Source organism: Bacteroides salyersiae WAL 10018 = DSM 18765 = JCM 12988 (assembly GCF_000381365.1).
In the GTDB taxonomy this organism is placed as follows: domain Bacteria; phylum Bacteroidota; class Bacteroidia; order Bacteroidales; family Bacteroidaceae; genus Bacteroides; species Bacteroides salyersiae.
Window position 1 is genome coordinate 756318 of sequence record NZ_KB905467.1, and the last position, 115343, is coordinate 871660.

Genomic DNA, 115343 nt, shown 5'->3' on the forward strand with positions numbered 1-115343 from the left:
TTGTCATAATGATGGACAGTTGCATTGCCCGTTGCCCGCAGCCGGTTGCCGTAGCGGATGCCCCTTACGTGTTGGAGCGTGCACAGATGAACATGAATGCAGAGCAATACCGGGCTGCCATGCTCGATTATGATACTTATTTTAATGCCGTGAGCGGGCAGGTGAACGATGTGTTCTATTATTATCGTGAACAGGCGGCTATTAAAGCGCGCCAATACCAACGTGCCCTTGATGATATAGCCAAAGCCATCGAACTTAACCCGAAAGAGTTGACTTATCGTGCGGAACAAGCGGTGGTAAATCTTCGTGTGGGCCGTTATGAAGAAGCGTTAAAAGCTTTGGATGAGGCTTTGGCAGTCGATCCGAAGTATGCCGAAGCCTATCGCATCATGGGTATTTGCCAGATACAAATGAAAAAGCAGGAAGAGGCATGTGCCAGTTTTGCAAAAGCCAAGGAATTGGGAGATACCAATGTGGATGAGCTGATCAAGAAACATTGCAAATAAAATATCGATAGATCGTAATAAAAAAGGGAAACCCCTGTCCTCGCAGTAGGATAGGGGTTTCTTTTTGGAGATTTTCATAAAAACACTCTCTCTCTCTCATCTCCTTTTCAGTCAAGTTTAGGTTTCGGTTTTATCAAAGTTAGTTTAGGTAATCTCTTGTATAACTATATAGTAAATGCAGCTTTTCAAAGAATACTGCACGGACATCCACTTTTTTTCTTATAATTTTTATCAAAATCTTTTTTTTCTTACCTTCGGAGCGGAAAATGATAAGAGTACGAGACCTCTCCCTAACCCTCTCCGTGGGAGAGGGGACTAAGTTGGTTTTATAACTGATTGATAATCATGAGTGTCTATTCCCTTCTCCTATGGAGAGGATTGGGGAGAGGCTATAAAAATTAGGAAATACAATGAAAAAGGTAATTTGCAGTGAGAAAGCTCCGGGAGCTATCGGCCCTTACAGCCAGGCTATCGAAGCGAACGGTATGGTATTTGTATCGGGACAGCTCCCCATTGATGCAGCCACAGGAATAATGCCCGAAGGGGTAGAAGCACAGGCCCGTCAGTCTCTGGAAAATATCAGGCATATTCTTGAAGCAGCCGGATTGACAATGGCCGACATCGTCAAAACGACTGTCTTCCTTCAGGATATGTCTTTGTTTGCAGGGATGAACGGCGTATATTCCACTTATTTCAACGGTGCCTTCCCGGCTCGTTCGGCTGTGGCGGTGAAGGCTTTGCCCAAAGATGCTTTAGTCGAGATCGAGTGCATTGCGGTTCGCTAACAGATCGGCTACAATGAAACTACTGCCTCCTACAAAGATAAAATCTTTTGGGAGGCTTTTTTCTTGGGCGGCGCGTACGGCTTCGGTTACTGTGGGATAAGTATTGCCATGCAGTCCGAATTCACGGGCGGTTCTTTTTAACTCCTCTTCCGGCAATGCCCGTTTCACGCTGGCTTTTGTGAAATAGTACGTCGCATCTTGTGGCAGCAGGTTCAGTACGCCACGGATATCTTTATCGTTCACCATCCCTATTACAATGTGAAGATGGTCGTATACGATTGATTTTATCTGTTGGGTGATGTAAGTAATTCCACCTGTGTTGTGTCCTGTGTCACAGATAAGCAGTGGGTGGTCACTTAGCTTTTGCCAACGTCCCATAAGTCCGGTCAGTTCGTTGACGCGGGCAAAGCCGTGGCGGATATTTTCTTCTTTGATGGCATACTCCAACGCTATTAGCTGTGACAGGGCATGAAGTATCGTATTGGTGTTTTTTATTTGGTAATACCCTCCCAATTCTCCTTGCAGGCAGCCATATTCACGGGTTTCATATAGTAGTCCGTTATCGCTGTTTTCTGCTTTTAAAATCCGGTTATCGTCTTCTGCAAAAACAATGGGTGCGTGCATTTCTTCTGCTTTTCCTGCAAATACCGGTCGGGTCTCTTCTGTAGCCTCTCCGATGACAACAGGGGTTCCTTTTTTGATGATTCCGGCTTTTTCTCCTGCTATCTCGGCTAATGTGTTTCCTAAAAATTGCGTGTGGTCAAGACTGATGTTGGTTATGACGCATAGATCGGGGGTGATGATGTTGGTACAATCGAGACGTCCCCCCAACCCGACTTCAATGAGTGCTACATCCACTTTTTCATCGGCAAAGTAGCGGAAAGCCATGGCGGTGGTCAGTTCAAAGAAAGAAGGATGTAACGGTTCGAAAAAGCTCCGGTGCTTTTCTACAAAATCTACAACATACGTTTCCGGCATCATTTCTCCGTTGATCCGGATACGTTCGCGGAAATCAACCAGATGCGGAGATGTATAAAGTCCTACCCGGTAACCGGCTTCTTGCAGGATGGCTGCCAAGGTATGCGAACAGGAACCTTTTCCATTGGTGCCTCCCACATGTATCGTACGGTATTTCCGGTGGGGGTGTTCGAAGTATTCATCCAATGCTCTCGTGTTTGCTAATCCTTCTTTATATGCTCCGCTTCCGATTTGCTGGAACATGGGGACACTCTCATATAAGTACTTTAAAGTGTTCTGATAGTCCATCTTTTATAATATTTAACTGGCAAGAAATCTCTTTTGCCCTTTTATTTCTTATCTTAGGTGCGTCAATCTTTTATCGTAGTGACCGATTGCTTTACCGGATTGCAAATATCAACATTTTAAATCTAACGAAGAGTATGGGAACAAAGAAAAATTTTGTGCTTGACACAAATGTTATCCTTCACGACTACAATTGCTTGAAGAATTTCCAAGAGAATGATATTTATCTCCCCATTGTTGTGCTCGAAGAACTGGATAAGTTCAAGAAGGGAAATGAACAGATCAACTACAACGCCCGTGAGTTTGTCAGAGAGCTCGATCTGATCACCGATGACAATCTTTTTACCAGCGGTGCTTCGCTGGGTGAGGGGTTAGGGCGTTTGTTCGTTATAACGGGTGAGGTCGATTCTCCGGTAGTGCGTGATTCGTTTCCTTCGCGCAAGCCAGATCATCAGATTCTTGCCGTTGCCGATTATCTGGCGCGGAAACATGCCGATATGAAGACAATTCTGGTGACCAAAGATGTCAATTTGCGTATGAAGGCCCGCTCTATTGGGGTGGTTTGCGAAGATTATATTACCGATAAGGTAATTAACATCGATATTTTTGAGAAGTCCAACGAAATTTTTGAAGGCATCGATCCGGCACTGATCGACCGGATTTATTCTGCCCGTGAAGGTTTGGATATCAGCGAATTCGATTTTAAGAATGTCATTCATCCTAACGAATGTTTCATTCTGAAGAGTGACCGCAGCAGTGTGCTTGCCCGGTATAATCCTTTTACGCATACGGTTTGCCGGGTGAATAAGACGAAAAACTATGGAATCGAACCCCGTAATGCCGAACAGAGTTTTGCTTTCGAAATTCTGAATGATCCTAATGTGAAATTGGTGGCTTTGACCGGTAAAGCCGGTACGGGTAAAACCTTACTGGCATTGGCGGCTGCTTTGGGCAACTTGACCGATTATAAACAAATTTTGTTGGCACGCCCCATTGTCGCACTTTCAAACAAGGATTTAGGTTTTCTTCCGGGTGATGCCAAGGAGAAGGTGGCACCCTATATGCAACCTTTGTTTGATAACTTAAATGTTATTAAGCGGCAGTTTGCGGCCAATTCCACCGAAGTAAAGCGTCTGGAAGATATGCAAAAAAGTGAACAGTTGGTTATTGAAGCGCTCGCTTTCATACGCGGACGCAGTTTAAGCGAAACTTATTGTATCATCGACGAAGCCCAGAACTTGACTCCTCATGAAATAAAAACCATTATCACACGTGCGGGTGAAGGTACTAAGATGGTATTTACCGGAGATATTCAGCAGATCGACCAGCCCTATCTGGATAGCCAGTCCAATGGATTGGTTTATATGATCGACCGTATGAAAGAACAGAACCTTTTTGCACATGTAAATCTTGTGAAAGGTGAACGCAGTCAGTTAAGTGAATTAGCCAGCAATTTGATGTAATATTTGCTTGATATGCCAATGTTTAGAAAAGACATGGTAAACGTATGGTAATCTGATGGTTTCGATACGTTTATCATGTCTTTTCCTGTTTTACATAATATTCATAAAATCAAAAGTTTTTTTATTATTTTGTTAAATAAAGCGGTGATTACTCAAAAAAATGTATCTTTGCATCGCCTAAAAAAACAAAAAAACTGTAGAACGGATGAAATCGAAATTTTTTCAACGGTATCTTTCTTCGAAGGTACTGCCTATTTGGACTATTTTGTTAATTGATGTTTTTATCATTGTAGTTTCATGTATGTTGTCCTATGCACTTCGTTATGATTTTCGTAGCATTTTTCTGGACTCTTCTACGATTGATAGAACCATTCTTTGGACAGTGATTATTAACTTGGTGTTCTTCCGGGTATTCCGTACGTACTCCAACGTACTCCGCTTCTCTTCCTTTGTGGATATTATGCGGATCTTCGTATCTCTCACAGTGTCATACGGTCTGTTGACACTTGTAAGCGTGATTTTGGAAGCATTCATGGATGTCAGGGTAGCACCGGTGAGTGTGTTGTTTATGGCTTATATCATAAATTTTGCTTTGATGTCTTGTTCACGCATTGTTGTGAAGATGCTTTTCGAAGTTTTAAATTTTGATGGCAGCAAAACTACGAATGTTTTTATTTATGGTGCAAAAGAAGCAGGTGTCAACATTGCAAAATCATTGCGTGTGAATTTGCGTAACCATTATCGTTTGCGTGGTTTTATTGCTGACGAACCCGAATTGATTGACAAAATTATGATGGGGGTAAAGGTGTATCCCAATGATGATACATTAATTGAAAAACTGGATGATCGTGATGTACATACCATTATCATTTCTCCGGTCAAGATGGATCAACTGAAGAAAACGGATATGGCAGATCTCCTGTTGGCCCATAATGTGAAGTTGCTTACCGCCCCTCCCTTGAGTGAATGGGGAGGACAGCCTTTGAACCGTACTCAACTGAAAGAAATTCAGATTGAAGATCTCTTACAGCGTGAGCCGATTGAGGTGGATATTCATAAGATCGCCTCTCATCTGGAAGGAAAAAGGGTGATGATTACCGGCGCTGCCGGCTCTATCGGTAGTGAAATCATGCGTCAGGTTGCTTCATTCAATCCTTATAAGTTGATTTTGGTAGACCAGGCAGAAACACCTCTTCACGACATCCGTTTGGAACTGCAGGATCGCTGGAGAGATATCGATGCGGAAACCATTGTAGCCGATATTTCTAATCAAACCCGTATTGAAGCGATATTCCGTGAATTCAGACCGCAATATATATTCCATGCAGCTGCCTACAAACATGTACCGATGATGGAAGATAACGTATCTGAATCTATACAGGTGAATGTGGCTGGTACGCGTATTTTGGCAGATTTGGCAGTAAAGTATGGTGCTGAGAAGTTTGTGATGATCTCTACAGATAAGGCAGTTAATCCTACGAATGTGATGGGATGTTCTAAGCGTATTTGTGAAATCTATGTACAGTCTTTGGCTAAGAAATTGCAGAAAAAAGGAGAAAGTACGGTGCAGTTCATCACTACCCGTTTTGGAAATGTGTTGGGATCCAATGGTTCTGTCATTCCCCGTTTCCGCGATCAGATTCAGCATGGAGGTCCTGTGACGGTAACTCATCCGGAGATTATCCGTTATTTTATGACCATTCCGGAGGCTTGTCGTCTGGTGCTCGAAGCCGGTAGTATGGGGAATGGCGGTGAAATCTATATCTTTGATATGGGTAAGCCGGTCAAGATTGTCGACCTTGCCAAGCGTATGATCAGCCTTTCCGGACGTACCGACGTGAAGATAGAGTTTACCGGTTTGCGTCATGGAGAGAAATTGTATGAAGAACTGCTGAATGTGAAAGAGCTGACTAAGCCTACTTATCACGAAAAGATTATGATCGCTACCGTTCGTGAATATGATTATGATGAAGTAAAAGAACGTATTGAGAATCTTGTTCAGTTGAGTTATACATACGACCAGATGAAGATTGTAGCAGCGATGAAAGATATCGTTCCGGAATTTGTAAGTAAGAATTCTTGCTTTGAAGCGCTGGATAAGAAGGACTGATTTTAGATAGATTATCGATAATAAAGAAAATCAGGTATCGACCTCCTATGTCATTCGCATAGCGTCGGTACCTGATTTTTATTAGGACTTTAGAATCTGTTTGTTTGGGCTTTTGAGAAATAAAAGAGAAAAGAGTTGACAACCAGAACCGGACCTAAAGTTTTTTTATTTGCTGCTAAAGTATTTCAAGAATTGAGTACGTTCCCACATATTGATACCTTGCACATCTTTTGCATTCAGTTTTCCTTTGAATTGCGCGATGTTTTTAAAGCCTTTACCTTCCATCCATGTTTGGAGGAAACGGGTCATTTCTCCGATATACATATTGGTATTCTGATAGATTGCACTACAAACCTCGACAGCCGATGCTCCTGCCAGAATTGCTTTTACAACAGCTTCCGGTTTGTGTATGCCGCCTGACGCCGCATAATCGATTTTATCTACCATTGCCGAAGCAATGCCGATCCAACGAAGCGTCTTAGACAAGTCAGAAGCATTACTGAATACATTGCCGGAAATATGCTCCATCTTTTCGATATCGATATCCGGTTGGTAGAAACGGTTGAACAATACGACTGCCGCTGCACCGTTGGCGTAAAGTTGATCGATAAGGGTTACCGGATTGGTCAGATTGTCGCCCAACTTCATGATGACAGGAAGCTTTACCACTCGCTTGATGTGGCTTAAAATATCGATATGACGTTGCTCGAACGATCCGTACTTATATTGAACGTCTGACTGGAGTGCCAGTATGTTGATTTCCAATGCATCAGCGCCGGCTTCTTCTATCTGTTTTGCGAAATCTATCCATTCCGAATCCGTATAGCAATTGATGCTTGCGATGATGGGAATATCACAAACCTTTTTACTCTCTTTGATCAGCTCCAGATATTCGGAAAGTTTATGTTCCCGGATATATTCGGCCAGATAATCATTTCCTTCCGAATAGGTAGGATCTTTCAACTGGTCGGCTTCTATGAATATTTGCTCTTCAAAAAGTGATTTCAGTACAATGGCTCCGGCACCGGCTTCGGCCAACTTTTTGTTCTTTCCGGCACTGTTTGTTAGGCCTGAACTGCTAATGATGATGGGATTCTTTAGTTGAAGCCCTGCAAAAGTAGTTTTTAAATCGGTCATGATATATAGTTTTTTTATAATGAATGATATACTAATAATTTCTTTCTCCGAAAATCTTGCTTCCTACCCGTACTAATGTACTCCCTTCGGCAATAGCCTGATGATAGTCGTGCGACATCCCCATAGATAGTTCACAGAAGTTGTCCGATTCCGGAAAATAAGTTTCTTTCAATTCTTTAAATAGCTTATTTAAAGAACAAAATTCCCTGTCTATTTGTTCAGTATCATCGGTGTTGCTGGCCATGCCCATAAGTCCGCATATCTGTACATTGTCCAAGTGTTTCCACTCTCCGGCAGCCAACATTTCTCTACATTCTTCAGCACTGAAGCCGAATTTTGTCTCCTCTTGTGCAATGTGCAACTGTATCAGGCATTTAATGACTCTGTTTACTTTAGCAGCCTGTTTGTTGACTTCTGTAAGTAATTTGTATGAATCGATTCCGTGAATCATAGCTACATAAGGAACCATATACTTTATTTTGTTCGTCTGCAAATGTCCGATGAAATGCCATTCGATGTCTTTAGGAAGACTCTCATATTTGGTTGTCATTTCCTGTACTTTGCTTTCTCCAAAAATACGCTGTCCCGCGCTGTAAGCTTCTTCTATCGCCTCATTGGGATGGAATTTCGAAACAGCAACCAGACGGACTCCCGCAGGCAGTTCGACCAGTACTTGCTTTAAATTCTCCGAAATATTCATGTATTTAGTGATAAGTGATTAATGATAAATGATAAGCTCATTAGCAATAAGAAGCAATCAGTGATCAGTGGATTGGTGACAAGTGATAAATTTTATGCCTATACAGCGTAACTACTAATCACTTGTCGCTAATCCGCTAATCACTAAATCAGACTTCCGGTTTATCATTGGGCCCTGCGCTATATGGATATACATCCATGAGCGGAGTTTCAGACACCATTCCGATTTGATAATCGGCCATTGTACCTTTCATGCCTTCATCCAGTTTTTTTACGGCGTCACGCAGATCGGCGGCTTGCACCAATACTTGTGTGGATGTCTTCTTTTCCGCACCGCTTTTTTCGTCCAGTGTGATAAAGATAAGTTTACATTTAAACCAACGGTCTGCTGATTCCTCTTCACTGGGAAACAGCTCGCTGTAATTGGCACGTTTGATGTCCGAAACGGTGAATTCTCCTGTGATGAATGGAGTCATTTCCTCAATAATACGTGCTTCTGCCTCTGTAAAGCTGAGTGCATCTACCAGATAAGGTTCGGTAACTTTTTTATTCATTCCGTTTTCCATTAGTTTTTCATAACGGATTTTGCACTCAAACCATGTATGCATTGCCATATTCTTCTGCTTTTTATTTAGTTAATTATATTGTTATCTGCCGTTTTGTTCTTTCTACGCAGTAAACGGCCTACAAAGATAATTTAAAAAACATCTTTCTGCATTTAGAGTCTGTTTAAATTTTCCTCAAAAAGTTATTTTCAGTTTGTTTTGAATTTATTTCCGGTCTGTTTCCTTGTTTTCATTGACACTGTGTAGCGTCTCTTTGAATTATTTCATGGAGGTATAGTCGGCAGATTACTCACTGTTTTCCAATACGCATCTCACTGAATAGCCGCAAAAATCAGAATGGTTTGCTTCTGCCGTTTGATCACTGTCATATCTTAATAGGATGCTTTTCTCGGCTAATGTTTTCTGATCATTTCCCATATTCCAATATATTGCATATTCTCCGGCGAATGCGTAGATGCTGGAGTCTGCTCCTTTCTCTTTGGTGAAAATGCCTGTAGGAATAGCGTTGAACTCTGTCAGATCAGATGCCGTATACTCCGATTTCTTCCATAATCTGCTACTTTTTAGAACGCTTCCGTCTTCTTTAATATATGATTTTAGTAATTGCCAGACTTTGTTATCCGCTATCTTCCATCCTTTGGGTGCGAGTTTACCACTGGTGACTGCTGCTTTATTATAGAATAAATAGGTCTTTTCCTTAAAATATCCGGCGGAACTTTTAGAATAATTGGATGTTGTTTTTGCAGTTATCTTTTGGTTATCATTATAGAATACTGTTTTAAGATTTTCTCTCATCCAGTACTGTGTACCGATTTTGACAATAGGATATATGCAGGTTTCATCTTTTCTTATATCGGTTAGTACCTTTTTTCTGATGGATAACAGGAGTGGTTCGGCGGGTTTGGAAAACTCGATCGATAAATCCGATGCAATGTAGAAAGAAAGGATAGGAGCAAGGTTACCGGGTACGTAGTTCAGTGTATTTGTTTTTTTATCCCATATGGCCTTTCCACCATGTATTTTTCTGTCATCGTTTATAATTTGTAGGACAATTCCCTTTAGCCAGTCGTTTACCCCGTCTTTTGCAGGATAGATTACGACTGCTTGCGCCTGTATTTCCGGTGATGACAGATACTCTCTGCATACCTCTGCTACTATCTTTCCCTCAGAAATGATACTGTATACAGAGCTTTGTTCGAAATCGAAATCACTGATGAGAATACCCGTTTTTTCTTCTTTTTCCGTTGGAGTAATTTCGCTCTTGTTTCCTTCCTTCCAGTCGTTAATCTCTGCTGTGATTCCATTGATCCCTAATACCGGATCATATCGTAATGTAAGTTCACAGGCAGTTCCGCTTTCCAGTTCATAGTTTTCCTTGAGTCGGCATTCATATTTTTTAGAATCTATGGATAATGTAAGAATTTCATTTCCGGCCGGTATCGTTTGTGGAATCAATATGCTTTTTTTTCCGGTCAATGTATTATTGTCAATATTCCATTCTCCGTTTGGGATAACATTTTGCAGTTGACCGAGTGAGGAGATTTCGTTTTTGTCAAAGTCGTAAGTCGCTTGTGTGAAAACTTGATTTATACGAATGACAGGATTACTCTTTTTTAGAATATTAATGTCGTATCCATTTGTCGGTTTGATTCTGATTGTAAGTTGGCATAATCGATGTGTATGGTGCAGTTCGATATTTTTCTTAACGGCAGATATGTTATTGGCCTGTGCCGTCATAAAGTCAGAGCGATTATAATTAGTCGCCGAGTTTTGATCTGTTCGGATGGATATATTTATTTTCTGCTCTCCTGCTGTGATACCTGTTTGCTGGTAAGGGTAGTAACTGATAAAATCACATTTGTTCTTTTCTGCCGGATAATAAACTTCTTCCTCCGTAACAAAACCGGAAGCTTTACATTTGAATTGTCTGTTTTCTATATAGCGTTCTTTATCCAAGGTTGTAGGCGATATCAGCACATACAATCCGATGGCATCGTCACAATCCTTTCGGTAGATCTGGCTATGGAGTGTTTTCGCACTGATCTTGATGGGGATATTACCGGGAATAACAGTGTCTGTTTTTTCATCCTCTTCTTCTCCGATACTATTGACACACGACCAGATACAGAAAACGCTCCCTATCAGAATCCATATGCTTACTATTATTGGTAGATGATTTCTCATACAATTATCCAAAAGTGTTTTTTATACAGCTCTTTTTATACTTATGCTACTCTTTTATACAGCGTATAGAGTAAGCGCAGTAATCGGTATTAAAAACTTTTCCGACCTCTTTTAGTTTATTGCTTAGAGCGATACTTGTCTCATACGGTGTTGTTTGATTGTCTTTTATGGTCCAATATGCAGCATATCTTTGAGAGTAACCGTAAATGATTGCTTTTTCTCCATCTTTTGAATAAATTCCTACCGGCTTTCCGTTGAATCCTGTTTTATTATTAGCTTGAGGTGTTCCTTCATTTGAGGTCCATATACCTGTTTTCAAGGTTGCTGCATCGTCTTTCAAATAAGTTTTCAGTATATTCCATTCTGTGATATCCGGTATTTTCCATCCTTGCGGGGCGATTTTCCCAGTGGCGATGACTGCTTGATTATAAAAGCGGTTAGAATTTTGCAAGTAATAGCCGGCTGTTGTCTTATTTAAATAGGTTGTGTTGTTAGTGATGGCAGTTCCATCATTGTATTTAGTTGTATTCAGGTTTTCCTGCATCCAGTATTGTGTTCCTATTTTCACTATGGGACAGGTAATTGTTTCAGAACCTCTGATATCTGTCAATACGTTTTCTGCTGCTAAAACCGGTTGTATGTTTTCACTCTTTTCAAAGATGACATTTCCATCTGTATCCGCATAAATTTCCTCGATTGGTGTTTGATCTCCAGGTATATACACCATTGAATTATTGACTTTATCCCAAGTAACGCTTCCCCCGTGCAGACTTTTGTTTTCACCTACTATCTGCAAAACAGTTCCCCTCTCATCATTATCTGCCGGATATAGAACAATTGCCTGTGCATTGATATCCTCATTTAGCAGATATTCTTTACAAATTTTTCCAATTACGGCGTTTGTAGAAGTTACAAGGTGGTATATCCCTGTTTTTTCAAAATTCAGTCCGGAGATACTTATCGAGTTGTTATTTTCTTTTTCTTCAAGAGTGGCGTTGCTACTGCCTCCTTGTTTCCATTCGCTTATGGATGAGCTGATTTTGCCAATTCCTACTCTTGAGTCATATATTAACAGGAGTTCGCAACTGGTTTCGCTTTCCAATGTTAAATCTTCCGGTAAAATGGCAGAGTAAATTTTGTTTTTGGTACGTAGCGTCAGTTCACATCCGGTAGTAGGTTGCGGAATAAGAATTGCCTTTTTTCCTGTGAGTTGGTGGTTCTCTTCATCTGCTTCCCATTGTCCGTTAGGAATAATGTTTTGAGGATTGTTGAGTGAACTGAATAATTCAGTATCTATATTATAAATAGCTTTTGTGTTAAGATTACTGATGGATATGGTTGCGTTTTCTTGTAAATCTTTTATGTCTTCTTCTTTGTTAAGTTGTAAAATGATGTTTAGTTGGGAAAGTTTATGGTTATGCTTTAAATTTACTGCTTTCATACTCGGAGATATTCCCTGTATTTTAGCTACCATGAAGTCTGAATGGCTATAATCGGTAGCTGTGCTTTGATTTGCATTAACACTGATTTGTATATCGTTACTATGTTGGGAAACCCCTTCTTCTTGGTAAGGATAATAGCTTATGAAATCACATTTACCGTCTCCTTTCGGATAGTATATCTCTTCGTCCGGCATAAATCCTGCCGATGAATAAACAAACCGCATATTATCTATATGTCTTACTCCACCTATCGTTTCCGGTTGTGCCAATACGTAGAGACCGATTGCATCGTTTTCGTCAAATGCGTTGTTAGTGGTACGTGTATGGACCTGAGTCTCAACCTGTAAAATTTGAGCAGATATTGCAATAGGGATATCTTTATAGATAGGCGAGTGAGGTGTCTCTGAAGATTCTTCTAACGGCTGAATACTGTTGATACAGGAAAAACATAAAAAAGGAATTACTACCGCCAGACTGTGTCTGACAGCGTTTTTGTTTGTGCATTTCATGATATTATTAGTTTTAATTTTTGGTAAAATTAATATAACACATTTGAATGCACAAACTTTTATTTATTTAGTTTTCAAAGTTTTTTATAATGTGCTATCTTGTAGTTGTTTAAAATGAAAAATAATTTTATTTTTTATTTGAGTTTTATTGTGTATGCAAGTTTGATTATTTTCATCTTATTTCTGTTATTTCACTTTCCACTCCTCGATATTTCTTGTTTTCGCGCTGAAATTTACTCCGATTTTGAAGAGTTTCCGTGAATCTTTTATAAATGGCAAGGCATATTGTTTTTCTTCAATCTGCTGTAGTGCTTCATTGGCTGTTCCTTCCAGTTTGAATTCCATGATATAAATGAAGCGATCAGTTTGCAGCATTAGGTCGATACGTCCTTCTGCGGTATGATATTCCGCTTTTACGTAGAAACCTATTAACTTGAATACAATGAAAAGTACATTCTGATAATGTAATTCCAAATCGCGTACGAGTTCGTATGGAGTATCTGCGAAGAAGCTTTGCAAACGGCGGAAAAAAGCATTGTAATCTCCCTGCTCTATTTCGTGTACAAACTTCATGATCTGGAAAGGAGATTCTATCTTATCCACATTGGCATAAAAGGGGAGGAGGTATTCCATAAATCCTTCTTCTACTTCTTTATTCGGGAATCCTAATCGATAAACACGAAAACGTGGATCGTATCCTTTTATCGTCAGATATCCGCTTTGATAAATGACTGGTATCGGATTGGTGGAACTGGAGTCTATACTGTTCAGTACATCGGCACTGGTTTCTTCATGTGCCATCCGGTACAGGTCGTAATGATGGCGTTTCAGCAGCTCCACCAGATAGGAAGGGGTTCCCGTTTCGAACCAGTAACTGCCGAATTTCATTTTGGCAAAAGTATTGAGCAGGCTGAAGGGATTGTATATTCCTATTGTGTTCTCCGAGAAATGATAACCGTCATAGCGTGTTTTCAGTTCCCTGCACACTTCGTCATAGGTCATGTTCTGGCTTCGGCCCAGTTTGTTCAGCTCTTCCTCAAAGCAGGCATGTATTTCCTGTTCTGTTATTCCGCATATCTCGATATATCGGTCATCCATCGAAATATCGTCCAGATTATTCAAATCACTGAATACGCTCACTTTACCAAATTTGGTTACTCCTGTCAGCAAGGCGAAACGGATATACTTATCCATACTTTTCATAACCCCGTAGAATGCTTTCAGCGTTTCCCGATATTCTTTTTGCAAGTCTTCGTTACCTATGGCTTGCAGCATGGGTTTGTCGTATTCATCTATCAGGATCACTACACGCTGTCCTGTCTTTTCGTATGCCAGACGGATGAGGGTGAAGAATCGGTCATCGATGCTGCGGTCGGCATCCGATGAACCATATTCGGCTTCATAAATCAGTAGTTGGCGGTCTATCAGGCGGATCAGATCATCCGTAGTATCAAATTTCTTTGCATTCAGATCCAGATGCAGAACCGGATATTTCGTCCATTTCTCTTCTGATTTTTCTATATCCAATCCTTCGAACAACTCTTTTTTACCTTCGAAGTAGGCTTCAAGAGTAGACAGCAAAAGGCTTTTCCCGAATCGGCGGGGACGACTCAAAAAGTAATATCTTCCAGTTTGGACTAATTGATATATCAATGCTGTTTTATCAATATAAAAATATCCATCTTTACGGAGACTCTCAAAATTCTGTATACCAATCGGATAAAGCTTTCCCATTCTATCTTATCTTTTTATCTATTACAAAGAAACACAATTATTTGTTTATCACCAAGTCTTTATTTGATTTATTGTACGCAAGTACAGATACATATCATCGATCATACATATCACCTATAAATAAAAAAATCCCCTTTCCATTGGTCACGCCAGACCGGAAAGGGGAAACACAAACAAACAATAATATTAGAAAGTTGATATGATTCACATCAGATCAACCTCTGATTTCCCTTTCGGGAAAATATAGCACTTTTTATTGTATCATAATGCTATATGCCTATAAAAAAACTGTTTCGTTATTATTATTGTTGAAGTTTGTTTAGCAACTGCTTTGATTTTTATTCTTTAATTTCACTCCATGGATACGGGTAATTTTCCAGATTCATTAAGGTATCTGCTATTTCCTGTTCTTCATCGCTTAGTCTTCTTTCTCCCCAGCTATCTATGATAGAATGAGCTTCCATGGCCAGTTCCTCATCGTAAACTTCACCATAACAATATGTCAGAAGTTGACATTTCAGTAGAGAGGGGGATATTTTATCCAATATCTTTCCTGCACGGTCCAGAACCGCCTGTTTCCGGTTTTCAATTTCGCTTTGACTGTACATCACGGCATTATATCCCATTAATAAAGCAAGGCAGAGTAGTGCTTCCTCTTCATTTGTTGAGGCTTTGGCCGTAAATAAGGCATTCGCTTTTTGTGTTACTTCTTTATTCAGTTTAGCAAGAGAGTCCGCATATATGGGCGTATCATCTGTTCCTAAATATAATAATTGGTGAGCTAAATGTTTCAGCTCTTGGATTTGATCGATTAGCATAATGATTATAGAATTAGTGGTTGGTAATAAAAGTGATTTTCGTTTTCTGTTTTTTTGAATAAGTTCTCTATTTCTTCATTGTCATGCAGATTGAAGCATTCGCTGTATCGCATTATCTTTGTATCTTCCATCCCCGAAAAGACGTGGGTATATAGATTTCTTCTTATTAACATTCTACTATAATTCAGGGCTTCATCGCCATTATATCCGAAGAAAGAGTACAAATTCATCATCAGCCTGCATCCTTTTTCTTTGAGTTTTACGAACTCCTCTGTTCCCCAGTAAATGGTTCGTTCCGGTTGCATGATTACAGGAGTGTATCCGGCAGCCAAAGCAGTATCCAGCATTTCCCATGTTTTACTGTTGTTTCTCAGTGGGTGAACATCAACGAGCAATTCTTTTTCGTTGCTGATCGTTAATAGCTTCTCATGCGTCAATTTTTCTTCAAAGAGCTTATCCAGACGGTATCTGGCAGCAAGTTTCAGTTTGATATTTCCTTTGTATCCGGCTTGAAAGTTTTGGAATATCTTTTTCAGATTTTCTGTAGTATTGTTTGGATTCTCTTGTCTCACAGGTGGGACACATATCACCTGCTTCATTCCTTTATTCTCCAGATATTCCAGTAATTCCATAGCTTTTTGGGTGGGCAACGCCCAGACATCGGTTTCCGGTAATATATAAGGTTGAAAGTCTGTATAGTTCATCATCATATTGTAGAATTAAATATATCCCATTATTTGATAGACCCGGTCACCTATCCATTCATTCATCAGTTCCTGCCATTCGATAGCCGCTTCCCATTGCGGGTAAAATGTTCTGTGATTGATGATTTTAGGAGTATCATACGTATTTACCGGAAAATAATCCGGATGAATACCGGTTTTCTTGAAGCAGGCCAAGCTACGTTTCATATGCGTAGCCGAAGTGATCAGCAAGCATTCCTCGCCTTTAATGTTTTCTTTTTTCAGTATTTCTGCTGTAAAGAGTGCGTTTTGCCGGGTGTTTAGCGCTTGTTTTTCCAGAATGAATACTTTTTGGGGTATTCCCATTTCTTCCATGTATTGCAGGAAGAGCTTTTCCGTCGAAGTTCCATCCGGTTGTACGATCGATGTCCCGTCACCCGTTATCAAAATCTTCTCTATGGTTCCGTTTCTCCAGAGTCTTACAGCTTCCCAAAGCCTGTCTGCCCGGTCTTGTTCGTATCTCATCTGTCCGGTTTCCCTGTTCATAGAGGCAAATCCTCCCATCACGATGGCAAGTTTATATCTCTTTTCCGGTGCGACTGCTATTGCGCTGTATTTTTTTACAGTTAGAAACTTTACATAATCCGCCAATGCCTTGTTGGTGAAAATTATAAATATGGCGATACTGCTGACCAGGAATATCCTTTTCCAACGTTTTTTTTTGCACAGGCAAAAAACGATCAACAGGAGGAATATCCAACTGATAGGGGAGATGAGAAAAAAGTTTAGGAATTTGGAAAGTTCAAAGAACATAATTTTATTTTTAGATATAACCTTTGGTTTGGTAAACGATGCTACCACCCCATTCGTGTAGTAGCTCTTTCCATTTCGTTAGCACCTTTATATCCGGCTTCCACCAATTATCAGATATCGTAAGAGGACTTCTTGCATCTACGGAAAAATAATCCATGTTGAGCCCTTGTTTGGAGAAACATTTCAGGCTGCGTCTGATGTGTGACGCGGTGGTTATTAAAAGACAATCCTCTCCTGCTATCCCTTTCTGTTTAAGAATTTCTGATGTGAAAAGTACGTTTTCGTATGTATTCTTCGATTGCTGTTCAAATACAAAAACTTCCGGAGGAACTCTGGCATACTTTTTCATATAGTGCAGAAATAGATTCTTTTCTGAGGTTCCGTCTTTATGTATGTTTGCCACCATGTCTCCTGTGATCAGTATCTTTTCCAAATGTCCTTCTTTCCATAAGCTGACGGCTTTCCACAGCCTGTTTCTCATATCCGGCTTGATTCCATTCTGTGTTCTACTTTTGTCGTACATCACATAGCCTATTTTTCCGGTTGATTTATCCATGTATCCGAATCCTCCCATTATGATTCCTGCTTTATATCTTTTGTCCGGATTCCATTGAGGATTAGCATAAAATCTATCATTCCAATAGCAGACATAAGAATAAAACAAATCGTTAGTCAAGAGATAAGCCAATAGAGTACAAATGAATAATGCAGTATAAATAAGTTTGTAGGAATTACGATGTTTCCTTTTAACTTTTGCATTTATCATATATGTAGCTTCAATAGCTTAAAAGTTCTTTCCTTTAACCATGCCACAGCAAATGATGAAATAAACACAAGCGGAACAAGTATAAAGAAATATATTCCAAATTGAGACTGATTAACGAAATAATGTTCTTTAAAATATGGATAATAAATTGCATCGAAAATATAGCAGCACAGATACATATCCAATGATAAGCCGGATATTTTAGCCAGTATTTTTTTATTCATTTTAGAGTGAATATCCAATTGATAAAACAGTAAGAAAAACAATACGGCTATTGGTATTCCGAAAACCCCATTGGAACTTCCACATATTTGTACTAATGTATGATTATGGATAAATATAAGATTAAAAATAGGATTTATCAAACATATACCCAATATGATCATCCATGCCCATCCTTTTCTTATTGTTGGTTTATATTCGTGTATATAGGCTCCTATAAAGTAGAATGTCAACGGAAAACACTGTTGCCAAAAACCGGGAACTAAATGTACTCCATATCTGTTCAGAAGATCGGGTAGTGCAGTCATTATGTATAATGTACCTATAAGTATTAATTTCTGTTTCTGGTCAGGTATCGCTTTATATAATAGATTCAGAAAAGGGGTCAGCAAAAATAGTCCGATCCACATTTCTATATACCAACCGTAGGGGATGGCAGAGAAATCTAATACTTTTAATCCCCATTGTATCCACGACAGGCTTTCATGCAGATAATATTTTCTGAATATAATTGTTATTAATGAAAACAGTAGGTAGGAAATAATGACCCTGACACCTCCTTTATAATATTTCTTGTTGATTGATTTATTGGTATTCAGATAACCGGTTAATAGAAGAAAGAGGGAAACGCCTATATAGAACAAGAAGCTGATTGTTGCTTGTATGAATAAGGAAGTTCCTTCGAAAGTACTTGTTTTGAAAGCTGTATGTAAACTGAAAAAATGTCCTGCTATTACAAATAATATGGCACAACTTCTTATAAAATCTAATCCTACATTACGAGTTTGGCATAGGTTTTGTCCCCCCCCCTAATGGTGTCGATGTTTTTTGTTGCATTTTCTTGGTAAGTTATTGTTTTCATTGACTTTTTATTTTTTTTGTTGGCATTGCGGATTTTTTAATTTGCTAAACAGGGTTTCCCATTGCTTATAAATAACTTCCGAATCATAACATTCTTTTAATTTGTTAAAAGCTTTTTCTCCTAATTCTTCTATCTGTGTCTGATTATTCCACAATTCTACTATTTGTTTTTCTAAATCTTTTATGTTATTGGGCTCAAATAGTTTTCCTATTGCTTCTTTTCCTTGTCCGATAATTTCGGTAAATCCTCCATGATTGGGGCCGATAGTACATTTGCCATATTTTGCTGCTTCGAGGATAGTCATTGGAAAGCCTTCATACCATTTACTTGCCATGATAAAGAACGATGCTTCTTGATAAAATGTATTCAATTTTTCTCCTGAAAGATATCCTTTTAATTCACAGTTAACCGGTAAGTTCTGAACCAAGTCAATATCTCTTATTTCTCCTGCAAATTTGAATGATATTTCAGGATATTTTCTGGCTACCTTTATTATTAAATCTACTCCTTTTTCTCTACTGATTCTGCCACAAAAAGCAATATAACGACCATGATATGTAACGTATTTCTGTGGAGCGTCCATTAAATTAGGAATAACTGTGATTTTATTTTTTTCAAATCCGGCAACAATTAATTTTTCTTTTTGAAAGGATGTAATGCATGCGAACATGTCCACATTATTTTTATACGCTTTAGTCCATCTTGCATATGCATTTCTCAATGTATATCCTATGGACTTAAAAATTGAATGTTCGCAATTATATTTGATACAATTCCATTCATGCCTTTTTTTTAAACAAATTTCACAAGGTTTCTCATTACGCATGAATAATCCTGTCGGGCAAATTAAGCGGAAATTGTGAATCGTCATAATGACGGGAACATTCGCTTTTTTGCATTCAAAAAGGGCTGCCGGGCTGATGAATGGGTATAAGTTGTGTACATTGACTATGTCCGGTTTTTCCTTGTGTAGTATTTCTTTCATGTTTTTGACCCCAACAGGAGAATAAATTCCTGAAAGAAATCCTTTGATTTTACCTATTAGAGTCTCTCTGGTATCTTCAGTTGTCATGCGATAGAAACAGATGCTATGTCCATGTTTTTGAAGCATGGTGCCCATTTTGTCTACTACAGTTTCTTCACCGCTATATTTTCCGTAATTATTATGGACTAAGAGTATTTTCATGATTTTTTCGGATATATTTTAGCAGGGATGCCTACGGCTATCGAGTTGTCCGGCACATCACACAGAACAACTGCATTGGCTCCTATTGTTACATTATTTCCTATTTTGATTTTCCCTAAAACTTTTGCTCCTGCTCCAAATTCTACATTATTTCCAATAACCGGTACATCATGATCCTTGTTTTTGGTTCCTATTGTGACTCCTTGCCTCAAAATACAATTCTCACCCATTATAGTGTCTGGATTAATAATAATGCATCCGTAATGATGAATTCTTAATCCTCCACCGATCTGTGCACCTCTTGGAATATAAATTCCGATAATTGTATTGAACAAAAAGAAAAATGGCAAATGAATAATATTGAATATAATTCGGATGGGGGTGAATTTGATTTTTTGAATACGATGTCCTATTCTATATAAGATAACGCAAATTATGGACGGTTCATCCCATTGTATTTTGCCATTACTTTTCCTATATGCTTTTAGATCTTCTTTAATAGTAGATATCATTAGAGTTAAATATAGTGAGAGATTATGTACTTTTTGATACAAAAAGGCAATATGCTGATTATTAGGAATAAATAAACCTTTCGATTCATCGGATTATATTTGAGGGATAAAAAACACTCTTTAATTGCTTTCTTTTTAAAGTTGTATCTTATATCTGTTGAAGCTCTCATTTTGTGCCATAAAGAGATGTATTTCTTTAAATCTTTGCGGGTCTTTTCTGACGTCTTTGATAATAGTATTTTTAATTCATTCCCTACCGGATCGCCTTCGTCTTGTGTTCTTGGAGGGGTATTGGTAAGAATATACCCTTCTCCCATATTATATATGGCCAAAGGTTCGGTGCTATATGCAATTTGTGTAATTGTAGATAATTTAGCCCAGGTTATCAGATCTTCTCCGGATTTGACATGGGAAGGAAAACCGTTTATTGCTTTTAGCGGTTGCTTTTTTATCATCACGGAAATGGAACAAATCGGAGGATGTGAACATGCAGCTACTTCGAAATAATTGGATAATATACCTTCTTTCTCAAAAGGTAATTTATTGAGAGTTATGATATTCTCTTTTCCCGAAGCTGTTTTATTTATATAACTGGTTGCATACATTCCGCATTGTGGATATTGGATTTGCAACTTGTATAACGTTTGCAAAAAGTTTGATTTCCATTCGTCATCGGCATCCAGAAAAGCTATTAATTCATATCTTGCTTTTTCTATCCCTTTGTTTCGGGCTGCAGACACCCCTGCGTTTTGTTGATGAATCAGCCGTATACGCGGGTCTTTTACTTTCTCTACCTCTATTGCACTATTGTCTGTACTTCCATCATTAACAACGACTATTTCGAAGTCTTGAAAAGTCTGTGTAAGTACAGATTGTAATGTCTTTCTTATTTGTTTTTCTTTATTATACAGTGGTATTACGACTGAGATCATATTTGTCTCCTTTTATAAGTCCTAACATCATTCCATAAAATCCGAATGGATAAGAGAGTGTAGCCATTGAGTAGTTTACTACGTTATCGGTGTACATGGTCAAAACCACTCCTGCCATAGTGCTTCCAGCTACAATTGCGCACATCTTTATGGCTGTACTATTCTTTTTATTGTATTCTATAAAGCAATGCATAATGATGCTGCCAATGAGCAATAGGTATAGTACAATTCCGATTAATCCGTTGTCACATGACATTTGAACATAATCATTATGTGGCACTCTTAGTCCTCCAAATATATAATTTGAGTACATATAGTTTTGTACACTTCCCGTACCGGAACCAATAACTTCCTTTTTGTAATAAAAATGTTCTTTTAAGTGTTCCCACATTGCAAACCGGGCGTTGCTGTTGATGTCATCTTTGGATACTCTCCCTTGTCGGAGTTGTTCCATACTGATACTATTTCCTCCGTCTTTAAACATTTTTTCTTTAATGCTTGGAATTGTGAATATGGCAACGATGAAGAGTAAAGTAATTCCAAAAATTACCGGTAATGATTTCATTTTGTATTTAAAGAAAAAGAAAGTTGCCAATGCCATTGTTGTCCCCATGATGCTGGTGCGTAATACCCATAAAATACAAGGGATCATGAACAGGATGCACAATAATAAATCTTTTTTTTCTTTTCCGCCGTGATAGTATAATGCTAAAGAAAATATGCATATGGATATGTAGTGTATGCTTCGTGCTGTTCCATACCAGAATACTCCCGGAACCAAATAACTTAACAATGGAATGAAAGAAAATCCGATGGATACGATAGCTACTACTCTTGCCCCTAATCCGGCTTTAATGAAAACTTCCTTATCTCTGACCACTGCCGATGCAAAAAACATGATTAATAGCGGATAACTATATTTTAATATGACACGAAATCCATAAACAAGAGATGTTGTATAGCTCAAACCTATAACCAACCATATCATATAAATCAGATACAGGATGGTTGTAATATTCCATTGTGGCTTTCTTTTTACTATAAATAGTCCGATGATACATAAGAATTCCAATATCATTAGACGGATAGCCATCAAGTCCAACACTCCGGGTACTGAAAACGCCAATAGACCGGTCGAGAAAGTCAGTACCCAAAATAATTCCGGTCCGTCCAGCAGCAGCTTCTTCTTTTTATTCAGAGGATGAACGACTGTTTCTTGTTTTGCAAATAGGAATTTTATTCCTATAATTGTAATAACAAGAAAGTATATATAGTTTAAGAAATACATGAATTTAGTTTGTTATTTTTTTATACATGTCATTGAAAAGTAAGGTGTATTTTTTATATCCGAATTGCTCTACATAATGTACTGCATTCATAGAAAGAGTTTTCATGTATTGAGGATTCTCCAATAGGTAACAAATCTTTTCTGTCATATCCTCCGTGTTTTCTTGTGCATGCAGTAATCCTACCTCTTTGTCTTTTACAACTTCCGGTAAGCCTCCTGTATTTGATGCTACTACAACACAGCCGCGTGCCATTCCTTCGATAGCGGTTAAGCCAAATCCTTCACTTCGTGAAGGCATAAGTAATATGTCTATTTGATCATAATATGTTTGTAGATGGTATTGTGCTTGTCGGTCTATCCATGTAATTGATTTTTCTACTTGTAATGAATGGGCTTGTTGCAACATAAGTTCTTTTAGAGAACCGCTGCCCACTATTAATAACTTTATTTCAGGATGGTGTTTTCGAATTTCCGTAAAAGCCGGTATGACCAGATCCATTCCTTTGATTTTTTCTAATCGGCTGATTACTCCGATACAGGTAGGGTGTCCCCATTCTTTGTTTTGTTCTCTTATTTGAATGTATGGAGATAGCGTATTGTATATTGTAAAGTGGTTTCTCTTTTTTAAAATTGTATCAAATGAATATAGCTGTGAATGATTGAAAAAGGATTCCTCTGCTTTTTTAGTAATGCATGTAAATGCACGAACACAATGCTTTTGTATAAAGTGAATGAACCGTAGATTCTGATAGATATCCGCCATTGTATGTGAAGTTACGATGATATTCTTTACATGCAATAAATAATGTAATACAAGTACGACAGATAATGCAGGCGGCATATATTGCACATGTACGATATCAATTTGTTCTTGATGGATTATTTTTTTTAGATGTGTGTAGAGAAATGATATTAGTTTAAAATTTGTGGGATATGTTATTTTTATGTTGTAATCATTGTATTGTGGAGAAACAATGTATATATTGGCACCAGCTTCCTTAAATTGTGAAACTGTTAATTGGATATGTCTGAAAAAGCAGATAACTGTGACTTTATACCCACATTGAGTGAGAGCTTTTACTAAATTCAGAGTTTGTATTTCAGTTCCTCCTACCGCCAAATGAGATATTGTAATGAGTACATTCTTAGATTTCATCTCCAATTATTTTATTTATATTCCATGAGTTTGCTTTTCTTAGATCTATTTGTCCTAACATCCATTGGTCCTCATTTTGGTTCAAGCAGGTTAATCGGATTAGGAAAGGTGGCTTTTGAAATTTCTGGATATGTTTCAATATGATGTCAAGCTTCACGAATCCGTAATATCGTGGATTGTTACAGATTTTATCGTTTGGATTTACTGTCCAGCAAAGAATGTATCGGGGGGACAGCTTCCTGTGAATTGTTTTCAATAAAATTTTCAGTTGTTGTTTCTTAGTGGATTCATAGTCAATAATGTCATATTTTCTATTTTCAGATTCTTTGAGGATAATATAAGCTACCAACTCTTTTTCTTTATAATAATAAATATATAAAAAGTTACCGTTCGGATTTGATAGCCTCCATTTTAGGTAAGTTGGATCTTTTTTTATAGAAACCGTATTCTGTTCAGATTCTTTTTCTGCAAGAACAGCCATTTCTGATATTTTGGGACTTTTAGATAAAATGATGGTTTCTTTGTTTTTTTGTTTGATCTCTTTGGGGAATTCAATTTCTCTTTTTTTGGTCCTTAAACTATTTATCGAGAAAGAAAACAGTTGATTTCTTGGAGCTAACGGAATCCAACCTAATTTCAGATATCCGTTTAAGGTTGCTCCGCCTGAAGATGAGTTTGAACTTACTTTGTAATTTTTATCTTTATCTAATTCTTGGATAGAATACTCCGTGATTTTTGAAAATAATCCCTTTCTTCTATAATCCGGATCGGTTACCGTATCTGCTAAAGAAGCATTTAGAAAGACATTTTCTTTATAATGCATGGGTTGTATCATATAACCTCTGAAAGCAACGATTTTATCTTTGTCTAACGCAACGAACCCCATTGGAGTTTGTGTATATGGGTTTTGTGTGTATTTCCAATCAAAATATTTATGTTTATCGTTGTCTGAGAATTTCCATAAATGTTTTAAGAGTTTAATAACTTGCTCTCTATCTTCCTCTTTGTATTTTCTAAATGTAAATTCCATACTAATTTGCTGTAAAAAATAATTCTTTTTTCCATTGAAAAGCCTTCAGGAAATATTTTGGTAAATTTCCTGAATATGAAATGCCGCACCTTGCTTTATTGTTTATGTAGATATTTATAGCCTGTTCTTTTATATTTCCCTTGGATGATGTTATATAAAATGAGTGTCTGAAGTTCATCTGGGAAATCTTATATATCGGCATGTGGTACCATACCCATACACAATACAAGAATAGTTTTTTATTACTATTGTGCAATATATCATTTATTATTTTTGTTGCTGCTTCATGATCTGGTGAACACTCGAAAGGATGAGGGTAAAAGATACAGTCCGGATTTATGTATTTTATTAGCTCATCAAGTTTCTTATGGTAATTTATATTGTTTATTATACTATCAAATTCGCCATCAGGAAAATCTAAGAAATATATTCTTTCTTTAGGTATTCCAATAAGTTTATTTGCATTGATAGTGAGATGTTTACGATGTGAAATCACATCGTAAACATCTCGGGGGCAACATTCTTTATGTGCGGCTTCTCCTTTAGATAGGATTATGATATCAATTTCTTTTTTTTCTTGAATCAGTTTATGCATAAGATGAGCACATCCAAAGACTTCATCATCAGGATGCGGTGAAATTATGAGAACTTTTTTCATCTTATTTATTTCTAATGGTTTGCTATATAATTTGCAAAAAGAATGTAATAACATTCTATGAACATTATAGTATATACATTTTATATAATGTTTGAACTTACTCATCTTTAAATTCGATGTTTTAGTAGGTTTATAAAGTTTAATTTTAACTTACTTATTGTTTTGTGACTGTAGCTGTTGTAGTCGAAAATGTAATCACATCCATTAGACCATCCTGCTTTATAGTTTTCTTCTCCACGTAAGTGATCATATTTGTGGTATTTCAAGCGTACGGCTCTATCTAACAGAAAGTAAAGATGGACCTTAACCGGAGAATAGGAAGCATATTCGTGATTACCGGCTGGCATATAGTAATAGTAGGTCTTTTTGTAATTGAATCCTAAATGCCAGGCTATTGGCTTATCATCAATATTTAATGATGAAAAATGTACGGTCTGTTTAAGTAGTTTATCATTCAATAAGTTCTCGTGAAAATGGGGAGCTTTGTAAGCATTGGGCCATTTCAGCCGATGTTCTTTCATGAATATGGGAAACGTTTCACTGATATCGCTAAATGTGTGATATTCTTTTAAATTGATCTCTCCTAGTTCACTCAGTCTGCGTATTTGTCTGCGTATATCTCCACGAAGACTGGTTTTAAAAAACTTCATCAGGTCTTCATTGTTATGTATATTTTCTAAGGATAAATAAGGACATGCTTCTCCTTGTTGCCATTCGCAGGATGAATCAATGAATTTTTGCCGAATTCCCGTTAATGAGATAATATCTGTTCTATAATGATTTTGTAGAAACGAGAGTAATTCTTTCCAAAACAGTTCAAACTCAACTATGTTTTCTTTAAAGATAGGTTCATGATAATCATAGTCAGAATATCCCACAGGGACAATAGTTTTTAAAAAAGCGTTTTTCCAATTTTTCTTCCATAATACTAATGGAAGAAAAATTTCATTTCCGTCTACACACTTTCCCCAAACAAATATTGGAGTTAGTTCACGTAAAGGTAGATAAGTGTCGACCCATGCTTTTACCAATGATGGATGAAAAAATACGTGAGCATTTGGAGAGGTATCCATGATTATATTCCATCTGTTTAGATGCGTTTTACTCCAAATTTCTTCCCAATTACTATATATGTTAAATGTCCATTTCATCTTATTTTAAAATATAGTTCTTTGTTCCAACGATTAGCATGAATAAAGATTTTTGGTAATGTTCCTGACCACGGTTTCCCACAAGGAGCCTTAGGATATATATATTTATCGATAGCTTCTTTTTTCCTTAAATGCTCTTCTTTCGTCATGTTAAGCAGTTGTGCGTTTTTCCAATCTATTTTCCAGGTATTATAATACCAGAACCAGACGCAGTATTCATAAAGCCGGATATCTGTCATTTCTTTAGTTATTCTTCTTATGATATTTCCGGCTTGTATATGATCGTTCCACCCTTCTCCTTTGTGTGGAATGAAAATAGCATGGGGGTGGATATTTTTTATTAATCGGCTTAGCTTGTCCGTTTCTTGATGGTTATAGCTTATTTTGCCATCGGGGTAATCGAGGAAAAATAGATTTTTTGTAGGTATACCCAATTTTCTGTTTATATTTATAGCCAATCCTCTTCTTGCGGTTATCAGTTCTTGGGAAGTAATTCCACAGCATCCGTTATGTGACGCTTCTCCGCCGGTAAGAATGATGACGTATACGTCGTTTCCTTTGTTGAGAGAACGTTGTATCAATCCGGCACAACCTATCACTTCATCGTCCGGATGCGGAGCGATAATTAGTAAAGATTCTTTGGGTTCGATACTGCCGGCTCTGATATTGGCGATACCGTGCAGTGCATTTACTCTGAGTTTCCGTATAATATCCTTTATCATCTGGCATTCAGTAAGTTTTTGTAAATGTTCACTACATATTCAGGTGATAACCGGCTATATAATTGCCGTGTACTGTATTTTTCATTCAGTGTATTCTCTTGCCAGGCTTTATATAAAGTTAAGATACCTTTTTTGATGTCTTTATGATTTTCATTGTTGACGGCTATTCCTCCTCCCTGTAGGGTCAACGTTGAATTTGCAAAACCATTAACCGGTGAAATGGCTAATATCGGTCGGTTGAGCTGGGCATAATCTGTAAATTTACTGGCAAAGAATATTCCTTTTTTAAGAACCGCTTCCAATAACACTAATACATCATATTCCTGCATCTTCTGCATTGCTGTCATATATGGGTAGCTACCTACAAAGCAAACATGATCTTTCAGATCGTATTTTTCGATTAATAGTTTTGTATGTTCATTTATATATCCCATAATGTCCAATTGTATCGACCTATATCCTTCGTCTATGAGTTCTCTTATTGCTTTAAAGGTCAATTCCGGATTCCTTTCGGAAGACAAATTACCGGAATGGCACATATACATTTTATCTCTTTTTTCAGAAGGGCGGACTGATAAAAACGATTCCGGCAGACCGATATGCGGAATGACTGCTGTCTGTTTGTCTTTCAGAAAAGAGAAATTTGCTTCAAAATGCTCTAATAACGTTTGGGATGGAAAGGTATTGACATCTGCTTTTTTTAGGCATGTCACGGTGTATCTATGAGCTATATTATGCTCTCCGGATGACAGATGGTGCGTGTATGGCTCCGGCCAGATAGTCGTTGCCGGATCGTTCCAGTTAGCTATCCATCGGATACCTGTCTTTTGCTTAATTTTGTATCCGATGATATGGGGAATATCGCTTGGAGAACGTGTTATGATTACATCATAAGGATTTTTTTTGTGCAGTTCCAAGGCTTTTTGGTAGGCTCTGCGGGCCCAACGTATGCCGTTCATTGGAAATCCTCCCATTAATAAACTCGAATAGCATAAATCTGCCATTCTGTTTATCTTATTACCTGCCGGATAGCTGATTTCATACGTATGTTTCTTAAGCGGCAGCCAAGGTTCTTGCCATTCCGAACAATAAGTAGGTCCTTCGTCTATCCGGGATATGACATCCACTTCCCACCCTTTTTCTTGTAATGCATATACAAGTTTGCCATTACATAAATTCTCAGAAAATGTGTATGGCAAATATCCGGGAGCGATAAATAAGATTCTCATTTTATGATAAGTGATTTACAATTCTTTCACAAGCCATTCCGTCTCCGTAAGGATTGGTGGCTTTACTCATTTTTTCATAGTAAGCCTTGTCGTCTAACAAACGGCTCACCTCACTGATGATTTTATTACGGTCGGTACCTACTAACTTTACCGTACCCGCATCCACGGCTTCCGGCCGTTCGGTGGTATCACGCATTACCAACACCGGTTTTCCCAATCCGGGAGCTTCTTCCTGTATCCCGCCGCTATCGGTCAGTACCAATGTACTTTTCTCCATGAGATAGACGAATGGCAGATATTCCAATGGTTCAATGAAAAACATGTTCTTCTGTTGTTTCTCTCCGAATACCTCATGGATTGGTTTTCTTACATTCGGATTTAGATGCATGGGGTATACAAAGTCCACATCCGGATATTTCTCTGTCAGTGTTTTGATTCCGGTACACATATTGATAAATCCTTCTCCGAAGTTTTCCCGGCGATGGCCGGTGATCAGCACCAAACGTCTGGCGTTATTAAGACGGTCAACATCGTACCCGGAGCTTTTTAAAGAATTATTCAAGGTGGTTTCTAATGCCGGGTCATCCTTGATTTTTCTTACCACTGCATAAAGGGCATCGATAACTGTATTACCTGTCACCAAAATTTGTTTTTCCTCGATTCCTTCATTCAGCAGATTCTGTTTGCTTAACGGTGTAGGAGAAAAGTGACAGGTTGCTATTCTTCCGGTTATTTGCCGGTTCATTTCTTCCGGCCATGGGCTGTAAATATTGTGTGTCCGTAATCCTGCTTCCACATGTCCTACCGGTATCTGTTGATAGAATGCTGCCAAGGCTGCTGCCGTGGAGGTCGTGGTATCGCCGTGTACTAATACAATGTCCGGTTGTGTCTTTTTCAATACATCCCGCATGCCTACAAGTACTTTGGCTGTTACGTCATATAGGTCTTGGCCTTGTTTCATAATGTTCAAGTCATGGTCGGGGACGATGTCGAATAGATGTAAGACTTGATCGAGCATCTCTCTGTGCTGGCCGGTTACGCATACAATTGTTTTAAATACATCTTTGTGTTTTTGGAACTCTTTTACCAAAGGAGCCATTTTTATAGCTTCCGGACGAGTGCCGAAAACGAGCATGATCGTTTTCATTGTTATATATATTATGTTTTTACTTTATCCAATTAAGAATTTGCCGATTTTTGTTTTTAAAATTAATCTTGTTAAGATATAGGATACAAATAGAGATGTTAGAAAAAAGAAAAATGGAAATAAATAGATATTTTCTGCTGCCCATTTTTCTAACGGTAATAACTTTTGAACTGTTTTTGAAATAAGATAAAGTTGTATCCAATTATGAAATATGTAAATACCATAACTGTAATTGCTAAAAGATAAAATAGGATTTATAAATTTGTGTTTATTCCAGTCAACGAGTTCAGTTATGTACCATAAGGCTATAATAATGGAAGTTTGAGACAATTCGCTATACCAATGGATATTTCCATATTCTGTTGGGTGTATTATAGTTATTGAAAAATAGATGATAAATAATAAATATATTATTTTGTAACGAGTGATGATGTTAATTATCAATTCTTTGTAATGGTAAATTACCCATCCTAAATAAAACCAGCAATACCAAAGGGATAAATTGTGTAATCCTAATATTCTAGGTAGAAATTTATCTAATAATGCTATTCCAAAGCAAACAAAAAGAATCACTAATTTCCATTTGGCTTTTGTGAAGAAAGAGCATTTATGGAGTAAGTAAGTTAATAAGAAACACCAAAATATCATTGGCAAAAACCACAGATGCCAATATCCACCGTTTAATAATTCTAATGGATGAAAATTATTTGTACTCGCCATCATTATTATGCCAAAAAGAAAATATGGAAGTAGAATTCTTTTAGTTTTATTTTTAATCAGATATCCAAAAGTTGGATATTTGTTTTTGGCAATAAGAAAGGCAAATAAGTAACCAGATACAAATACAAACATAGGCATTGCTATGTTGATAAAATAAAATTGGTTGATTGTGAAATAAGTGGAATGGTATATTTCTTTTAGTTTTGGGAAGTGGTTTGCATACATCATGCCATAGGCATGAAAGGCTACAACTAATGTAATAGAGAATGCACGTATAATAGCAATACTTTGTAATTTCTCTTTTTTTTGTGCCATAAATATTAATTCAAAATGTTTTGAAATGTATTTTGCAATAGTATTGATATAGATTTGGATTTTTGAAATGTATTTTCTCCTATCGTATCAAGTTCTTTTTCAATACGATTAAATGTGTTTTCGAGTATCTTTGAGGTCAGCTCATCATCTTTTATCCCGTACTGTTCGATATTAAATTGTTTCATAAATTCGATGGCTTTCGGATGATAGGCGATGCCGATAAGTGGAGTTCCACTTGTTAATGCAAAGATTGTGGAATGTGTTTTGTGACCGATAAATATTCTGCATTTGGCAACCTCTTGTAAATGTTCATGTGTAGGCATGTCCTTGTCTATATAAGTACATTCACATTCGTTTGGTTGTTTTACCCGGTTTAAGATTTCTTTTATAAGTACACGGTCATCCGGAAGAGTCCCTTTTAATTCCATAGGGAAAAATACGACTTTATAACCTTTTGATACTGCAAAATCACAGAATGAAGAAAAGGTTTTTATATATCTTTCATGTTTTTCCGGACTACGCTGTTGGGTACTGTATATGGCTATTCCTATTTTCTTTTCTCTTTTTGAGGGTTGTGTATGGAAAGGGAAAAGTGAGTTTAAGGAAATTACAGTTTCATAGGTCCCTTTTATAAGAGACGGAGAAATTCCTAAATCAATTAGGCTTTGTTTTGATTGCTCTTCTCTCGGATATAAAACACTACAATTTGATAAGAGTCTTTGAGTCAACTTTTTATTCCGGGGATTATGAAAGTCAAATGGACCAAAGGATTGAGAAAAGCAGATTGTCTTTTTCTTCATACTCATTACGGCCATGGCATCGAAGTTGATGGAAGAAACTAAATCTTTAGACAAGATAGTTGTAAAGTGGTGGCCTCCGACACTTATTACCAGATCGGCTCTACGCGCTTTTTCAAAAAAAGACGGGTTGATTAAGAATCGGTTTACTAATGAAGAACAATGAGAAAGATAACTTTCACGCATGATCGTAAAAGTGTATTTTTTGATTTTATTGATAATGTTCCAATATTTTTTGTTGCGGGGGATTCTTGTATAATCCCAAGCCGAGGGGATAAATTCGATTTGCTGTTCTTGATAATAAGAGTATCCTTCCCATAATTCTGGTGACGAAGTTGAAACAGAGATATGAATAGAGGGGGCTATCGATCTGATGATAGAACAAGTTGCGTACAAAACTGCCCTGTCTCCTTTATTACCGGCATATTGATGGATTAGTAAAATATTCATTTTTAATATTTTCTTTGTGGTGGTAAATAATTATGTGACGCATATCCCATTACAGCACAAAATATGATGATGAATTCTTGAGGAATGTCTAATAACATCCTTAATCGAGCCTCTTCTTCTTTGTCTTTTTGAGCCCACGAAAGAATTGTACCTGTAATGCCCAATGTTTGTGCTGCGAGGAATACATTTTGTGCTCCTAAGCTGGTGTCTATGGCTGGCAAATAAACTTCACTGGGCCATACGTATCCACGGGAATCTGCAGCAAATACCCAAAAGGAGGGAATGAATGTACTGAATCCGGTTCCTCCTTTACAGCATTTGAGGCATTCATTTGCTTTTGAGGGAGTATTGGTTATGAATAGTCGGATCGGTTGTTTGTTGCAACTGTTCGCTGCCCAGTTTACAAGTCCTGATAATTGGTTTATGATTTCATCGGATAAATTTATTTCGCGGAAAAATCTGTTTGAACGTCGTTGCTTTATTAATTCGGACAATTGTTCATAACAGATTGGCGGTGCTTCTGTTTTCCCTTGTAAGGGTAAGAATGACTGAGGAGAAGTTTGTAGTTGTTCGTAAAATTCTACTTTACTTTGCGCCCATTCAACTGTAGGATCAGATGCGAAAGGCGTATGTCTTATTTTTTCTATTTTTTCTTTCAGTAATTTATAGTATAATTTACTATGTCCTGGTTCTATATCGCGTCTGTGTAGTCCTTTATCTATAATATGCGCATATTTACGCATGAGTAACATGTCTTTTTCGTGGCTGTCTTTGAGTGAATAGTCTAAATATTTTTCTGTATCCTCAATAATTGTTTTATAGTAAGAGGGTACGATAATTCCTCCATTTGCAATGATTTTATAATGTTTGAGAGGAAGGATGCGTTTTAGGAATATTCCTATTGTTTTTTTAAGAGACATTTTTCTTTTAATTTAATAATGAACGGATAACATATTTCACGGATGAAATCTTTGTCTATTAGTCGGATAGTGATGACGGTTATTATAAGATTAAGAATGAATACAATACATCCTGTTATCAGGAATGATATGAAATCGGGGATGGACAGATAAATGTTATTTTTTAAGTAATATATGATTGTAAAACATCCTATAGACACTAAATAGGGGAACAAGAATATTTTATATGCAATGATGTTTTTGTTTTTAATATACTTTTTCCATATACATCCTATAACAAAGACGCCTATTAATGAGGATAATAGATAACTATATCCAACTCCATTGACTCCCAATGTTGGAATTAGCAATAAATCGCATAGTAAAATAACGAATGAACTGGCTATAGTGATATACATTACATATTGAGGTACTCCCAGTCCTTTAAGTAATGAATCATAAGGTAAAAAAGCTCCTCTAACGATATAACTGAAAGCAAGTATGGTTGCTATGAAACCGGATTTTTCCGCAAAATCGGTTGATATCCAAATTGCTAAAAAATCTTTAATCATTATAGCCATGGGAACAAAAATTACGATTGACAGATAAAGTGATAATTGGGTTGATTTTATATATATAGATTTTATGACCGTTGTATTCTTTTCTGCGGCAAACTTGGGGAATAATACACTAAAACCAGAAGATATTGTACTATTCACCTTCCCAATAACTTGCATCGGAATACTGAAGTAGCTTACGGCTTGTGGACCGATGAATATTGAAAGTAAAATATTGTCACAGTATTGCCACACGAGTCCCACTATCTGGCTTAAGAAAGAAAAGATGCCATAACTGAAAATTTCTTTATAATCTTTTTGAGATGGTATGCGGTAAAGCATCAGAAATGGTAATAACTTTTTGGAGATGATTATTACAGAAAACAGTGATAATATACCAATGGATAGTTGAGCTATTACTAAACCTTTTAATCCGTACCCTAAAAAGATGACAAGGATATTGGCAATAAAACGTATACCGTTTTGACCGATTTGTATGTATGAGAAAATATCGTAACGTTGTAAAGCTTGTGGAACAGAAGTAAAACAACCGTAAATAAAATTTATAAAGAATAGTAAAAGCGTGAGCCTGATTAATAAACTACCTTCTGATCCTAATTCCGATAAGTTCAATAATCGTATAATCATTTCGGGGATGAAAAAGAAGATGCTGGTTACTATGATTCCCAACAAACTGTATAACCATAGTGTAGCATTAAATACCCGGTTGACACCTTCATTATCATTTTTCGAATAGTAAAATGCCACATAACGTAAGGTCGCTTCTCCTAATCCTAAATTTATAATTGACAAAGCACCTCCGATTGTGCCTAAAATGATATATATACCATATTGAGCATCTCCTAATCCTTTGGTAATTATCGGAGTTAAAATAAATAATAAAAGGATATTTAGAACATTAGACAGTATATTCCAAAAAGCATTGTATTTTAATGATTTATTGGGTAACATGATACTTCCTATTATATGTGAGGGGGGAATTTTGAATTAAAAATATATTTTTTCCACAAACCCCGCCGACATATCCACCTGTGCGCATCCCAGCATATCCAGTCTTACGACTACTTTGCTTTTCCCATCCACCGTCACCAGTTCTCCTTCCAGTCCGGCCAACGGTCCCTTGATTACCCTTACCTGTTCTCCTACAGCCAGTGGAGTAGTGCACAATTCCACCGCTTCTTCCGAATAATCCAGCATGAATTTGAATTTTTCCATTTGTCGGTCGGGGATGACGGCCGGAACGGATTCTCCCCGTAACACCATATACCGGCTGATAGCTGATAGCGTGAGCGGTAATCCGCGTTCTTCGTCAGATACGCGGACAAAGATCATCATCGGAATAACTACCCGCTCTACTTTTTTCCGGCGGTCACTCCACTGGTGAATCTCCTCTTGTATGGGGAGGAAACACTCAATACCCATCGCGGTAAGACGATCACGGGTTTTCTTCTCGTGATGAAGACGGACATAGGCGGCAAGCCAGGATTTCATGAAAATTAAAGATTATTTTTCAGACATAAGAACATAAGAACAGATAAATTGCCCATAAAGGCCATGCAGAAAATAGGTTCTTTTGTTCTTCTGTCTGAAATAGATTCAAAACTGCAAAATAGGGGTAAAATACCGATTTTCGGTTCGCTTGGGTGCGCTACGCTGTTACCTGTCACATACTTGTGTGGGGTAATCTTTTTAGGACGAACCAATTTTGATGCAAAGATAGATATTATTTTACTATAACAAATAATTTGTAGATAAAAATAAAATAATTTTGGAGATTAATTAGTTTTGATATTATTTTTGTAACTTGTTTTATTAACTATTATTAAATGATTTATTATGAATGAAAAAAACTAACAAGAATTGAACTCGCAAACTTTTTGAAAAAAACAGAAGAGAAGTATGGAGAATTTAAAAAGGCAGAGGTGGTATGCTCCGAAGAGTCGCGAAGGCGCCTTGCCCGGATTGGAAAGGCGATGTTACATCATTCGGAGGAAATACAGAGAAGGAGGAAAAAGGGGAGAGGGGAGGGGTGAGATGGGAGAGAGGAGATGGGGGATGAAATATTTTTTTTCTTGATTTATGTAGGGTTTTGTAGAACTAAATCTTTTCTTGTTAATGTGTTATGAGGCGATAAACCTACAGATTTAACGTTTGGATTGTATTTGTTTTTGTTCTCACCTTTGTGTCGTTGGCAGGGCACAAAGCCCTGCCTGTTAATTTTAGAATCAAGATATGATGAGAAAAAGTCCTATGAAAGTTTCTTTTTTTATCCATAGATGGAAGAAGGAGTCGGAAGTGATTTCCCTGGAAGAGTTTGTGAATGATATTCGTGGTCCTCGTTGGAAAGTGGCTACGGAAGCCTATCGAGGTTATCTGCAGCGGGGGATGCAGAAGGAGGCGGCCGATATAAAGGAAAAGATGAACGGTATTGTGGCTGCCGGTACTTGCCGGGGCGGGCATGCGGCGGCGCAGGTGGTGAGCCTGAGTGGTTGGATGATGTTTGATTTTGACCATTCGGGTACGTATACCGGTCGGCTTTTGGAGCTGCTTTGTGCTCTTCCGTATGTGGGGGTGGCGTTTATAAGTATCTCCGGAGAGGGAGTCAAGGCGTTGGTACGTATAGAGGTGGATACGCTTGAAGAGTATAAAACGGCTTATAAGGTAGTGGGTGATGAGCTTTGTCGCCGTGTGGGTTTTACCAACGACGGTGCATGTTCCGATTTGGGGCGCATCTGTTCGGCTGTGTATGATCCGGAGGTGTATTATTGTCCCGATGCCGAACCCTTTGCATGGCGTGATCTGGCTCCGCAGTTTGTTCCGGTATCTGGTCCTGTACCGGTGTTGCCTGCTGTGCAGGCAGATGGGTTTATTCGGACATTTCTCAATGAGTTTGCTGCACGTAATCCGTTTGTGCGGGGCACTCGCCATGACTTTATGCTGAAGTTAGGGAGGGTGGCCCGATATAAAGGATTTTCGCAGAGGGAGCTGGCGGATCTTATCGGGCTGGCCACTTCTGAATTTACCGAATCCGATTATCTTCCAGAAGAATATCTGAAAGATATTATGACTGGATATCAGTATGTTAATACCGGATTTCCTCTCGAAAATCCGGTATCGAGGGTTCACAAGGGTCAACGTTCACCTTTGGCCCCTTCCGGGGGTGTTGCGGACGATGGGGATGAGGCGGCGTTGTTTGAAAAAAATAACGAGTTGCGCGACTCCATGCCTGTTTTTCCGGCGGTGGTGTATGCGGCACTGCCCGGTTTGTTGAAACGAGGGGTGGCGGTGGCTCGTGGCGATCGCGAAAAGGATATGCTCTTGATGGGGATGATGGCCAACCTGAGCGTGTGTCTGACGGGGGTACGCTTCCGTTATGCCGGAATGGAATATTCTCCCCATCTTTATTTTGCCGGAGTGGCTCCTGCCGGTACGGGAAAGGGGGTAGTAGCACTTGCCGCTTTGCTTTCACAACCCTTGCACGATCAGTATGCCCGGAAAGCGGCCGATGAACGCAAGGCGTATGATACGAAGAAATTGGCTTGGGAGGAGGAGCTGAAAGAGGCCTTTCGTGCGAAGCGCCCTGCCGACCGGTCGTTGCAGCCCGAAGAACCGCACGGGATTGTGCTGATGTTGCCTGCCAATACTTCGAAGTCACGGACGTATGCCCATCTGAGGGATAACGGGCAGTTGGGGGCTATTATCAACGCCAGTGAGATCAATACAATGGTGTCGGCCTTATCGCAGGACTACGGCCGGCAGGACGATGTGTATTGTGCGGCGGCCCATCACGAGGATATTTCTTCCTCTTTTAAGGTGGACGGGTTGCCCATATTTGTGCGCGAACCTCGGTTAGGAATGTGCCTTACGGGTACGCCCGATCAGTTTGTGGCATTGGTTCGGACACTGGAGAACGGGCTTTACAGCCGTCTCGGCATACTTACCGCTCCGGCGAAGTGGGTGTGGCATTCGGCAGCCCCAAAAGAAGGGCAGATAGAGAACCGGGCTTATTTCCGTGAGTTGGGTGGAGAGGTGCTGGGGATGCACGAGATGTTGTTAGAGTCGCCTACGGAGGTAGTATTTACGGCTGCTCAGTGGGAGGAGCACAGTCGTCGGTTCGAATCCTGTCTTGACGGGGTGGTGATAGAGGGATGTGATTCTCCGGGTGCGATTGTGGTACGTCACGGTTTGTATGCCATGCGTCTGGCGGCGGTGCTTACTGCGCTCCGCAAGGTTGAAAGCCGTTGGTATGTAAAGGAGTATATCTGTGCGGATGAGGATTTTCATACGGCCATGGCTATGACGGAAGTACTGCTCGAACATAGTTTGCTGCTTAGTTCGTCACTACCGGGACTGGCGTTAAAGGCCCGTCCTTTGCAGCAGTTTCATAGGGCGCTCGCTGTTTTGCGGCGTCTGAAGCACCGTTTTTCTTACACGGACTTTGTCTCGTCGGCTATGGAAGACGGGGCGTCCGAGTCAACGGCAAAAAGACTGTTGAGACGTGTGCTTCAATCGCATTTTGTTGTAAATAAGGAAGATGGCTATGTGAAGAATCGGAAGTACTACGACAAGGAGGGGTCAAAGGAGAACCCTGAACCTTAGTGAACCCTATAGGTTGAAGAAAGCTTTACAACTTTGTGTAAAACATGTTACATCTTTTTTCAAGGGATGTAGCATGTTTGTTTTAAAGACGCTACATCTTTTCCGGAAACTCTTCCATCTTTTCGGAAAAGATGTAGCATGAAAAAACGGCCGGTAGCGTGGCGGGAGTTAAGGGTCGCCCAGATGCTTGCGGATGATTTCCACCTCACGTTTCAAGAAGCTGTGCCGGTGCTTGTCGTAGCCGTATTGTTGCAGTTCGGTCCGGAGTGGGGCGCATTTTCGCATCCATCGGTAAAGGCTTTGCAGGGCTGTGGCGGGTTCCCGTCCCGGGCAATAAAGAAGCGCCAGCTCTATCTTGGTATACGAACGGACGACGAACGGTTTTTCTTCGGAATTTTGCTTTTCTTTTTCTGTCATTTGTTTGATTGTCTGTTGGTTGACTACCTGTAAAGGTAGCGAAAAAACAAGAATAAAGCAAGCGGATATTCAAAATATTTTCCTCCTTCCATCTTCCATCTCCCATTCTTTTTATACCTCCCAACATTTCCATCCCCGGTTGGCGCAGATGTAAACCACATAAGTACGTACTTTGTAGTTGGGGAAATGCCGCAGCGTATCCTCGGCATAACGATGCACCTGCTCCACATGTTCAGGCAGGGGCGCATCCGGTCCTAACATTTTTTCCGCCTCTTTTGCCTTGTAATATTTGAACTCTACCAAACGGTCGTCCGTGTAGTAATCCGTGCCCGGTATGCCGGTCATTTCGAAGTCGGCGCGTCCTTCCGAATTGTTCTGTTCGATGGCAAAGGTATAGCAACTGCTCAGATAGCGGGATACCAACTCGAAGAAAGAGCAACGGATGAAATTTTCATTAATCTTGTCGAACACCTGTGCAGGGAACTGGCCGAGGTATTGCTCGAAATAATTCTGGACAAGCGATTCAAAATCACGCTCTTGAGTGAACCGTTCGTAGACGGGGGCATAGCGCATGGCACCACCGTCTATACGGTTCAATACGTTGTAATAGTCCATGTAGATACTGCGCATGGTCAGGTTAGGCAACATCATGCGATAATCATTGAAAAGTGTCGTCATGCCTAAATAGAAAAGGTTGACGGGGTAGAAATTCTTGTCGAAGAACTTCTGCTTGTTGAATTTGCTGGAGAGGTCGGCCACGTTGTAGTATAATCCGTTGTCTATCACTAATGCATCCAGCATGGCTTTCGAGTTTTCCAGCGAGAGGGTGAGCCGTCGTAGCCAGCCGATGTCGGTGCGCAGGTTCTCGTCTATCATCTCTTCGGGAACTTCACCTTTATTGACTGCAAATTTCTTCAGGAAATACGTCAATATCGTTGCATTGAACAGCTTTTCCCCCTTGGGGCTGAAACGGTAACCGTCGTAGTTGTTGACGATGAGCTGCCATATTTCGTCGTAGCGTTCCTGGCTTCCGGTATACTTGTCGAGCACGTAGCGCAGATAAGCATCCGCTTCGGCATGGGTAAAGCCCAACATATTGATAAAATCGGATTCTAAAGTCAATATCTCGGCAATGTTATATCCACTGGTCAGGTCGTCCATCGTCACGGGCAGCACACCGGTGCAGAAACAGGTGCGGATACTGCCCTCGCCGATACCTTTTTTGATTACCTTGAAGAAGGTGCGCAGGAAGCTGTCGGCAGTGGTTACTTTCTCGTAGAGCGGATCATTGTAAGAGGTCAGCAACTGGTTGGTGAAGTTGTCGTATTCGTCTATCAGAATGTAAACCGGAGGGAGGTCATGGGCGCGGGCATATGCCAAGACTTCCTCGAGCATCTGTGTGGCATTTTCGCGAGTGGAAAACTGAAAGTCTCCGAAGAGGTCACGGTTGTGTGTCACCATGATTTCCACGGGGCCGCGGTTCAGAATATTAAAATTCTGTTCCAACCCCTCCATATTATCCGCCATCACCATTGCCGAGAAGTCATAGCGAATGATCATATAGCGGTTGTGTTCCGGTGTAGGATGGCTTCCGATGTATGTTCCTCCAAAGAGATCCTCAAACCGGTGGGCCAACGTGCGGTCATAATAATGCGCCAAGGTGGATACCAGCAGGCTCTTCCCGAAACGGCGGGGACGCAGGAACACAGGGGCATTATAGGCCTCGAGACGTGGAATGTAATCCGTCTTATCCACATAATAAAAGCCACGGTCGCGCAAATCGGCATAATTGGCCACGGCATAGGGAATCGTTATACTTGCTTGAATTTTCATATCCTATCACTCTTTGTTATGCTAACAGTTACAAAGTTACAAAAGTTTTTCGTTTCGGAGTTATGAATTTGCAGAATAATACGGGGGCTCTTCACGGGTTTCTCCTGTGGAACGATTCGGCAAGAAGCTTTTAATCGACATTGCTCTACCGGTCTCTACCGATGCCGACATTTCCCGACAATGCCGGGTGGCGGGTGTGGTATCTTTGTAGGGTAATCAGATTACAATTAATGTTTAACACTAAAAAAAGAAAAAGTAGTATGAGTAAAAGTGTGACGTATTCGGTAGTGCCGCGTAAGAACCTTTTGAAGAAGGATGAACCGGCGAAGTATTATGCCCAGGCTCAGGCCAGTGGCGATGTAGAGGTGAAAGAGATGGCAAAGCGCATCGAGAAGGCATGCACAGTGACACGTGCCGATGTGATGGCGGTATTGATCGCATTGGAAGATACCATTGTAGAGGGGCTCGAGAGAGGGGAGATCGTTCGTTTGGGAGAGATCGGCTCATTTCAGATCGGGCTGCGTGGCAAAGGTGCCGTGTCGGAAGAGGAGTATAGCGTATCGCTCATCCGGAAAGCGAAAGTGAATTTTCGTCCCGGAGTGGCTTTGACCGAAGTCTTGTCCGGGCTGAGTTTTGCCAAAGTGGGCAAATTGCCGTTGAAAAAGAAAGAAGAAGGCGGCAGCGGTGGCGATGGGGAAGGAGAGGATCCGGCAGCATAAATAATTATTCAATGTGCCAATATGTCAATGTACCAATAAAGGAATGCGACTGATGTGCTGATAAGGGGATATTCTGTTGTATGGTGCTACCGGTTGGCATGTCGCTTAATCGGTAAATTATTAAAAATAAAAAGAGTATGAAAAAGTGGAAAAAGATTTTAGAGTGGGTGATTGCGGTGTTGGTGTTTCTGCGGGGCGGAACCGGTGGGAAAGGGGAAAACGATGAGAGAGATTGATCTTATCGTGGTACATTGTTCCGCTACGCGGGAAGACCGTGACTTTACGGAGCATGATCTGGAAGTGTGCCATCGTCGCAGGGGATTCAATGGTGCCGGTTATCATTTCTATATCCGTAAGAATGGGGATATAAAAACTACCCGTTCGCTGGAGAAGATCGGGGCGCATGTAAAGGGATTCAATCAGAAAAGTATCGGCGTCTGTTATGAAGGTGGGCTGGATTGCCGTGGGCGGTCTAAGAATACGATGACGGTATGGCAGAGACATTCTCTGTATGTGCTGATACGGACGTTGCTGAAAGATTATCCCGGAAGCAGGGTGTGCGGACACCGGGACTTGTCTCCCGACTTGAATGGAAACGGTGAAATCGAACCTGAAGAATGGATTAAAGAGTGTCCCTGTTTTGATGTGATTGAATTTATGAATAATTACAAATTTGACGAAATTTAAAAATATGACTCTTTAAAGTGTTAAATATTTAACACTTTAAAGAGTTCTTTATTTGTTGTATATATGTAATTATTTATAAATTCTTAATTATTTCCTTTTTTCTTTCTGCTTTTCTCCATATCCATATCCATAACCATATCTTTTTCCGTAGCCATATTTATTCCCGTATCCATAATAATAACTGTGCTTTTTCTTTTTCATATCGATTCCGTTGATGACAATGGCCATTTCGGGTAACTTGTTTTCTTTTTTCAATTCATTGATCAATCCGAAATCGCTTTTATAAGAATAGTCGGCACGGCAGACATATACGGTGGCATTAGCAACGCGTGACATAATAAGGGTGTCGGTCACCATACCCACCGGGGCGGTATCCAATATCACATAATCAAATTCTTGAGATAGTTGTGTGATGGCTTTGTCCAGTGATGGGCGAGCCAATAACTCGGCAGGATTCGGAGGAACACTTCCGGAAGGCAGTATCTGCAAATTACTGCTGGCCTGGGTGGGCAAAAGTAAAGAGTGCAGATCGATACTGTCATCGGTCAGGAAAGAGGTGATACCTTTCAGATGTTTCTGTTCGAGACCGAAATACTCGGCCAGTTTCGGCTTGCGGATGTCGAGACCCACGATTACCACCCGTTTGCCCAAAAGGGCAAGGCTGACACCGAGATTGCATGAAACGAATGTTTTACCCTCGCCACTGATAGTGGAAGTGATTAAGATGACATTATTCTCTTTTTTTCCTAAGATGAACTGAAGATTGGTGCGCATACTACGGAATACTTCGGACATCATGTTGTTTTCGTTCTCTTTTACGACAATGGTTGAGCCGTTCTTCTCTGATTGGTAATCTGTGGGAACATCACAAAGGATAGGAATACGGGTCAGTTTCTCCACATCGGCATGACCTTCGATACGGAAACGGAAGAAGTTGACTAATGTAATGGCAACTATCGGTATCAACAGCCCGATAACGATGGCAATCATCCGGACCAGAGAGTAATTGGGGGCTATGGGGTGGTCGTTGGCTGTGGCGGCGTCTATGATCTTGGCATTGTCTGCCGTAGCTGCCAGAGCGATGGAGTTTTCTTCACGTTTTTGCAGCAACATCATGTAGAGTCCTGCCTTGATTTCTTGCTGGCGGGCAATACCGGTGAGCGCACGCTCCTGTGTAGGTGCTTGGTCGATGCGGTTGGAATACTTGCTTGCCTGACGGTCGATATCCTCTTTGGAAATCAGCAAACCTTTATAGACACTGTTGATGGCCGACCTGATGTTGGCACGCATGGCGCTGAGATCGCTGTTTTTGCGGATGATCACCGGATTGCTTTCCGATGAAGTACGGAGCAGGCGGTTGCGTTCCAGTATCATTTCATTATACTTGTTGATGAGGGCAGACAGGCTGACATCGTTTACTCCTACGTTGGAGGGGATTACGGCGTCCTGATTGGCTCGGTTGTCAATATAGTCGCGCAGGTATTCCATCAGGTTGAGTTGGGTTCCGATATCCATGCGTTTTTTCTCGTATTCGGAACTTTCCTGTACGAAAGTGTTTGCATCACTTATGCTGGTCAGCCCGGCGCTACGTTTGAAGTTTTCCAGTTCGGCTTCCGTACTCCCCAGTTCGCGGTTGATGATTACGATGCGCTCGTCGATGAACTCAGCCGTTTTGGTCGCTATCAGTTTCTTGTCATTATTGGCATCGAGGTTGTATACTTCAATGAGTTTGTTGACAAAATCTTCTCCCCGTTGCTTGTTGGTAGTTTGTATATTGATGTTGGCAATGGAAGTCGTGTTAGAAGTGCCGGCAATGCTCAGTGCCGCCAAATAAGCTTTTGCCATTTGAAGCGGAGGGGTGATTGTGATATAGATGGTTTCGTCGAATATCGGTTTGGTATTGGGACGTAACGACAGTGTCAGTCTGCCTGCCGGGGTATCCAGCAGGATCGGTAGTTGTTGGACGTGGGCTGCGATCTCTTCTCCGCCGATGTTCCCACTGATGTCCAGTGTGCTGTCCGGTTGCAGGACGACTTCAAAGTTGAATCCGGTTTTTAGTTTGTTGAGATCGGTAGCGGACATTTCAACGGCTATGGGGCTGTCCGTATAGAGATCCCGTGATCCGATATGTCCTTTGGTGGTATAAGTGGCATATATCTTCAAAGCGGTCACCGCCTGTTTGATGAGAGATTTTGAGCGGAGGATCTCCATCTCGTTTTCAATACTTCCGCTTGAAGAAAGGAAGCCCATGTCCTCAAGGGCGAGCATCTCACTGGCACGACTGCCTTTCTTGTCGTCTTTTATCATGACGGTGGCGCTGACATTGTATACCGGAGTGGCATAACGCAAATAGAACCATGCACCTGCCCAGCAAAGGACGACGGAAAGGATAAACCATTTCCAGTAGATGAAATAATTGAAAAGGAGATTTCTCAGTTCGTTCTTATTATCGGTTTCTTCAAAGGTATCTTCGGGAATAAACTCTTTCATGAATGATGATTTATAATTTATAATTTAGATTTATGAAGGGGGTAGGGTCATTTGAACAGGGCGACTGCCAGTGACGTTAATGATGTCAGCACCGAAAGGATACTTATCCATGGGGTGATGGCACTCATCTCAGAACTTCTTATTTTCGATTTTCTCGGTTCTACATACAGGATGTCGTTCTGTTGCAGATAATAATATGGAGAGGAGACGATACCCGGGTCTTTGAGGTCGAGCAGTACAATTTCTTTTCTGCCTTGCTCGTCTTCACGGAGTAGTTTCACGTTATTGCGTTTACCGTAAATGGTCATGTCACCTGCCATGGCAAGGGCTTCGAAGACATTTACTTTTTCATTGGCTACGGTGAACGTGTTTGGTTTGCCAACTTCACCCAATACGGAAAATTTATAGTTGACCATGCGTACGTTCACGATGGGTTCTTCTTTCAAAAAGGCTTTCAGACGTTCGCAGATCACTGTTTCGGCTGCTCCTTTGGTGAGTCCTCCGAGGTGGAGTTTGCCTAAAATGGGAAAATCGATATCCCCGTTGTTATCTACCAGATAAGTTTGTTGTGGCGTATTGCCGGTGCTGCCTGTTGTTGCCGGTGATTGCAGACTTCCGTTCAGATTGAACGGGGCGGCCAGTTCGGGTTCGGAGCAATGCACGGTAATGGTAAGCAGGTCTTTGGGCAGAATATGGGCATCATACAGGAAAGGTGGTTGTTCTGTGTATTTCAGGTATTCTCCATCCTGCATGTATGCAATATCTTTTTGGCTGCCGCATGAGCTGAGCAGTAAAAGAATTAGGGTGGGGAGGAATAGTGATTTAGTTAATTTCATAATCGGGTGTTGTTTTTTTATTGTTTTTCTTTTTGAGTTTCAGTCGCACGATATCCGACAGGTATTTCGGGGTGGAGACAAAGTTACGTTTCCACATTCTGCGGGGTTCTTTGATAAGCCGTCCCAACCATTCCAGTCCCATGGCGATCATCCATTGGGGAGGACGGGGAGTGGTGCCGCCGTAAAAGCCGAACACAGCTCCAATTCCGGAGATGAGACGGGCTTGGAGCAGATGGCGGTTGGCGGCAATCCACTTTTCTTGTTTTGGGGCTGTCATGCCGACAAATAATACATCGGGTTTGAATGCGTTTACGGCCGCTATCATCGCGGCTGTTTCTTCTTCAGAAAAACGGTCGCGGTAGGGAGGGCTATAAGTATTGACCCGGATATGAGGATGCTCTGCATGAATACGTTCGGTAATATGTGTCAGTGTGCGCTGTGAGGCTCCGAGATAAAAGACGGAACCGGCAACCTTATCGAGTTGCTGAAGTACGTGCCGGTGAAGGTCGGCACCGGCCATTTTGCGGATACGTATTCCGAAAAGCCAACGGACGGCGAATACAATGCCTGTACCGTCGGGGATAAGCGCATCACTTTGCAGAAGGGCTTTTTTGAATTCTGTATCCCGGTGGGAAGTTACCCATGAGTGCGGATTGATGGTATTCACCACCACTTGCCGTTTGGGGATGGAATCAAAGCGGTAGTTGGTGGTGACGGAGAAATCTCCCAAAGGGATGGATGGGGATTGCTCCGATATTTTATTAAGCTCAGAATTGCCTGCTATTCTTTTCCTCCGTTGGTTGAGATAGACGTTAAAAAGAACGCCTGTCATGAGGTCAATCGTTAATAGGATATTGATATTGAGCCGTTTGTACAGAGAAATGTTCAGTGCGGTAAGACACAAGGTCGTTACTGTTAAAATCAATGTGATTTTACGGTGACTGTAACCCAAATCAAGAAGTTTGTGATGGATATGGTTGCGGTCGGGGTTGAAAATCGGTTTTCCTTGACTGGCGCGTACACACATCACTCTGGCTGTGTCAAATAGAGGGACAAATAATACGGACCAGGCAATAATGATAGGAGGGATACTTGGTGCAGTATTGTTGGCGGATGTTTGCATGCTATAATATATGGCAAGAAAACTAAGCATATAGCCTAAGGTCAGAGAGCCGGTATCACCCATAAACAGTTTTCTTTTGGCAATGGTGTTGTAATACAGGAAAGGGATGAGGGTACCTGTGATGGCGAAAGCCAGAATAGAAGTAGTCCGGTTTCCTGCAATGAGTAGACTGCTACCCAAAATAACGGATGCTACAATACTGAGTGTTGCTGCCAGACCGTCTACTCCGTCAATGAGATTGAGAGAATTGATGATATAAACAGTTAGCAGTGTTGTAAACGGTATTCCAATATAAGGGGATAATTCATATATGCCCAATAAACCATAGAGGTTGTCAATATAAGTTCCGGAAGATATCAATAGAAGGGCAGATAAAATCTGGATGATGAATTTGTGGGAATATCGGACACCAATCAAATCGTCTTTAATACCTAACAATACTAAAGGAAGTGCTCCACATATCATGAAAGAAAGGCGGATAATGGATTGTGCTGAATAATTGATGAAATATTCAGTGGTATATATGGCTTGTAAACCAGATACCGAAAGGAAGCTGAGCATAATTACGGGAAAAAAAGTAATACCGGCAAGTCGGGGAATCGGGCTTTTATGGGATTTCCGCTTGTCAGGCATATCATATAGACGTTTTCTTCTGGATATTAGAAGAATACGAGGCAGCATAATGCTTTCAATAAAAATGGCAATAAAAAAAGAAGCTGCACAACATGTTATCACACCAAATGTAGAGTTTATTAGGCTATTCATTGTTTGTTTTCATATTGTTCTCTTACTTATTAGGTAAGGGAACGACTAATACTGAATGATTCGCCGAAAATTTATATTATGTTAATCTAGATGAGAGAATTTGGAGTGTTAGTGTTGTCTTAAGTCTCTATTGTAGATCCCTGATTGATGTATTATAGTAATGACATTAAACAATAAATTTATATCAGATCCAAATACTCTGATTGTTGTCTTTTCTATATTACATGTAATAGGATTCTACATAAGTGATTTAACTCACATATGTCACTAAAAAAACTTTAGGATTCAAAAATTATATAAAATCTTGCCGCGAATAATGAATTGTTAGTCGTTCCCTTACCTAATAAGTAAGAGACTTCTTTTTGGTAATATTTTTTCTTTTCGAAGTTACTGCCGAAATAACTTTTTTATTTGCATCGCTCATCGTTTTATTATCCAATGATTCCAGATAGACATAGGTTACTTTTTCCGAGGAATGTCCCATGCCCGTGCTGATGATTGAAACTGGAATGCCATTTTCGCGCGCAGTGCTTGCCCATGTATGGCGGGCTACATATGAAGTCAATTGCGGAGTTATTTTTATTAAGTCTGATATTCGGTGCAAATGTTTGTTGTAGAGCCGCAAGGCGCTTTTATATTGTCTGTATCCTGTTTCTCCTGTTGCTGTGAGTATGGGTAGCAGATAAGCGGAATCTTTGCATCTGCATGCGTAGCGTTTTATAATTTTGGCAGCACACTTTTCGATGGTGATATACAGTTGTTGTCCCGTTTTTTGGCGACGATAAATTAATATGTTTCCATTTACGTTGCTTTTGCGTAAATAGGCTAAATCGACAAATGGAATTCCCTGCAAATAGAAACTGAGTAGGAACATGTCACGGCTGAATTCTAATTGCGGACAATGGCTTAAGTCGGTTTCCAAAAGCTGGTTGATAAGGACTGGCTTTATAGCTCGTTTGGCTGTGGCGTCACATCCGACGAAAACATTCTCGAAAATTTCCTTGGTGTTCAGCGTGGCTACTCCGGCAGTGACAGCCTGGTTGAAAATAGATCGTAGCATGCGCATGTAAAGAGAAACTGTGTTGTCGAACAGCCCTTTTTGAAAAAGGTGCTGTTCGAACGCTTTTATGAGCTCTGGAGTGATCTTGTCAAAATGCATGTCGGGAGCATTGGTGAACAATTGCAACCGGTGCAGTGTGCTTAGATAGCTGTCGGCAGTGCTGTATCTGCCGGATAATTTTGCTTTTTTAATCAATGATTCTGTGAAGATTTGTATTTCCATTTTTTGGTTTTCTTTTTTTTATTTGTTCAATAAACAAAGTTTGTGCCTGGAATGATTTTAGTAGTTCAGATAATGGGCAGGTAAAGGTATGGTAAAAAAAAGAGCACTCTGCAATGCTTCTTCTATGATTTTATTTTGAATGACTGAATCGGCATTAACAAAAGAATCTGTAATTAGAGTGATGGATAATAGTATTTGCTGTTTTTTCGCAGGGTATTAATCATTTTAATGGAGAAATTATGGTAATAGCTTATTTAAGAGTAAGTACGGAAAAACAATTTTTAGCCAACCAGAAGGAGGAGATTTTAAGGTTCGCGGAAAAGAACGGGCTGAGTATTGACAAATGGTACACTGAGACAGTGAGTGGGAGTGTAAGTACAAAAGAACGGAAATTGGCACCGTTGCTGAGACAGATGAAACCCGGAGATACTCTCATCGTGACGGAAATTTCGAGGCTGAGCAGGACGCTACTGGAAATCATGACAATTCTGAATTCGTGCATCAAAAAACAGGTGGTGCTGTATAGCACGAAGGAGGGGTATGTGTTTCAGAATGATATAAATAGTAAAGTACTGGGATTTGCATTTGGGCTGATGGCCGAGATAGAGCGCAACCTTATATCGATGCGTACAAAAGAAGCATTGGCACGACGGAAGCAGGAGGGAATACCTTTGGGGAGGCGGAAAGGGGATAATCCGAAATTGCAGTTGCTGTATGAAAATAAGAGGTATATTCTGAAACAGGCGAGAAGTGGTGCCAAGCACGCGAAGCTGGCACGTGAGTTCGGGGTATCCCGTACTACCATGTTCCGCTTCTTAAAAGCTGAAGGAATGACGGCAACGGCCTGAATAAGTTAATTGATGCCGTTGGGCTGATTTAAAAATTGTGAACTGTGAATTTGTCTGGCTTGACACCGTACGACAATTCCCAGTTCACAATTCTTGATTTAAAAGTTTGTTTCGATTTCCTCCGGTATGATTTATATGATCGGGAGGAAAACAGAAACCGGTGCTTAATTATTGGCTCTTTTATGCAGATTCTTAAGTTCGAATGCGAGCATGAATCTGAAGAAACCGATAATAAGGAAGGTGAATGAAATCATATAGACCGCATACAATGCACCTACTGCCGGTTGCCACAAAATGAGCAGCGAACAGAGAATGGCAAGAATGCCGAAAGCCATGTACCATCCCCAATCGCGGGTGCCATACCGTTTGAGGTCCATCGAATAACCGGTGGCAGAGAAACCACGGAACATAAGCCAAAAGGCAATGAGGAACGGAATGATTTCCATGCTGACCATCGGGTAGGCCACGAGGTAAATGCCGATGATGAGGTCGATGATACCGCCGGCAAGATACCAGCCCCAACTGGATACATGCTTGTTGCTTATTGCAAAAAGGATTTCAAGAATACCACTGATCAGCATGGAAATACTGAAGACAATGCTCAGGGCTACGTAACTGCTTAGCGGAGCAAACATAAGGCATATCGCCACACCGATATACAAAATACCTAAAATAAGGGACATCCACCAGTTCTTGACTGAGTGCTCGATCCCATCGAATACTGTTTTCATACGAATGTTGTTTTATGAATTGATACTATAATTTTGTTAGGAAAGTAACAAATAAAGGTGGAAAAGGTTTTTTTTCTGTGAACCTATTGTGAATTTTAATTGTTGTATATTCAAACGGATGAAAATCCGGATTCTCTAAGAATAATAAATTATTAAATAGTAAATATCTTTATGGCAACAACAAATTTCAAAGGACAACCGGTAAAACTGATCGGTGAATTTATACAAGTAGGTAAAGTAGCTCCGGATTTCGAGCTGGTGAAAACTGATTTGTCTTCTTTCTCTCTGAAAGATCTGAAAGGCAAAAATGTGGTTCTTAATATTTTTCCGAGTCTTGACACAAGTGTATGTGCTACTTCGGTACGTAAGTTCAATAAGATGGCAGCCGGATTGAAAGATACGGTGGTGTTGGCTATCTCTAAAGACCTTCCGTTTGCACATGCTCGGTTCTGTACCACAGAAGGCATCGAAAATGTGGTTCCTCTGTCGGATTTCCGTTATTCGGATTTTGACGAAAGCTATGGTGTACGCATGGCCGATGGTCCGCTTGCAGGTTTGCTGGCGCGTTCGGTAGTGGTGATTGGCAAAGATGGCACGGTAGCTTATACGGAACTCGTGCCGGAGATTACTCAGGAGCCTGATTATGAGAAGGCATTAGCCGCCGTGAAAGAATAGAAAAGGCATTATGAAAAGAGCGTATCCGTGCCCATAGCTTAAGGATGGGCATGGGTTTTGAAAATTTTGACCTAATAGGAGCTGGCCTATGGATTCGGTAATTCGCCGGATCTTCAGTTCTTGTTAGGTTGTGTTTTTTTTAAAAGGTATCAATAACCTAAACCAAGCAACATGAATAAAAAACAAATGTGGTTCATCGCCCTGGCATTTCTGGGTGTAGGGACAGTGTCGGCTCAAACGGAGACGGCAGAAGGTACTTCTCCATGGACGAGAGAAGGAAATTTAGGGTTGAAACTGACCCAAGTAAGTTTGACAAACTGGGCTGCCGGTGGTGATAACTCCGTAGCTTTTGACTTTCAAGGCGCTTATCAGGCCAATTATAAAAAAGGAAAACATCTTTGGAACAACCGGCTTGAACTGGCTTACGGATTGAACAGGACCGGCGAAGACGGGACGAAGAAAGCCAATGATAAAATCTACCTGAACTCTAATTACGGATATTCTATTGCAAAAAGCTGGTATGCCAGTGCATTTGCTACTTTCCAGACGCAATTCTCGCCCGGATATGATTATAGTATAAGCAAGGATATTTCTGTTTCCGAATTTATGTCCCCTGCCTATCTCACCACCGGATTGGGATTTACTTATGAACCGAATAAGATTTTCACCGTGGTGTTGTCACCGGCTTCTTGGCGCGGAACGTTTGTGCTGAACGATCGCCTGTCCGATGAAGGGGCTTATGGGGTAGATCCGGGAAAGCATCTGTTATCCAGTTTCGGAGCTAATCTGAAAGGGGAAGTGCGGTATGAATTCATGAAGAATATGACGGTTTATTCTCGTCTGGATTTATATTCCGATTACCTGCACAAACCGCAGAATATCGACGTGAACTGGGAAGTACAGATCAATATGGCCATCAATAAATGGTTCTCGACTACTCTGACCACTAATCTGGTGTATGATGATGATGTGAAAATTGCACAGAAAGACGGAACGAAAGGACCGAGAGTGCAGTTCAAAGAAATATTAGGAGTGGGGTTACAATTTAATTTCTGACTGATTGAATTATGAATTCTGATTTATGAATTATGCCATGCGGTATGACAACGCAGTTGTAATTCATAAATCAGAATTCATAATTCGGAAATCATTTTCCTTTTTTCATTCCTTTATAAATCAGGAAACCAACGATGAATACGCCGACGGCGATAAAGAAATAGCCTATCTCATGGCTGTATTCAGTTACGCGTGCCAATAGCTGTTCTTCACTTTCGATACCCGGAACGGATGCTAAATTGTATCCGATGGCGGCAAGGATCGCATTCCATAAACCGGCACCAAGAGTGGTGTATAGCAGGAAAGTGCCGAGCTTCATACGTGCCAGTCCTGCAGGAATGGAGATTAACTGACGTACGGCAGGAATGAGACGGCCGATAAAAGTGGAAAGAGCTCCATGCTTGTCGAAGTATTCTTCGGCATGTTGCACTTTAGCTTCATCGATAAGGCACATATGTCCGAAACGGCTGTTGGCAAACTTATAGACGATGGGACGTCCCAGCCAGTAGGCCAGATAGTAGTTGATGATCGCTCCGATATTTGCACCGAGAGTAGCGAACAATACTACGAGATAAACATTCATCTCATCGTTTACTGCTGCTTTGTAGGCGGCAGGAGGCACGACCACTTCGGACGGAAAAGGAATAAAAGAACTCTCGATGGCCATTAACAGAGTAATAGTCCAGTAGTTAAGGTGATCGAGACACCATTGAATAAAGGCTACAGATTCCATTTGCTTTCTATTAATATTGGGTTTTAATCATTTTCTTTTTCATCCGGATATTCATTTTCATCTTCATCTTCATCCTCGTCTTCATCCGAATCCTCATTCTTGAATTCATCGATTTCCTGTATAAATTGATCGATTTTCTTTCGCATGCCCCCATCGACACAATCCAAAGCCATGGCTTCCTGAACATCTCGTAGGTTGAGAGGCGGATCCAGTAGCTGATTGTATTTTTCGAATCCTTTATAATCTTGCTGGATCAGACAGAGAGAAGCCAGGCGGATATCGATACTCGGATGTTCCGGTTCTAATCTTTTGGCTTCTTCGAGACACATGCGTGCATTCTCCAACATATTGCAATTTAGATAGTAATTGCCTATTCGTATCAGTGTTTCCGCTTCGGGGGCACAGCGTATGGCAACTTTCCAAGACTCTTTTGCTTTATCGATTTCTTTTTCTTCCAGATAAATATATCCTTCCTGTAGATAGAGTTCTGCGCTTTCGGGCGTCTTTTCCTTTGCTCTTTCGCAGATTTGATGAGCCTCTTCATATCTACCCATTTTGGAAAGGCAGTATGCTTCATTGCTGTATATATCTGTCAAGATAGGGGATTCCTCGTCTCCGATAAATTTTAAAGCCCGTTCGTAGTTTTGATAGCCCAGTTCCCAGTTTTCCAGATGAGTGTAGGCCAATCCGATAAACATATGGGCGAATTCGGGAGGAATACTTTGGCCTTTGAGTGCCAACTGATACTCTTGGATAGCTTTCGATTCATTCTCCAAGTGGAAAAAGCTATGGGCTTTCATGAGGTGGGCTTCTCCAAAATTCTCATCGGCAGCCAGGGCAAAATCGCAGGCTTCAATGGTTTTCTCAAATTCTTGCCGGTTAAAATGAGATTTGGCCAATCCGGTCCAATAGGACGGGTCGTAAGGATTTTTATCTATCAGTTTGTTATAGATATAGATTGCTTGCTCGTCGTGATCGCCACTGCGGTAACAGTCCGCCATAGCGGCCAGAAAATCCTCTTCTTCTTTGTATTCCTCTATGCCGAGCGTAAGCCACGATAATGCTTTTTCGGGATATCCCATGTCCATATAGAGGTAAGACACATCAAGAATGGTGTTTAGCGATTCCTTGTCTTCAATAGAATCGAGCAATTTTTCCGCTTCATCCAGATTACCTTCGTTCAGCAGGATTTCGGCTTTCAGCAACTTGACTTCCGTTTCGTAGTTTTCGGTTATGCATTCGGCTACGTTCTTGGCTTTCTGGAGTTTCATGGTGTCCAGATACAGATAAGCCTGTTCTACCATGAGGTCGGTATGTCCCGGATGAAGTTCCAGGCCGTAGCTGATTACTTCCTGTGCTTCATCAAAGCGCCGACTGAGGGCATATCTGTCAGCAATATCCGCGAGTTGGTCTCCATCCAGATAAAGTGGTTTGTTTTCTTTTTTCGCCGTTTCGTAGTCGGCTATGAGTTCGTTTAGTTCCTGATCTTTATCAGATGAATTATTTTTTCTTGCCATGTGATGTAGTGATAAGTGATTAGTAATTAATAATGTAATGATAAGTGATTAGTGATTAGTAGGCTACGCTATATGCTGCATTGCACTAATCACTTATCACTTATCGCTTATCACTATTTGTTAATTTTCCCCCATGTATCTTTCAACCCTACGGTACGGTTGAATACTAACTTGTCGGGAGTGGAGTCTTTGTCTATATTAAAATAACCGATTCGCTGGAATTGCAGATAAGAGAGATTAGGCAGGGTGGCTACGAATTTTTCGACGTAGCAGCGGTTAAGTATCTGCAATGAATCGGGGTTGATAATCTCTTTCATGGCTTCCAGGGCTTCGCAGTTTTTGGCTTCGCGGATGGCGGCCAGTTCGTCGCGTGGATTTTCTACTTTCCAGAGACGATCGTAAAGGCGTACTTCGGCAGGCAGGCAATGGGCGCAACTGAGCCAGTGCAGTGTCCCTTTGACCTTGCGGTTTGCATCGGGCATGCCGCTTTTGGTATGCGGGTCGTATTCACAGTACACTTCGGTTATCGTTCCGTTTTCATCTTTTTTGCAGCCTGTACACTTCACGATGTAGGCATTTTTGAGACGTACTTCCTGGCCCGGAGTCATTCGGAAATATTTTTTCGGAGCATCTTCCATGAAGTCTTCGCGTTCTATCCACAGTTCACGGCTGAATTCGATGGTATGGCTTCCGGCTTCCGGATCTTCGGGATTGTTGATGGCTTCCAGCTCTTCCACTTTGCCTTCGGGATAGTTGGTGATTATCAATTTTACCGGATTCAATACGGCGGAAACACGGGTTGCACGAATATTCAGATCTTCGCGAACGGCACTTTCCAGCAGCGCGAACTCATTAAGCGCATCGTAGGTGGTATATCCTATTTTATCAACGAACTTACGGATGGACTCCGGGGAGTATCCGCGACGGCGGAATCCGCAGATGGTAGGCATACGGGGGTCGTCCCAGCCGTTCACCAAGCCTTCTTTCACCAGAGTAAGCAGGTTGCGTTTACTCATCAGGGTATAACTGAGGTTTAACTTGTTGAATTCGTACTGGCGGGGGCGGTTATCGTTCAGGTCGTTGCCTTCTTTGAGCCAGTCGATAAACAGGTCGTACAGTGGACGGTGCACGACGAACTCCAACGTACAGAGTGAATGGGTAACTCCTTCGAAGAAGTCACTTTGTCCGTGTGCAAAGTCGTACATCGGGTAGGCTTTCCAAGTGGTTCCGGTACGGTGGTGAGGATGTTTCACCACACGATAGATAATCGGGTCGCGGAAGTGCATATTCGGGTTTGCCATGTCGATTTTGGCACGGAGCACCATAGCACCTTCTTCGATCTCGCCACTGTTCATCTTGCGGAACAGGGTAAGGCTCTCTTCGACAGGACGGTTGCGGTAAGGGCTTTCGGTTCCCGGTTGGGTGGGAGTTCCTTTTTGTGCGGCGATTTGTTCGGAAGTCTGCTCGTCGATGTAGGCTTTTCCTTCTTGGATCAACCGTACGGCAAAGTCCCAGAGTTGCTGGAAATAATCGGATGCATAATACACATTTCCCCACTCGAAACCCAGCCATTTGATATCTTCTTCGATGGCTTCTACATACTCTACGTCCTCTTTGGTCGGGTTTGTATCGTCGAAACGAAGGTTGCACACGCCACCGTGACGGGCTGCCAGACCGAAATCAAGGCAAATAGCCTTGGCATGGCCGATATGAAGGTAGCCGTTCGGTTCCGGCGGGAAACGTGTCTGCACCTTTCCTCCGTTTTTACCTTCTTTTAAATCATTTTCTACAATTTGCTCAATAAAGTTGAGGCTTTTCTTTTCGCCTGTAACCTCTTCGTCCTTAATATCTGTCATAGCGTTTAAATAAGTTATGAGTTACGAGAGATAATAACTGCTGAAGATGACTCGTAACCAAATATGCTACAAAAGTATGATATTTTTTTCGTATATCCTTATTTCACCGGAATATATCCGCTCTTTTTTATTATATCCTGTCCTTCGCCGGAGAGAATAAAGTCGATGAGAGGGGCTACTGCTTCTTTGTTGTTCGCATTATAGTAATAGTAAAGGGGACGCACGATAGGGTAAGTTTTATTTGTCGCGTTTTCCACACTGGGATGGGCATAATGCATGCCGTTATCGTAGGATACGGCTAATGTTTTGACACGTGGTGATACATAGGCCAGACCGACATAGCCGATAGCACCTTTGGTCTGGCTGACAGATTGAATCACGGCACCGGTGGCGGGCATGGAAAGGCTGCCGGACATGTAGTTCTTGTTCTTCAGTACGCTTTCTTTGAAGAACTCGTAAGTTCCCGAAGAAGTCTCGCGGGAGTAAACGATGATTTTCCGGTTTTCACCTCCTACCTGTTGCCAGTTGGTGATTTTACCACGGAAGATGTCTTCCAGTTGCTGACGTGTAAGCTGTTTTACCGGATTGGAGGGATGCACCACCACGGCCAAGGCGTCATAGGCGACAATCGTCTCTTCTATATCTGTTTGGACGGCTTTAGCTTTCATCTTTTCACTGAACTTGATGGGACGGGAAGCCATGGCAATGTCTGTTGTGTTGTCCATCAATGCGGCGATACCCACACCGGTTCCGCCTCCGGTGACGGTGACGCGCGCATCGGCATGTTTGTTCATGAAACGCTCTGCAGTTTGCTGGGCAACCGGAAGGACGGTATCACTACCCTTGATGCGTTGGGCATGGAGACTGGTAATGGCAAGGGAAAAAAATAGAAATAATATACTTTTTACTTTCATGGGAATGATGAATTATGATTTAATATACATGAACTGACTATTATTTGAAATAGATTCAACTTATGGGTTTTATGAATGATAATTTATGGGGGCAATGACTGATTGCGATGGCAAATTAAAGGAGAAGATGTTACATTGCTGTTTCAAAATCTTCTTCGGTATTCATTGTAACAGGATTGTAATATGTTTGAAACAATTCCTTCAAACGATGTTCACACCGTCTTAACATAATACCCTTTCCTTTGCATCAGAAATCAACAGGTATGAAGAAGATTTTTGAAAAGATAGTGGAAGGAATATTGACTTGTAGCGGTTTTGTTACAAGTATTACGATCCTGCTTATCGTACTGTTCTTGTTTACCGAAGCATTCGGGCTGTTTGGCAGTAAAGTGATAGAAGAAGGATATGTTCTCGCTTTGAATAAGGAGAATAAGGTCAATCAACTGAGTCCGGCTCAGATAAAAGATGTTTTCGATGAAGAGATAACGAACTGGGAAGAACTCGGTGGGGAGAATCTCCCTATCCGGGTTTTCCGTTTGGAGGATATCACCCGGTATTATACGGAAGAAGAATTGGGGGATGCTTATCAACATGCCGGGGCATGTATTACGAAACTGGTTGAAAAGACTCCGGGAATTGTTGCTTTTGTTCCGCAGCAGTTTATCACCGAACCGGAACAGGTGCATTTTATCAAAGACAATACGATTTCTGTGAAAGACGTGTTTGCAGGCGCTGAGTGGTTTCCTACGGCAACTCCGGCGCCTTTATTCGGCTTTTTACCTTTGATTACGGGCACGTTGTGGGTGAGTCTTTTTGCGATTCTTATAGCGTTGCCTTTCGGACTTTCGGTTTCTATTTATATGTCCGAAATAGCCGGTTCGAAAGTGCGTAAATGGTTGAAACCTGTTATTGAATTGTTGAGTGGCATACCATCGGTGGTGTACGGGTTCTTCGGGCTGATTGTAATAGTGCCGTTTATACAGAAGGTGTTCGATCTCCCGGTGGGAGAGAGCGGGTTGGCAGGAAGCATTGTGCTGGCTATCATGGCATTGCCTACCATTATTACCGTTACGGAAGACGCCATGCGTAATTGTCCGCGAGCCATGCGTGAAGCGAGTCTGGCTTTGGGAGCTTCGCAATGGCAGACTACCTATAAAGTGGTTATTCCGTATTCTATTTCCGGCATAACTTCGGGGGTGGTACTGGGCATCGGCCGTGCTATCGGTGAAACAATGGCCGTGCTGATGGTAACCGGAAATGCTGCGGTGATTCCGACTACTATTCTGGAACCTCTGCGCACCATTCCCGCTACTATTGCTGCCGAACTGGGAGAAGCCCCTGCAGGAGGCCCTCATTACCAGGCTTTGTTCTTGCTGGGGGTAGTGCTGTTCTTTATTACATTAATAATCAATTTTAGCGTGGAATATATTTCGTCCAAAGGTGTGAAACGCAGCAAATGAAAACGGATAGTACACTTGATGAAGGTTAGCAATATATCAGATGCGAACCAACACTATATCAAGTGAATGCTGACAATATATCAGATGTATGCTAACAATATATCAAATGAATGCCGACAGTGTATCAGATGAAAAAGAAAAATAAATAGAGATGGAAATAACAAGTAATAATAAAGCCAAACGCCGTTCGCAGAAGATCGCTTTCGGAATATTCCGTTTGTTGAGTGTATGCATCGTCTTGATTCTTTTTACGATATTGGGTTTCATTATATATAGAGGTGTCGGTGTCATCAGTTGGGATTTTATCTTTTCGGCACCTACCGATGGTATGACGGGAGGAGGTATCTGGCCCGCTATTGTAGGTACATTTTATCTGATGGTAGGTAGTGCGCTTTTCGCTTTTCCGGTGGGGGTGATGAGTGGCATTTATATGAATGAATATGCTCCGAAAGGGAAACTCGTTCGTTTTATACGTGTGATGACAAATAATCTGAGTGGTATTCCGTCTATTGTATTCGGGCTTTTCGGTATGGCTTTGTTTGTGAACTATCTTGGTTTTGGCGATAGCATACTGGCCGGTTCGCTGACACTGGGATTGCTTTGTGTACCTTTGGTGATCCGTACTACGGAAGAGGCCTTGAAGGCGATTCCCGATAGTTTACGCGAGGGAAGCCGGGCTTTGGGGGCTACTAAATTACAGACTATCTGGCATGTTATTTTACCGATGGGAGTTCCTAATATCATAACCGGACTGATTCTTGCTTTGGGACGTGTATCCGGCGAAACGGCTCCGATATTGTTTACTTGTGCGGCTTATTTCTTGCCGCAGTTGCCTACAAGTATTTTAGATCAGTGTATGGCCTTGCCCTATCACCTGTATGTGATATCGACCAGTGGGACAGATATGGATGCCCAGCTACCGTTGGCCTATGGCACGGCGTTGGTACTGATTGTGATCATATTGCTGATAAATTTATTGGCAAATGCATTAAGAAGATATTTTGAGAAAAAGGTAAGAACAAATTAAAGAGACAGATGGATTTACGATTAGACGATTTACGAATTACGATTGAAGTTAGATAAAGAGATTTTATGATTAGACGATTTACAATTGGAGATAAATGGATTTACGGTACTATAAATTGCAATACAACTCGAAACGAAATGCGATGCAATTCAAGACAGTTGTAATATCAATCGTAAATTGTAAATCGTCTAATTGTAAATAAAAAGAATGATATTTTTATGATAAATGCCCGTGATGTAAATTTTTGGTATGGTGACTTTCATGCTTTGAAAGGGATCAGTATGGAGATAGAAGAGAAGTCCGTAGTTGCTTTTATCGGCCCTTCCGGATGCGGTAAATCTACTTTTCTCCGCCTGTTTAACCGTATGAATGATTTGATTCCTGCCACCCGTCTGACAGGAGAAATCCGTATCAATGGTGAGAATATCTACGATAAGGGGATAGAAGTAGATGAACTACGGAAAAACGTAGGAATGGTTTTTCAGCGTCCGAATCCTTTTCCGAAAAGTATTTTTGAAAATGTTGCCTATGGCTTGCGTGTAAATGGAGTGAAAGACAATGCTTTCATCCGTCAACGGGTGGAAGAGACCCTGAAAGGTGCTGCGCTTTGGGATGAGGTGAAAGATAAGTTGAAGGAGTCGGCGTACGCTCTTTCCGGCGGACAGCAGCAGCGCCTTTGTATTGCCCGTGCAATGGCTGTTTCTCCTACGGTTTTGTTGATGGATGAACCGGCATCCGCACTCGATCCCATTTCTACTGCAAAGGTGGAGGAGCTGATTCATGAGTTGAAGGAGCGATACACCATTGTGATCGTGACGCACAATATGCAGCAGGCTGCCCGCGTTAGTGATAAAACGGCTTTCTTCTATCTGGGGCAAATGGTGGAATACGACGATACAAAGAAAATTTTTACAAATCCGGAAAAAGAGGCAACACAGAATTATATTACCGGGAGGTTTGGGTAGGAATCTATGTGGATGTCGGGTCCGGTATTCCTTAATTTTTAAATTTTTAATTATTTCATACTATGGTAAAGTTTATAGAATCGGAGCTCATTCTGCTTAAAAAAGAGATTGACGAAATGTGGACACTGGTTTATAATCAGTTGGATAGGGCAGGAGAGGCTGTACTCACGCTCGATAAAGAGTTGGCTCAACAGGTTATTGTCCGTGAACGGCGGGTGAATGCTTTTGAGCTTAAGATAGACAGCGATGTGGAGGATGTGATTGCTTTGTATAATCCGGTAGCCATTGATTTGCGCTTTGTGCTTGCAATGCTCAAAATAAATACCAATCTGGAACGCCTGGGAGATTTTGCCGAAGGAATTGCCCGTTTCGTATTGAAGTGTGAAGAGCCTGCATTGGACCCGGACTTACTGAAACATCTGCGTTTGGAGGAGATGCAGGGGGAGGTGCTCTCTATGCTCGAACTGGCAAAACGTGCCTTGAATGAGGAAAGTATCGAATTGGCAACATCGGTTTTTGCGAAGGATAATCTTCTGGATGAAATCAATGCCGGGGCTACCTCCGTTCTTGCCGGCTATATGAAAGAACATCCGGAAAGCATGCTTTCCTGTCTGAATCTTGTCAGTGTATTCCGTAAGTTGGAACGCTCCGGAGACCATATAACGAATATTGCCGAAGAAATTGTGTTCTTCATTGATGCAAAGGTGCTCAAGCACAGCGGAAAGACGGATGAACACTATCAGGAAAAGTAACATTTTGAAACTTTTTATACAAAAATTAGTGCTACTTAAAAAAATGTTCTATATTTGTCTCCTGTAACGGGTAAGTTACAGGAGATTTTTCTTGAAATGATAATAAATCCAAAGATTTTTCAAAAAGATGTTATAAGACATGTTTTATAATTTGGTTCATAACAGGAAAAGGACCTATATTTGCACCGTTATCCTGAAAACAATCTTTTTACCTTAAAAAAAAACTAATACCTATTGAAAACTGAGAAATGGAGCTTTGTGAAAAGCCCCATTTTTTTTGCGTCTATAGCTCATAACAATTAACACAGATTATTTGTTTAGTCCACGTTTATCGGTTTCAATTTTGTATCTTTGCATCTATGATTAATGAGTATGTTTTGAAGCGTATTCTTCAATCATAGATAGTGAATCGTTAAATTATTAATAATAAACCGCTTTATGTTTTCCGGAATAGTAGAAGAATATGCTACCCTTGTAGCACTGGTGAAAGACCAGGAGAATATACACTTTACCTTCAAGTGTTCGTTTGTGAATGAACTGAAAATCGACCAAAGTATTTCACACAATGGGGTGTGTCTGACAGTAGTTGATCTTACTGATGATACCTATACCGTGACTGCCATGAAAGAGACTCTGGAACGTTCCAATCTCGGGCTGCTGAAGGTAGGTGACAAGGTGAATGTAGAACGTAGCATGATGATGAACGGCCGTTTGGACGGGCATATCGTGCAAGGACATGTGGACCAGACCGCTACTTGCGTGGATATAAAGGATGCGGATGGAAGTTGGTATTTCACGTTCAAATATGCATTTGACAAAGAGATGGCGAAACGTGGATATATTACTGTAGACAAAGGGTCGGTAACGGTAAATGGTGTTAGTCTGACAGTATGTAACCCTACGGATGATACCTTCCAGGTGGCTATCATACCTTATACTTATGAGCATACCAATTTCCATACTTTCGTTATTGGCAGCATAGTGAATATCGAGTTTGATATTATCGGTAAATATATCAGTCGGATGATTGTCTGATTGATGAATCATAATTTATAAGTCACATGGATTTTCAGCAATTAGTCAATTCCCGGCAAAGCGACCGTGCTTATGACAAGGAGCGTCCGGTAGAGCCGGAAAAGTTAGTTCGTATATTAGAAGCGGGGTGTCTGGCTCCTTCGGCTTGTAATGCGCAACCGTGGAAGTTTGTGGTAGTCACAGATAAGGATTTAGCCGGTAAAGTGGGAAGGGCGGCCGCCGGATTGGGAATGAATAAGTTTGCTAAAGATGCTCCCGTACATATTTTGATTGTAGAAGAATCTGCCAATATCACCTCTCTGCTGGGAGGGAAAGTGAAAGACAAACATTTCCCTTTGATTGACATAGGCATTGCTGCTTCCCATATGGTTCTTGCCGCAGAAAGCGAAGGCTTAGGCTCATGTATTCTTGGCTGGTTTGATGAAAAAAAGATCAAGCAACTGACTGGTATTCCCTCTTCCAAGCGGTTGCTGCTCGATATCATTATCGGCTATCCTCTGAAAGAGAAACGGAAGAAAATCCGCAAGGCAAGGGAGAAGGTGGTCTCATATAATAAATACTGAAATAGTGACTGGTGAGTAGTGGTATCACTACTCACTATTTTACAGTTCTTTCAGTAATACCTTGCTTGCCTTCTTGTAATATTCTTCTCTTGATTCCACCAGAATCCGCCATTCATCACTGAATTCCACTTCTTTATCGATTTTGAAATTCTCGGAGCCATAGGTATCCAGCCGGTCAAGTACTACTGCTACATTCAATTGGTTGAGATCCATAGAGGGCTGGTAGGCGATTTCTTCGCTTTTCTGATCGGTTACTACCTCATGTATCAGGTTGATTTCCTGTAATTGATACAACGTTTGGTTTGTAAGCCGGATCGGGATCTGGTGTTCTTCTGATATCTCTTCGGCTGTATAAGGTGGCTCGTTACGTTCGAAACGTTTGGCTATGAGAGACATGATAAGAATAGATATGAAGTCGCGGTAACGACGGCTGATGTTTTGTGTATCTTTATCGAAGCTGAAGTTTCTGAGGTTCTGTCCGGCATAAGTCAGTTCGGCACCGAACAGGCAAATGGTCCAGGATATTTGCAGCCATAACAGAAACATCGGCAGCGCGGCGAAACTTCCATAAATGGCATTGTAGCGCGATACCCATAACTGACTACTGATGTATAGGAACTGGAATGCCTGATAAGCAGAACCGGCAAGAATACCCGAAATGAGTGCATGCTTAAACTTTACCTTCGTGTTGGGCATAAAGATGTAAAGCCCTGTAAACATAAACCAAGTCAGTACGAAAGGGATAAGCCGTATCAGAAATTTTATGATAGGAGCCAGCAATACGAAATCCTCTATTTGCTTCAGCATAGTACTCATGAAAATAGAAAGACCGCCTGATACGACAATCAGAATAGGCATTAATAGGAACATGGAGAAGTAATCGGTGATTTTGCGATACATGCTTCTTGCTTTCTTTACTCCCCAGATGCGGTTGAATGTAATTTCGATGTTGCTTACCAGATTGATGACTGTCCATAACAGCATGATTAAACCCACTCCGATAAAAATTCCGCCTTTGGTTTGTGATAAGTAAGAGTTTACGAATTCAAGGATCGTATCGGAAGCTTCCGTTGCCCCTCCAAAGCCGTTGCGGAATTGATGCTCCATGATGGTGGATACGCCGAATCCCCGCGCAATGGCGAATACGATGGCGAGTATGGGCACAATGGCAAGCAGTGTGCTATATGTCAATGCAGAGGCTTTATTGACGATACGGTCTTTCGTGAAGCGGTTGATACAGAGGTAAATGGTTTTAATGACGTTATAAACCGAAAATTTGGTTCTGGTCACTTCGTCCTCCGTGATGCGCCAGATATCATAAGTGATGAATTTCCATATATCGGTTATTTTTTTCTTCATGGCATTCATTTGGAATTATAGTTGAAAAAAAGCAGTCAGCCTGTAAGCCGAGTTCTGTATCCTGTTGGATGAAAGTATTAATTTTTTTCATTCCTTAAATCCGTTCATTCAACAAGATGCCTGTCATTTATCTGAGTGGCATGTCACCATACCACTTTAGCGGTCTACCCTCCGACATGGAGCGAGCAACTCTCATAACGCCGGTATACATGACCTTACAACTCCTAAGACGTACAGCCCGACATGTCACCATGCGGCTGGTGGGCTCTTACCCCGCCTTCTCACCCTTACCTCTCTCCCCGAAGAAAGAGGGGCGGTCGTTTTCTTCTACGTTACTCTACCCTCGCGGACAGCTTTCTGTTAGGAAGTAGGATGCTCTGTGTTGCCCGGACTTTCCTCCTGCGCCGAAACGCACGCGACAGGCCGGCCAACTGCTTTATGAGTGCAAAAGTACGTCAATTATTTGTTTTTTGCTAAAAAACAAACACAAACTTCTTCTTTATTGTTCGTTCAATTCTTATCTTTGCTATTAATTGTGTAGAAGTTAGAAGGCATTATTCAATGAAGATACGTATCCTTTTTATTATTCTGTGGTGTTTCATGATTTCAAACATGAAAGCAGGAGAAATTTGTTCCGTTTTTGCCGATTCAGCTTATGCTATTGTCAATGTCTCCGTTTGTAATATGCGGGATGAGGGTAAATTTACTTCCGGTATGACTACTCAGGCTTTGCTGGGAATGCCGGTGAAGGTGTTGCAATATACCGGTTGGTATGAGATTCAGACACCGGACGATTATACCGGATGGGTACACCGGCTGGTGGTTACCCCCATGTCTAAACAGAGGTATGACGAGTGGAACCGTGCGGAGAAAATTATTGTGACGGCCCATTATGGTTTTACATACGAGCGGCCGAATGAACATGCACAGACTGTTTCGGATGTAGTGGCGGGTAATCGTTTGAAATGGGAGGGGAGTAAAGGGCATTTCTATCGGGTTTCTTATCCTGACGGCCGATTGGCTTATATCTCCAAATCGATAGCCAAGCCGGAAACAAAATGGCGTTCTGAATTGAAAATGGATGCACAAAGTATTATCCGTACAGCGTATACAATGATAGGTATTCCTTATTTATGGGCAGGCACTTCTTCGAAGGGAGTCGATTGTAGCGGTCTGGTGCGGACGGTGCTCTTTATGCACGATATCATTATTCCCCGGGATGCTTCACAGCAGGCTTATGTGGGGCAGCGTATCGGTATTGCTTCCGATTTCAGTAATATAGAGCCGGGTGATCTTATATTCTTCGGCCGGAAAGCAACGGCAGACAAAAAGGAAAGCGTGTCTCATGTCGGTATTTATCTGGGTAATAAGATGTTTATACATGCGCTGGGCGATGTGCACATCAGCAGTTTCAATCCGGAAGATAAAGAATACGATGCATTCAATACCGGCCGGTTGCTCCATGCCGTTCGTTTCTTGCCTTATATAAATAAGGAAAAAGAATTGAATACGACCTTTACGAATCCATATTATAATTAAATGACGGGTGAAGAATAGGAACTGTCGGCTACCTGTTACTAAAAGCACTTCATTCCTCATTAAAAAGTGTATATTATGCAAAATCGACGAGACTTTCTTAAGACGGCCACTTTAGCTGCCATTGGTTCCGGCTTAGGTATTCATAATGTGTTTGCCGGAAAATCGGGTCCGGCTCTTTTCTCTGTCAATAAACTCGGTAAGGGAGGCAGGATGAAAATGAGATTTTTTCCTTACGAGCTTAAGTTGAAGCATGTGTTTACCGTAGCTTCTTATTCGCGCACTACGACTCCCGATGTACAGGTGGAGATAGAGTACGAAGGGGTGACCGGATACGGCGAAGCCTCTATGCCGCCCTATCTGGGTCAGACGGTGGATACCGTAATGGCATTTTTGCGGAAAGTCGATCTGGAGCAGTTTAGCGATCCGTTCGGGTTGGAAGATATCCTGGCATACGTCGACAGCCTCAGTCCGGGTGATACAGCTGCCAAAGCAGCAGTCGATATAGCTTTGCATGATTTGGTTGGAAAATTGTTAGGAGCTCCTTGGTATAAAATCTGGGGACTGAATAAAGAAAAGACTCCTTCTACCACTTTTACTATCGGTATCGATACGCCTGATGTGGTGCGCGGGAAAACCAGGGAAGTAGCCGGACAGTTTAATATATTGAAAGTTAAGTTGGGGCGTGATAATGATAAAGAGATGATTCGTACGATTCGTTCTGTGAGTGCTTTGCCGATAGCGGTCGATGCCAATCAAGGATGGTCGGACCGGCAATATGCGCTCGATATGATTCATTGGTTAAAAGAACAGGGCATCGTGATGATCGAGCAACCTATGCCCAAAGAACAATTGGATGATATTGCCTGGATTACCCAGCAAAGTCCGTTGCCGGTATTTGCCGATGAGTCTTTACAACGCCTTAATGATGTGACCGCTTTGAAAGGTGCTTTTACCGGGATAAATATCAAGTTGATGAAATGTACCGGCATGCGCGAAGCCTGGAAGATGGTGACGCTGGCACGTGCGCTGGATATGAAAGTAATGGTAGGGTGTATGACTGAAACTTCTTGCGCTGTATCGGCCGCAGCACAGCTTTCTCCGGTTGTTGATTTTGCCGATTTGGATGGTAACCTTCTTATCTCCAATGACCGCTTTAAAGGCATGGAAGTTATAAACGGTAAAATCACTCTCAATGATTTGCCGGGAATCGGAGTTGATTTAATATGTGACAATATGCTATGAGGTAATGGGTTAATGAAAGAATGTAAAGAATGAAAGAATGAAAAAAAATATGCCGGTGGGTTATTCGGGGATGGAGAGCAATTGGCGCATTGATACATTCTTTTCATTCTTTCATTAATCCATTACCCATTGACTGTCTTATTATTTAATTATTTATTTGTTCAAGCCGAAGAAAGTTCCTATCTTTACCGCTCATATATTCAATATTCACACTAAAAAAGAAGAACTTATGGCAAGTAGAAGAGAACTTAAAAAATCAGTAAATTATATTTCGGGAGAATTATTTGCAGAGTGTTTGGTCAATGCTATGTTTATTCCGGGAACGGACAAGGCAAAAGCAGAAGATATTATGGCTGAAATCCTGAAAATGCAGGATGAATTCGTTAGCCGTATCAGTCATACTGAGCCGGGTAATGTAAAAGGATTCTATAAAAAGTTCCGTTCCGACTTCAATGCAAAAGTAAATGAAATTATTGATGCCATCTCGAAATTGAACTGAGAATGAAAAAAGCAATTTATAGCTTTATTTACTATCGCCTTTTAGGCTGGAAAACAAATGTGACGGTGCCCAATTATGATAAATGTGTTATTTGTGCGGCACCGCACACTACCAATTTAGACTTGTTTATCGGTAAACTGTTTTATGGAGCTATCGGACGCAAAACCAGTTTCATGATGAAGAAAGAATGGTTCTTTTTTCCTTTAGGACTTATCTTTAGAGCTGTGGGCGGCATACCGGTGGACCGGAAACGTAAGACATCATTAGTAGACCAGATGGCGCAGCAGTTTGCCAATAGCAAGAAATTCCATTTGGCTATTACGCCGGAAGGTACACGCAAACGAAATCCGAACTGGAAGAAAGGCTTCTATTATATTGCATTGAAGGCGCAAGTCCCTATTGTACTTATCGGCATAGATTATGCTACCAAAACAATATCTTCCACCAAAGCCATTATGCCTACGGGAGATATTGAAAAGGATATGCGCGAAATCAAACTTTATTTCAAGAATTTCAAAGGGAAATATCCGGAAAATTTCTCCATTGGCGAAATATAAACGAGTAATAATCAGAAACGGAAAGGCTGGTGTTTAACGAAATGATGCATCCATTAAAAATTTCAATCGTTCAGACAGATATAGCCTGGGAAAATAAACAGGAAAATCTCCGTATGCTTCGTGAAAAGCTACATGCTCTTCGCGGAACAACGGAGATTGTTGTTTTGCCGGAAATGTTTTCTACGGGATTCACGATGAAAAGCCGGGAACTTGCAGAACCGGTATCCGGAATTACAGTACGTATTTTAAAGGAATTGGCGGCTGATTTTCAGCTTGCCCTTTGTGGCAGTTTTATTTGTAGCGAACGGAGTAATTATTACAATCGTGCTTTCTTTATTACCCCGGAAGGGGAAGAATTCTATTATGATAAGCGACATCTTTTCCGTATGGGGAATGAAGCGGAATATTTCTCTGCCGGAAACAATAAGCTGATTATTTCTTATCGGGGGTGGAATATTTGTCTGCTGGTCTGTTATGATTTGCGTTTTCCGGTATGGAGCCGGAATGTAAACAATGAATATGACTTGCTGATATATATGGCGAGCTGGCCCCAGGCAAGAAGATTGGCGTGGGATACTTTGCTTTGTGCCCGTGCATTGGAAAATATGTGTTATGTGTGCGGGGTGAACCGCATAGGCGTAGATGGTAATAAACTCATTTATAATGGAGGCAGTGTTGTCTTTTCTCCAAAAGGAGAACCCCTGGCTTCTGTCCCGGATGGGGAAGAAGGTATTGAAACCGTTTCGCTCAGCCTGATATCTTTGCAGCAATTGCGCGATAAGTTTCCTGTGTGGAAAGATGCAGATGCTTTCCGGCTTTAGCTTCCTACATATTTCTTTGGTTAAATAAACAAACGTTAAAATTGCTCTTTCTCGGCAACAATACCTACAATAAGGTAGTTTTTATAATAAACTTCTTTTGTATCTTTGTCGTTCAGAAAAACAGTCGCACGACTTGAATCTAACATAACTTAATTAAAGAATTTATGAAAACAAACTTAAGTTCTCAAATCACTCTCAACAGGGTCTCCCCCAGATACTACAGACCGGAGAATGCATTTGAACGGTCGGTATTGACCCGACTTGAAAAAATCCCTACCGATATTTATGAATCTGTAGAAGAAGGTGCCAATCACATCGCTTGTGAAATAGCACAAGTAATACGCGATAAACAAAAAGCAGGGCGCTTCTGTGTATTGGCGTTGCCGGGTGGTAATTCTCCGCGCAATGTGTATGCGGAATTGATTCGTATGCATAAAGAGGAAGGTTTGAGTTTCCGCAATGTGATCGTATTCAATATGTACGAGTATTATCCTCTGTCTTCTGATGCCATCAACAGTAATTTCAATGCTCTGAAAGAAATGTTGCTGGATCATGTGGATATCGATAAGCAGAATGTATTTACTCCGGATGGAAGCATTGCAAAAGATACGATTCTGGAATATTGCCGTTTGTACGAGCAGCGTATCGAAAGTTTTGGAGGGGTTGATATTGCCCTGTTAGGTATCGGTCGTGTAGGTAATATTGCTTTCAATGAGCCGGGTTCGCGTTTGAATTCTACCACTCGTCTGATTTTATTGGATAGTGCTTCGCGTAACGAAGCTGCCAAAATATTCGGAACTATCGATAATACACCTATCAGCTCTATTACAATGGGTGTGTCTACAATCTTGGGAGCCAAGAAAGTATATCTTCTGGCATGGGGTGAAGACAAGGCCCGTATGATAAAAGAATGTGTGGAAGGTTCTATCACGGATACGATTCCCGCTTCTTACCTGCAGACGCACAACAATGCACATGTAGCGATCGATCTTTCGGCTGCCAGCAACCTGACGCGTATCCAGCGTCCGTGGCTGGTGACTTCCTGTGAATGGAACGACAAGCTGATTCGTAGTGCTATCGTTTGGTTATGCCAATTGACAGGTAAACCGATCTTGAAACTTACTAATAAAGATTATAACGAAAACGGTTTGAGCGAATTGTTGGCTCTCTTCGGTTCGGCATATAATGTGAATATCAAGATATTCAACGATTTGCAGCACACTATTACCGGATGGCCCGGTGGAAAACCGAATGCTGACGATACGTATCGTCCCGAACGTGCCAAACCGTTCCCGAAACGTGTTGTCGTATTTTCTCCGCATCCGGATGATGACGTGATTTCTATGGGAGGTACCATCCGCCGTTTGGTAGAGCAGAAACATGAAGTGCATGTAGCTTATCAGACATCGGGTAACATTGCAGTAGGGGATGAGGAAGTGATTCGTTTCCTGCACTTTATCAATGGTTTCAACCAGATATTCAATAACAGCGAAGACCAGGTAATCAATGAGAAATATACGGAAATCCGTAAGTTCCTTAAGGAAAAGAAGGACGGTGATATGGATTCACGCGATATATTGACTATCAAAGGCTTGATTCGTCGTGGTGAAGCCCGGACGGCTTGTACATATAATAATATTCCGTTGGATCGTTGCCATTTCTTGGATATGCCGTTCTATGAAACCGGTAGAATTCAGAAGAATCCGATCAGTGAAGCCGATGTGGAAATCGTACGTAATTTGCTTCGTGAAGTGAAACCTCATCAGATATTTGTAGCAGGCGATCTTGCCGATCCGCACGGTACACACCGTGTTTGTACGGATGCTGTGTTTGCTGCTATTGATTTGGAAAAGGAGGAAGGTGCCAAGTGGCTGAAAGACTGCCGTATCTGGATGTACCGTGGTGCGTGGGCAGAGTGGGAAATCGAAAATATTGAGATGGCAGTGCCTATCAGCCCGGAAGAGTTGCGTGCTAAACGTAATTCTATTTTGAAACATCAGTCACAGATGGAGAGCGCACCGTTCTTAGGTAACGACGAACGTCTGTTCTGGCAACGTAGCGAAGACCGTAACCGTGGTACGGCTGCACTTTACGATAATCTGGGTCTTGCTTCTTATGAGGCAATGGAAGCATTCGTGGAGTATATTCCGCTATAACAATTAGTAAAGAATCATAAAGGAAGAGTGAAGAGTCGGGAATTCTTCACTCTTTTTTTGTTTATCAATAAAAAAACTACTAATATGAAGAAAGAAGAAACTTACTGTCGGTTGCTTCCTATGGCGGGAGCTTATAACATGCGTGACTTGGGTGGCTATCGTACGGTTTATGGCAAGTGTGTAAAATGGAAAATGCTTTTCCGCTCGGACGATATGAATAAACTGACTGCAATGGATTTAGATTATCTCTCTTTATTGCCATTGCGTACGGTTATCGACTTCAGGAGTGAAGTAGAGAAAAACGCCGCCATAGACCGTTTGCCGCAAACTGTGTCCAAGCACATACCCTTATCAATTGAAGCGGGCGATATGAGTGGTATCACCCATTTTGATAGAAATAATCTGAGCGCCGTTATGGAGGAAGTGTATGCATATATCATCCGGAATATGCAGGATGTATACAAAGAGTTTTTCAGTATCCTGTCGGAGAAAGAAAACGCTCCGCTTCTTTTTCATTGTTCTGCGGGAAAGGACCGGACCGGTATCGCTGCCGCATTGTTATTGTCGGCTTTGGGAGTCGATCGTGAGACTGTAACGGAGGATTATATGCTGTCTGCAGAACATATCACCAAAAAATATGAATTCATCACTCGGGAGCATCCGGAGTTGAAGCCGTTGACTACCGTAAGAAAAGAGTATTTGGAAACTGCATTCCGGGTAATAGACGAAGAATTTGGAGGAATAGAAAGGTACTTGATCGATAACCTTGAAGTGGATTTGGATAAACTACGTGAATTATACACAGAATAGAGGAATTTACTCTATTTTTGCGGATAAATGGTAAATGATTGGAGTTTTATGAGAAAACTATGCCTATTCCTGTTGTTCCTTATTGCAGGGACATCCCTGCTCTTTGCGCAGGCCATCGAAAAGAACGTAGAAGAGCGACTAACTGATTTCTTCAGTAATTATACCACTGTTTCTGCAAAAATCAACCGACCCGCGCTCAAGAGTGTAGAGATTGATTTTGACCGTAAACGACTGACGATACAAGCTTCCGAGAGTTTTGCCTACCAGCCTTTTCTCCCGGAAACAGTAGAGAATATTTATAATCAGGTGGAAAATCTTCTTCCCGGTCCTGTACGTTTTTTTGATGTCACGATCTATGCTGACGGTAAACCGATTGAAGATCTCATTCCTAATGTTTACCGAAAAAAGAAAAAGGATAAGACACGTCTTTCTTTGAATATTGATTATAAAGGGGCGCCATGGGTGAAGAATATGTCACGTCCCTATGAAATTTCGCGTGGACTGGACAATCGTCATATCGCTTTGTGGCAAAGTCATGGACAGTACTTTAAAAACGATAAAGGAGAGTGGGGATGGCAGCGTCCCCGGCTTTTCTGTACTACTGAGGACTTATTTACCCAGTCCTTTATTCTTCCTTATGTCATTCCGATGCTTGAGAATGCAGGCGCCAATGTATTTACTCCGCGTGAGCGTGATACGCAGAAGAATGAAGTGATTGTTGATAATGACACGAAAGACGGGTCTGTCTATCTGGAAGTGAAAAGTCGTAAAGCTCGTTGGGAAGTAGCCGCTAAAAGAGGTTTTGCCCGGACGAAACGTGTTTATAGAGATGGGGAGAATCCGTTTTTGGACGGTACTGCCCGTTATGCCCGTACCGAAAAGAAAAAGAATAAGGCTTTTGCGGAGTGGATCCCTACTATTCCGGAGAGTGGTAATTATGCTGTATATGTTTCTTATCAGACATTGCCCAATAGTGTGAGCGATGCTAAATATCTTGTTTTTCACAAGGGGGGAGTTACCGAATTTAAGGTTAACCAGCAAATAGGTGGGGGGACTTGGGTCTACTTAGGAACTTTTGAATTTGATAAGGGTAATAACGATTATGGCATGGTGGTGCTCAGCAATGAGAGTAAGGAGGACGGGGTAGTATGTGCAGATGCAGTACGTTTTGGCGGTGGTATGGGTAATATTTCGAGAGGTGGTAATGTCAGTGGATTGCCGCGTTATCTGGAGGGAGCACGTTACTCAGCACAATGGGGTGGTATGCCTTACGAGGTATATGCCGGCAAGAAAGGAGAAAATGATTATACCGACGACATCAATGTACGTTCTAATGCATTGAATTATTTGTCCGGAGGGTCGGTGTTTAATCCCAAAGAGAAAGGATTGGGAGTACCGTTGGAGATGGCAGTTGCTTTGCATAGCGATGCAGGGCATAGCAGGACGGACGAAATAATCGGTTCACTGGGGATATATACGACGGATTTCAATAACGGGCAGTTGAATACGGGGATAGACCGTTATGCTTCACGCGACTTGTCGGATATTTTACTGACTCAAATACAGAATGATATTCGTGCTGCCTACAATATCCCCTGGACACGCCGTAGCATGTGGAACCGGAATTATAGTGAAACGCGTTTACCTTCTGTTCCTTCCACCATTATAGAATTGTTGTCACATCAGAATTTTGCCGATATGCAGTTGGGACATGATCCTAATTTTAAGTTTACGGTAGGGCGTGCTATTTATAAGGGGGTACTCCGTTTCATAAATAGTCAACATGGGAAAGAGTCTGTTGTGCAACCGCTTCCAGTGAGTAATTTTGCGATCCGCTTCGGGAAGAAAAAGAATACACTGGAACTATCCTGGCAGGGAGAAAATGATCCTCTTGAGCCAACGGCTACCCCGCGGGAGTATATGGTATATACCCGTGTCGGTTATGGTGGTTTTGATAATGGAGTATTGGTAAATAAAACGTCGCATGTGGTCAAAATAGAGCCGGGACTTGTATATTCGTTCAAAGTTACGGCAGTGAACCGTGGTGGTGAAAGTTTCCCTTCTGAGATTTTATCGGCTTATAAAGCAAAGAACGAAAAAGGAAAAGTTCTTATTGTTAATGGTTTCGATCGCTTAAGCGGACCTGCCGTTATCAATACTTCTACCACTGCCGGCTTCGATTTGGAGCAAGATCCGGGAGTTCCTTATTTATACAATATTTCTCTTTGTGGTCCGCAGACCGGTTTTGACCGTAAGCAAGCCGGTAAGGAAGGAAAGGGGAGTCTGGGAGATAGCGGCAGTGAGTTGGAAGGTATGAAAATCATCGGAAATACTTTCGATTATTCATTTATTCATGGAAAGGCGATTCAGGCGACGGGACGATATAGTTTTGTATCGTGTAGCGATGAGGCGGTAGAAAACGAAAGAGTACAATTGGAAGAGTACCCGATTGTGGATTACATCTTGGGGCTGGAAAAGGAGAATACGACCGACCGGGCTTATTACAAGACTTTTTCTTCGGCTATGCAACGGATCATCACTGCCTATTGTCAGTCGGGAGGGAATATATTAGTCAGTGGTTCTTATGTGGGAAGTGACATGAGCACTTCGCAAGGGAATCGGGAATTTACCGAGAAAGTATTAAAATATGGTTATCAGGAATCGCTTCGGGATAATCGTTCCGGACAGATCGATGGATTGGGGCGTACTGTTTCGATTCCCCGTTTGCCTAACGAGAAAATGTATGCGGTAACTGCACCGGACTGTATCGTCCCTGTAGCTCCAGCTTTTTCCGTATTTACCTATCATCCGGGAAAGCAGAGTGCCGGTATTGCTTATCGTGGAGATTACCGTACGTTTGTAATGGGATTTCCTTTTGAAAGTATAGAGTCGGAAGCTGATCGGGCCGCAATTATGGCGGCAGTGCTAAACTTTTTTGATGATAAATCCTTTTAAGAGGAAAATTCAAATAGACTCTTAATGGAAGATGGCGAATGTTAAATGATGAATGATTCATAAACGGGTTAGCAATTAATTATTCATCATTTACCATTAATCACTAAAAAATTCTATCTTTGTCGCTATCATTAACTTTAAAATAAAAAGATTATGTATACCATACAAGCAAATCCCAGTGGTACACGCACTATGGAAGTTTCAGAAGAGAATTTGAGAACAATTGAAAAATATGCGTTGTTTCGTCATCTTATCGACAGTAACGGTATTGTCGATGAAGCTGTTCTCGATAAACTCAAGCTCAATATCCGTTCACTTATTGCCAGTCAGGAGGAAGACAGTAAGGACCTGCTCGATCTTTGCATTGATGTGATTTATCACAACAATATGAAAGCATTCGGTTTGCAGCAACTTATAAAGTTATATCTTGTCTGGTTCAATTCGCAAGAGGCAGAAGAGGAGGAGTCATGATTGCTGTCGACACTCGTGGGACGACTGCTTACAGTCCCTTGATTCCAGCCATAAAGGCCATGTGTAGTGCTGAATCCGGTGATACTGTGGAGATTATTATGGATAATGCCAATGCATTTCAGGACTTAAAAGAATATTTGTCGGAGCAAGGCATCGGCTTTCGCGAAATTTATGATGGTGAGCAGATGACTTTACAGTTTACTATTCCAGGATGAGTGAAATACAACAGAAATTAGAAAAACTGCCGGGAAAGGCAATTAAAAAAATAAACAGTATATATGGTAGTGTAGATAAATTCTATGCTACCGTTTATCTTATTGCCCGTAATGAGCATCAATGCCAGATGATGTCTGTACCGGCTGCCGATCAACGAATAAAAACCATTCATGCTTATCAGGGATTGATACGTTTTATGCTTGATGAACTCGGTCTTGATGGAAAAGATATCATGGATGGTATAGCGAGTGCTTATCTGGAGGATTTTGTGAACTATCGTGAGCAGGACTTCGGTATGACGAATGAAGAATTTATTTCTATCATCAAACGCATCGGATAATTTATGGATATCTTTCTGATTATTTTGGGGAGTATTTGCCTGTTGGTAGGGCTAATCGGTTGTATTGTCCCTATGTTGCCGGGGCCGCCTATTGCTTATGTGGCTTTAGTACTGCTTCAACTTACCGATAAGGTCACTTTTACGCCGTTGCAACTCTTTTTTTGGTTACTTCTTGTCGTAGTGATTCAGATACTCGATTATTTTGTCCCGATGTTTGGAGTGAAGCGATTCGGAGGTACGGGTTGGGGAAATTGGGGTTGTATTATCGGTACGTTTGCCGGACTCTTTCTATTTCCGCCTTGGGGTGTTATTATTGGTCCGTTTGCCGGTGCATTTATAGGAGAGTTGTTGGGCGGCAAGGAAACGAGGCATGCACTGAAAGCCGGATTCGGGGCTTTTATAGGTTTTCTTTTGGGCACTGTACTCAAAGTAGCCGTATGTGGATGGTTTATCTTCTGCTTTATCCATGCATTAGTATAGCGAAATTATCCGTATCTTCGCAGCATGAAAGAATATCGACTTACCGATTGGCTACCCACTACAAAAAAAGAAGTAGAATTGCGCGGGTGGGATGAGCTCGATGTTATCCTGTTTAGTGGAGATGCATATGTAGACCATCCTTCATTCGGACCGGCAGTGATCTGCCGTATCCTTGAAGCGCAAGGATTACGGGTAGCTATTGTTCCTCAACCGAATTGGCGTGATGACTTGCGCGATTTTAAGAAGTTGGGTCGCCCTCGTCTTTTTTTTGGTATCTCGGCAGGGTGTATGGATTCAATGGTGAATAAATACACGGCCAATAAGCGCCTTCGCAGCGAAGATGCCTACACTCCGGACGGTCGTCCGGATATGCGTCCGGAATATCCTTCGATTATATATAGTCAGATATTGAAAAAAATCTATCCCGATGTCCCGGTAGTTTTAGGTGGAATCGAGGCGAGTTTGCGTCGGTTGAGTCATTATGACTATTGGCAGGATAAGGTGCAGAAAAGTATTCTATGTGACAGTGGTGCGGACTTACTTATCTATGGTATGGGTGAGAAACCGATTGTGGAGCTTTGCAAGCGTATGCAATCTTCTGTGGAGATACCGACAGATATTTTGCAAACAGCTTATTTGTGCAATGCGACTGAGATGGAATCTATCCGTGCGGAAGGAGATATAGAGCTTTATTCTCATGAAGAATGCCTGAAAGACAAAAAAAAACAGGCGGGTAATTTTCGACATATCGAAGAAGAGTCCAATAAATATGCTGCCTCACGTATACTGCAACGGGTCGATAAACGTGTGGTAGTCGTCAATCCGCCATATCCTCCTATGACACAGCAAGAACTGGATGGTTCGTTTGATTTACCGTATACACGTCTGCCGCATCCGAAATATAAAGGGAAGCGTATTCCTGCCTACGATATGATTAAGTTCTCGGTGAATATTCATCGCGGATGTTTTGGAGGATGTGCTTTTTGTACAATATCGGCACATCAAGGCAAATTTATTGTGAGCCGCAGTAAGGAATCTATTCTGAAAGAGGTAAAAGAGGTCATGCAGTTGCCCGATTTTAAAGGATATCTCAGTGATTTGGGAGGTCCTTCGGCCAATATGTACAAAATGGGAGGAAAAGATGAGAATATTTGCCGGAAATGCAAGCGCCCGTCATGCATTCATCCTAAAGTTTGCCCTAATTTGAATACCGATCACCGCCCTTTACTGGATATCTATTATGCGGTGGATGCGCTGCCAGGTATTAAAAAATCATTTATCGGTAGCGGGGTACGTTATGACCTGTTGTTGCATCAGAGTAAAGATCCTGCGGTCAATCAAAGTACTTCCGAATATACCCGTGAACTGATTGAAAAGCATGTAAGCGGACGGTTGAAAGTAGCACCGGAACATACCAGTGATCGTGTTCTCTCTATTATGCGTAAGCCTTCATTTAACCAGTTTGGAGAGTTTAAGAAGATATTCGATCGGATCAATTGCGAAAAAGGATTGCGCCAGCAGCTTATTCCTTATTTTATTTCCAGCCATCCCGGTTGTAAGGAAGAAGATATGGCAGAGTTGGCGGTTATTACCAAACGTCTGGATTTTCATCTGGAACAGGTACAGGATTTTACTCCTACACCAATGACGGTAGCAACGGAAGCTTGGTATACCGGATTTCATCCATATACTTTGGAGCCGGTATTTAGTGCTAAAACGCAAAAAGAAAAGCTGGCACAGCGACAGTTCTTTTTTTGGTATAAACCGGAGGAACGCCGGAATATCATAAATGAATTACGCCGTATCGGTCGGCAGGACCTGATTGATAAGCTTTATGGAAAGAGGTGAATTGAAAAATTAAAGAATGAAGGAATGAAAGAGTGAAAGAATTAAAATGGTATAATTTAGCATCCACTCGATAGATGAAAATGCTACATAACTTGAAAGGAAAGAGGGAGGCCATACGAGATAAAAGTTATATCGAATTCATGTTAATCTATTAATTGTCTGAATGTTTCTTTCTTTCTTTCTTTCATTCTTTCATTTTTTCATTCTTAAATTGGCACATTATTTAATTTAAAATGTCACGAGAGAAAATATTAATAAAAACTTCGTGGATAAGTACGATTGGTAATGCGGTACTTTCTGCGTCGAAAATTGTAATTGGTCTGTGGGCCGGTAGTTTGGCTGTACTCGGTGATGGTATTGATTCGGCAACGGATGTGGTTATTTCCATCGTTATGATTTTTACGGCGCGTGTTATCAGCCGGCCACCTTCCAAGAAGTATGTGTTCGGTTATGAAAAGGCCGAGGGTATTGCAACTAAGATATTGTCACTTGTGATCTTTTATGCCGGTGTACAAATGTTGTTGTCTGCAATTGGGAGTATTTTCTCAAATGAAACTAAAGAAATTCCTTCTCCCATTGCCATATATGTCACCTTGTTTTCTATTGCCGGCAAGTTGTTGCTGGCATCTTATCAATATAAACAAGGAAAGAAGATCAACAGTTCCTTACTTACGGCAAATGCAGTCAATATGCGTAATGATGTGGTCATCTCATCCGGAGTATTACTGGGGTTGATCTTTACTTTTATATTTAAACTGCCTATACTCGATTCAATCACTGGATTGATAATCAGTCTGTTCATTATAAAGTCTTCAGTGAACATCTTTATAGATTCCAATGTAGAATTGATGGATGGCGTTAAGGATGTCAATGTATATAATAAGATATTCAAAGCTGTAGAGCAAGTACCCGGTGCAGGCAATCCCCATCGTGTCCGATCGAGAATGATAGGGAATTTATATCTGATCACACTCGATATAGAAGTCGATCCCAAAATAACCATAACGCAGGCGCATGAGATTGCCGATTCTGTAGAGAAGAGCATTAAAGGTTCGATCGATAACGTTTATGATATTCTGGTACATGTAGAACCTGCCGGTAAATGTCAGACGGATGAAAGATTCGGTATAGATAAAGGTATGGTGGAATAATCCAAAAGTATATTATGGGTGACATACTGCCATATTTGGCATATTCCCCTGTGTAGGAAATGCATGTTAAAAGGGTTGTCATGTAATGAATGTAAATTTGTCAGTTCATGCCGTTAACCGCTGTTAATCAGTAAATATTCTCTGTTAAAAGAGGACAAAAAAGAGTGACAAGTGGAATAAGTGAATGATTTTTGTCGTTATTTTAACGTCATAAAGTTAAAACAAAACGGAATATTAACATTTTAAAGAATAAAAAGAATAGTATGAAACAGACAACAAGAAACATTTTAGGAGTAGGGGCTATCGTTCTGCTGAGTTCAGGAGTTGCAGGCATAACTACCTACAAAATGATGCAGGGGCAGGATACCGATAAGCAGATAGCATTTAATGAGGTGTTCCAGCAGAACCCTAATGTAAAATTGGCTGCTTTTGATGCAATCGATGCACAACCGGTAGATTTGACACAAGCGGCTGAAAATTCGCTTCATGCTGTAGTCCATATAAAATCAACTCAGACTTCAAAGACGCAGACCGTTCAGACACCTCCCGATATTTTTGATTTCTTTTTCGGTGATGGACGTGGCGGACAGCGTAGAGTACAAACTCCGGAACGTGTAGGTTTCGGTTCGGGGGTCATTATTTCTAAAGATGGATACATCGTAACGAACAATCACGTAATTGACGGAGCTGACGAAATAGCTGTGAAGTTGAATGATAACCGTGAATTTAAAGGACGTATCATCGGTACAGACCCGAGTACTGACCTTGCATTGGTGAAAATAGAATCGGATGATGATCTGCCTACCATTCCGGTTGGTGATTCTGAAGCGTTGAAAGTAGGAGAGTGGGTACTTGCAGTAGGTAACCCGTTTAATCTGAATTCTACTGTAACTGCCGGTATCGTAAGTGCAAAGGCCCGTACATTGGGTGTTTACAACGGTGGTATCGAATCGTTCATCCAGACGGATGCTGCGATCAACCAAGGTAACAGTGGTGGTGCGTTGGTTAATGCTAAAGGTGAATTGGTTGGAATCAACTCTGTGTTGTCATCTCCTACAGGTGCATATGCCGGGTATGGATTTGCTATCCCGACCAGCATTATGAAGAAAGTGGTTGCCGACTTGAAAGAATACGGTACTGTACAGCGTGCAATGTTAGGTATCGCAGGGGCTTCTTTGGGAACCAGTATTATGGAAGACCAGCAGCCTATCGATAAATCAGGTACTACACTTCGTGATAAAGCAAAAGAATTCGGTGTGGTAGATGGTGTTTGGGTTCGTGAAATTGTTGACGGTGGTTCTGCTGCCGGTGCCGATATCAAGGTAGACGACGTTATTATCGGTATTGATGAAAAGAAAGTACATAACTTTGCTGATTTGCAGGAAGCACTTGCTAAGCATCGTCCGGGTGACAAGGTGACTGTGAAGTTGATTCGCGATAAGAAAGAGAAGAATGTAGAGGTGATATTGAAGAATGAACAGGGAACTACCAAAGTAGTAAAGAATGCCGGAATGGAAATTCTGGGTGCAGCTTTCAGGGAGATTCCTGCTGATTTGAAGAAACAACTCAAGTTAGGATATGGTGTCGAAGTGACAGGAGTTACCAATGGAAAAATGAAGGATGCGGGTGTCCGTAAAGGTTTCATTATCTTGAAAGCTAATGGCGAGCAAATACGTAAAGTCAGTGATCTGGAAGAAGTGCTCAAGGCAGCTACTAAGTCACCGGATCAGGTATTGTTCCTCACCGGAATGTTCCCCTCTGGAAAACGTGCCAACTACGCCGTTGATCTGACTCAGGAATAAATGGGTAGTTTATAATTAATTTAAGGTAAGAAGATTGTAATATTAGCTAATGAATAAGAAAAAGAATGCCGACAGACAACTTGTCGGTGTTCTTTTTTGTTTCATAGTTAATAATAATGGTGAAAAAGTTACGTTAAGATAATAAGTTAACAAATTATTTGTTGTAACTTTGCACTCCAAATCTGTTTTATAAGAATGAGACAACTAAAGATTACCAAAAGTATCACTAACAGAGAGAGCGCTTCTCTTGATAAGTATTTGCAGGAAATAGGTCGTGAAGATCTCATCACTGTAGAAGAAGAGGTAGAGCTCGCTCAGCGTATTCGTAAGGGTGACCGTGTAGCGTTGGAAAAACTGACACGTGCCAATCTTCGTTTCGTCGTATCTGTGGCCAAGCAGTACCAGAACCAGGGTTTGAGTTTGCCGGATTTGATTAATGAAGGCAATTTAGGACTGATCAAGGCTGCCGAAAAGTTTGATGAAACACGTGGATTTAAGTTTATCAGTTACGCTGTATGGTGGATTCGCCAGTCTATTCTGCAAGCATTGGCAGAGCAGTCGCGAATTGTTCGTCTCCCATTGAACCAGGTAGGTTCGCTGAATAAAATCAGCAAAGCCTTTTCCAAGTTTGAGCAAGAGAACGAACGTCGTCCGTCTCCTGAAGAGTTGGCAGACGAACTGGAAATCCCGGTTGATAAAATCTCTGATACATTAAAGGTGTCCGGCCGTCATATTTCGGTGGATGCTCCGTTTGTTGAAGGAGAAGACAACAGCTTGCTGGATGTGCTGGTAAACGATGATTCGCCTATGGCGGATCGCTCTCTGGTAAATGAGTCTCTTGCGAGGGAAATTGATAGAGCTCTTTCTACGTTAACCGATAGAGAAAAAGAAATCATACAGATGTTTTTCGGTATCGGACAACAGGAAATGACATTAGAAGAAATCGGCGATAAGTTTGGCCTCACACGTGAGCGCGTTCGCCAGATAAAAGAAAAAGCAATCAGAAGATTAAGACAAAGTAATCGTAGTAAATTGCTCAAATCGTACTTGGGATAAGTCGATATATCAGTTTTCGAAAAAAGGTATTAGTCGTGTAAGTAAAAGTGTTTAGGGTAACAATCTTAAAACGTGCTTACACGACTTTTTTATGTCTTTGTAGAAGCGTATTCCTGTATTTTTACTTGTAAGTATACTGTCTTATGAATAAACCGGTTCGATTTTTGTTAGTTCTGTTTTTGGCTTTCATATTCTGTTTTATTGCACGTGGCAGATGTGGTGGAAGCGCCGATACTTTCTCTACTGGTGAATACAATCGTTTGAAGTTAAAGGCAGATTCTGCAAAAGTTTATTGTGTAGATAAGGGATTCAATACCAATTACTGTTTCTTGGTCGATTTCTGTATACATTCCGGCAAGAAAAGGTTTTTTGTTTGGGACTTTAGGGGTGATTCTGTCGTATATGCCAGCCTTTGTGCACATGGGTATGGGAAAAACAGTACTGCTTCCAAACCTGTATTCAGTAATGTGGAGGGAAGTTATTGTTCTTCTTTGGGACGCTATAAAGTCGGTATCCGTTCGTATAGCAAATGGGGAATCAACGTTCATTATAAATTGCACGGACTGGAACCGACGAATGACAATGCTTTCAAACGTGTAATTGTGCTTCATTCGTATGATCTTGTGCCTGCGACCGATATTTATCCGGTACATCTTCCATTGGGGATAAGCCAGGGATGTCCTGTGATATGCAATGATGTGATGCGAAAAGTAGACAAATTGCTAAAGGGTGAGGCTAAGCCGGTGTTGCTATGGATGTATCGTTAGTAATGCCATTTATTTGTGATAAATAAGGGATATTTCCTCTTTTTTGTTACCTTTGCCACGATAAAAACAATTCAGATATGAAATACGTAAAAATACTATTTGCCATAGCATTGGTGTTTACAATGTGTTCGGCGTTTTCACTAAAGAAAGGTTCTCACAAGCCTGTGTATGCCTTTGGCATTTCAGCATCGTTTACTGATACGGTGGTGTATTATACCGACATTCAGTTGTTGGATAGTGTTCATCTTGATAAGGGTGGTTTTTTGCCGCATCGTGAATTGTATAGCTACCAGTTGAAGAACTTCCTGGAGTTTGAAATGAACTTGCCTAATCGTACCTGTATGATTTATTTTTCCGATAATAAAAAGAAGATTGATAAGGAGGCTTTGAAAGTACTCGGAAAATATAAGAAGAATAAATCGATTGTTCTGCAAAAAATAGATCCGGAGAAGTTCCGGTTTACTAAACCGGAAGAGTAGTTCGGACGTTAATATATAAGAGATACATGGTTTGTATCTCTTATTTTTTTATCTTTGTACACATTGTAATAAATAAATTTAAAATGAAGCGACTGATTACACTTTCTTTCTTTTTCTATCTGGTAGTTTTTTTGGTATCTTGTCATGACGATGAAGAGCCTAAGATAAAAGCTTCAAGAACTGTTCTTATGTATTTGGTCGCAGATAATAGTATAAGTGATGATATATATCCTAACATTGCGTCGGTAGAAGAAGGGTTGAAAAATGCGGAGACTCCAGGGACTTTTGTGATTTATTGGGATGGAGGGAAGTATTATAGGAGTGAGTTTCCACAGCCTACTTTATTTAAATATGAAGTAGGGGAAGATGGAAAAGTGAGTGATCGGGTGATTATTCAAACATATAATGAACAGAATTCGCTGTCTCAGGATGTGATGCTTGATGTATTTAAAGATGTAGAAGAACTATGCCCTGCGGAATGTTATGGATTGATATTTGGATCTCATGCTACAGGATGGCTTCCGGTGGATCATAGTCGTACTCGGTCTTTTGGGGATGACGGTGGCTTAAAAATTGACATACCTGATTTGGCTGATGTGTTGGCACGTACTTCTATACATTTTGACTATATTTTGATGGATGCCTGTTTGATGCACAGGTTGAAGTTGCATATGAACTTAGACATAGTGCCGATTATTTGATCCTTTCTCCGGCGGAGGTGATGAGTACCGGTTTTCCTTATAAAAATATTGTAAAGTATCTTTTGTCTGTTGACGATAAAGAAAGGAATGCAGTTTTATTAGCTCAGGCATATCTTGATTATTATAAAACACAAAGATTTCCTTGGGCCACAATTGCTGTTGTGAAGACTGATGAAATGGAGCTTTTGGCTGCAGTTACTCGTTCTATTATGCAAGAGAATATGGAGAATATTGCAAGTTTTACTCCATCTATGTTATCCTTATTTCAGAATAGATATGGGTATGGAAGAGGAGAACTAAGTCGTTCATCATATGATTTCAGAGCTTTTGTAAGTGAAGTGACCGGTGGAAATATTCCTTTAGCTTTTGAAGGACAACTTGGAAAAACTGTTATTTTCGAAGGGTATGTGAATGATTATCCATTGGTAAATATTGATGAAGATATGTATTCCGGTATTGGTTGCTATATTCCATACAAGTCTTTTACTAAATGGAATGCTTATTTTAAGAATTTACAGTGGTATTCTGCTGTGGGCTGGGATACTACTGAAGTCTTATTGGAATAAATATACTATGGAAAACACCTCAAATCTTATCCCTCCAACTCCGAAGCAAAAATATGTCCGTGGTTGGCTTTCCTTTTTTCTGTTTGTAGTAGGCTTTGGTTCATTGTTTAGTTTGATCATGTCCATTGTCGGTTTTAGTTCTGTAGACAACGTTGGTTTTATTACTTGTCTTTTTTCCGGTATCGATATTTTATTTTCTTTAGGTCTTGTGGCGTTAGCCGGTTATACCATTTATGCTTTTTTGTATATTCGGCCTAATGCCGTTTTTCTCGGAAAGTTATATGTTATCATTATTTTTATTTCCAATATGTTGGTTTTGTTGTCCGGTGAAATGCCGGATACAGGGTGGGATAGCCTTCCACAGGTGGTGAAAGCATTGGTTTGGAGTTTTATCTGGTTCAGTTATCTTTGTGTTTCCAGGCAGGTGGAGAATCTTTTTCCTAAAGAAGAACGTATGGTGTTCAAAAGAGATAAATATTTTGCGATTTCTTTACTGGTGATACCGGCCTTGCTTCTGCTAATTTATTTTATATCTTATTTAGGGAACAGTACTGCTGTGGTGTCTCTTTCTCCGGAAAAGGGAGAATATACCGACGGAGTTGTTGCTTTTCGTGCCCCGAAGGGCTTGTTGTGTGAAAGAGTAGATAGTATTTCCGATAACATATACCATTCCTTCGAATCGGGAGACAGTATTTGGGGAACAGTAGTAGGGGTATATGATACGAATACTACTGAAGCTTACTTCAAAGAGTGTGTGGACTCTTGGAGAGACACTGCGCTGGATGGTTATGATTTCTCCGTTCTTGATATGAATACCGGACTGGTGGATCATAATGTGTTGCGTATGCAGTCGACCGATATATAACCGATCCGCGTCTGGTTTGGACATTTGCTGCTTTGTTTAGTCCGGAGACAGGGAAGGCGTGTATTATTTCTTGTTTTGCAACCACTCCGGTAGAAAGAACGGAGGGAGTGGTCAATGAGATGCTACAGACCATACGATTTAAATAGGTGGTGGAAAGTTCTTTTTTATTTTGATTTTATGGATAAAAAATCTATGTTTGTAGCACCGACAATATTGCGGTAATTAAAAAAACAGTAAGCAATGGAATATGCTGTAATCATCTATTACGTACTTGTTGAAGGAGAACAAGTCGTTGAAAGCCTGAATGTTAAGAAAAACATAGAGGCAAGTTCTCCGGAAGAGGCTATTGGTGTGGCTTATAAATTATTTGAAGCCGAAGTGGAAGCTGCGGATGAAGAATGTTATATTGTGTCGATAATTCCTAATGCTATGCACTAATGTATGATGTTTTCATATTTCGGATAATATGGATGTGATTGATAGGCTTGGCATGAGGTTTTTGTTGCAATATAATAAAGATCGTTTTTGCAGTATAGTTTATCTAAAAAATGTGATAATTATGGTTATTATTGCAGGGTAATATTGTTTTTAATGCAATAAAATAATTATTATTTCTGTCACATTTGTTACAGTTTTGATTCATGTATTTGCATTATCTTTGCAGAAAAATATGATTATGGAACAGTTACATGCACATGAAGTTCTCCACATGATGGAAGGAAATAGTTATTCAGAATCATCTTTGCGGAAAGCAATTGTAGATAAGTTTGGTGAATGTCAGCATTTTTATGCTTGTTCGGCAGATGATATGAATGTTGATGAATTAATCGAATTTCTTAAAAAGAAAGGTAAGTTTATGCCTGTGAGGGATGGATTTACCGTAGATGTATCTAAGGTTTGTAGTCACGAAACAGGTAAGTAGATTTTTATCGGTGGTACTGTTCACTATTTGAAGTGTGCCCCAAAAGTTTTATGTCTAACGGCAGTATCCATAATTTTGTGTAAATAGAAACGGGATTCAGTTATAAGTTCTCTTATATCTGAATTCTGTTTTCAAAAATAAGCATAAATTGATTCATAATCAATCCCCAGTTAGTAATCGGCATTGTCCATTTCTTCTCAATCTCCATCAGAGAAAGGTATACCATTTTCTTCACAGCATCATCCGAAGGGAATGAAAGTTTTGATTTAGTGTACTTTCTGATTTTTCCATTCAGATTTTCTATGAGGTTTGTTGTGTAGATTATTTTCCTGATTTCCAATGGGAACTGGAAGAAAACAGTCAGGTCATCCCAGTTATTCCTCCATGAGAGGATGGCATAAGGGTACTTCCCTCCCCATTTCTTTTCCAAATTATCCAGTTCCACGGCAGCAGCCTCCTTGTTGGGCGCGTTATAGATGTTCTTCATATCGGCTGTAAACTCTTTCTTGTCCTTGTAAACGACATATTTGCAGGAGTTCCTAATCTGATGTACGACACATATTTGCGTGGAAGATTGAGGAAATACGGCACGTATGGTGTCGGTAAATCCGTTCAGGTTGTCAGTGCAGGTAATCAGTATGTCCTGCACTCCGCGGGCCTTCAAATCTGTCAGGACACCCATCCAGAATGAAGAACTTTCTGATTTTCCCACCCACATGCCAAGGACTTCCTTCAAGCCGTTCTGTTTCAGACCGATACAGAGATAGACAGTCTTGTTGATGATTTTACCGTTGTCACGAACCTTGAAGACAATACCGTCCATCCAAACGATAAGATAGACCGGGTCCAAAGGGCGGTTCTGCCATTCCTGAGCAGCTTGATTGACTTTGTTCGTGATGATGGAAATGGCTGATGTGGACAGTTCTATCTCATAGATTTCACGCATCTCCTCTTCTATGTCGGACACGCTCATTCCTTTGGCATATAGGGAGATAACAAGTTTTTCTATGGAAAGCCCACGACTCTCGTGTTTGGGAACAACTATGGGCTCGAATTCACCGTTACGGTCACGGGGAATAGGTATGACCGCTTCACCGTGTTCGGTTTGGATTTTCTTGGGGTAGCTGCCGTTACGGGAATTGCCGCTGTTATGACCGGAAACCGAATTCTTCTCATAACCCAGATGGGCATCCATCTCACCTTCAAGCATTTTCTCCAATACCTGCGCGTGTAACTGCTTCAGAAACTTGCTGACATCAGCTTCTGTTTTGAACTGGCTAAGGAACTCCTTACTTAATACCTCATCAGGCACTACATGATTCTTCTCTTTCATAATTTTCTTCATTTTGCAAAGCTATTAAATAAAAAATACGGAACCCATACTGAATCCCGTATTTTACATTTACACAAAATATTTTATAGTGCCTTTTATGTCTAACTTTTGGGGTACACTTCATTTTTTGCCTTGTCCACTTTTTTGTGTAAATATCAAACTTCAGTATTCAAGTTTTATACTTGATTCCTGTTTTTTTCCTCATTCCGTTTTTTCTTTTAATCTGTGTTTTTTTCTGTTCCCACAAAATAGTAGGCAGTAGCCACAAAATAGTGAGCATCCTCTTTTTAACATCGTTAATTTCTTTTTTTTATCCCCTTCTGTATCCGGCCTTCATTTCCCCTTCCTGTCAATATTTGTCACAAGGCTTCTTCCTTTCTCCATCCTGAAAGGCTCCTTTTCTCTATTGAAAAATAGATACATCCGTCTTCTTTCTTAATGTGCTGTTTACCAACCTCTTGCCTTTTCTTCTTTTTTCCCGTAGAGAATCTCCCCGTTCCTCTACGAGTCTCCCTTCCTTCCTCTACGGGTTTCCGTCCTTTTCCCGTAGAGTCTTCCTTCCCTTGTTTCTAATCCGTTACATCCCCCTCTTTCCTCCCTTCCTTTCCCTTTCTCCTTGTGTAATGATAAATGCTTCTCCATGCGGCAACGGATTCTTTTCCACAAACCTTCCCTTCCTTTCAATCCGTTTCTTTCTTCATCGTCCCCTTTTTTCCTTCATTTTTCCCTTTTCACGCGCGTATATATATTATAATGTGTAGCCCTTTTTCCCTTCCTTTCCCTTTCTCTGTTTTTATGTTCTACAACATGTTTCATAATCAGCCCCTTACATATTTATTTTCATTTTATTCAAAAATAAACATTGAAATCTTTTGCTTGTATCGTAAAAAGGCCTACTTTTGCATCCGCTTAGCTGAAGAGCCTGAGCCTGTTTCTTTGACATATTGAAAGCGCATTCTCCAAGTTAACGGTTTAAACAAAAAAACTCCCTGAAAGTTTTGGAAGTAAAACAATAAATTCGTTATCTTTGCAGTCCGGTTCGCAAAAAAAAAGGTCGGTTTGGTGTGTCGGTTCTTTCTTTCCCTTTCGCAAGAGAGTCTTAGAGTAGAAAATCCGCAACCCGAAAAAAAACTTCCGAAATATTTGGCAGTTTAAAATAAACCCCTTACCTTTGCACCCGCTTTTGAAAACAAAGCAACCATAGTTCTTTGAAATATTGATAAACAATACAAGTAGTACGATTCTGTCTTATTAAGTTATGACAGATTAAAATTTAGAACCGTCAATACTTATAGTATAGGTATTAGAATGACGTCAATAGATTTACGGTATCCTGAACAGAGCAATATACTGCCGCGTTTTAATTGTTGATTCATTAATGATTGATTCGTGCAGTCACAATACTTTTACAATGAAGAGTTTGATCCTGGCTCAGGATGAACGCTAGCTACAGGCTTAACACATGCAAGTCGAGGGGCATCAGGGTGTAGCAATACACCGCTGGCGACCGGCGCACGGGTGAGTAACACGTATCCAACCTGCCCTTTACTCGGGGATAGCCTTTCGAAAGAAAGATTAATACCCGATGGTATAACATGACCTCCTGGTTTTGTTATTAAAGAATTTCGGTAGAGGATGGGGATGCGTTCCATTAGGCAGTTGGCGGGGTAACGGCCCACCAAACCTTCGATGGATAGGGGTTCTGAGAGGAAGGTCCCCCACATTGGAACTGAGACACGGTCCAAACTCCTACGGGAGGCAGCAGTGAGGAATATTGGTCAATGGGCGAGAGCCTGAACCAGCCAAGTAGCGTGAAGGATGACCGCCCTATGGGTTGTAAACTTCTTTTATATGGGAATAAAGGGTGCCACGTGTGGCATTTTGTATGTACCATATGAATAAGGATCGGCTAACTCCGTGCCAGCAGCCGCGGTAATACGGAGGATCCGAGCGTTATCCGGATTTATTGGGTTTAAAGGGAGCGTAGGTGGACATGTAAGTCAGTTGTGAAAGTTTGCGGCTCAACCGTAAAATTGCAGTTGATACTGCGTGTCTTGAGTACAGTAGAGGTGGGCGGAATTCGTGGTGTAGCGGTGAAATGCTTAGATATCACGAAGAACTCCGATTGCGAAGGCAGCTCACTGGACTGCAACTGACACTGATGCTCGAAAGTGTGGGTATCAAACAGGATTAGATACCCTGGTAGTCCACACAGTAAACGATGAATACTCGCTGTTTGCGATATACAGTAAGCGGCCAAGCGAAAGCATTAAGTATTCCACCTGGGGAGTACGCCGGCAACGGTGAAACTCAAAGGAATTGACGGGGGCCCGCACAAGCGGAGGAACATGTGGTTTAATTCGATGATACGCGAGGAACCTTACCCGGGCTTAAATTGCAAATGAATATGCCGGAAACGGCATAGCCGCAAGGCATTTGTGAAGGTGCTGCATGGTTGTCGTCAGCTCGTGCCGTGAGGTGTCGGCTTAAGTGCCATAACGAGCGCAACCCTTATCTTCAGTTACTAACAGGTTATGCTGAGGACTCTGGAGAGACTGCCGTCGTAAGATGTGAGGAAGGTGGGGATGACGTCAAATCAGCACGGCCCTTACGTCCGGGGCTACACACGTGTTACAATGGGGGGTACAGAAGGCCGCTACACAGCGATGTGATGCCAATCCCTAAAGCCCCTCTCAGTTCGGATCGAAGTCTGCAACCCGACTTCGTGAAGCTGGATTCGCTAGTAATCGCGCATCAGCCACGGCGCGGTGAATACGTTCCCGGGCCTTGTACACACCGCCCGTCAAGCCATGGGAGCCGGGGGTACCTGAAGTACGTAACCGCAAGGAGCGTCCTAGGGTAAAACTGGTGACTGGGGCTAAGTCGTAACAAGGTAGCCGTACCGGAAGGTGCGGCTGGAACACCTCCTTTCTGGAGCGATGCCGTAAAGGGCGTCCATTTCCGGTTCTGAATGTACTACTGGTACTTGTTTATTTATAGCATATAGATCGACCGTCTATATTATATTATAGATAGAGATAAACAAGAGAAAGAAGAAGCCGAGCCGCATGGCGAGGTTGAACTAGTCCTATAGCTCAGTTGGTTAGAGCGCTACACTGATAATGTAGAGGTCGGCAGTTCAACTCTGCCTGGGACTACTTCCGCAAGTCGACGCCTGGTGGATTGCGAGCCTGAAATTACACTTTCAACTCTCAACTTCCAACTTTCAACTTGTACGAAGGGGGATTAGCTCAGCTGGCTAGAGCATCTGCCTTGCACGCAGAGGGTCAACGGTTCGAATCCGTTATTCTCCACTCCGCTTCGGATTGCCGGTTGTCAAAGGACGACTGACAGTTTAGGGCAAACGATCTTTGACATGATGTACAAAAAGTAAATTTTAGTAAAGAGCTAAAAGTATATATCAAACCGTAGTGTTTCGATTTTGGATTCCTGATTATTAATTTTTAAATTCTTAATTATTGATTTCAAATCGATCCGGTGATATAAAGAAAGTAAGAAAGGGCGCATGGCGGATGCCTTGGCTCTCGGAGGCGATGAAGGACGTGATAAGCTGCGATAAGCTGCGGGTAGGTGCAAATAACCTTTGATCCGCGGATTTCCGAATGGGACAACCCAACCGGTTGAAGACCGGTTATCTATCCAATGATAGAGGCTAACGCAGGGAACTGAAACATCTTAGTACCTGCAGGAAAAGAAAATAAACAATGATTCCCCTAGTAGTGGCGAGCGAACGGGGATTAGCCCAAACCATGGATGTCACGGCATCCATGGGGTTGTAGGACCACGATGTCGCACGACATCTGACGAGTAGAACGATCTGGAAAGTTCGACCATAGACGGTGATAGTCCGGTACACGAAGTCAGACGAAGCGTAGTGGTATCCTGAGTAGCGCGGAGCACGAGGAATTCTGCGTGACCCAGCCGGGACCATCCGGTAAGGCTAAATACTCCCGAGAGACCGATAGCGAACCAGTACTGTGAAGGAAAGGTGAAAAGCACTTCGAATAGAAGAGTGAAATAGTCCCTGAAACCGTGCGCCTACAAGCGGTCGGAGCTGTTTTAAACAGTGACGGCGTGCCTTTTGCATAATGAACCTACGAGTTACTTTTACTGGCAAGGTTAAGCATCTTGAGATGTGTATCCGAAGCGAAAGCGAGTCTGAACAGGGCGTATAGTCAGTAGGAGTAGACGCGAAACCAAGTGATCTACCCTTGGGCAGGTTGAAGGTTAGGTAACACTAACTGGAGGACCGAACCGATAAGCGTTGAAAAGCTTCCGGATGACCTGAGGGTGGGGGTGAAAGGCTAATCAAACTTGGAGATAGCTCGTACTCCCCGAAATGCATTTAGGTGCAGCCTTGTGAGTTACTAATGTGAGGTAGAGCGACTGATAAGATGCGAGGGCTTCGCCGCCTATCAAGTCTTGATAAACTCCGAATGCGCATTAGTCCTATCACAGGAGTGAGGGCATGGGTGCTAAGGTCCATGTCCGAAAGGAGAAGAATCCAGACCATCAGCTAAGGTCCCCAAATAAATGCTAAGTTGAACTAACGAAGTCAGATTGCTAAGACAGCTAGGATGTTGGCTTGGAAGCAGCCATTCATTTAAAGAGTGCGTAACAGCTCACTAGTCGAGGAGTTTGGCGTGGATAATAATCGGGCATCAAGCATTTTACCGAAGCTATGGGATACGTAAGTATCGGTAGGGGAGCATTCCACTCGGCGTCGAAGGTGAAGCGCGAGCTTTGCTGGAGCGTGTGGAAAAGCAAATGTAGGTATAAGTAACGATAAAGGGGGTGGGAAACCCCCTCGCCGAAAGACTAAGGTTTCCTGATCAACGCTAATCGGATCAGGGTTAGTCGGGTCCTAAGGCTCAGCCGAACGGTGATGCCGATGGCAGAACAGGTTAATATTCCTGTACTACCTTAAGGAGTGACGTGGAGACGGAGTCGTGACAGCGCCGCGGACTGACGGAATAGTCCGTTGAAGGGTGTAGATGTTGATTGCGGCAGGCAAATCCACCGCAAGAGTCGAACCTGATAGTATGGAGCGTTCTTCTGAACAATCCAATAGTGCGTGTAAGCATACTCCCAAGAAAATCCGCTAAACTTAATCCTTGAGGTACCCGTACCGTAAACGGACACACGTAGTCGGGTTGAATATACTAAGGCGCTTGAGTGATTCACGGTTAAGGAACTAGGCAAATTGACCCTGTAACTTCGGGATAAAGGGTCCCTGCTGAGAGGTAGGGCGCAGAGAATAGGTCCAGGCAACTGTTTAACAAAAACACAGGGCTGTGCAAAATTGAAAGATCACGTATACAGCCTGACACCTGCCCGGTGCTGGAAGGTTAAGAGGAGATGTCATCGCAAGAGAAGCATTGAATTGAAGCCCCAGTAAACGGCGGCCGTAACTATAACGGTCCTAAGGTAGCGAAATTCCTTGTCGGGTAAGTTCCGACCTGCACGAATGGTGTAATGATCTGGACACTGTCTCAACCGTGAGCTCAGTGAAATTGTAGTATCGGTGAAGATGCCGATTACCCGCGATGGGACGAAAAGACCCCGTGAACCTTTACTATAGCTTAACATTGAATTTGGGTAATTGATGTGTAGGATAGGCCGGAGACTTTGAAGCGGGTACGCCAGTATCTGTGGAGTCGCTGTTGAAATACGGCCCTTTGATTATTTGAGTTCTAACTCGTTGTTACGAGGACACTGTTTGGTGGGTAGTTTGACTGGGGTGGTCGCCTCCAAAAGTGTAACGGAGGCTTCTAAAGGTGCCCTCAGGACGATTGGTAACCGTCCGCAGAGTGTAATGGCATAAGGGCGCTTGACTGGGAGACTCACAAGTCGATCAGGTAGGAAACTAGAGCATAGTGATCCGGTGTTTCCGCATGGAAGGGACATCGCTCAAAGGATAAAAGGTACTCCGGGGATAACAGGCTGATCCCTCCCAAGAGCTCATATCGACGGAGGGGTTTGGCACCTCGATGTCGGCTCGTCACATCCTGGGGCTGGAGAAGGTCCCAAGGGTTGGGCTGTTCGCCCATTAAAGTGGCACGCGAGCTGGGTTCAGAACGTCGTGAGACAGTTCGGTCTCTATCTATCGTGGGCGTATGAAATTTGCGTGGCTCTGACACTAGTACGAGAGGACCGTGTTGGACTGACCTCTGGTTTACCGGTTGTGCCGCCAGGTGCATTGCCGGGTATCTAAGTCGGGATTGGATAAGTGCTGAAAGCATCTAAGTACGAAGCCAGCCACAAGATTAGATTTCTCAGGGTCGTCAGAGACGATGACGTTGATAGGAGGCAGGTGTAAAGGTAGTAATATCAAAGCCGAGCCTTACTAATTGCCCGTTGACTTTCTTTTTGTCACGATGGTTTCATATATACGTTTAGCCTGCTGCTGCTGCGGCTTTTGAATTTACTTTTTTCCGTCATGTCTACCTTATTCAGGTGACTATAGCACCGGGGTTCCACCTCTTCCCATTCCGAACAGAGAAGTTAAGCCCGGTCACGCCGATGGTACTGCGTAACAGTGGGAGAGTAGGTAGTCGCCGTTTTTTTTGAAGGATCCCCTTGCAACCCGGAATACGGGGGCAAGGGGATTTCTGTGTTTAGGGGTATTGGAAGGAATTGGGGGGGAGAAGAAAGAGGGGAGATGGGAGAATGGAGAGGGGAGAAGTGCTATGCAGCGTGACAGCGCAGCCTGCTTCTCACATCTCAATTCTCACATCTCCCTTTTTTAAATTCTCCCTTTTCCTTTCTTTTTGACTATTCTTTTGCTCTTATTGAACAGTTTTCTTCTTGTTTTCCCTTTTTTTATAAGATTGATTTTCGTACTTTTGGCAAAAATCTAATTGAAGCAATAGATATTATAATATAAACTTCTAAATAGTCCGTGAATATGGAAAACAAAATTCAAGAGTTGACCGATAAGATTTATCGTGAAGGCGTAGAAAAAGGTAACGCAGAAGCCCAACGTCTTATCGCAAATGCTCAGGAAGAAGCGAAAAAGATCGTCGAAGATGCTCATAAAGAAGCGGAATCGATTATCGCCACCTCTCGTAAGTCTGCCGACGAAATGGCAGAGAATACTAAATCGGAGTTAAAATTATTTGCCGGTCAAGCTGTCAATGCTTTGAAATCGGAGATTGCTACCATGGTGACCGACAAGATTGTGACGGCTCCCGTGAAGGAATTTGCGCAGAATAAGGACTTCTTGAATGCTTTTATTGTAGCGTTGGCTACCAAATGGAGCGTAGACGAACCGATTGTTATTTCGACTGCGGATGCAGAGTCTTTGAAAAAATACTTTGCTGCCAATGCGAAAGCCCTGTTAGATAAAGGTGTAAAGATAGAACAGGTGAATGGTATCAAAACGCTGTTCTCCGTTTCTCCGGCAGACGGTTCGTATAAAGTGAACTTCGGGGAAGAAGAATTTATGAACTACTTCAAAGAGTTCCTGCGTCCTCAGTTGGTAGAAATGCTATTCTAAAGAGAACCATTATGAGTAAATACTATTACTTGGTAGCCGGTTTGCCCGAACTCACTCTTGAGGATAGCAAACTGAGTTATACAGTAGCCGATTTTAAAACAGAAATTTATCCTGGGCTTTCTTCTTCAGACCAGAAGCTGATCGATCTGTTCTATCTGAAATTCGATAATGCCAATGTCTTGAAATTACTGAAAGACAAAGATGCAGTTATCGATTTGCGTGGAAACTTCTCCGCAGCAGAATTGAATGAGTACATCGCTACTATCAAAGAAGGCGGTGAAGTCAGCGCTAAAGAATTTCCTTCTTACCTATCCGTTTTTATTTCCGATTATTTCAATACACCAGCCGAAAGTGCGGTGCTCCACGAAGACCATCTGGCAGCCCTGTATTATGAGTATGCCATGAAATGTGGAAATAAGTTCGTCTCTTCCTGGTTTGAGTTCAATCTGACGATTAATAATATTCTGATTGCGTTTTCTGCTCGTAAATATAAATGGGACATCGCTCAGAATGTGGTAGGCAACACGGAAGTGTGCGAAGCATTGCGTACATCCGGAGCCCGCGATTTCGGACTTTCCGGTGAAGTGGATTGTTTGGAACAATTGATGAAAATCAGCGAAATAACCGAATTGGTGGAGCGTGAGAAGAAACTCGATTCATTGCGTTGGAACTGGATGGAAGAAGCGACGTTCTTCGATTACTTTACGGTAGAGCGTATTTTTGCATTCCTGCTGCAACTCGAGATGATTGAACGTTGGATAGCGTTGGATAAAGAAAAAGGAAATCAACTCTTCCGGAGCATTATCGATGCATTGAAAGATGAAGTGCAGATTCCCGCAGAATTCAGATAAAATAAAATAACTAAAATTATATGGCAACAAAAGGAACTGTTAGTGGCGTTATTGCCAATATGGTGACCCTCGTCGTTGACGGACCGGTATCTCAGAATGAGATTTGTTATATCTCTACCGGTGGCGATAAGTTGATGGCGGAGGTGATTAAGGTGGTAGGTTCGCATGTATATGTCCAGGTGTTTGAAAGCACCCGTGGGTTGAAAGTGGGAGCGGAAGCCGAATTTACAGGACACATGCTTGAGGTGACTCTGGGTCCGGGCATGTTATCGAAAAACTACGACGGTCTGCAAAACGACCTCGACAAGATGGATGGTGTTTTCCTTAAGAGAGGACAATATACATATCCGTTGGATAAAGAAAAAAAGTGGCATTTCGTGCCGTTGGTAAATGTAGGCGACAAGGTGGAAGCTTCGGCATGGTTGGGACAGGTAGACGAAAATTTCCAGCCGCTGAAGATTATGGCGCCTTTTACACTGAAAGGAACCTGCACGGTGAAGTCTGTTGCTGCCGAAGGGGATTATAAGATTGAAGATACCATTGCCGTACTCACCGATGAAGAAGGTAAGGATATTACAGTCAATATGATTCAGAGATGGCCGGTGAAGCGTGCAATGACTAATTATAAAGAAAAGCCCCGTCCTTTTAAATTGCTGGAAACCGGAGTTCGTGTTATCGACACGGTGAATCCGATTGTAGAGGGAGGAACGGGCTTTATCCCTGGCCCTTTCGGTACGGGTAAGACAGTGCTTCAGCATGCCATCTCTAAACAGGCGGAAGCGGATATTGTGATTATCGCTGCTTGTGGTGAGCGTGCCAATGAGGTTGTGGAAATCTTTACCGAATTCCCCGAGCTGGTTGACCCGCATACAGGACGCAAGCTGATGGAACGTACTATTATTATTGCAAATACTTCGAACATGCCGGTGGCTGCCCGTGAGGCATCCGTATATACAGCGATGACCATTGCAGAGTACTATCGCGCGATGGGATTGAAGATTCTGTTGATGGCCGATTCTACTTCCCGATGGGCACAGGCATTGCGCGAAATGTCCAACCGTATGGAAGAGTTGCCCGGACCGGATGCGTTCCCGATGGACTTATCGTCTATCATTTCCAATTTCTACGGCCGTGCCGGTTATGTGAAACTGGATAATGGAGCATCGGGTTCTATTACTTTTATCGGTACGGTGTCTCCGGCCGGTGGTAACTTGAAAGAGCCTGTTACCGAGAACACCAAGAAGGTGGCCCGTTGTTTTTATGCACTTGAACAGGATCGTGCCGATAAGAAACGTTATCCGGCAGTGAATCCGATCGATTCTTATTCCAAATACATCGAATATCCGGAATTTGAAGCATATATCTCCGAACATATCAACGGTGAATGGATCGGGAAGGTAAATGAAATCAAGACCCGTTTGCAGCGTGGTAAAGAGATTGCCGAGCAGATCAACATTCTTGGTGACGACGGTGTACCTGTAGAATATCACGTTACTTTCTGGAAATCGGAACTGATCGACTTCGTGATCCTTCAGCAGGATGCTTTCGACGAGATAGATGCCGTGACTCCGATGGAACGTCAGGAAACTATTCTGAACATGGTAATTGATATCTGCCACACTGAATTCGAATTTGAAAACTTCAATGAAGTAATGGATTATTTCAAGAAGATGATTAACATCTGCAAACAGATGAACTACTCCAAATTCCAGTCGGAACAGTACGAAGACTTCCGGAAGCAGCTGAAAGAGCTGATTGATGAAAGAAGTGTTAAATAGTAAATCGTAAATAGCTAAATAGTAAATAGATGGCAACAAAAGCATTTCAAAAGATATATACCAAGATCACTCAGATTACGAAAGCTACCTGTTCGCTGAAAGCGACGGGAGTGGGGTATGACGAGTTGGGCACCGTGAATGGCAAACTGGCCCAGGTGGTAAAAATTGCCGGTGATGAAGTGACGTTGCAGGTGTTCGAAGGTACCGAAGGTATCCCGACCAATGCGGAAGTCGTGTTCCTGGGCAAATCGCCTACGATCAAAGTAAGCGAGCAGCTTGCCGGTCGTTTTTTCAATGCGTTTGGCGACCCTATCGACGGGGGACCGGAAATTGAAGGACAGGAAGTGGAGATCGGTGGTCCGTCTGTAAATCCGGTTCGCCGTAAGCAACCGTCGGAACTTATTGCAACGGGTATTGCCGGTATCGACCTGAACAATACATTGGTATCCGGACAGAAGATTCCGTTCTTTGCCGACCCTGACCAGCCTTTTAACCAGGTAATGGCAAACGTGGCCTTGCGTGCCGAAACGGATAAGATTATCCTCGGTGGTATGGGTATGACGAATGACGACTACCTGTATTTCAAGAATGTATTCTCCAATGCCGGTGCACTCGACCGTATTGTCAGCTTTATGAATACGACGGAGAATCCTCCGGTGGAACGTCTGTTGATTCCCGATATGGCATTGACTGCTGCTGAATATTTTGCGGTGGAGCACAATGAGAAAGTACTGGTATTGCTTACCGATATGACCTCTTATGCCGATGCTTTGGCAATCGTGTCCAACCGTATGGACCAGATTCCTTCGAAAGATTCTATGCCCGGTTCGCTTTATTCGGACTTGGCGAAGATCTACGAAAAGGCGGTGCAGTTCCCTTCCGGCGGTTCTATCACGATTATTGCCGTGACTACTTTGTCCGGTGGTGATATTACGCATGCTGTGCCCGATAATACGGGATATATCACCGAAGGCCAGTTGTTCCTGCGTCGTGACAGTGATATCGGTAAGGTTATTGTCGATCCGTTCCGTTCTTTATCCCGCTTGAAACAGTTGGTAACCGGTAAGAAGACACGTAAGGACCATCCGCAGGTGATGAATGCCGCCGTACGTCTGTATGCCGATGCCGCCAATGCCAAGACAAAGTTGGAAAACGGTTTCGACCTGACTAATTATGACGAACGTACTTTGGCTTTTGCAAAAGACTACTCCAATCAGTTACTTGCTATCGATGTAAATCTTGATACTACCGAAATGCTGGATGTAGCTTGGGGATTGTTCGGTAAGTATTTTCGTCCGGAAGAGGTGAATATGAAGAAAGAACTGGTAGAACAGTATTGGCCGAAATAATTGGATTTACGATCAGGCAGTTTACAGTCGTGCGATTGGATTTTTGTAGATTGTAATAGCGAAAAGAGTTGTTTCGATTGTCTGTTGGTAAATGGTTAAAACAGTAAAATAAATGAGATGGCTATAAAGTTTCAATATAATAAGACGTCCCTTCAGCTATTGGAGAAACAACTGAAAGTGCGGGTACGTACTCTGCCTATTATTAAGAACAAGGAGAGTGCCCTGCGCATGGAGGTGAAGCGCTGCAAGACGGAAGCGGCCGATCTGGAAGAAAGGCTGGAGAAACAAATCCAGGCTTATGAAGCCATGTTCGCACTTTGGAATGAGTTTGACGCCTCATTGATAAAGGTAAATGATGTTCATCTTGGCGTGAAAAAGATTGCCGGTGTACGGGTGCCGTTACTCGAAAATGTAGATTTTGAGATACGGCCGTACAGTATGTTTAACGCTCCCAAGTGGTATGCCGACGGACTGCATCTGTTGAAGCAGCTTGCACAAACGGCTATCGAAAGAGAGTTTATACTCGCCAAACTGAACTTGTTGGAACATGCAAGAAAAAAGACCACTCAGAAAGTGAACCTTTTTGAGAAGGTACAGATACCGGGGTATCAGGATGCACTGCGAAAGATCAAACGTTTCATGGAGGATGAGGAAAACTTATCCAAGTCGTCGCAGAAGATTCTGAAATCCCAGCAGGAAAAAAGGAAGGAGATAGAGGCATGATTACAAAAATGAAGAAACTCACGTTCCTGGCTTATCATAAGGAATACGAAGATTTTCTGAATAGTCTTCGCGAGCTTGGCGTGGTGCACATTGTTGAAAAACAGCAGGGTATAGCTGAGAATGCCGAGTTGCAGGACAGTATTCGTCTTTCGTCGCGTCTGGCGGCTGCCATAAAGTTGCTCCAGAATGTGAAGCTCGATAAGAATACGGCAGTTGCCAAAGAGGGGGGGACTCCTCAACGGGGTGCACAAGTACTGGATGAGATAGATGCGTTGCAGACGGAAAAGAGTAAACTGACCCAACAGTTGCAGGGTTATGCAAAAGAGCGGGATGCCTTGACTGCATGGGGCGACTTCGAACCGGAAAATGTTCGTCGGTTGAATGAGGCTGGCTATACGGTAGGGTTTTATACCTGTTCGGAAGGAAATTATAAAGAAGAATGGGAAACGGAATATAATGCGATGGTTATCAGTCGTATATCTTCAAAAGTATTCTTTATAACCGTAACGAAAGACGGAGCAGAAGTCGATCTGGATGTAGAGCAGGCCAAGTTGCCGGCTTACTCACTGACTCGCGTGAATCAGCTTTATGCCGAAACGGAACAGGCTATTACTGAAAATGAAGGAAAGCTTGCTTTGTTGGCCGAAAAGGATATTCCTTCCCTGAAGGAGATGGAGAGGGATTTACAGAATAATATCGAGTTTTCTAAAGTAGTGTTGAGCACAGAACAGGCTGCCGGTGAAAAACTGATGTTGCTTGAAGGTTGGGTTCCTGCCCGTAACAAGATAGAGATTGAGGCTTTCCTCGATTCGTCTCATGTCTATTACGAACTTTCCGATCCCACGCCAGAAGATAATGTGCCGATCGAATTGAATAATAAGGGATTCTTTTCCTGGTTCGAACCGATTTGCAAGCTCTATATGCTGCCGAAGTATAACGAATTGGACTTAACTCCGTTCTTTGCTCCGTTCTTTATGGTTTTCTTCGGGCTTTGTCTCGGCGATTCGGGGTATGGATTATTTCTTTTTGCGGGTGCTACGGCATATCGTCTGATGGCTAAGAAGTTGACTGCTTCTACCAAGTCGATCATTTCGCTGATCCAGGTACTGGCTGCTTCTACTTTCTTTTGCGGATTGTTGACGGGAACTTTTTTCGGAGCAAATATCTACGATCTGGATTGGCCGATTGTACAGAGGTTGAAACATGCGGTCTTCATGGATAATAACGATATGTTCCAGCTCTCGTTAATATTGGGAGTGATACAGATCATGTTCGGTATGGTGCTGAAAGCGGTGAACCAAACGATACAGTTTGGCTTTAAATATGCCGTTGCAACGATCGGATGGATTATCCTGTTATTGTCTATGGGTGTTTCGGCTTTGCTTCCGGAAATATTACCGATGGGCGGTACGGTGCATTTGGTAATACTCGGTATTGCCGGTGTGATGATATTCCTTTTCAATACTCCCGGAAAGAATGTGTTCCTGAATATCGGACTCGGTTTGTGGGATTCCTACAACATGGTTACCGGTTTGCTGGGTGATGTGCTTTCGTATGTCCGTCTGTTCGCTCTCGGGCTTTCAGGAGGTATTTTGGCAGGAGTATTCAATAGTCTCGCAACCGGAATGAGTCCTGATAATGCTGTTTTAGGACCGATTGTGATGGTACTGATCTTTGTGATCGGCCATGCCATCAATATATTTATGAATGTACTCGGTGCGATGGTTCACCCCATGCGTCTGACATTTGTGGAATTCTTCAAGAATTCCGGATATGAAGGCGGTGGTAAAGAGTATAAACCTTTTAAGAAATAAAGAAACAAAGATTTAAAATTAAACAATAAAAACAGAATAAAATTATGGAAATGAATTTGTTTATTGCCTACATTGGCATCGCGGTAATGGTTGGTTTGTCGGGTATCGGTAGTGCATACGGGGTAACGATTGCAGGTAACGCTGCCATCGGCGCATTGAAAAAGAATGATAGCGCATTTGGTAACTTCCTTGTATTGACAGCCCTTCCGGGTACACAGGGTTTGTATGGTTTCGCCGGCTACTTTATGTTCCAAACGATTTTCGGTATCCTGACTCCTCAGATCACAGCTATTCAGGCTTCTGCCGTATTGGGTGCAGGTATTGCTTTGGGATTGGTTGCTTTGTTCTCAGCGATCCGCCAGGGACAGGTTTGTGCCAATGGTATCGCTGCTATCGGTCAAGGTCACAACGTGTTCAGTAATACACTGATCCTTGCTGTATTCCCGGAACTTTATGCAATCGTAGCTTTGGCTGCTACTTTCTTGATTGGTAGTGCTTTGGCATAAGCCGGATATATAAAAAAATATGAAAGACTCCTGTAATATCGTATTGCAGGAGTCTTTTTTATCGAGAGCATATGATCATTTTTTTTTTGATGCATGTCCATTCAAAGAATAGAATGAAACGCCCTGCTGAAGGGGGATTGCAAACGTTTGTGGCTTCCTGTCAATTCATATTTTCTGCATAAACCATTATTTTTCAATAAATAATGCGTATTTTTGCAGTCGCTTAATAAAAAAGAGTTCTAAACAATTATATGGTAAAAGATTTATTAACCCCCGATTATATCTTCGAAGCCAGTTGGGAGGTGTGTAATAAGGTAGGAGGAATCTACACTGTTCTGTCCACAAGGGCAAACACATTACAGACCGCTTTTCGTGATAAATTGTTCTTTATTGGTCCGGACGTGTGGCAAGGTAAGGATAATCCTTTGTTTATAGAGTCCGACAATCTTTGTGCGGCATGGAAAGAACATGCCTGTGAAAAAGATAATCTTTCCGTCCGTGTAGGACGTTGGAATATTCCGGGCAATCCCATTGTGATATTAGTAGAATTTCAGTCGTTCTTTGCAGAAAAGAATGAAATATATACAGAGATGTGGAATCGTTTTCAGGTAGATTCGCTGCATGCTTATGGCGACTATGATGAAGCATCGATGTTTTCGTATGCTGCCGGTAAAGTAGTGGAAAGTTTTTATCGCTACAATCTGACGGAGAACGATAAAGCTGTTTATCAGGCACATGAATGGATGACCGGATTAGGAGCGCTTTATCTGCAAACGGCTGTACCGGAAATTGCGACGATCTTTACGACCCATGCTACGTCTATCGGACGTTCCATTGCGGGAAACAACAAACCTCTGTATGATTACCTGTTTGCTTATAACGGTGATCAGATGGCCGGAGAGCTGAATATGCAGTCCAAACATTCCATCGAAAAGCAGACAGCTCATTATGTGGACTGTTTTACGACGGTAAGTGAAATAACCAATAACGAATGTAAAGAGTTGCTTGATAAAGCGGCCGATGTGGTATTGATGAATGGTTTTGAGGACGATTTCGTTCCTAAAGGAAGTACTTTCACCGGCAAACGTAAACGTGCCCGTTCGGTTATGCTGAATGTTGCCAATAAATTATTGGGAACAAATTTGGGTGATGATACGTTAATTATCGGAACCAGTGGACGTTATGAATTTAAGAACAAAGGTATCGATGTGTTTCTGGAATCATTGAACCGTTTGTGCCGGGATAAGAACTTGAAGAGAGACGTATTGGCTTTTGTCAATGTTCCCGGCTGGGTGGGCGATCCCCGTGAAGATTTGCAGGCGCGTCTGAAAAGTAAAGACAAGTTCGATACTCCGTTGGAAGTGCCTTTTATCACGCATTGGTTGCATAATATGACGCATGACCAGGTGCTTGATATGTTGAAATATCTTGGAATGAGCAATCATCCCGAAGATAAAGTGAAAGTGATTTTTGTGCCTTGTTATCTGAATGGCAGGGATGGAATCTTGAATAAGGATTATTATGATCTGTTGTTGGGACAGGATCTTAGCGTTTATCCGTCTTATTATGAACCTTGGGGATATACGCCTTTGGAGAGTGTGGCTTTCCGTGTGCCTACCATTACTACTGATCTTGCCGGTTTCGGTCTTTGGGTGAAGAGCCTGAAAAAACAGAATGGTATTGATGGCGGGGTGGAAGTGTTGCACCGTTCGGATTATAATTATTCCGAGGTGGCCGATGGTATCAAAGATACAGTCTCGCTATTCTCCGCAAAAACAGAAAATGAAGTGAAGGAAATCCGCAAACATGCCGCCGAAATCGCAGAGAAGGCGTTGTGGAAATACTTTATTAAATATTATTATGAGGCTTATGATATTGCTTTACGCAATGCAATGAAACGTCAGCTGAATTAAATTATTTATCAAACAAGTAAATGATAACATTATGAAAGTTAAAGTTAGTAATGTGAACACTCCGAACTGGAAAGAGGTGACTGTAAAGTCACGTGTTCCGGCGGAATTGGAAAAGTTGTCTGAAATAGCACGCAACATTTGGTGGGCCTGGAACTATGAAGCAACCGAATTATTCAGAGATTTGGATCCGGCTTTGTGGAAAGAAGTGGGTCAGAACCCTGTGCTGCTTCTGGAACGTATGAGTTATGAGAAGCTGGAAGCTTTATCAAAAGATAAAGTTATCCTGAAGCGCATGAATGATGTTTATACTAAGTTCAGAGACTATATGGATGTGAAACCGGACGCTACTCGTCCCTCTGTGGCTTATTTCAGCATGGAGTATGGTTTAACGAATGTTCTTAAAATATATTCCGGAGGTTTGGGTGTACTTGCCGGCGACTATCTGAAAGAAGCTTCTGACAGTAACGTGGACCTTTGCGCAGTAGGGTTCCTTTATCGTTATGGCTACTTTACCCAGTCATTGTCTATGGACGGACAGCAGATTGCCAACTACGAAGCGCAAAACTTCGGCCAATTGCCTATCGACCGTGTGCTCGATGCAGACGGCAAACAGATGGTAGTGGACGTTCCTTATATGAACTACTTCGTACATGCTAATGTATGGCGTGTGAATGTAGGCCGTATTTCTCTGTATCTGCTGGATACGGATAATGAAATGAATAGCGAGTTCGACCGTCCTATTACTCACCAACTGTACGGTGGTGATTGGGAAAACCGTCTGAAACAGGAAATCCTGTTGGGTATCGGTGGTATCTTGACTCTGAAAGCATTAGGTATCAAGAAAGATATTTATCATTGTAATGAAGGACATGCTGCACTGATCAATGTTCAGCGTATCTGTGACTATGTGGCTACCGGTCTTACTTTCGATCAGGCCATCGAGCTTGTTCGCGCTTCTTCTCTTTATACGGTTCATACTCCGGTTCCTGCCGGACACGACTATTTCGACGAAGGCCTTTTCGGCAAGTATATGGGAGGATATCCTGCTATGATGGGTATCAGTTGGGACGATCTGATGGATCTCGGACGTAATAACCCGGGTGATAAGGGCGAACGTTTCTGCATGTCTGTGTTTGCCTGCAATACTTCTCAGGAAGTAAATGGTGTGAGTTGGTTGCATGGAAAGGTTTCTCAGGAAATGTTCTCTTCTATCTGGAAAGGCTATTTCCCGGAAGAGAGTCATGTGGGTTATGTTACCAATGGTGTCCACTTCCCTACATGGAGTGCTACGGAATGGAAGCAGTTGTATGCGAAGTATTTCAATGAGAATTTCTTGTATGATCAGTCTAATCCGAAGATTTGGGAGGCTATCTATAATGTGGCTGATGAAGAAATCTGGAAGACCCGTATGACCATGAAGAACAAGCTGGTAGACTACATCCGCAAGCAGTTCCGTGAAACATGGTTGAAGAATCAGGGTGATCCTTCACGTATTGTGTCTCTGATGGATAAGATCAATCCGAATGCGTTGCTGATTGGTTTCGGCCGTCGTTTTGCTACATACAAACGTGCTCATTTGTTGTTCACCGATTTGGAGCGTCTGGCTAAGATCGTTAATAATCCCGATTATCCGGTACAATTCCTTTTCACTGGAAAAGCTCACCCGCATGATGGTGCTGGACAAGGCTTGATAAAGAGAATCATCGAGATCTCCCGTCGTCCGGAATTCTTGGGTAAGATTATTTTCCTTGAAAACTATGATATGCAGTTGGCACGTCGTCTGGTATCCGGTGTTGATATCTGGCTGAATACACCGACTCGCCCGCTCGAAGCATCCGGTACATCGGGTGAGAAGGCATTGATGAACGGTGTGCTTAACTTCTCCGTACTTGACGGGTGGTGGCTGGAAGGCTATCGTGAAGGTGCAGGATGGGCGTTGACAGAAAAGCGAACTTACCAGAATCAAGATCATCAGGATCAGCTGGATGCTGCTACTATCTACAGCATTCTTGAGACGGAAATTCTACCGTTGTTCTATGCACGCAACAAGAAAGGATTCTCTGAAGGCTGGGTGAAGACAATCAAGAATTCTATTGCGCAGATTGCACCTCATTATACGATGAAGCGTCAGCTCGATGATTATTACAGCAAGTTCTACACGAAAGAAGCCAAACGTTTCCAGATGTTGTCTGCCAATGACAATGCCAAGGCAAAAGAGATTGCAGCATGGAAGGAAGAAGTGGTTGAGAAATGGGATTCAATTGAGGTTGTATCTTGTGAGAAGACAGAAGAACTTGTAAAAGGCAGCATTGAAAGCGGAAAAGAATATACGATTACTTATGTTATCGATGAGAAGGGCTTGAACGATGCAGTAGGACTTGAATTGGTGACTACTTATACAACGGCTGACGGTAAACAACATGTTTATTCTGTAGAACCGTTCAGTGTCATCAAGAAAGAGGGGAATTTGTATACATTCCAGGCTAAACACAGCTTGTCTAATGCAGGAAGTTTCAAGGTATCTTACCGTATGTTCCCGAAAAATCCGGATCTGCCTCACCGTCAGGATTTCTGTTATGTACGTTGGTTTGTGTAATCAATCGGTATACCGATAAAGCATCATAAAAACAGCCCTTGCAGTTTGATTTGCAAGGGCTGATTTTTTTGTGATATTCTCTTGAGAATCGACTTTTATTTCTTCAGTGCTTCGGCAATCTTTGTTTGCAGTTCTTCTCCGTGTAAACCACGGGCAATGATTGTTCCTTCACCGTCAATCAACATGGTATGAGGAATACTGTTTACGGCATACAACTGTGCGCCTTCACTGTTCCAGTATTTCAAATCGGACATCTGCGGCCATGTCATTTTCAGTGTTTTAATAGCTTCTTTCCAAGAGTCGGCATTCTGATCGAGTGATACGCCTACGATTTCGAAGTTCTTACCTTTGTATTTTGCATAAGCTTCTACTAAGTTCGGCATTTCACGACGACAAGGACCGCACCAGCTTGCCCAGAAGTCTACAAGAACTACTTTCCCTTTTCCTGCATAGTCCGACAACTTAACAGATTTTCCGTCAGGAGTCTGCATTTCGAAATCGATGAATTTCTGTCCGACGGCTGTTTTCTTTTGCTTTTCAACCATCTCTTTGATTTTTACGATGGCAGCATCGTTTTGGAATTGAGCCGGAATCTGTTGCAATAAAGCATCATTTTCTGCTGTTTCCATGCTGTAATAGTTCATCTTGAACAAGTGGATACCTACCGGATTGGTGATGTTTTTTTCGATTCCCTCTTTATAAACTTCTCCCAATTCATTCTGAAGACCTTCGAGTGCTTTCATGTTTTCAGCCCTCTGTTCTTCGGTCATGTCGGCATTTCCCATGGATTCGTAAATGGGTTGTGCTTTCTGATTGAGCGCGTTGATCTTGTTGCGTATTTCCTGGTAGGCGTCGTTGTTGGCCGTACCGGTTGCCGAATCATTGTTTTTAGTCAGAGCGATATTGATTTTTCCGTTTTCAAGGAAGAAGTCCATAAGCATTGCTTCATTTCCTGTGCCGGATGTTACATAGCGGTTTACGGCAGAGTCCTGCACGCCTTCGAATGTAAATGTACCGTTCTTTATAATGGCAGTATCCAGTTTGCTGAGTTGTCTGCCTACTACTTCCTGTAAAAATACAGTGTCACCGTCGGCTGCTCCCTCTACTGTACCGGTAATGACATAGCCTGGTTTGTTTCCGCCGCAAGCCACCATACCTAAAGCGGCGGCAGCAACGAACAAATAAGTTAACTTTTTCATGCTTTCGTAAAATTAGTGAATAAATATTTATGCAAAGATAGATTATTTTTCAATCTTTCGGAGGAAAACTCTGTTATATTAGATTAACACGTAGGAGGAAATCGTAGAAATGTGTACCTTTGCACCCCAAATTAGTATGAATATGCAAGAAAACAATTACATTATCGAAGTAAACAGTGTATCGAAGTTTTTCGGTGATAAGACTGCTTTGGATAATGTGACCTTAAATGTAAAGAAGGGAGAATTCGTGACGATTCTCGGTCCTTCGGGTTGTGGTAAGACCACGTTGTTACGCCTTATTGCCGGCTTTCAGACGGCTTCGGAAGGTGAAATCAGAATATCGGGAAAGGAAATAACACAAACACCGCCCCATAAGCGTCCGGTGAACACGGTTTTTCAGAAATACGCTCTTTTTCCGCATCTGAATGTGTATGATAATATCGCTTTCGGTTTGAAGCTGAAAAAGACACCGAAGCCGGTCATTGAAAAGAAAGTGAAGGCTGCCTTGAAGATGGTAGGCATGACGGATTATGAATACCGTGATGTCGATTCCCTTTCCGGCGGACAACAGCAACGGGTAGCCATTGCCCGTGCCATTGTCAATGAGCCTGAAGTTTTGCTGCTCGACGAACCGTTGGCTGCGCTCGATCTCAAAATGCGTAAAGATATGCAGATGGAGCTGAAGGAGATGCACAAGAGTTTGGGTATTACATTTGTATATGTGACTCACGATCAGGAAGAGGCTTTGACGCTGAGCGATACCATTGTGGTGATGAGCGAGGGACGGATTCAGCAGATAGGCACGCCGATCGATATATACAATGAGCCTATCAATTCGTTTGTTGCCGATTTTATCGGTGAGAGTAATATACTGAACGGTATCATGATCAAAGACAAGCTGGTACGTTTTTGCGGTACGGAGTTCGAATGTGTGGACGAAGGTTTTGGTGAAAACATGCCGGTAGATGTGGTGATTCGTCCCGAAGACCTGTATATTTTTCCTGTATCCGATATGGCACAACTGACAGGAGTAGTGCAATCTTCTGTATTCAAAGGGGTGCACTATGAAATGACGGTGCTTTGTAGTGGTTACGAGTTTTTGGTGCAGGATTATCACCACTTTGAGGTGGGAGCCGAGGTAGGATTGCTTGTGAAACCCTTTGATATTCATATAATGAAGAAAGAGCGCGTGTGCAATACTTTCGAAGGCAAACTGACGGATGAGACTCATGTGGAGTTTTTGGGATGTAACTTCGAATGTGCACCTGTGACGGATATCGCGGCCGGTGCCGAAGTTCGGGTAGAGGTAGGCTTCGATAAGATTATCCTTCAGGATAACGAAGAAGACGGTACACTGACCGGTGAAGTGAAATTCATCCTTTATAAAGGTGACCATTATCATCTGACTGTATGGTCGGATTGGGACGAGAATGTGTTTGTGGATACGAATGATGTTTGGGACGATGGCGACCGCGTAGGTATTACTATTCCTCCCGATGCGATCCGGGTAATTAAAAAATAAAAATGAATTTCAGAGGTGAATAAGTTATCAGTCTTTTTTTCATCACGTAAGAGTTGGACTCTTCCTTACATTATCTTTTCGGCGATATTTGTCGTCATTCCGTTGCTTCTTATTGTGGTTTATGCATTTACAGATGACAACGGACATCTTACTTTGGAGAACTTTGAGAAGTTCTTTACTCATCATGAAGCAATCAATACCTTTGTATATTCTATCGGAATAGCGATTATTACGACGCTTGTATGTATCCTGTTAGGATATCCCGCTGCGTGGATATTGAGCAATGCGAAACTGAACCGTTCTAAGACATTGGTAGTGCTGTTTATCCTGCCCATGTGGGTCAATATTCTGGTACGTACGTTAGCCACCGTTGCCCTTTTCGATTTTTTCCGAATGCCGTTGGGAGAAGGGGCGTTGATATTCGGTATGGTATACAACTTTATTCCTTTTATGATCTATCCCATCTACAATACACTGCAGAAGATGGATCACAGTTATATAGAGGCAGCACAAGATTTGGGGGCCAATCCGGTACAGGTGTTCTTGAAAGCGGTATTGCCCTTGTCGATGCCGGGAGTGATGAGTGGTATCATGATGGTGTTTATGCCTACCATCTCTACTTTTGCCATTGCCGAGTTGCTGACCATGAACAATATCAAGCTTTTCGGTACCACCATTCAGGAGAATATTAATAATAGCATGTGGAATTACGGTGCGGCCTTATCGCTCATCATGTTGTTGCTGATTGCGGCCACTTCACTGTTCAGTACCGACGATAAGGATCATTCTAACGAAGGAGGAGGATTATGGTAAAGAGGATTTTTGCCCAGGCCTATTTGTGGATATTGCTGTTGTTGCTCTATTCGCCCATCGTGATTATTGTGATTTATTCGTTTACCGAAGCCAAAGTATTGGGAAACTGGACAGGTTTCTCAACTAAACTCTATTCTTCGTTGTTTACCACAGGAACGCATCATTCGTTGATGAATGCATTGATAAATACGGTGACTATCGCTCTGATTGCCGCCACTGCATCTACTTTGTTGGGAAGCATTACTGCTATCGGCATTTTTAACTTGAAGAACCGTGCCCGTAAGACCATTGGTTTCGTAAACAGCATTCCCATTTTGAATGGTGATATCATTACCGGTATTTCATTGTTTCTGCTGTTTGTTTCTTTGGGTATCTCTCAAGGATACACTACGGTGGTGTTGGCACACATCACATTTTGTACGCCTTACGTGGTGCTCAGTGTGCTTCCGCGTCTTAAGCAGATGAATCCGAATTTATATGAGGCAGCGCTCGATTTAGGGGCTACTCCCATGCAGGCTTTGCGCAAGGTGATTTTTCCGGAAATCCGTCCGGGGATGATCAGTGGCTTCATGCTGGCGCTGACACTTTCCATCGATGATTTTGCAGTAACAGTATTTACCATCGGCAATGAGGGGCTGGAAACTCTTTCCACCTATATTTATGCCGATGCCCGAAAGGGCGGATTGACACCGGAGTTGCGCCCTCTTTCCACTATCATTTTTGTAGTGGTGTTGGCTTTACTCATTGTCATCAATCATCGTTCAAGCAAAAAATAATGTAATAATGTGCTAATATGCCAATGTGCCAATTGGCTGCGCTGCAATTGGATGTAATTTGAAGGAATAATCATGCCGCATGGAAATTGGCACATTGGCGTATTGGCACATTAAATAATTATTAATGTTATGAGAAAAATTCTATCTATACTCATTTTAGGAATTCTTTTTGCCAGTTGTTACAATACCGGGGAGCCTCGCAAGAATGTACTGAAGATATACAATTGGGCTGATTATATCGGTGAGGGTGTTTTGGAAGATTTTCAGGTTTATTACAAGGAACAGACCGGAGAAGATATCCGTATTGTCTATCAGACATTCGATATCAACGAAATCATGCTTACCAAGATTGAAAAGGGACATGAGGATTTTGATGTGGTTTGTCCTTCGGAATACATTATCGAACGTATGCTGAAAAAGGATTTGTTGTTGCCCATCGATACTGTTTTTGCCCATTCGCCCGATTATATGAATAATGTGGCGCCTTATATCCGTGAGCAGATTAATAAACTGAGTCAGCCGGGACGCCCTGCCAATCATTATGCTGTGTGCTACATGTGGGGGACGGCAGGAATCCTTTACAATAAGGCTTTCGTGACGGAGCAGGATGTAGATACCTGGGGATGCCTTTGGGATAAGAAGTTTGCCGGTAAAATACTGATGAAAGATGCCTATCGCGATGCATACGGGACAGCGATCATCTACTCTCATGCCAAAGAACTGGCCGAAGGAAAGGTGACCGTAGAGCAGTTGATGAACGATTATTCTCCTCAGGCAATGGCTATTGTGGAGAGATATCTGAAAGCGATGAAACCGAACATTGCCGGCTGGGAAGCAGATTTTGGTAAAGAGATGATGACTAAAAACAAGGCTTGGATAAATATGACCTGGAGCGGAGATGCCATGTGGGCTATCGAAGAAGCCGATGCAGTGGGAGTAGACCTCGATTATGTAGTGCCCGAAGAGGGCAGTAATATATGGTATGACGGTTGGGTGATTCCGAAATATGCACGTAATCCGCAAGCAGCCAGTTATTTTATCAATTTCATGTGTCGGCCTGATATTGCTATTCGCAATATGGATGCCTGCGGATATGTAAGTGCTATTGCTTCTCCCGAAATAATGGAGGAGAAAATCGATACGACCTTGACTTATTATTCCGATCTCAGTTACTTTTTCGGGCCGGATGCCGATAGTATTCAGATAAACCGTATCCAATATCCGGACCGTAGTGTGGTGGAACGTTGTGCCATGATTCGTGATTTTGGTGATAAGACGAAAGACGTACTCGAGATATGGTCACGTATCAAAGGGGATAATCTCGGTGTGGGGATCACGATACTTATTTTTGTGGTGGTCGGCGTAATGAGCGGCTGGATGATTTATAAACGTGTGCAGCGTTATCAGCGTAATAAGTTGCAGAGACGGCGTAGCCGTAGACGACGGAGTCTGAATCATTGAAACGGGCTGTGTTCCGTACTGGAATATACGATACTTAATACTGGAATATACGATGTTCAATACTGGGGGTAACCGTATTTTATCCTAAAATGAATCGTTTTTTCATTCATAGGTATTTAATCTATTTTTTCAATTTTTAATTGACACCCATAACAGCATTTCCCTTATACGAGCGTCTAATAAACAAAGCCAGACGCCGTATGAGGGATTTTTTCATTTATACTATTCTATGTCTATTCTGTTTCGCCCCGGCGGCGGCACAGGAAGTTCCGTTCGAGGGACTCCATCTGGATGATTTGATTTCAATCCCCGGCGAGCGAAAGCCGGGGATTATCAATCATCCTGTTTCTGCCTTTGAATTACCCGGTTTCAAATTGCTTCCTTCCGGTCATGTGCATCTTCTCCGTCATTATCCCGGAATTTCTTTACCTGGTATGCCCCCGGTCCCTTTTCCGGAAAAGAACAATCTCCGGAGTTATTCTTTCTGGCAACCCTTGAAGCGGTTGACAATAAGGGGGGACTACTTCTCTTCAGGAATATTACCGGTAGAAACTTATTCTTCTACTGCGGTTCGCTCGGATGTAGAGGCTCGTTATCGGTTGACGAATAAGTTTTCACTTTATATGTCTACTAACTATCTGTCCGACAGATACCGTACCCCACGTTCCCTCTATACGAAGGGAGCAAGTGCCGGAGTCGCTTATCAATTGTCCGACAGGTTTTTGTTGAAGGCCGGCGCCTCTTATCAATATAATACTGTTCTTCGAAAATGGGAATGGATATACATGACTGGTCTTGTTTTCTGTTTTTGAAGTCTGTTTGTCATCTTTTGAAATCCGTTTGTCACTCTTTTCTGTTTTTTTTGCATTTATTTTTAAAGAATTTACCGATTTCTTTTCTCAATCCCCACTTAATGCCTATATTTACCACGTTTTAAAGATTTCTGATAAGTAAGATACGGTTCCTTTTCAATGTTATTGCAGAGTTATTTATCTCCTTAATAAGACTTCTCTAACAAAATCATTTTATTATTTAAGAATTAATTATTTTTTTCGATGAACATTTTTATTGCAGGATTGAGCTATAACATTAGCGATTCCGATTTAACAGAGTTGTTTGCAGAGTATGGAGAAGTAGCCTCAGCAAGAGTTATTTCTGACAGAGAGACAGGCCGTTCCAAAGGTTATGGTTTCGTAGAGATGGCAGATGAAGAAGCCGGTGATAAGGCGATTGCAGCATTGAACGAAGCAGAAGTAGATGGCAGAAAACTTGCTGTATCTGTAGCTCGCCCTAAAGAAGAATCTGCTCCTCGTCGTAGCTACGGCGGTGGTGGTAATCGTGGCGGTGGCTACGGTGGCGGTAACCGTGGCGGTGGTTACGGTGGCGGTCGTGACAGATATTAATCTGACAAAAAGCGGTAACGCTATGTACGCATAGTAAAAGGGCATCCGGAGAAATATTTCCGGATGCTTTTCTTTTATTGAATACGTCAATCTGCGTCTTCTCCCTTTACTTCTCCTTCCACTCTTCTCAAAGGCCTGGCATCTTCCCTTGATGAGGGGACTCGTTTTATTTCTCCTGATTTTGCTGTAATTCAGCAAGTTCTTGTTATATTTGTGAAATGGGAGAAACACTATCAGACATCGCACTTTATCATGAGCATAGGATAAAGGCGGATACGGACGGTTTGGTGTCCGAACGAACCTGGGATGATTTGAATATGGACGATGTTTTTCTGTCTGCCGATTACACCTCTTCTTGTGTGGGCAGACAGTACCTGTATGATATATTGCATTACAATCGTCCGTCGGCAATAGCCGTTCATGAGGACATATTGCATACGCTTTCTTCCGATACGACATTGCGCGGTGACATTCAGAAGGAATTAAAAAAGTTGAATCATTCGGATGCCTGTTCGATTGCTTCCTTGTTATCGGCAGATCATCCGGTCAGTTCCCGTTCCTTTTATCGGTTGTTGAGAGTCTTGCAATTTGTTCCCGTGCTTTTTTTGGGGTTGTTGTACGTCACTTCTTCCGTCCTGTTTCTTTGGCTGATATTAGTAGGATTGCTGGTGAATCTCATCTTGCATTATCGCAAAAAGACAGAGATGCAGGCATATCTTTTCTCCATTCCGCAGTTGTTGAACCTGCTGAAACAATCGGAAAAGCTGGTCAAACACCCGCTTTGCCTTTCGGTCGATAAAGAGATTACCGGCGTTTTGGCCGATTTAATCTCTTTGAGGAAGCGGCTGGCTTCTTTTCGTATGGGTATTCGTCTGGAAAATGATCTGGTTCTTATTGCCTATTTCTTTACGGAACTGCTGAATATGTTCTTTTTGCTGGAAGCGATTTCTACCTCCCGTGCTTTTTTTCTTTTACAGGGTAAGCAGCAGAAGATAGAACAGGTGTTCCGTTTCTTCGGGTTGGTCGATGTGTTGTGTTCCGTATCGATGTTTCGGGAGTCATTGCCCTATCACTCACTGCCCGGACGTTGCCGTGAGGGTGAATCTTTTCATGTGGCGGATATCTATCATCCGCTTATCGGCCATTGTGTTTCCAATACGGTTACCCTTCATGGCAAGTCTGTGTTGATCACCGGTTCCAATATGTCGGGAAAGACGAGCTTCATCCGTTCGATAGGAGTTTGCCAGCTTGCTGCCGAGGCGTTGAACACCTGCTTTGCGCGCAGTTTCCGTTACCCTTCGGGTATGCGGCTTGCTTCCGCCATTCATATGGAGGATAGTTTGCTGGAAGGAAAGAGTTTTTTCCTGCAAGAGGTGCAGACGATTAAGGAGATGATTGACCTGAGCAGGGAAGGAAATCACCTCTTTTTGCTGGATGAGTTGTTCAAGGGAACGAATACCGTAGAGCGGATTGCCATTGCCAAAGCGGTGCTTTCGGCATTGATACGGCAAAGGAACATCGTATTCGTATCTACCCATGACATCGAACTGGCGTCTTTGCTGAAAGATGAATACGACCTGTATCACTTCTGCGAGAATGTGGAAAACGGAGTCTTGTCTTTTGATTATAAACTGAAACCCGGTCCGGTTACGGAACGTAATGCCATTCGTATTCTGGAAATCTGCGGATACCCGCAGGAAGTAGTGCAGGAAGCATACAGTGCGGTAGGGCAGACCTCTCAACTCTGATTCTATTCCCGCTCACCGGCGGGGGTAAAGGTCATAGTGACTTTCGTATAGCTTTCTACCTGCGATTCTATCGCTATCTTGCCGCCGTATACCGATACGATTTTCATAGACAGGCTGAGGCCGATACCTTGTCCCGCATACTCGCGCGTGTTGCTTGCCCGGTAGAAAGAGTGGAAAATGTGTTGTATCTCTTCTTCCGGAATACCGATTCCATAATCTTTC

General features: G+C 41.7%; 98 protein-coding genes, 2 tRNA genes, 3 rRNA genes, 1 other RNA gene and 1 pseudogene (2 of these 105 cut by a window edge). 61 read left to right on the forward strand and 44 right to left on the reverse strand.

The genetic code is table 11. The features are described 5' to 3' along the window. Both HMPREF1532_RS14420 and HMPREF1532_RS14425 read left to right on the forward strand, forming a co-directional pair. Positions 1-506, forward strand: the 3' portion of a protein-coding gene (locus HMPREF1532_RS14420) for a S1 family peptidase (protein ID WP_005930954.1). Its footprint begins 1201 nt before the window's first position; only the last 506 of its 1707 coding nucleotides appear in the window; its start codon lies off the left edge, out of view; its stop codon occupies positions 504-506. 410 nt (positions 507-916) lie between these two features. Next, positions 917-1291 (forward strand): RidA family protein, encoded by a 375-nt coding sequence (locus HMPREF1532_RS14425; RefSeq protein WP_005930956.1) that lies wholly within the window; start codon positions 917-919, stop codon positions 1289-1291. On the opposite strand, the gene HMPREF1532_RS14430 is transcribed toward HMPREF1532_RS14425, so the two are convergent. Beyond that, on the reverse strand, positions 1259-2557 hold the full coding sequence (locus HMPREF1532_RS14430; RefSeq protein WP_005930958.1) for a bifunctional folylpolyglutamate synthase/dihydrofolate synthase: 1299 nt from the start codon (positions 2555-2557) through the stop codon (positions 1259-1261). The genes HMPREF1532_RS14425 and HMPREF1532_RS14430 overlap by 33 nt on opposite strands. Before the next feature lie 134 nt (positions 2558-2691). On the opposite strand from HMPREF1532_RS14430, the gene HMPREF1532_RS14435 reads away from it, so the two are divergent. Then, entirely contained in the window at positions 2692-4017 is a 1326-nt protein-coding gene (locus HMPREF1532_RS14435; RefSeq protein WP_005930960.1) for a PhoH family protein, read from the forward strand. A 205-nt stretch (positions 4018-4222) separates the two neighbouring features. Continuing rightward, the gene (locus HMPREF1532_RS14440; RefSeq protein ID WP_005930962.1) at positions 4223-6127 is read left to right on the forward strand and encodes a polysaccharide biosynthesis protein; all 1905 of its coding nucleotides are present in this window, start codon (positions 4223-4225) and stop codon (positions 6125-6127) included. 165 nt (positions 6128-6292) lie between these two features. Here HMPREF1532_RS14440 and HMPREF1532_RS14445 read toward each other — a convergent pair whose 3' ends face one another. From HMPREF1532_RS14445 to HMPREF1532_RS14575, 27 genes are all read right to left on the reverse strand, one after another. Beyond that, a complete protein-coding gene (locus HMPREF1532_RS14445; protein ID WP_005930964.1) occupies positions 6293-7264 on the reverse strand; it encodes a dihydroorotate dehydrogenase-like protein in 972 nt (323 codons plus the stop codon). 31 nt (positions 7265-7295) lie between these two features. Further along, complete coding sequence (locus HMPREF1532_RS14450; protein ID WP_005930966.1) at positions 7296-7964, reverse strand: YggS family pyridoxal phosphate-dependent enzyme; 669 nt, start codon at positions 7962-7964, stop codon at positions 7296-7298. A gap of 148 nt (positions 7965-8112) precedes the next feature. After that, positions 8113-8577, reverse strand: a complete 465-nt coding sequence (locus tag HMPREF1532_RS14455; protein WP_005930967.1) for a DUF4494 domain-containing protein — start codon at positions 8575-8577, stop codon at positions 8113-8115. A 237-nt stretch (positions 8578-8814) separates the two neighbouring features. Continuing rightward, positions 8815-10713: a fimbrillin family protein gene (locus HMPREF1532_RS14460; RefSeq protein WP_005930968.1), complete on the reverse strand. Its 1899-nt coding sequence runs from the start codon at positions 10711-10713 to the stop codon at positions 8815-8817. A gap of 46 nt (positions 10714-10759) precedes the next feature. Beyond that, complete coding sequence (locus tag HMPREF1532_RS14465) at positions 10760-12664, reverse strand: fimbrillin family protein (RefSeq protein WP_005930971.1); 1905 nt, start codon at positions 12662-12664, stop codon at positions 10760-10762. Positions 12665-12850: 186 nt separating this feature from the next. Continuing rightward, complete coding sequence (locus HMPREF1532_RS14470) at positions 12851-14398, reverse strand: ATP-binding protein (RefSeq protein WP_005930974.1); 1548 nt, start codon at positions 14396-14398, stop codon at positions 12851-12853. Between the two features lie 338 nt (positions 14399-14736). Beyond that, positions 14737-15216 carry a UpxZ family transcription anti-terminator antagonist gene (locus HMPREF1532_RS14475; RefSeq protein WP_005930978.1) on the reverse strand — a complete coding sequence of 160 codons (480 nt, stop codon included), beginning with the start codon at positions 15214-15216 and terminating at the stop codon, positions 14737-14739. Between the two features lie 5 nt (positions 15217-15221). Further along, a complete protein-coding gene (locus HMPREF1532_RS14480) occupies positions 15222-15923 on the reverse strand; it encodes a CpsB/CapC family capsule biosynthesis tyrosine phosphatase (RefSeq protein ID WP_005930982.1) in 702 nt (233 codons plus the stop codon). 12 nt (positions 15924-15935) lie between these two features. After that, positions 15936-16712 carry a YdcF family protein gene (locus HMPREF1532_RS14485; RefSeq protein WP_005930986.1) on the reverse strand — a complete coding sequence of 259 codons (777 nt, stop codon included), beginning with the start codon at positions 16710-16712 and terminating at the stop codon, positions 15936-15938. A gap of 10 nt (positions 16713-16722) precedes the next feature. Beyond that, positions 16723-17478, reverse strand: a complete 756-nt coding sequence (locus HMPREF1532_RS14490) for a YdcF family protein (protein WP_005930989.1) — start codon at positions 17476-17478, stop codon at positions 16723-16725. After that, positions 17475-18461 carry an acyltransferase gene (locus tag HMPREF1532_RS14495; RefSeq protein ID WP_081623172.1) on the reverse strand — a complete coding sequence of 329 codons (987 nt, stop codon included), beginning with the start codon at positions 18459-18461 and terminating at the stop codon, positions 17475-17477. The genes HMPREF1532_RS14490 and HMPREF1532_RS14495 overlap by 4 nt, the downstream gene beginning before the upstream one ends. Before the next feature lie 108 nt (positions 18462-18569). Then, a complete protein-coding gene (locus HMPREF1532_RS14500; protein ID WP_005930998.1) occupies positions 18570-19748 on the reverse strand; it encodes a glycosyltransferase family 4 protein in 1179 nt (392 codons plus the stop codon). Continuing rightward, a complete protein-coding gene (locus tag HMPREF1532_RS14505; protein ID WP_005931000.1) occupies positions 19745-20260 on the reverse strand; it encodes a serine O-acetyltransferase in 516 nt (171 codons plus the stop codon). Before HMPREF1532_RS14505 ends, HMPREF1532_RS14500 begins: the two co-directional genes overlap by 4 nt. 5 nt (positions 20261-20265) lie before the next feature. Beyond that, positions 20266-21192 (reverse strand): glycosyltransferase family 2 protein, encoded by a 927-nt coding sequence (locus HMPREF1532_RS14510; protein ID WP_005931003.1) that lies wholly within the window; start codon positions 21190-21192, stop codon positions 20266-20268. Beyond that, positions 21164-22480 (reverse strand): O-antigen ligase family protein, encoded by a 1317-nt coding sequence (locus HMPREF1532_RS14515; RefSeq protein WP_005931006.1) that lies wholly within the window; start codon positions 22478-22480, stop codon positions 21164-21166. The genes HMPREF1532_RS14510 and HMPREF1532_RS14515 overlap by 29 nt, the downstream gene beginning before the upstream one ends. 4 nt (positions 22481-22484) lie before the next feature. Continuing rightward, positions 22485-23636 (reverse strand): glycosyltransferase family 4 protein, encoded by a 1152-nt coding sequence (locus HMPREF1532_RS14520; protein WP_005931009.1) that lies wholly within the window; start codon positions 23634-23636, stop codon positions 22485-22487. Then, the gene (locus HMPREF1532_RS14525) at positions 23626-24666 is read right to left on the reverse strand and encodes a GNAT family N-acetyltransferase (RefSeq protein ID WP_005931012.1); all 1041 of its coding nucleotides are present in this window, start codon (positions 24664-24666) and stop codon (positions 23626-23628) included. The genes HMPREF1532_RS14520 and HMPREF1532_RS14525 overlap by 11 nt, the downstream gene beginning before the upstream one ends. A 1-nt stretch (position 24667) precedes the next feature. Then, on the reverse strand, positions 24668-25324 hold the full coding sequence (locus HMPREF1532_RS14530; RefSeq protein ID WP_167556086.1) for a PIG-L deacetylase family protein: 657 nt from the start codon (positions 25322-25324) through the stop codon (positions 24668-24670). Between the two features lie 107 nt (positions 25325-25431). Continuing rightward, positions 25432-26475, reverse strand: a complete 1044-nt coding sequence (locus tag HMPREF1532_RS14535) for a GNAT family N-acetyltransferase (RefSeq protein ID WP_005931017.1) — start codon at positions 26473-26475, stop codon at positions 25432-25434. After that, positions 26472-27197: a PIG-L deacetylase family protein gene (locus HMPREF1532_RS14540; protein ID WP_005931019.1), complete on the reverse strand. Its 726-nt coding sequence runs from the start codon at positions 27195-27197 to the stop codon at positions 26472-26474. The genes HMPREF1532_RS14535 and HMPREF1532_RS14540 overlap by 4 nt, the downstream gene beginning before the upstream one ends. Continuing rightward, entirely contained in the window at positions 27194-28426 is a 1233-nt protein-coding gene (locus HMPREF1532_RS14545) for a glycosyltransferase (RefSeq protein ID WP_005931021.1), read from the reverse strand. Before HMPREF1532_RS14545 ends, HMPREF1532_RS14540 begins: the two co-directional genes overlap by 4 nt. A 1-nt stretch (position 28427) precedes the next feature. After that, positions 28428-29573: a non-hydrolyzing UDP-N-acetylglucosamine 2-epimerase gene (gene wecB / locus HMPREF1532_RS14550; protein WP_005931023.1), complete on the reverse strand. Its 1146-nt coding sequence runs from the start codon at positions 29571-29573 to the stop codon at positions 28428-28430. Positions 29574-29597: 24 nt separating this feature from the next. Then, complete coding sequence (locus tag HMPREF1532_RS14555) at positions 29598-30608, reverse strand: acyltransferase family protein (protein ID WP_005931025.1); 1011 nt, start codon at positions 30606-30608, stop codon at positions 29598-29600. A gap of 5 nt (positions 30609-30613) precedes the next feature. After that, positions 30614-31855, reverse strand: coding sequence for a polysaccharide pyruvyl transferase family protein (locus HMPREF1532_RS14560; protein ID WP_005931028.1), 1242 nt, complete (start codon positions 31853-31855; stop codon positions 30614-30616). 2 nt (positions 31856-31857) lie between these two features. Then, positions 31858-32775, reverse strand: a complete 918-nt coding sequence (locus HMPREF1532_RS14565) for a nitroreductase family protein (RefSeq protein WP_005931032.1) — start codon at positions 32773-32775, stop codon at positions 31858-31860. Further along, on the reverse strand, positions 32754-34283 hold the full coding sequence (locus tag HMPREF1532_RS14570; RefSeq protein ID WP_005931034.1) for a lipopolysaccharide biosynthesis protein: 1530 nt from the start codon (positions 34281-34283) through the stop codon (positions 32754-32756). Before HMPREF1532_RS14570 ends, HMPREF1532_RS14565 begins: the two co-directional genes overlap by 22 nt. Positions 34284-34319: 36 nt before the next feature. Further along, a complete protein-coding gene (locus HMPREF1532_RS14575) occupies positions 34320-34823 on the reverse strand; it encodes a UpxY family transcription antiterminator (protein WP_005931037.1) in 504 nt (167 codons plus the stop codon). Between the two features lie 436 nt (positions 34824-35259). On the opposite strand from HMPREF1532_RS14575, the gene HMPREF1532_RS21935 reads away from it, so the two are divergent. Both HMPREF1532_RS21935 and HMPREF1532_RS14580 read left to right on the forward strand, forming a co-directional pair. Continuing rightward, positions 35260-35391, forward strand: a complete 132-nt coding sequence (locus tag HMPREF1532_RS21935; protein ID WP_005931042.1) for a hypothetical protein — start codon at positions 35260-35262, stop codon at positions 35389-35391. Between the two features lie 191 nt (positions 35392-35582). After that, positions 35583-37931, forward strand: a complete 2349-nt coding sequence (locus tag HMPREF1532_RS14580; protein ID WP_005931045.1) for a DUF3987 domain-containing protein — start codon at positions 35583-35585, stop codon at positions 37929-37931. Between the two features lie 168 nt (positions 37932-38099). Here the strand turns inward: HMPREF1532_RS14580 and HMPREF1532_RS20990 are convergent, their stop codons facing one another. Continuing rightward, positions 38100-38348 carry a DUF4248 domain-containing protein gene (locus HMPREF1532_RS20990; RefSeq protein ID WP_081504167.1) on the reverse strand — a complete coding sequence of 83 codons (249 nt, stop codon included), beginning with the start codon at positions 38346-38348 and terminating at the stop codon, positions 38100-38102. Positions 38349-38459: 111 nt separating this feature from the next. Continuing rightward, entirely contained in the window at positions 38460-40181 is a 1722-nt protein-coding gene (locus tag HMPREF1532_RS14590; protein WP_005931051.1) for an ATP-binding protein, read from the reverse strand. A gap of 260 nt (positions 40182-40441) precedes the next feature. Here HMPREF1532_RS14590 and HMPREF1532_RS14595 point away from each other — a divergent pair, with 260 nt between their 5' ends. Both HMPREF1532_RS14595 and HMPREF1532_RS14600 read left to right on the forward strand, forming a co-directional pair. Continuing rightward, a complete protein-coding gene (locus HMPREF1532_RS14595) occupies positions 40442-40900 on the forward strand; it encodes an HU family DNA-binding protein (RefSeq protein ID WP_005931053.1) in 459 nt (152 codons plus the stop codon). Between the two features lie 222 nt (positions 40901-41122). Beyond that, positions 41123-41587 carry an N-acetylmuramoyl-L-alanine amidase gene (locus HMPREF1532_RS14600; protein ID WP_005931059.1) on the forward strand — a complete coding sequence of 155 codons (465 nt, stop codon included), beginning with the start codon at positions 41123-41125 and terminating at the stop codon, positions 41585-41587. Between the two features lie 87 nt (positions 41588-41674). Here the strand turns inward: HMPREF1532_RS14600 and HMPREF1532_RS14605 are convergent, their stop codons facing one another. The 4 genes from HMPREF1532_RS14605 to HMPREF1532_RS14620 form a co-directional block, all read right to left on the reverse strand. Beyond that, on the reverse strand, positions 41675-44077 hold the full coding sequence (locus HMPREF1532_RS14605) for a GumC family protein (RefSeq protein WP_005931062.1): 2403 nt from the start codon (positions 44075-44077) through the stop codon (positions 41675-41677). Between the two features lie 47 nt (positions 44078-44124). Further along, complete coding sequence (locus HMPREF1532_RS14610) at positions 44125-44913, reverse strand: polysaccharide biosynthesis/export family protein (RefSeq protein ID WP_005931065.1); 789 nt, start codon at positions 44911-44913, stop codon at positions 44125-44127. Continuing rightward, positions 44900-46669, reverse strand: a complete 1770-nt coding sequence (locus HMPREF1532_RS14615; RefSeq protein ID WP_005931067.1) for a WecB/TagA/CpsF family glycosyltransferase — start codon at positions 46667-46669, stop codon at positions 44900-44902. The genes HMPREF1532_RS14610 and HMPREF1532_RS14615 overlap by 14 nt, the downstream gene beginning before the upstream one ends. 472 nt (positions 46670-47141) lie before the next feature. Beyond that, positions 47142-48083, reverse strand: a complete 942-nt coding sequence (locus HMPREF1532_RS14620) for a tyrosine-type recombinase/integrase (protein ID WP_005931069.1) — start codon at positions 48081-48083, stop codon at positions 47142-47144. A gap of 239 nt (positions 48084-48322) precedes the next feature. Here HMPREF1532_RS14620 and HMPREF1532_RS14625 point away from each other — a divergent pair, with 239 nt between their 5' ends. Continuing rightward, positions 48323-48931, forward strand: a complete 609-nt coding sequence (locus tag HMPREF1532_RS14625) for a master DNA invertase Mpi family serine-type recombinase (protein ID WP_005931072.1) — start codon at positions 48323-48325, stop codon at positions 48929-48931. A gap of 164 nt (positions 48932-49095) precedes the next feature. Here HMPREF1532_RS14625 and HMPREF1532_RS14630 read toward each other — a convergent pair whose 3' ends face one another. Next, positions 49096-49662, reverse strand: a complete 567-nt coding sequence (locus HMPREF1532_RS14630) for an HdeD family acid-resistance protein (protein WP_005931075.1) — start codon at positions 49660-49662, stop codon at positions 49096-49098. A 171-nt stretch (positions 49663-49833) separates the two neighbouring features. Between HMPREF1532_RS14630 and tpx the strand changes: the two genes are divergently transcribed. Then, positions 49834-50337, forward strand: a complete 504-nt coding sequence (gene tpx, locus HMPREF1532_RS14635; protein WP_005931078.1) for a thiol peroxidase — start codon at positions 49834-49836, stop codon at positions 50335-50337. Between the two features lie 171 nt (positions 50338-50508). Beyond that, entirely contained in the window at positions 50509-51393 is an 885-nt protein-coding gene (locus HMPREF1532_RS14640; RefSeq protein ID WP_025819534.1) for a DUF3078 domain-containing protein, read from the forward strand. 91 nt (positions 51394-51484) lie between these two features. Here the strand turns inward: HMPREF1532_RS14640 and HMPREF1532_RS14645 are convergent, their stop codons facing one another. The 4 genes from HMPREF1532_RS14645 to HMPREF1532_RS14660 form a co-directional block, all read right to left on the reverse strand. Then, complete coding sequence (locus HMPREF1532_RS14645; protein WP_005931082.1) at positions 51485-52126, reverse strand: DedA family protein; 642 nt, start codon at positions 52124-52126, stop codon at positions 51485-51487. A gap of 23 nt (positions 52127-52149) precedes the next feature. Continuing rightward, positions 52150-53643 carry a tetratricopeptide repeat protein gene (locus HMPREF1532_RS14650; protein WP_005931084.1) on the reverse strand — a complete coding sequence of 498 codons (1494 nt, stop codon included), beginning with the start codon at positions 53641-53643 and terminating at the stop codon, positions 52150-52152. A gap of 113 nt (positions 53644-53756) precedes the next feature. Continuing rightward, positions 53757-55499 (reverse strand): glutamine--tRNA ligase/YqeY domain fusion protein, encoded by a 1743-nt coding sequence (locus tag HMPREF1532_RS14655; protein WP_005931086.1) that lies wholly within the window; start codon positions 55497-55499, stop codon positions 53757-53759. Positions 55500-55597: 98 nt separating this feature from the next. Next, on the reverse strand, positions 55598-56413 hold the full coding sequence (locus HMPREF1532_RS14660) for a PstS family phosphate ABC transporter substrate-binding protein (protein ID WP_005931088.1): 816 nt from the start codon (positions 56411-56413) through the stop codon (positions 55598-55600). Positions 56414-56676: 263 nt separating this feature from the next. On the opposite strand from HMPREF1532_RS14660, the gene pstC reads away from it, so the two are divergent. The 6 genes from pstC to HMPREF1532_RS14690 all read left to right on the forward strand — a co-directional run bounded on the left by pstC (position 56677) and on the right by HMPREF1532_RS14690 (position 62215). Beyond that, a complete protein-coding gene (pstC, locus tag HMPREF1532_RS14665; protein ID WP_025819538.1) occupies positions 56677-57873 on the forward strand; it encodes a phosphate ABC transporter permease subunit PstC in 1197 nt (398 codons plus the stop codon). Between the two features lie 151 nt (positions 57874-58024). After that, positions 58025-58900: a phosphate ABC transporter permease PstA gene (gene pstA / locus HMPREF1532_RS14670; protein ID WP_005931092.1), complete on the forward strand. Its 876-nt coding sequence runs from the start codon at positions 58025-58027 to the stop codon at positions 58898-58900. A 218-nt stretch (positions 58901-59118) separates the two neighbouring features. After that, positions 59119-59865, forward strand: coding sequence for a phosphate ABC transporter ATP-binding protein PstB (gene pstB, locus HMPREF1532_RS14675; RefSeq protein WP_005931094.1), 747 nt, complete (start codon positions 59119-59121; stop codon positions 59863-59865). A 62-nt stretch (positions 59866-59927) separates the two neighbouring features. After that, the gene (phoU, locus tag HMPREF1532_RS14680; protein WP_005931095.1) at positions 59928-60617 is read left to right on the forward strand and encodes a phosphate signaling complex protein PhoU; all 690 of its coding nucleotides are present in this window, start codon (positions 59928-59930) and stop codon (positions 60615-60617) included. Positions 60618-61055: 438 nt separating this feature from the next. Continuing rightward, positions 61056-61652 carry a riboflavin synthase gene (locus HMPREF1532_RS14685; RefSeq protein WP_005931096.1) on the forward strand — a complete coding sequence of 199 codons (597 nt, stop codon included), beginning with the start codon at positions 61056-61058 and terminating at the stop codon, positions 61650-61652. A 26-nt stretch (positions 61653-61678) separates the two neighbouring features. Further along, positions 61679-62215, forward strand: coding sequence for a nitroreductase family protein (locus tag HMPREF1532_RS14690; protein ID WP_005931099.1), 537 nt, complete (start codon positions 61679-61681; stop codon positions 62213-62215). A 39-nt stretch (positions 62216-62254) separates the two neighbouring features. Here HMPREF1532_RS14690 and HMPREF1532_RS14695 read toward each other — a convergent pair whose 3' ends face one another. Beyond that, entirely contained in the window at positions 62255-63574 is a 1320-nt protein-coding gene (locus tag HMPREF1532_RS14695; protein ID WP_005931102.1) for a YihY/virulence factor BrkB family protein, read from the reverse strand. Between the two features lie 27 nt (positions 63575-63601). Beyond that, positions 63602-64009: RNase P RNA component class A (rnpB, locus tag HMPREF1532_RS20595), an RNA gene on the reverse strand. 126 nt (positions 64010-64135) lie between these two features. Between rnpB and HMPREF1532_RS14700 the strand changes: the two genes are divergently transcribed. The 22 genes and pseudogenes from HMPREF1532_RS14700 to HMPREF1532_RS14805 all read left to right on the forward strand — a co-directional run bounded on the left by HMPREF1532_RS14700 (position 64136) and on the right by HMPREF1532_RS14805 (position 85817). Further along, on the forward strand, positions 64136-65113 hold the full coding sequence (locus HMPREF1532_RS14700; protein WP_005931104.1) for a C40 family peptidase: 978 nt from the start codon (positions 64136-64138) through the stop codon (positions 65111-65113). A 75-nt stretch (positions 65114-65188) separates the two neighbouring features. Further along, positions 65189-66355, forward strand: a complete 1167-nt coding sequence (locus HMPREF1532_RS14705) for a dipeptide epimerase (protein WP_005931107.1) — start codon at positions 65189-65191, stop codon at positions 66353-66355. 229 nt (positions 66356-66584) lie between these two features. Then, entirely contained in the window at positions 66585-66854 is a 270-nt protein-coding gene (locus tag HMPREF1532_RS14710) for a hypothetical protein (RefSeq protein WP_005931110.1), read from the forward strand. A gap of 2 nt (positions 66855-66856) precedes the next feature. Continuing rightward, the gene (locus tag HMPREF1532_RS14715; protein ID WP_005931113.1) at positions 66857-67411 is read left to right on the forward strand and encodes a lysophospholipid acyltransferase family protein; all 555 of its coding nucleotides are present in this window, start codon (positions 66857-66859) and stop codon (positions 67409-67411) included. 44 nt (positions 67412-67455) lie between these two features. Further along, positions 67456-68232 carry an amidohydrolase gene (locus tag HMPREF1532_RS14720; RefSeq protein ID WP_025819545.1) on the forward strand — a complete coding sequence of 259 codons (777 nt, stop codon included), beginning with the start codon at positions 67456-67458 and terminating at the stop codon, positions 68230-68232. A gap of 164 nt (positions 68233-68396) precedes the next feature. Continuing rightward, a complete protein-coding gene (locus HMPREF1532_RS14725) occupies positions 68397-70388 on the forward strand; it encodes a glucosamine-6-phosphate deaminase (RefSeq protein WP_005931122.1) in 1992 nt (663 codons plus the stop codon). Between the two features lie 84 nt (positions 70389-70472). Beyond that, positions 70473-71198 (forward strand): tyrosine-protein phosphatase, encoded by a 726-nt coding sequence (locus HMPREF1532_RS14730; protein ID WP_005931125.1) that lies wholly within the window; start codon positions 70473-70475, stop codon positions 71196-71198. A gap of 48 nt (positions 71199-71246) precedes the next feature. Continuing rightward, the gene (locus HMPREF1532_RS14735; protein ID WP_005931128.1) at positions 71247-74153 is read left to right on the forward strand and encodes a golvesin C-terminal-like domain-containing protein; all 2907 of its coding nucleotides are present in this window, start codon (positions 71247-71249) and stop codon (positions 74151-74153) included. 153 nt (positions 74154-74306) lie between these two features. Beyond that, on the forward strand, positions 74307-74624 hold the full coding sequence (locus HMPREF1532_RS14740) for a hypothetical protein (RefSeq protein ID WP_005931130.1): 318 nt from the start codon (positions 74307-74309) through the stop codon (positions 74622-74624). Next, complete coding sequence (locus HMPREF1532_RS14745) at positions 74621-74839, forward strand: sulfurtransferase TusA family protein (protein WP_005931133.1); 219 nt, start codon at positions 74621-74623, stop codon at positions 74837-74839. Before HMPREF1532_RS14740 ends, HMPREF1532_RS14745 begins: the two co-directional genes overlap by 4 nt. Next, positions 74836-75180, forward strand: a complete 345-nt coding sequence (locus tag HMPREF1532_RS14750) for a hypothetical protein (RefSeq protein ID WP_005931135.1) — start codon at positions 74836-74838, stop codon at positions 75178-75180. Before HMPREF1532_RS14745 ends, HMPREF1532_RS14750 begins: the two co-directional genes overlap by 4 nt. Before the next feature lie 3 nt (positions 75181-75183). Beyond that, positions 75184-75660, forward strand: a complete 477-nt coding sequence (locus tag HMPREF1532_RS14755; protein WP_005931137.1) for a DUF456 domain-containing protein — start codon at positions 75184-75186, stop codon at positions 75658-75660. Between the two features lie 24 nt (positions 75661-75684). Further along, positions 75685-77508, forward strand: a complete 1824-nt coding sequence (locus HMPREF1532_RS14760) for a YgiQ family radical SAM protein (protein WP_005931140.1) — start codon at positions 75685-75687, stop codon at positions 77506-77508. A gap of 233 nt (positions 77509-77741) precedes the next feature. Beyond that, positions 77742-78659, forward strand: coding sequence for a cation diffusion facilitator family transporter (locus tag HMPREF1532_RS14765; RefSeq protein ID WP_005931143.1), 918 nt, complete (start codon positions 77742-77744; stop codon positions 78657-78659). Between the two features lie 263 nt (positions 78660-78922). Further along, entirely contained in the window at positions 78923-80461 is a 1539-nt protein-coding gene (locus tag HMPREF1532_RS14770; protein WP_005931145.1) for a trypsin-like peptidase domain-containing protein, read from the forward strand. A gap of 195 nt (positions 80462-80656) precedes the next feature. Then, complete coding sequence (locus HMPREF1532_RS14775; RefSeq protein ID WP_002561589.1) at positions 80657-81517, forward strand: sigma-70 family RNA polymerase sigma factor; 861 nt, start codon at positions 80657-80659, stop codon at positions 81515-81517. Positions 81518-81660: 143 nt separating this feature from the next. After that, a complete protein-coding gene (locus HMPREF1532_RS14780) occupies positions 81661-82284 on the forward strand; it encodes a murein L,D-transpeptidase catalytic domain-containing protein (RefSeq protein WP_025819574.1) in 624 nt (207 codons plus the stop codon). Between the two features lie 77 nt (positions 82285-82361). After that, positions 82362-82763 (forward strand): hypothetical protein, encoded by a 402-nt coding sequence (locus HMPREF1532_RS14785; RefSeq protein WP_005931154.1) that lies wholly within the window; start codon positions 82362-82364, stop codon positions 82761-82763. 188 nt (positions 82764-82951) lie between these two features. Next, positions 82952-84030, forward strand: a pseudogene (locus tag HMPREF1532_RS14790) (clostripain-related cysteine peptidase). A 7-nt stretch (positions 84031-84037) separates the two neighbouring features. Continuing rightward, the gene (locus HMPREF1532_RS14795) at positions 84038-84895 is read left to right on the forward strand and encodes a hypothetical protein (protein WP_005931160.1); all 858 of its coding nucleotides are present in this window, start codon (positions 84038-84040) and stop codon (positions 84893-84895) included. 240 nt (positions 84896-85135) lie between these two features. Continuing rightward, on the forward strand, positions 85136-85333 hold the full coding sequence (locus HMPREF1532_RS14800) for a hypothetical protein (RefSeq protein WP_005931162.1): 198 nt from the start codon (positions 85136-85138) through the stop codon (positions 85331-85333). Between the two features lie 238 nt (positions 85334-85571). Next, entirely contained in the window at positions 85572-85817 is a 246-nt protein-coding gene (locus HMPREF1532_RS14805; protein ID WP_005931164.1) for a YecH family metal-binding protein, read from the forward strand. A 112-nt stretch (positions 85818-85929) separates the two neighbouring features. Here the strand turns inward: HMPREF1532_RS14805 and HMPREF1532_RS14810 are convergent, their stop codons facing one another. Further along, complete coding sequence (locus HMPREF1532_RS14810) at positions 85930-87150, reverse strand: IS256 family transposase (protein ID WP_240043655.1); 1221 nt, start codon at positions 87148-87150, stop codon at positions 85930-85932. A gap of 1408 nt (positions 87151-88558) precedes the next feature. On the opposite strand from HMPREF1532_RS14810, the gene HMPREF1532_RS14815 reads away from it, so the two are divergent. The 15 genes from HMPREF1532_RS14815 (at position 88559) to HMPREF1532_RS14880 (ending at position 106199) form a co-directional block, all read left to right on the forward strand. Then, positions 88559-90081, forward strand: a 16S ribosomal RNA gene (locus HMPREF1532_RS14815). Between the two features lie 153 nt (positions 90082-90234). Beyond that, positions 90235-90308, forward strand: a tRNA-Ile gene (locus tag HMPREF1532_RS14820). An 82-nt stretch (positions 90309-90390) separates the two neighbouring features. Beyond that, positions 90391-90464: transfer RNA gene (locus HMPREF1532_RS14825), tRNA-Ala, on the forward strand. 192 nt (positions 90465-90656) lie between these two features. After that, positions 90657-93541 (forward strand): 23S ribosomal RNA (locus HMPREF1532_RS14830). An 82-nt stretch (positions 93542-93623) separates the two neighbouring features. Next, positions 93624-93734, forward strand: a 5S ribosomal RNA gene (gene rrf, locus HMPREF1532_RS14835). The 16S, 23S and 5S rRNA genes sit together here with 2 tRNA genes alongside, the layout of an rRNA operon. A gap of 3 nt (positions 93735-93737) precedes the next feature. Continuing rightward, complete coding sequence (locus HMPREF1532_RS21645) at positions 93738-93920, forward strand: hypothetical protein (protein WP_148359709.1); 183 nt, start codon at positions 93738-93740, stop codon at positions 93918-93920. Between the two features lie 158 nt (positions 93921-94078). Continuing rightward, on the forward strand, positions 94079-94669 hold the full coding sequence (locus tag HMPREF1532_RS14840; protein ID WP_005931169.1) for a V-type ATP synthase subunit E family protein: 591 nt from the start codon (positions 94079-94081) through the stop codon (positions 94667-94669). A gap of 11 nt (positions 94670-94680) precedes the next feature. After that, positions 94681-95520, forward strand: a complete 840-nt coding sequence (locus HMPREF1532_RS14845) for a DUF2764 domain-containing protein (RefSeq protein WP_005931171.1) — start codon at positions 94681-94683, stop codon at positions 95518-95520. Positions 95521-95540: 20 nt separating this feature from the next. Next, positions 95541-97298 (forward strand): V-type ATP synthase subunit A, encoded by a 1758-nt coding sequence (locus HMPREF1532_RS14850; protein WP_005931174.1) that lies wholly within the window; start codon positions 95541-95543, stop codon positions 97296-97298. A 29-nt stretch (positions 97299-97327) separates the two neighbouring features. Further along, positions 97328-98647 (forward strand): V-type ATP synthase subunit B, encoded by a 1320-nt coding sequence (locus HMPREF1532_RS14855; protein ID WP_005931177.1) that lies wholly within the window; start codon positions 97328-97330, stop codon positions 98645-98647. A gap of 117 nt (positions 98648-98764) precedes the next feature. After that, positions 98765-99370: a V-type ATP synthase subunit D gene (locus HMPREF1532_RS14860; RefSeq protein WP_005931179.1), complete on the forward strand. Its 606-nt coding sequence runs from the start codon at positions 98765-98767 to the stop codon at positions 99368-99370. Continuing rightward, the gene (locus HMPREF1532_RS14865; RefSeq protein WP_005931182.1) at positions 99367-101184 is read left to right on the forward strand and encodes a V-type ATP synthase subunit I; all 1818 of its coding nucleotides are present in this window, start codon (positions 99367-99369) and stop codon (positions 101182-101184) included. The genes HMPREF1532_RS14860 and HMPREF1532_RS14865 overlap by 4 nt, the downstream gene beginning before the upstream one ends. 44 nt (positions 101185-101228) lie before the next feature. After that, positions 101229-101690: a V-type ATP synthase subunit K gene (locus tag HMPREF1532_RS14870; RefSeq protein ID WP_002562679.1), complete on the forward strand. Its 462-nt coding sequence runs from the start codon at positions 101229-101231 to the stop codon at positions 101688-101690. 251 nt (positions 101691-101941) lie between these two features. Next, positions 101942-103603, forward strand: coding sequence for a glycosyltransferase (locus tag HMPREF1532_RS14875; protein ID WP_005931186.1), 1662 nt, complete (start codon positions 101942-101944; stop codon positions 103601-103603). Positions 103604-103634: 31 nt separating this feature from the next. Next, positions 103635-106199 (forward strand): glycosyltransferase family 1 protein, encoded by a 2565-nt coding sequence (locus tag HMPREF1532_RS14880; RefSeq protein WP_005931189.1) that lies wholly within the window; start codon positions 103635-103637, stop codon positions 106197-106199. Positions 106200-106294: 95 nt separating this feature from the next. Here HMPREF1532_RS14880 and HMPREF1532_RS14885 read toward each other — a convergent pair whose 3' ends face one another. Continuing rightward, positions 106295-107398: a TlpA disulfide reductase family protein gene (locus HMPREF1532_RS14885; RefSeq protein WP_005931192.1), complete on the reverse strand. Its 1104-nt coding sequence runs from the start codon at positions 107396-107398 to the stop codon at positions 106295-106297. A 136-nt stretch (positions 107399-107534) separates the two neighbouring features. Between HMPREF1532_RS14885 and HMPREF1532_RS14890 the strand changes: the two genes are divergently transcribed. From HMPREF1532_RS14890 to HMPREF1532_RS14920, 7 genes are all read left to right on the forward strand, one after another. After that, complete coding sequence (locus tag HMPREF1532_RS14890) at positions 107535-108920, forward strand: polyamine ABC transporter ATP-binding protein (protein WP_025819192.1); 1386 nt, start codon at positions 107535-107537, stop codon at positions 108918-108920. 15 nt (positions 108921-108935) lie between these two features. Beyond that, a complete protein-coding gene (locus HMPREF1532_RS14895) occupies positions 108936-109733 on the forward strand; it encodes an ABC transporter permease (protein ID WP_005931197.1) in 798 nt (265 codons plus the stop codon). Next, positions 109727-110509 (forward strand): ABC transporter permease, encoded by a 783-nt coding sequence (locus HMPREF1532_RS14900; RefSeq protein ID WP_005931200.1) that lies wholly within the window; start codon positions 109727-109729, stop codon positions 110507-110509. The genes HMPREF1532_RS14895 and HMPREF1532_RS14900 overlap by 7 nt, the downstream gene beginning before the upstream one ends. A 129-nt stretch (positions 110510-110638) precedes the next feature. After that, positions 110639-111970 (forward strand): ABC transporter substrate-binding protein, encoded by a 1332-nt coding sequence (locus tag HMPREF1532_RS14905; protein ID WP_005931203.1) that lies wholly within the window; start codon positions 110639-110641, stop codon positions 111968-111970. 200 nt (positions 111971-112170) lie between these two features. Next, complete coding sequence (locus HMPREF1532_RS14910; protein ID WP_005931207.1) at positions 112171-112782, forward strand: porin family protein; 612 nt, start codon at positions 112171-112173, stop codon at positions 112780-112782. A gap of 243 nt (positions 112783-113025) precedes the next feature. After that, a complete protein-coding gene (locus HMPREF1532_RS14915) occupies positions 113026-113373 on the forward strand; it encodes an RNA recognition motif domain-containing protein (protein ID WP_005931209.1) in 348 nt (115 codons plus the stop codon). A gap of 218 nt (positions 113374-113591) precedes the next feature. Next, entirely contained in the window at positions 113592-115121 is a 1530-nt protein-coding gene (locus HMPREF1532_RS14920; protein ID WP_005931211.1) for a MutS-related protein, read from the forward strand. 2 nt (positions 115122-115123) lie between these two features. Here the strand turns inward: HMPREF1532_RS14920 and HMPREF1532_RS14925 are convergent, their stop codons facing one another. Continuing rightward, positions 115124-115343 carry the 3' portion of a sensor histidine kinase gene (locus HMPREF1532_RS14925; RefSeq protein ID WP_005931213.1) on the reverse strand. It continues 1127 nt past the right edge of the window, so 220 of the gene's 1347 nt are visible here — the last part of the coding sequence; its start codon lies beyond the right edge, outside the window — the gene reads right to left on this strand; its stop codon occupies positions 115124-115126.

What these genes read in the sequence shown, in the direction of transcription:
- HMPREF1532_RS14530 (WP_167556086.1), bottom strand. Translation starts at nt 25,324, where the DNA reads ATGAAAAAAGTTCTCATAATTTCACCGCATCCTGATGATGAAGTCTTT.
- HMPREF1532_RS14660 (WP_005931088.1), bottom strand. Translation starts at nt 56,413, where the DNA reads ATGAAAGTAAAAAGTATATTATTTCTATTTTTTTCCCTTGCCATTACC.
- HMPREF1532_RS14490 (WP_005930989.1), bottom strand. Translation starts at nt 17,478, where the DNA reads ATGATAAATGCAAAAGTTAAAAGGAAACATCGTAATTCCTACAAACTT.
- HMPREF1532_RS14720 (WP_025819545.1), top strand. Translation starts at nt 67,456, where the DNA reads ATGCATCCATTAAAAATTTCAATCGTTCAGACAGATATAGCCTGGGAA.
- HMPREF1532_RS14775 (WP_002561589.1), top strand. Translation starts at nt 80,657, where the DNA reads ATGAGACAACTAAAGATTACCAAAAGTATCACTAACAGAGAGAGCGCT.
- HMPREF1532_RS14620 (WP_005931069.1), bottom strand. Translation starts at nt 48,083, where the DNA reads ATGGAAATACAAATCTTCACAGAATCATTGATTAAAAAAGCAAAATTA.
- HMPREF1532_RS14600 (WP_005931059.1), top strand. Translation starts at nt 41,123, where the DNA reads ATGAGAGAGATTGATCTTATCGTGGTACATTGTTCCGCTACGCGGGAA.
- HMPREF1532_RS14545 (WP_005931021.1), bottom strand. Translation starts at nt 28,426, where the DNA reads ATGAGAATCTTATTTATCGCTCCCGGATATTTGCCATACACATTTTCT.
- HMPREF1532_RS14515 (WP_005931006.1), bottom strand. Translation starts at nt 22,480, where the DNA reads ATGTATTTCTTAAACTATATATACTTTCTTGTTATTACAATTATAGGA.
- HMPREF1532_RS14565 (WP_005931032.1), bottom strand. Translation starts at nt 32,775, where the DNA reads ATGTCTCTTAAAAAAACAATAGGAATATTCCTAAAACGCATCCTTCCT.
- HMPREF1532_RS14430 (WP_005930958.1), bottom strand. Translation starts at nt 2,557, where the DNA reads ATGGACTATCAGAACACTTTAAAGTACTTATATGAGAGTGTCCCCATG.
- HMPREF1532_RS14810 (WP_240043655.1), bottom strand. Translation starts at nt 87,150, where the DNA reads ATGAAAGAGAAGAATCATGTAGTGCCTGATGAGGTATTAAGTAAGGAG.
- pstC (WP_025819538.1), top strand. Translation starts at nt 56,677, where the DNA reads ATGAAGAAGATTTTTGAAAAGATAGTGGAAGGAATATTGACTTGTAGC.
- HMPREF1532_RS14450 (WP_005930966.1), bottom strand. Translation starts at nt 7,964, where the DNA reads ATGAATATTTCGGAGAATTTAAAGCAAGTACTGGTCGAACTGCCTGCG.
- HMPREF1532_RS14785 (WP_005931154.1), top strand. Translation starts at nt 82,362, where the DNA reads ATGAAATACGTAAAAATACTATTTGCCATAGCATTGGTGTTTACAATG.
- HMPREF1532_RS14735 (WP_005931128.1), top strand. Translation starts at nt 71,247, where the DNA reads ATGAGAAAACTATGCCTATTCCTGTTGTTCCTTATTGCAGGGACATCC.
- HMPREF1532_RS14505 (WP_005931000.1), bottom strand. Translation starts at nt 20,260, where the DNA reads ATGATATCTACTATTAAAGAAGATCTAAAAGCATATAGGAAAAGTAAT.
- HMPREF1532_RS14590 (WP_005931051.1), bottom strand. Translation starts at nt 40,181, where the DNA reads ATGAAAATTCAAGCAAGTATAACGATTCCCTATGCCGTGGCCAATTAT.
- HMPREF1532_RS14915 (WP_005931209.1), top strand. Translation starts at nt 113,026, where the DNA reads ATGAACATTTTTATTGCAGGATTGAGCTATAACATTAGCGATTCCGAT.
- HMPREF1532_RS14765 (WP_005931143.1), top strand. Translation starts at nt 77,742, where the DNA reads ATGTCACGAGAGAAAATATTAATAAAAACTTCGTGGATAAGTACGATT.
- HMPREF1532_RS14580 (WP_005931045.1), top strand. Translation starts at nt 35,583, where the DNA reads ATGAAAGTTTCTTTTTTTATCCATAGATGGAAGAAGGAGTCGGAAGTG.
- HMPREF1532_RS14905 (WP_005931203.1), top strand. Translation starts at nt 110,639, where the DNA reads ATGAGAAAAATTCTATCTATACTCATTTTAGGAATTCTTTTTGCCAGT.
- HMPREF1532_RS14475 (WP_005930978.1), bottom strand. Translation starts at nt 15,216, where the DNA reads ATGCTAATCGATCAAATCCAAGAGCTGAAACATTTAGCTCACCAATTA.
- HMPREF1532_RS14485 (WP_005930986.1), bottom strand. Translation starts at nt 16,712, where the DNA reads ATGTTCTTTGAACTTTCCAAATTCCTAAACTTTTTTCTCATCTCCCCT.
- HMPREF1532_RS14845 (WP_005931171.1), top strand. Translation starts at nt 94,681, where the DNA reads ATGAGTAAATACTATTACTTGGTAGCCGGTTTGCCCGAACTCACTCTT.
- HMPREF1532_RS14890 (WP_025819192.1), top strand. Translation starts at nt 107,535, where the DNA reads ATGAATATGCAAGAAAACAATTACATTATCGAAGTAAACAGTGTATCG.
- HMPREF1532_RS14755 (WP_005931137.1), top strand. Translation starts at nt 75,184, where the DNA reads ATGGATATCTTTCTGATTATTTTGGGGAGTATTTGCCTGTTGGTAGGG.
- HMPREF1532_RS14460 (WP_005930968.1), bottom strand. Translation starts at nt 10,713, where the DNA reads ATGAGAAATCATCTACCAATAATAGTAAGCATATGGATTCTGATAGGG.
- HMPREF1532_RS14855 (WP_005931177.1), top strand. Translation starts at nt 97,328, where the DNA reads ATGGCAACAAAAGCATTTCAAAAGATATATACCAAGATCACTCAGATT.
- HMPREF1532_RS14805 (WP_005931164.1), top strand. Translation starts at nt 85,572, where the DNA reads ATGGAACAGTTACATGCACATGAAGTTCTCCACATGATGGAAGGAAAT.
- HMPREF1532_RS14685 (WP_005931096.1), top strand. Translation starts at nt 61,056, where the DNA reads ATGTTTTCCGGAATAGTAGAAGAATATGCTACCCTTGTAGCACTGGTG.
- HMPREF1532_RS14655 (WP_005931086.1), bottom strand. Translation starts at nt 55,499, where the DNA reads ATGACAGATATTAAGGACGAAGAGGTTACAGGCGAAAAGAAAAGCCTC.
- phoU (WP_005931095.1), top strand. Translation starts at nt 59,928, where the DNA reads ATGGTAAAGTTTATAGAATCGGAGCTCATTCTGCTTAAAAAAGAGATT.
- HMPREF1532_RS14535 (WP_005931017.1), bottom strand. Translation starts at nt 26,475, where the DNA reads ATGAAATGGACATTTAACATATATAGTAATTGGGAAGAAATTTGGAGT.
- HMPREF1532_RS14780 (WP_025819574.1), top strand. Translation starts at nt 81,661, where the DNA reads ATGAATAAACCGGTTCGATTTTTGTTAGTTCTGTTTTTGGCTTTCATA.
- HMPREF1532_RS14640 (WP_025819534.1), top strand. Translation starts at nt 50,509, where the DNA reads ATGAATAAAAAACAAATGTGGTTCATCGCCCTGGCATTTCTGGGTGTA.
- HMPREF1532_RS14850 (WP_005931174.1), top strand. Translation starts at nt 95,541, where the DNA reads ATGGCAACAAAAGGAACTGTTAGTGGCGTTATTGCCAATATGGTGACC.
- HMPREF1532_RS14605 (WP_005931062.1), bottom strand. Translation starts at nt 44,077, where the DNA reads ATGAAAGAGTTTATTCCCGAAGATACCTTTGAAGAAACCGATAATAAG.
- HMPREF1532_RS14795 (WP_005931160.1), top strand. Translation starts at nt 84,038, where the DNA reads ATGGAAAACACCTCAAATCTTATCCCTCCAACTCCGAAGCAAAAATAT.
- HMPREF1532_RS14705 (WP_005931107.1), top strand. Translation starts at nt 65,189, where the DNA reads ATGCAAAATCGACGAGACTTTCTTAAGACGGCCACTTTAGCTGCCATT.
- HMPREF1532_RS14645 (WP_005931082.1), bottom strand. Translation starts at nt 52,126, where the DNA reads ATGGAATCTGTAGCCTTTATTCAATGGTGTCTCGATCACCTTAACTAC.
- HMPREF1532_RS14520 (WP_005931009.1), bottom strand. Translation starts at nt 23,636, where the DNA reads ATGAAATCTAAGAATGTACTCATTACAATATCTCATTTGGCGGTAGGA.
- HMPREF1532_RS14555 (WP_005931025.1), bottom strand. Translation starts at nt 30,608, where the DNA reads ATGGCACAAAAAAAAGAGAAATTACAAAGTATTGCTATTATACGTGCA.
- HMPREF1532_RS14625 (WP_005931072.1), top strand. Translation starts at nt 48,323, where the DNA reads ATGGTAATAGCTTATTTAAGAGTAAGTACGGAAAAACAATTTTTAGCC.
- HMPREF1532_RS14480 (WP_005930982.1), bottom strand. Translation starts at nt 15,923, where the DNA reads ATGATGAACTATACAGACTTTCAACCTTATATATTACCGGAAACCGAT.
- pstB (WP_005931094.1), top strand. Translation starts at nt 59,119, where the DNA reads ATGATAAATGCCCGTGATGTAAATTTTTGGTATGGTGACTTTCATGCT.
- HMPREF1532_RS14910 (WP_005931207.1), top strand. Translation starts at nt 112,171, where the DNA reads ATGAGGGATTTTTTCATTTATACTATTCTATGTCTATTCTGTTTCGCC.
- HMPREF1532_RS14745 (WP_005931133.1), top strand. Translation starts at nt 74,621, where the DNA reads ATGATTGCTGTCGACACTCGTGGGACGACTGCTTACAGTCCCTTGATT.
- HMPREF1532_RS14730 (WP_005931125.1), top strand. Translation starts at nt 70,473, where the DNA reads ATGAAGAAAGAAGAAACTTACTGTCGGTTGCTTCCTATGGCGGGAGCT.
- HMPREF1532_RS14455 (WP_005930967.1), bottom strand. Translation starts at nt 8,577, where the DNA reads ATGGCAATGCATACATGGTTTGAGTGCAAAATCCGTTATGAAAAACTA.
- HMPREF1532_RS20990 (WP_081504167.1), bottom strand. Translation starts at nt 38,348, where the DNA reads ATGACAGAAAAAGAAAAGCAAAATTCCGAAGAAAAACCGTTCGTCGTC.
- HMPREF1532_RS14715 (WP_005931113.1), top strand. Translation starts at nt 66,857, where the DNA reads ATGAAAAAAGCAATTTATAGCTTTATTTACTATCGCCTTTTAGGCTGG.
- HMPREF1532_RS14615 (WP_005931067.1), bottom strand. Translation starts at nt 46,669, where the DNA reads ATGCCTGACAAGCGGAAATCCCATAAAAGCCCGATTCCCCGACTTGCC.
- HMPREF1532_RS14435 (WP_005930960.1), top strand. Translation starts at nt 2,692, where the DNA reads ATGGGAACAAAGAAAAATTTTGTGCTTGACACAAATGTTATCCTTCAC.
- HMPREF1532_RS14875 (WP_005931186.1), top strand. Translation starts at nt 101,942, where the DNA reads ATGGTAAAAGATTTATTAACCCCCGATTATATCTTCGAAGCCAGTTGG.
- HMPREF1532_RS14750 (WP_005931135.1), top strand. Translation starts at nt 74,836, where the DNA reads ATGAGTGAAATACAACAGAAATTAGAAAAACTGCCGGGAAAGGCAATT.
- HMPREF1532_RS14870 (WP_002562679.1), top strand. Translation starts at nt 101,229, where the DNA reads ATGGAAATGAATTTGTTTATTGCCTACATTGGCATCGCGGTAATGGTT.
- HMPREF1532_RS14610 (WP_005931065.1), bottom strand. Translation starts at nt 44,913, where the DNA reads ATGAAATTAACTAAATCACTATTCCTCCCCACCCTAATTCTTTTACTG.
- HMPREF1532_RS14840 (WP_005931169.1), top strand. Translation starts at nt 94,079, where the DNA reads ATGGAAAACAAAATTCAAGAGTTGACCGATAAGATTTATCGTGAAGGC.
- HMPREF1532_RS14525 (WP_005931012.1), bottom strand. Translation starts at nt 24,666, where the DNA reads ATGGAATTTACATTTAGAAAATACAAAGAGGAAGATAGAGAGCAAGTT.
- HMPREF1532_RS14725 (WP_005931122.1), top strand. Translation starts at nt 68,397, where the DNA reads ATGAAAACAAACTTAAGTTCTCAAATCACTCTCAACAGGGTCTCCCCC.
- HMPREF1532_RS14860 (WP_005931179.1), top strand. Translation starts at nt 98,765, where the DNA reads ATGGCTATAAAGTTTCAATATAATAAGACGTCCCTTCAGCTATTGGAG.
- HMPREF1532_RS14700 (WP_005931104.1), top strand. Translation starts at nt 64,136, where the DNA reads ATGAAGATACGTATCCTTTTTATTATTCTGTGGTGTTTCATGATTTCA.
- HMPREF1532_RS14445 (WP_005930964.1), bottom strand. Translation starts at nt 7,264, where the DNA reads ATGACCGATTTAAAAACTACTTTTGCAGGGCTTCAACTAAAGAATCCC.
- HMPREF1532_RS14575 (WP_005931037.1), bottom strand. Translation starts at nt 34,823, where the DNA reads ATGAAATCCTGGCTTGCCGCCTATGTCCGTCTTCATCACGAGAAGAAA.
- HMPREF1532_RS14465 (WP_005930971.1), bottom strand. Translation starts at nt 12,664, where the DNA reads ATGAAATGCACAAACAAAAACGCTGTCAGACACAGTCTGGCGGTAGTA.
- HMPREF1532_RS14900 (WP_005931200.1), top strand. Translation starts at nt 109,727, where the DNA reads ATGGTAAAGAGGATTTTTGCCCAGGCCTATTTGTGGATATTGCTGTTG.
- HMPREF1532_RS14880 (WP_005931189.1), top strand. Translation starts at nt 103,635, where the DNA reads ATGAAAGTTAAAGTTAGTAATGTGAACACTCCGAACTGGAAAGAGGTG.
- HMPREF1532_RS21935 (WP_005931042.1), top strand. Translation starts at nt 35,260, where the DNA reads ATGCTCCGAAGAGTCGCGAAGGCGCCTTGCCCGGATTGGAAAGGCGAT.
- HMPREF1532_RS14650 (WP_005931084.1), bottom strand. Translation starts at nt 53,643, where the DNA reads ATGGCAAGAAAAAATAATTCATCTGATAAAGATCAGGAACTAAACGAA.
- HMPREF1532_RS14690 (WP_005931099.1), top strand. Translation starts at nt 61,679, where the DNA reads ATGGATTTTCAGCAATTAGTCAATTCCCGGCAAAGCGACCGTGCTTAT.
- pstA (WP_005931092.1), top strand. Translation starts at nt 58,025, where the DNA reads ATGGAAATAACAAGTAATAATAAAGCCAAACGCCGTTCGCAGAAGATC.
- HMPREF1532_RS14470 (WP_005930974.1), bottom strand. Translation starts at nt 14,398, where the DNA reads ATGGGAAAGCTTTATCCGATTGGTATACAGAATTTTGAGAGTCTCCGT.
- HMPREF1532_RS14770 (WP_005931145.1), top strand. Translation starts at nt 78,923, where the DNA reads ATGAAACAGACAACAAGAAACATTTTAGGAGTAGGGGCTATCGTTCTG.
- wecB (WP_005931023.1), bottom strand. Translation starts at nt 29,573, where the DNA reads ATGAAAACGATCATGCTCGTTTTCGGCACTCGTCCGGAAGCTATAAAA.
- HMPREF1532_RS14570 (WP_005931034.1), bottom strand. Translation starts at nt 34,283, where the DNA reads ATGTTACCCAATAAATCATTAAAATACAATGCTTTTTGGAATATACTG.
- HMPREF1532_RS14695 (WP_005931102.1), bottom strand. Translation starts at nt 63,574, where the DNA reads ATGAAGAAAAAAATAACCGATATATGGAAATTCATCACTTATGATATC.
- HMPREF1532_RS14510 (WP_005931003.1), bottom strand. Translation starts at nt 21,192, where the DNA reads ATGATCTCAGTCGTAATACCACTGTATAATAAAGAAAAACAAATAAGA.
- HMPREF1532_RS14595 (WP_005931053.1), top strand. Translation starts at nt 40,442, where the DNA reads ATGAGTAAAAGTGTGACGTATTCGGTAGTGCCGCGTAAGAACCTTTTG.
- HMPREF1532_RS14760 (WP_005931140.1), top strand. Translation starts at nt 75,685, where the DNA reads ATGAAAGAATATCGACTTACCGATTGGCTACCCACTACAAAAAAAGAA.
- HMPREF1532_RS14800 (WP_005931162.1), top strand. Translation starts at nt 85,136, where the DNA reads ATGGAATATGCTGTAATCATCTATTACGTACTTGTTGAAGGAGAACAA.
- HMPREF1532_RS14740 (WP_005931130.1), top strand. Translation starts at nt 74,307, where the DNA reads ATGTATACCATACAAGCAAATCCCAGTGGTACACGCACTATGGAAGTT.
- tpx (WP_005931078.1), top strand. Translation starts at nt 49,834, where the DNA reads ATGGCAACAACAAATTTCAAAGGACAACCGGTAAAACTGATCGGTGAA.
- HMPREF1532_RS14710 (WP_005931110.1), top strand. Translation starts at nt 66,585, where the DNA reads ATGGCAAGTAGAAGAGAACTTAAAAAATCAGTAAATTATATTTCGGGA.
- HMPREF1532_RS14885 (WP_005931192.1), bottom strand. Translation starts at nt 107,398, where the DNA reads ATGAAAAAGTTAACTTATTTGTTCGTTGCTGCCGCCGCTTTAGGTATG.
- HMPREF1532_RS14920 (WP_005931211.1), top strand. Translation starts at nt 113,592, where the DNA reads ATGGGAGAAACACTATCAGACATCGCACTTTATCATGAGCATAGGATA.
- HMPREF1532_RS14440 (WP_005930962.1), top strand. Translation starts at nt 4,223, where the DNA reads ATGAAATCGAAATTTTTTCAACGGTATCTTTCTTCGAAGGTACTGCCT.
- HMPREF1532_RS14630 (WP_005931075.1), bottom strand. Translation starts at nt 49,662, where the DNA reads ATGAAAACAGTATTCGATGGGATCGAGCACTCAGTCAAGAACTGGTGG.
- HMPREF1532_RS14540 (WP_005931019.1), bottom strand. Translation starts at nt 27,197, where the DNA reads ATGATAAAGGATATTATACGGAAACTCAGAGTAAATGCACTGCACGGT.
- HMPREF1532_RS14500 (WP_005930998.1), bottom strand. Translation starts at nt 19,748, where the DNA reads ATGAAAATACTCTTAGTCCATAATAATTACGGAAAATATAGCGGTGAA.
- HMPREF1532_RS14425 (WP_005930956.1), top strand. Translation starts at nt 917, where the DNA reads ATGAAAAAGGTAATTTGCAGTGAGAAAGCTCCGGGAGCTATCGGCCCT.
- HMPREF1532_RS14865 (WP_005931182.1), top strand. Translation starts at nt 99,367, where the DNA reads ATGATTACAAAAATGAAGAAACTCACGTTCCTGGCTTATCATAAGGAA.
- HMPREF1532_RS14560 (WP_005931028.1), bottom strand. Translation starts at nt 31,855, where the DNA reads ATGAATATTTTACTAATCCATCAATATGCCGGTAATAAAGGAGACAGG.